The sequence below is a fragment of the Lysobacter soli genome, from assembly GCF_009755585.1.
GTDB classification, from domain to species: Bacteria; Pseudomonadota; Gammaproteobacteria; order Xanthomonadales; family Xanthomonadaceae; genus Lysobacter_J; species Lysobacter_J soli.
Map to the genome: position 1 here is coordinate 3,122,444 of NZ_CP046603.1, position 112,697 is coordinate 3,235,140.

The following is a 112,697-nucleotide window of genomic DNA, read 5'->3' on the forward strand; positions in this document are numbered from 1 at the left end:
CGCGCGCAAGTTCGCCGACGCCGCCGCGCGCGGCGAGGTGCTCGCGCCGGCCAAGTCGATGGACGACATGTCGCGCGTGATCTTCAACAACTACCTCGACGCCGCGCTGTGCGGACTGTTCGTCGCGGTCGTGGTGGCGACGGTGCTGTTCGGCCTGCGTGCCGCACTGGCCGCACGTCGCACCAACCTCCCGACGGCGAAGGAGTCGGACTATGTCGCGCTCGATGCCATCGCCCGCTGATCGCTCCGTCGACCGCCCCGCCGCGCGCGCCCTGCGCGTGGTGTCGGGCCTGCTCGCACGCTGGTGGCGTGCGAGCTGCCAGACCGCGCGCCTGGCCATCGGCATTCCCGACTACGACGTGTACGTCGCGCACGTGCGACGCACGCATCCGGATCGCGATCCGATGACGCGCGAGGAGTTCTTCCGGGAGCGGATGGAAGCGCGCTACGGCAAGGGCAGCAGTCGCTGTTGTTGAGGCTGAAGCATGAAAGAGAAAAGGCGCCCATTGGGCGCCTTTTCTTTTTGTGGACCGACCGGGCAATCAGGGATCCAGCGGCCGGTTACGGCTCCAATGAATGAGTTCCCACGCGCCGCCGGCGATCAATCCGACCAGGCCGATGAAGGCCGCCATCGCCGCCGCATCGGGCGTGCTGCCCGCGATCCGGTACACCGCCAGCGCGAGTACGACGCACACCGCAACCGGCGCGAAGAAACGCCAGTGCTCAAGCAGGCCGAGCCAACTGTCGGGGTCGAGAGGATTGAACATCGTCTTCCCCGAACGCACCGTCGCTTCGTCAGTGCGCCAGCGACCGCAACACCAGCCCCATCGCATACGCCAGCCCGGTGCCTGTCGCGTAACCCAGCGTGCCGAGCAGTGCGCCGACCGGCGCGAGGGCCGGATGGAAGGCGGAGGCGACGACCGGCGCCGACGCAGGACCGCCGATGTTGCTCTGCGAACCGATCGCGAAATAGAAGAACGGCACCTTCAGCAGGCGTCCTACCAGCCACAGCATCAGGATGTGGAAACCGAGCCACACCAGGCCCAGCAGGTACAGCCATGGGCGGTCGAACAGCGCCAGGATGTCCATCTGCATGCCGATGGCGGCGATCAGGAAATACAGCAGCAGCGTGCCGATGTTCGACGCGCCGGCGCCTTCCAGCGTGCGCGCGCGCGTGAAGCTCAGGCCCAGGCCAACGAAAGTGGAAATCAGCACCACCCACACGAACGGCTCGTGCAAGCTCACCGAACGAGCCCAGGAGACATTCGCGCCGAACCACGTCGACAGCGGCGCGGCGAGAAAGTGCGCAAGGCCGACGGTGCCGAAGGCGATGCCGACGATGACCATCAGGTCGGTAAGGGTCGGAACGCGGCTGTGCTCGGCCTTGAAGGCGGCGAGCTTGTCCTTGAGCTCGTCGATGGCGCGCGTGTCGGCGCCGCTGCGCGCGTCGATCGCCGCCGAGCGCCCGGCGAGGAAGATCAGGATCGCCATCCACACGTAGCCGACGCCGACGTCGACCACCGCGAACTGACCGAACGTCGTCGCGTCGACCTGGAAGATTTCCTTCATCGCGAGCATGTTCGCGCCGCCGCCGGTCCAGCTGCCGGCCAGCGCCGTCATGCCGGCCCACGTGTCGCCCGCGACCGTTTCCGGATGCACCGCCTGGAACAGCAGGAACGCGAGGATGCCGCCGGCGACCACGCTGAGCGACGCGGTGACGTACATCGCCACCAGCTTCGGGCCGAGCCGCATCACTGCCTTCAGGTCGATGGATAGCGTCAGCAGCACCAGCGCGGCGGGCAGCAGCACGCGGCTTGCGACGGGGTTGTAGAGCTTGCTGTGTTCGCCGTCGATGATGCCGAAGGTGTTGAACAGCCCCGGGATCAGGTAGCACAGCAGCAGCGCGGGAACGATCGAATAGAACTTGCGGAACGAGGCGAGCGACGAGGTCCAGAACACCGCGCCGAGCGTGGCGGCGATCAGCCCCAGTATCACGATGTCGTTGGTGATCAGCGCGGTACTTGGGGTGTCGTTGGGCATCGTGCGGTTCCGTTGGGTCGATTGGACGGTGAGGGCGATTGCACTCACACCAACCCCTCTCCCGCGCGCGGGAGAAGGGCTACGGCAGAGTTACGGCAGGCTTACGGGGCGACGCCCTGCCCGATGTACTGCTTCAGCCACGCGTTGACCGTGTCGTGCCACTGCACGGAGTTGGCCGGCTTGAGCACCCAGTGGTTCTCGTCGGGGAAGTACAGGAACTGCGACGGGATGCCCTGGCGCTGCAGCGCGGTGAACACGCCGATGCCCTGCTCGACCGGGATGCGGAAGTCCTGCTGCCCGTGCACGACGAGCATCGGCACGCGCCAGTTCTTCACGTGGTTCACCGGGTTGAACTTCTCGTAGTTCGCGGCCATGTCGATGGCGTTGCCGCCCTGCTCCCAGTCGGTGAACCACTGCTCTTCGGTCGCGAAGCCCATCATGCGCTGGTCGAACACGCCGTCGTGGCTCACCAGGCACTTCCACGGTTGGTTCCAGTTGCCGGCGATCCAGTTGACCATGAAGCCGCCGTAGCTCGCGCCCAGCGCGCAGGCCTTGTCGCCGTCGAGGAAGCCGTACTGCTTCTGCGCCGCAGCCCAGCCCTTCTGCAGGTCTTCCAGCGGGCGGTCGCCCCAGTGCTGGCTGATCGCGTCGGTGAACGCCTGGCCGTAGCCGGTCGAACCGTGGAAGTCGATCATCACCACCGCGTAGCCCTGGCCCGCGTACGTCTGCGGATTCCAGCGGTAGCTCCAGCCGTTGCCGAAGCTGCCCTGCGGACCGCCGTGGATCAGGAACGCGACCGGATACTTCTTGCCTTCGACGTAGTTCCACGGCTTGACGATGTAGCCGTGCACCGTGTCGCCGTTCCAGCCCTTGAACTCGAACTGTTCGAAATCGCCGAACGCGACGTCGGGCAGGCGCTCGCCCGTGGTCTGCGTGATCGCGCGCAGCGGCGCGGACGCATCGGCATTGGTGGTGTACAGCACGTCGCCGGTCTTGAGCGTGTTGCGCGTCAGCGCGAGCGTCGGGCCGGCCAGGTCAATGGCCGAAATGCTGCCGTCGCCGACGAGCTTCTTCGCCTCGCCCGTTGCGATGTCCACCGCGAACAGCGGGTGTTCGCCCATGTCGGTGGCGGTGGTGTAGATCGTCTTGCCGTCGTTCGCCAGCGTGATGCCGTCGGCGGAGCGGTCCCACTTCGGTGCGATCTCACGCGTGCTACCGGTGGCGACGTCCATCGCCATCAGGCCGAAGCGATCGGCCTCGAAGCCTGGGCGCTTCATCGCGCGATAGAACAGCGTCTTGCCGTCGCTGCTGAAGGTCGCGCCCGTGTCCCACGCGGGATTAGACGCGGTGAGGTTCTTCGCCGCGCCCGTGCCGTCGGCGTTGACCTGATACAGGTCGAAGTTGGTGGACGTCGGTTCCTTCGCATCGGCGATGCGTGCGCTGAAGACCAGCGACGCACCGTCCGGCGACCAGGTGTATTCGGTGGCATCGCCGAACGGACGCGACGGCACGTCGCCGTTGACGCCTCCGCTGACGAGCGTCGCCGTCGTCGCCGCCTTGTCGCCGAGGTTGGCGACGAACAGGCGGTTCAGTCGACCGTCGTTCCACGCGTCCCAGTGGCGGATGAACATGCGGTCGAACACGACGCCGGTGTTCTTCTGCGCGCCGCGCTCGTCGAGCTTCTTCTTCGAGCAGGCCAGATCGCCCTTGCACTCCGGGAAGGTCTCAAGGTTGATCGCCACGCGCTTGCCATCGGGCGAGAGCTTGTAGCCGCCGACGTCGGTGGACAGATCGGTCACCTGCTTCGGCGTGCCGCCGGCGGCGGGGATCGCGTACAGCTGCATCGAGCCGCCCTTCGCGCTGAGGAAGTAGACGGCCTTTCCGTCCGGCGAGAAGCCCGGCGAATTGACGTTCCAGCCTTCCGGCGTGAGGCGCTTCGGCGGCGCGGCATCGCGCGCCATCAGGTCCTCGATGTAGAGCGCGGTCGAGGAATTGTTGGCCGCCATGTCGACCACGCGCTTGGCGAACACCACGCGGCGGCCGTCCGGCGACAGCGTCGGCGAGGACACGCGTTCGAGCGAGGCAAGGTCGCGAACGTCGAAGCCGTGCGCGGCCAATGCGTTGGTGGAACCGCAGGCCAGCAGCAGGGCGAGCGGGAGGATGGCGTGGCGTGGCGTCATGGGTTTTCTCGAATGCATGTAGAGATGGAGCGATCAGCGCGTTGCGCTTGCCTCGTCATTCCCGCGAACGCGGGAAGCCAGTGCCTCGATTGCGGGCAAGTCGCTGGATCCCGCTTTCGCGGAGATGACGCGGTTCGGATCAGGGAGCCGGCTTCGCCGATTCGATGCCGCCGCCGCGCACGCTCGTGCGGAACAGCAGCCAGGCGACGAAGGCGAGCACGGCCAGGCCGACCCACGGGCCCAGATGCGTGCCGAGCGACAGCACGTCGGCGCGGCCCGACCAGACGATCGGAATCGCGATCGCGATGCCCGTCAGCGCTTCGCCGGTGATCAGGCCCGCGGCGAACAGCGTGCCCGGACGATGCGCGCGATCGCGGTCGGCTTCGTCGCTGTCGATCGACAGGCCGTGGCGACGCTCGACGATGTACGCGAGCAGGCCGCCGAGGAAGATCGGCACCATCAGTTCCAGCGGCAGGTAGATGCCGATCGCCGCGGCCAGCACCGGCACGCGGAAGTGCGCCTTGCGCGACTTCAGCCACTCGTCCAGCGCGATGACCAGCGCACCGATGACGGCACCGATGCCGATCATGTCCCACGGCAGCTTGCCGCCGAACAGGCCCTTGGCGACCGACGCCATCAGCGTGGCCTGCGGTGCGGACAGCGAGTTCGGGTGTTCGGCCGTCGGCGGGCCGATGCCGTACGCCTGCGCCAGCAGGTTCAGCACCGGCGCCATGATCAGCGCGCACGAGAACGCACCGATGCCGAGCATCAGCTGCTGCTTCCACGGCGTTGCGCCGACGATGTAACCGGCCTTGAGGTCCTGCAGGTTGTCGCCGCCGACCGCCGCCGCGCAGCACACCACCGCGCCGATCATGATCGCGGCGACCGGGCCGATCGACGAATCGCGGCCGAGCAGCAGCATCAGCACGAGCGAGGCGAACAGGATCGTCGCGATCGTGATGCCCGAGACGGGATTGTTCGACGAACCGACCAGACCGGCGAGGTACGCCGACACCGACACGAACAGGAAGCCTGCGACGATCATGATGATCGTCATCGTCAGGCTCACGCCCCAGGACTCCACGATGGCGTGGTAGAGCATCCACAGCGGGATCACGAACACCGCGAGCGCGACGAGCATCCACTTCATCGGCAGGTCGCGTTCGGTTTCGGCAACGGCCAGGCCACCGCCCTTGCGCGCCGCGGCGAGGCCGCTCTTGATGCCCGATGCCAACGAATTGCGCAGCGAGAACAGCGTCCAGATGCCGCCGATCAGCATCGCGCCGACGCCGAGGTAGCGGATCTTCGCCGACCAGATCGCGCCGCCCGCGTCCGCGGCGGACGCGCCGGCGATCTGCGCGGCGAGTGCGGGATCGGAATTGAGGAAGAACGCGTGGTAGATCGGAATCGCGAACTGCCACGACAGGATCGAACCGGACACCACCACGATGCCGATGTTCAGGCCGACGATGTAGCCCACGCCCAGCAGCGCCGGCGACAGGTTCGTGCCCATGTAGCCCAGATACTTCCCGATGAAGCCCGAGGCGACGGCGTTGTCGGGGATCAGGCGCAGGCCGCTTTCGGCGGCGAGCTTCACCAGCGCGCCCAGGCCGCCGGCGACGCCGAGGATCTTCAGGCCCGGGCCGGGGTTCTCGCCGGCCTTGAGGACTTCGGCCGCGGCCTTGCCTTCGGGGAACGGCAGCGGCTCCTCGACGATCATCGAGCGGCGCAGCGGCACCGAGAACAGCACGCCGAGCAGGCCGCCCAGGCCGGCGATGCCGACCACCCACCAGTATTTGAAGTCGGGCCAGACGCCCATGATGATCAGCGCGGGGATCGTGAAGATCACGCCGGCGGCGATCGACGAGCCGGCGGAGGCGCCGGTCTGGACGATGTTGTTTTCCAGGATGCTGCCGCCGCCGAGCAGGCGCAGCACGCCCATCGAGACGACGGCCGCCGGGATGGCGGTGGCGATGGTGAGGCCCGCGAACAGGCCCAGGTAGGCATTGGCGGCGGAGAGGATCACCGCCAGCACGACGGCCAGCAGGACAGCTCGGAAGGTCAATTGCGGCGTCGCGGGCGAGGCCATCGGCAGCTCCAGGAGGACTCGGGTGGATCGAGTGGTCCCGGATCATCGCATTGGCTGCCGTGGCCTGTAAAAACTCCAAGGCAAATGGACAGGACGCGGCAATTTGCGGCGGTGCAGCGATACGTGGGGGTATTTCGCGGTGACGTGCTCGCTGCCGGGTGCCGTCGCCCTCAACACCGCCTCTCCCGCGAGCGGGAGAAGGCTAGGCCCGGTGGGCTGGCGCGTCCTTGAGCAAACCCCTTTTCCCGCGCCCGGCGGAGCCCAGGCCAGCCCGCAGCGACTCCTATACTCGTGCGTCCATCCGCGGAGCCCATCGTGGCCGCCACCGACCTGCCGCACCACAACGTCAACGAGGTCCCCCGCGATCCGCGCGACGAGCTCTTCGGCCATCCCAAGGGCGTCTACGTCTGCTTCTTCACCGAGATGTGGGAGCGTTTTTCGTTCTACGGGATGAAGGCGCTGCTGCTGCTCTACCTGCTCCAGCACCATCGCTTCGGCGACGGGCCCGGGCTCGATGTGCTCGGCGCCTACGGCGGTCTCGTCTACTGCCTGCCGGTCGTCGGCGGGTTGCTTGCCGATCGCTACCTCGGCATGCGCAAGGCCGTCGTGTTCGGCGGGCTGCTGCTCGTTGCGGGGCATCTGGGCATGGCGGTGGAAGGCCACGCCGCGACCGCCAGCGGTGGCACCGTCGTGCGCGACGAAGGCGCGCTGCGCGTGTTCTACCTTTCGCTCGCGCTGATCATCGTCGGCGTCGGCTTCCTCAAGCCGAACATCTCCACGATCGTCGGGCGCCTGTATCCGGAGAACGATCCGCGCCGCGACTCGGGCTTCTCGCTGTTCTACGCCGGCATCAACCTCGGCGCGCTGTTCTCCGCGCTGGTGTGCGGTTATCTGGGGCAGACGCTCGGCTGGAAGTGGGGCTTCGGTGCGGCCGGCATCGGCATGCTGCTCGGGCTGGCGCAGTTTTTGTGGGGACAGAAGTACCTGCACGGTCACGCCGAACCGCCGGATCCCGCACGCCTGCGCGAACGCGTGTTCGGCCTGCCGCGCGAATGGGCGATCTACCTCGGCGCGTTCCTCGCGCTGGTGCCACTGGCGGCGCTGATGTGGGCCGTCGCGAATGGACGCTTCGCACTCGGCGGCGAGATATCGCTCGCGTTGATCCTGATGTTGCTGGTGATGCTTGCCGTGCTGGCGTGGTTCGCCTGGTTCCTCAAGGCGCGCTGCACCCGCGAGCAGCGCCATCGCATGCTCGCGCTGATGGCGCTGATCTTCATGGCGCTGGTGTATTTCACGCTGTACGAGCAGACGTACGGTTCGTGGGTGACCTTCACCGATCGCCTGCTGACCAAGGACGTCTTCCCGTCGCTGGTCATTCGCGAAGGCACCCCGTGGCCGTGGTCGACGGTCTCGCTGGTGCTCGCGCCGATGGCGTTCGTCGCGGCGGCCACGCTGTCGGATCGAAGGCCCGATTCTTCGATGCCGAAGTTGCTGTTCGCCGGCGCGATCGTGCTGATGCTCGTCTTCCTGCTGCGCGACTGCGTGGTGCTGCCGCAGACGGCGGGCTCGTTGACGTACCTCGGCGCGTTGTTCCTGGTGCTGCTGGCGCCGGTGTTCGCGCGGCTGTGGGATGGGCTGGATCGTCGCGGACTGGATCCGTCGAAGCCGGCGAAATCCGCGCTGGGGTTGCTCTTCGCCGGACTGAGCTTCGTGCCGATGGCGTGGGCCGCGCAGCACGCGGGCGAAACGGGACAGCTCGCCAGCGTGTGGTGGCTGGTGCTGGCCTATCTTGTCCTGGAAATCGGCGAGATGTGCCTGGCGCCGGTCGGCCTCGCCGCGGTGACGCAGCTGTCGGTAAGGAGCGTCATGAGCCTGATGATGGGCACATGGTTCCTCGCCACGGCGTTCTCGGAGACGCTGGCCGCGCTGTTCGGCAAGCTCGCCGCGATCGACGTACCCGAAGGCACTGCGCTGGACTTCGCCGCCGCTGGCGACAAGTACGCCAACCTGTTCTGGCTGATGACGGGAATCGGTATCGGCTGGGCGGTGCTCGCCTTCGTCGCCGCGCCACTGTTGCGGCGGCTGATGCACGGCATCAAGTGATTGCAGGAATGAAAACGGCGCCCGGAGGCGCCGCTTTCATGTGTTTGACGACTACTTCGCGGCCTTCGCATCCCCTGCGCTGCCCGTCGCCGCCAGCGAACCGCCGAGGCTGCGCGAGAGGAACGCGAGCAGGCGAGTGTAGAACTCCTGCCTGTGTTCCTCGGTGTAGAAGCCGTGCGCTTCGGTGTCGTAATAGAGCGTTTCGACCGGAACGCCCGCCTTGCGCAGCGCCGATTCCATCATGCGGCTGTGCTCGATCGGCGCAACGCGATCCTTGCCACCCGCGGCGAGGAACACCGGGACCTTGATGCGCTCGGCCAGACGGTTCGGCGAGACGTCGCCAAGCTTGGCCGGATCGCCTACCCATTCGCGCAGCCAGTTACCCGAACGGCGGCTGTCGCGGGTGTCGTCGGCGATCATCTTCGGCAGGTCGTACACGCCGACGTAGCCGGCGGCGCACTTGTAGAGATCAGGCTCCTTCGCCACGCCCATCAGGGACGCATAGCCGCCATAGCTGGCGCCGTACAGGCAGATGCGGCCCTTGTCGGCGACGCCTTCGGCGATGGCCCAGCGCGTGGCATCGGTGAGATCGTCCTGCATCCTTCCGCCCCACTCTTTCGCCCCGGCGCTGATGTAGGCCTTGCCGTAGCCGGACGAGCCGCGATAGTTGAGCTGCAACACCGCATAGCCCGCCGCCGAAAGCAGTTGCGCGTCCGAATCGAAGCCCCAGTAATCCTGCACGTCGATCGGGCCGCCATGCGGCATCACCACCAGCGGAAGGTTCCTGCCGTTGCTGCCGTTGGGCGTGGTGAGGAAGCCGTGGAGCATCATCCCGTCGCGCGCCTTGAATTCGATCGGCTTCGCGGTGGCCTGCTTCTCAGGATCGAACCACTCGCGCTTGGCGAGCACGTGCGCGGCCTTCTTCGCTTGCGTATCGAAGAGGTAGAAATCGCCCGGGTTCTGGTCGCTGAAGACCTGCACCAGCGCAAGCGCGCCGTCGTTCGTCTGCGACGTGATCACCACGCCCTGTCCCGCGAACGCGGCTTCCAGGCTCTTCTGCAGGCGCGCCTCGGGCGCCTCCTTGTCGAAGAAGGCCGAATGCGGACGGCCGTCGGCGAAGTAGGCGCCGATCGGCACGCGGGTGTTGTTGCGGTAGATGATGCGCGACGGGTCTGCCTTCTCGTCGCGCAGGACCTGCGTGCGCTTCCGGGTAGCCAGGTCCATCGCGATGATCGCATCGGGGCCGCGCGCCTGCTCGACCTGCAGAAACACCGTCTGGTCGTCGGCCGAAAAGCCGATCGGCACCTCGAACAGGCCTTCCTTTTCGATGGTCAGCAGGTCCCACTCGGCGCCATCGCCCGTGCGGTAGTAGAGGTGGCGGATGTTGTCGGAGTTGGAGCCCCAAGTGAAACGCACCACGCCCTGGTTGTCTGCGGCAAAACGGGCGTTGCGCATCGGTGCGATCGCCACGCGCTTCATCCGGCCGGTGAAGGCATCGATGCGCTCGGCGCTCGAATGCGGATCGTCCGAGTACGGTTGCGCCGAAATCAGTGCCGAACGGCCGTCGCCGACCGGCGTCGGGATCAGGTATGCCCAGATGCGGTCGTTGCCCTTCTTCGGCTTGATCGTGGTGCCCAGCCCGCCGTCCTGCGTGCGGTACCCGACCAGCATCTCGGCCTTGCCGCCATCGGCGTTCATCGCGAACAGTTCGCCGGTAAGCTGCGGCTCGTCGAGCGAGCCGAACTTCTCGGCAGCGCTCAGCACCACGCGCTCCGGGCCCACCCATTCGAAATCGGCGATGTAATTGTCACGCGGCATCTTGAACGTGCCGGTGAGTTTGTTCGTGCCGCGTTCGATCACGGCCAGGACGCTTCGATCCTCCATCGGAATCGTCGCGGCCAGGTACTGTCCCCCTGGCGAGATCTTCAGATCGGTGAACTGGTCCCTGCGGACGTAGGCCGACACGTCGACGCCGCCCGCGACGGCATTGGACGACAGCGCCGCGAAAGCGGCGGCAAGCAGAAGCTTCTTCATTGTCCCCTTCCCTAGTGTAGGTCGCCGGGCTCCCCGCCAGACGACGACACAAGACTACCGCGCGAGGCAGCGCCGGACGAGCGGGTGGGACGCGTAGAGCGTCAGACCAGCGTTCGTGCCAGCGCGTCGCGCCAGTGCGGCAACTCCAGGGCGTATTCGTCGCGCAGACGCGTGGTATCGAGCACCGAATACGCGGGGCGGACCGCGCGGGTAGGGTAATCGGCGGTGGCGATGGGGGTTACGGTCGGACGGCGGGCAATCAGGCCACGCTCCGACGCTTCATCGAAGATCGCCTCGGCGAAGCCGTGCCAAGTGGTCTCACCGCTGGCGACGAGATGGCGGACGCCAGACGCGGCAATACCCTTGCGCAGCACGGCCGCCGTCACATCGGCGATGAGCCATGCAGGCGTCGGACAGCCATGCTGGTCGGCGACGACGCGCAGCTCATCGCGCTCGGCGCCGACACGCAGCATCGTGCGCAGGAAGTTGTGACCGTGCAGGCCGTACACCCAAGCGGTCCGAAGGATCAGATGTCGTGCACCGCTACCGGCGATCGCAAGTTCGCCGTCGAGCTTGCTGCGCCCGTACACGCCCAGCGGGTGGGTCGTGTCGTCGTCGCGATAGGGACGCGAACCGCGGCCGTCGAACACGTAGTCGGTCGAGTAATGAACCAGCGACGCGCCACATGCGACGGCGGCTTCCGCGAGGCGGCCCGGCGCCAGGGCGTTGATGCGGAAAGCGGCCTCGACGTCGTCCTCGGCACGATCGACCGCGGTGTAGGCCGCGGCGTTGACGATCGCGTCGGGCTGCACGCGCGCAACCAGCGACGCGATGGCGTCCAGATCGCCGAGGTCGAGCGCTTCGCAGCTCGTCTCATCGTCGAGGCGCCCGTTTCGCGTCGTCGCGATCACTTCGCCCAGCGGAGCGAGACTGCGCCGAAGCGCATCGCCAACCTGTCCGTTCGCGCCTACCAGCAGCAGCTTCACGACGCCTGCCTCATGGGACGTACACAGGCATGCGGTCTTCCGGGATCTCGTCCAGGAACGGCGCGCGCGCGTCCTTGTCGGACAGGGTCACATCGGACATGGGCCAGTCGATGCCCAGCGTCGCGTCGTTCCAGCGAACGGCGGCATCAGCCGACGCGTCGTAGGTTTCGGTACACAGGTACGTGAACACGGCGCGCTCGCTAAGCGTCACGAAGCCGTGCGCGAAGCCTTCGGGAATCCAGAAGTGGCGCTTGTTTTCGGCATTGAGCAGCACCGCGGTCCAGCGGCCGAACGTCGGCGATCCGCGTCGGATGTCCACCGCCACGTCCCACACCTCGCCCTCGACCACCGACACGTATTTGCCCTGCGGCTTGGGCCACTGGTAATGCAGGCCACGCAGCACGCCGCGACGCGACGAGGACACGTTGCCCTGCACGAACGTCGGCTTGATCCCGGCATCGCCGAGCTTGTCGAGGTTGAACGACTCGAAGAAGAAGCCGCGGTCGTCACCGAATACGCGCGGCTCGATCACGACGCAACCCGGCAGATCGGTCTCGATGATCTTCACGGCACCGGCCCCCGTTCGGCCAGGCTCATCAGGTACTCGCCGTAACCATTCTTCGCGAGCGGGCGCGCGAGTTCGTTGAGCTGCCCGGCCGTGATCCAGCCATTATTCCAGGCAATTTCCTCAGGACAGCAGACGCGCAGCCCCTGCCGCGCCTCGATGGTTTCGATGTAGTTCGACGCCTCCAGCAGCGACTGGTGCGTGCCCGTGTCCAGCCACGCGTAACCGCGGCCGAGCTGCTCGAGGTGCAGCGAGCCTTCGTCGAGGTAACGGCGGTTGAGATCGGTGATTTCGAGTTCGCCGCGCGGAGAAGGCTTCAGTTCGGCGGCGAAGTCGCTCGCACGTCCGTCGTAGAAATACAGGCCGGTGACCGCGTAGTTGGAACGCGGGACTGACGGCTTTTCCTCCAGGCCAACGACTTTTCCGGATGCATCGAACTCGGCGACGCCGTAACGCTCCGGGTCCCGCACCCAGTAGCCGAAGACCGTCGCGCCCGACGGTCGTTCGTCGGCACGCCTGAGCATCGCCGTCAGGCCCGGACCGTGGAAGATGTTGTCGCCGAGCACCAGGCAGCTCGGTCCGCCCGCGAGGAACTCGCGCCCGATCAGGTACGCCTGCGCAAGCCCGTCCGGACTGGGTTGCACGGCGTACTCGATGCGCATGCCCCACTGCGAACCATCGCCAAGCAGCGCCTTGAACAGGACCTGCTCGTGCGGCGTGTTGATGACCAGGACTTCGCGGATGCCCGCGAGCATCAGCACGCTCAGCGGGTAGTAGATCATCGGCTTGTCGTACACCGGCAGCAGCTGTTTGCTGATGCCCTTGGTGATGGGGTAGAGGCGCGTGCCGCTACCACCCGCCAGGATGATGCCTTTACGGTCCATGTGCCTTCCTTAGCCTTGTCCGATGCGCTCGAGTCGATAGCTGCCGTCCAACACGCGCTTCACCCACGGCTGGTTCTGGAGGTACCAGTCCACGGTGAGGGCGATTCCCTGTTCGAAGGTCACCGTCGGTGCCCATCCCAGTTCGCCCTTGAGCTTGGAGGCGTCGATGGCGTAACGGCGATCGTGTCCGGGGCGATCGGCGACGAAGGTGATCAGGGACTCGCGCGCGCGGCCGTCGGCAAGCGGCTGCCGCTCGTCCAGCAGGCGGCAGATCGTCTGCACGACCTCGAGGTTCTGGCGCTCGGCATCACCACCGACGTTGTAGGTCTCGCCGATGCGACCGGCTTCCAGGACGCGGCGGATCGCCGCGCAGTGATCGCCGACGTAGAGCCAGTCACGCACGTTACGGCCATCGCCGTACACCGGCAGCGGCTCGCCGGCCAACGCGCGGGCGATGATCAGCGGAATGAGCTTTTCGGGGAACTGGTACTGCCCGTAATTGTTCGAGCAGTTCGTCGTCAGCACCGGCAAGCCATAGGTGTGGTGGAACGCGCGCACCAGATGATCCGACGCCGCCTTGGACGCCGAGTACGGCGAATTCGGTGCGTACGGTGTTTCCTCGGTGAACTTGCCGGTCTCGCCGAGCGTGCCGTAAACCTCATCCGTCGATACGTGCAGGAAGCGGAAGGCATCGCGGCCGGCGGCATCGAGCGACTTCCAGTAGTCGCGCGTCTTCTCCAGCAGGCTGAGCGTTCCCACGACGTTCGTCTGGACGAACGCCGCCGGACCGTCGATCGACCGGTCGACGTGGCTCTCCGCCGCGAAATTGATCACGGCGTCGGGGCGATGCTCCTTCAGCAGTCGCTCGACGAGCGCGGCATCACCGATATCGCCGTGGACGAACACATGCCGCGGATCGTTCTCCAGCGACGCAAGCGTATCGACGTTGCCCGCGTACGTGAGCGCGTCGAGGTTCACGACCTTGATGTTGCGCTGGACCGCATCCAGCACGAAGTTGCCGCCGATGAAGCCGGCGCCGCCTGTCACTATCCACGTAGCCACTGAAACTCCTTTCAAATCCCAAAAGCGCGAAAAACGAGGTGGCTCAGAACGGAATGTCGTCGTCCGCGAAGTCGTCGTTGAAGCTGCTCGACTTGGCCGGCGGCGCCTCGCGACGCGGGGCCGATTCCTGGCGCGCCGGCGGACGCGACGAACGCTCGCCACCGCCAGCGCCACCGCCGCGGTATTCACTGCGGCTACCGCCGCCACCTTCGCCGCCCGCACGACCGCCGAGCATCTGCATCTCGTCGGCGATGATGTCGGTGGAATAGCGCTCGACGCCGTCTTGGCCGGTGTACTTGTCGTAGCGGATCGAGCCTTCGACGTAGACCTGGCTACCCTTGCGCAGGTATTCGCCGGCGATCTCGCCGAGCTTTCCGAAGAAGGTCACCCGGTGCCATTCGGTGCGCTCCTGGGTGTTGCCGTCGCGGTCCTTGCGCACGCTGGTCGTCGCCAGGCGGGCCTTGGTGACGGCCATGCCGCCCTGGGTGTACTTGGTTTCGGGATCGTCGCCCAGGTTGCCGACCAGGATCACCTTGTTGATGCCGCGTGCCATGGGAGTGCCTTCCCCTTTTATGTGTGCTTCGTCTGGAGGCCGGGCACGAAAGCGCGATGCGGGCGTGCCGGCAGGGGAAGCATCATAACAGCCGCCCGTCGTCCGCCACCGAGGCGAAACCGGGACGCGGCCGTGGGGAATCACATGCGCGTCAGGTCGCCGAAGCGGCAGGCGAAGGCGAGGAACATGCTGGCCCGGATGTCGGATTCCGGCTCCCCCGTGCGTAGGGCATACCGCTCGCAGGCGTGGCTGAACAGGTCGGCCAGCAAGGCGCCGAAATCCGAGGGTTCGCCCTCGATGGCCGGGCACACGCTCATCGCGAGGCTGCGGTCGACCGCCCAGAGCCGCAGCAGTTCGAACGAGGCCGGATCGTCGTTCGCGGCCACGGGCATGGCCAGCGCCTCGCGTGCGAGGAGCTTCTCCTGGCTCTTGCGCCGGATGGGGCGGCCGGCCATCAGACGTTCGCTCCGCCGATGGCCGACGAGCGCGGCGGTCCGAGATGCCGCAGCACTTCGTCAAGCTCCATATCGAGGTCCTGGCACGCGGATCCGACACGACGCGTCGCCCCGGCGAGATAACGATCAAGCGCCCCCGCCACGGCGTCTAGCAGCGCCTCGCGACGCGCGCCGCTGAGGCCGCGCAGGCTGCGCTCGATCACGTCGACGTGCCGCACCCCTGGCCAGTGCGGAACCGCCACCGGGGATATCGCGTCGTCGGCGGCATTGTGTCGTTTGCTCATGGGCATTCCGGTGGCGGTGGCGATGCGGGAATCGAAACCACAGGTTGGAACCCGCCACCGGACGGGACCATCGGAACTGTCCGAAAAATCCTCGCCGCGAATGCGCCCGTATAATCCAGAGCCCCTCCCACGCGGTTCGCCCATGCCACCCAGTCCGACGTCGACCCCAGCTGTCCCCGACCTGGCCGCCATCCAGGCCCTGGCCCGTCAGGACATGGCGGCGGTGGACGCGCTGATCCGGCGCCGGCTGGCTTCGGACGTGGTGCTGATCAACCAGGTCGCCGAGTACATCGTCGGCGCTGGCGGCAAGCGCCTGCGGCCGATGCTGCTGTTGCTTGCGAACGGAGCACTGGGCGGCACCGACGGGCGCGGTGTCGGCGAGCACGCGCACCAGCTGGCCGCGGTGGTGGAGTTCATCCACACCGCGACGCTGCTGCACGACGACGTCGTCGACGAATCCGACCTGCGCCGCGGTCGCAAGACGGCCAACGCGGTGTGGGGCAACGCGGCCAGCGTGCTGGTCGGCGATTTCCTGTACTCGCGCAGCTTCCAGCTGATGGTCGAGCTGGAACGCATGGCCGTCATGCAGATCCTGGCCGACACGACCAACCGCATCGCCGAAGGCGAGGTATTGCAGCTGCTGCACGTGCGCAACCCCGACACCGACGAAGCCGCCTACCTGCGCGTGATCGAACGCAAGACCGCCGTGCTGTTCGCCGCCGCAACGCGCCTGGGTGCGCTGCTGGCCGACGCGGACGAAACCACGTGCGACGCGTTGCACAACTACGGCATGAACCTCGGCTACGCGTTCCAGATCGCCGACGACGTGCTCGACTACGCCTCCGACGCCGCGACGCTCGGCAAGAACCTCGGCGACGACCTCGCCGAAGGCAAGGCGACGCTGCCGCTCATCCACGCGATCGCGCACAGCGACGAGGCCACGCGCGCGCGACTGCGCCACGCGGTCGAACACGGCGACACCGGGGCGATGCCCGACGTGCTGGCGGCGATCCACGCCACCGGCGGCCTCGATTACAGCCGTCGTCGCGCGCAGGAGTACGCGCAGGCCGCCGAGCACGCGCTCGATGGCCTGGACGAGAACGACTACACGCTCGCACTGCGCGGGCTGGCGCGTTATGCGGTCAGTCGTGACCACTGAGCCTATGCGCTCCGCGCAGGGCAGCATCACCGCAGAAGACTATTTGCACGCGCAGCGTCTCCACGGCGCACGCATGCGCGGGTGGCTTTATGGCGGCGGTATTGCGGCGCTGCTGAGCGGTGGAGTGCTTCTGTGGACGCTCGGCGTGGCGCGCGAAGGAATCATGCTGTTGTGCGGGGCCGTCGGCGGGTTGGTCGCGCACTCCCTCACATGGCACCTGTACGTCCCGTTCAAGGTGCGACGCCTCCATCGCCAGACGAAGGCGTTTACCCATTCGTTCGTGTACGAATGGGACGACGAGGGAGTACGCGCCAGCAGCTCGCAGGGCGAAGCTAGGCGCGCGTGGACGGATTACCTCAAGTACCGGGAAGACGATCGCACGTTCCTGCTGTACCACTCTGACAACATGTTCGAGATGTTGCCGAACGCTGGTTCGCCAGCGCCTCGCAGGTGGACGACCTGCGTCGCCAGTTGCGGAGCCTCCGCCGCGCGTAGTGCGCGAGCGGATCGATTCGCGTGAGGCGAATGCTCGCGCCAATCAACGAACTCAGGCGATGCCGAGCCCCGGGATCGTGCTGATCATCTCCGGATCGAATCCCGCCAGTTCAGCGAAGTGGCGCCCGCGCGCCACGTAATCGCGATAGGCACCGAAACTCGGCGCGCCGGGCGACAGCAGCACGACGCCCTCCCCGCCCAGCGCCTCGCGCGCGTGCGCCATCGCGTCGGCCAGATTGACCGCTGCACCAAGCACGAAATCCGCCGGCGCCGCGACCGGCTGCAGCAACGCGTGGATGCGTGGCCCGTTCTGGCCCATCGTGACGATTGCCACCGGCGCATGCGTGCGCATCGCGTCGGCGAAGTCTTCCCACGGCAGGCCGCGATCGTGTCCGCCGACGAGGATCGCGACACGGCGCGACGCGAAGCAGTCCAGCGCCGCGAGACTCGCATGCGGCGTCGTGCTGATGGAATCGTTGACGTAGGTAATGCCATCGCGCGTGCCGATCGTCTGCAGGCGATGCGGCAGCGGCCGGAAACTCGCGGCGTGCGGCGCAAGCGGCACCGCATCCAGGCCCAGTGCCTCGATGGCCGTCAGCACCGCGCACAGGTTCCCGCGATTGTGGCGACCCGGCAGTGGCAGCGCGCGCGTGTCCATGACGAACGCCTCGCCGCGATACAGGTCGTCCTCGCGCAGGTGCCAGCCATCGCGATGTCCGAACCATCGGACGTCGCTTGCGCTCAACGTCGGGCCGAGCTGCGCGAGCCGCGGATCGTTCTCGTTGAGCACGGCGATGCGCGGCTGCGCCTGCGTGACAAGCTTCAGCTTGTCCTCGACGTACCGCTCGTGCGATCCATGCCAGTCGAGATGCTCGGGGAAGATGTTGAGGACGACCGCGATCTCCGGTCGCACGCCACTCTGCGCGACATCGCCCGTCTGGTAGCTCGACAATTCGATCGCCCAGAATTCCGGCGCGATGTCCGGCTCGAGCGCTTCCAGCAGCGGCAGGCCAATGTTGCCGGCGAGCGCGGTGACATGGCCGCCGGCGCGCAGCAAGTGTGCGAGCAGCGCCGTCGTCGTGCTCTTGCCCTTCGTGCCGGTGACGCAGATGGTGTCCGCGGCGACGCCGTCGGCACCGGCGTGTTCCGCAAACCACAACGCCGTACCGCCGATAAAGCGCGTGCCCTGCTCCGCCGCGGCGACGGCTTCGGGCTTGTACGGACTGATGCCCGGCGACTTCACCACGACGTCGAACGCCGACAGCCGCGCTGCGGACGCCTCGGTTTCGGTGACGAGGCTCGCGTCGTTCATCGCGGCCGCTTCGGCGGCTTCGGCCGCCGAGCAGAACAGCGTCAGCGGCAGCGACGGCAGCCGCGCGCGAATCGCGCGATACGCCGCGCGCCCTTCGCGCCCCCAGCCCCAGAGCGCGACCCTGCGGCCCTCGAGCGATGCGATGTCAGGCGGCGAACTGCGCACGCAGGCGTTCCCACAGCGAGGCCGGGATGCGGTGTTCGTCGTCGATCACAAGCAGCGGTTCGATACCGAGTTCCTGCGCGTCCAGCTGCGGGCGGATCTCGTGCGCGAAGCGGTCGACCAGCGCGTCCTCGCGCCATTCCGGACGGTCGGCCAGCGCGGCCATCGCCGCACGCGATTCGCGCCCTTCGCCCACGCATTCGAACGGCTTGTGGTTCTGGTATTCCAGCAGTGCGTCGAAGCCGGGGATCTGCGCCGGATCGTCGAGCAGGTTGCGGCCAAAGATGCCCATCAGGCGCGGCTTAGGCATGAACGGCGCGAGCGCGAGGAACACGAAGTGGCACTTCGGGCACACGCCGCACCAGCGACTCGCCGGACGCTCGCCGAGAATATGGAAGTTGCGGTTGCAGCTGCTGAAGTGCGCGTCGTAGCGGTCGGTCTTCGCGAACTGGCGCGCGACGGCGAGCTCGCTGAGCGGCCGCAGCAGCGAGTAGTAGTGCAGGTCCTCGGCGACGTGGCGCTGCACGTATTCGCCGAATGCGCGCTCGCACTCCCAGCCCTTCGACCACTGGTGGTTCACTTCGCCCGTGCCTTCGATGACGCTGCCGTAGCTGGCCGAGCGCTCGTTCGAGAACACCACCTGGTCCACGCCCAGCAGCACGGCGGCGAAGACCATGATCGCGGAGTTCAGCACCGTCACCGGAATGTGGCCGTTCCACGCACCTTCGCGGTTGTAGTCGAACAGCTGCGGCGCCAGCGCGCGGCCGAGGTTGAGCGTCGGCAGGCCCGTGCGTTCGGCGCACGCGCGGATCAGCTGCGAGCCGCCGATCCACGTCACCGTCTGTTCGACGCCCAGCGTGCGCAGCGCTTCGATGCTGACCAGCGAGTCCTTGCCGCCGCCGATAGCGACGAGTGCGTGTTCGCGCAGGCCGAGTTTCGGCGCCGTCGCATCGTCCTGCTCCGCGACCGGGAACTGGATCTTCCCGTGCAGGTTCAGGCCATTGCGATAAGCGAACTCGCCCAGGCCGTTGACGTAGATCAGCTCCAGCAGCGCGGCGGTGTCGGCATCGATCGCGTACGAGTCGATGCGGATCTGCGACGGCACCGCGGCCTTGTAGTAGCTCACGCCGGCGATGAGATGCAACAGGCGCAGCGCGCGTTCGGCGGCGGCCGAACGCTCGGCATCGAGCGCGAACGGCGCGCCCGGCACGGTGATCGTCTCGATCATTTCCGGGCCGTCGTCGAAGGCGTACACCAGCTGCGCGACGCCCGTGTCCGCGTCGAATCCGCAGCGCACGAAACGGAACGCGCCGATGGCGTCGCGGTTGAATTTCCACTCACTCATTCGATTGCTTCCTCGGCCGGAAGGGCCCGCAGGTTGTAGGTGTTGGCCATCGCCATGCCGTATGCGCCGGCGTCGGCGACCAGGATCACGTCGCCCTCGGCGGTATCGGCCGGCAGCGCGCGGCCGCGGCCGATCACGTCGCTGCTTTCGCAGATCGGACCGACCACGTCGAACACCGCGGTGTTGCCATCGCGCGACAGGTTGAAGATGCCGTGATAGGCCTCGTACATCGCCGGCCGCATCAGTGCGTTCATGCCGCCGTCGCAACCGACGCGGCGCACGCCGTCCTTCTCGACGACCTGCGTCGTGGTCAGCAGCAGCGCGCCGCTTTCGGCGACGAGGTAGCGACCCGGCTCGATGACCAAGCCGTAACGCGGATACGCGGCCTTGATCTCCTCCAGCCCCGCGCGCCACAGCGGCAGGTCGAACTGCGGCGCTTCGGGCGTGTACGGAATCGGCAAACCGCCGCCGATGTCGATGGTCTCGATCGTGCCGATGCCATCGGCCAAGCCGGCCAGGTGCGCGTAGACGCCGCGCCAGTGCTGCGGATCCTCGATGCCGCTGCCCAGGTGCGCGTGCAGGCCGCTGATGCGGATGCCGAGCTTGCGCGCCTCTTCGACGAACGCATCGAAGCGCGTCATCGGCAGGCCGAACTTCGCCGCGACGCCGCCGGTCTTGACCTTCTCGTGATGCCCTTCGCCATGGCCGAGGTCGATGCGCAGCCAGATCGTGCGATTACGGAACACGTCCGGCCAGCGCTGCAGCGCTTCGATGTTGTCGAGCGTGACGATGATGCCGCGCTCGAACGCCGCCTCGTATTCGCGACGCGGCGCGAAGCTCGGCGTGAACAGCACGCGGCTGGGCGTGATGTGCGGCAACGTTGCGAACACATGGTCGAACTCGCCCTGCGATACGCATTCCAGCCCGAAACCCTCGCCGACCAGCGTGCGCAGGATCTCCGGATGCGGATTGGCCTTGATCGCGTAGAAGCAGCGATCCACCGCACTGGTCGCGCTGAGCGAACGCGCGCGATCGCGCACCGTCGCCAGGTCGTAGACATAACGCGGCGTGCCCTGCGCGGCGAGCGAAAGCAGCTGCTCGCGGCGACCGCGCCACCACGCTGGCGCACGCTGCGGCGCGCCGAAGGCGATCTCGCGCCAGCTCGGGCCGAACACCGTCGCATCGCGCACGGGCATCGCGCGCGAGCGGATGAGTTCGGCGTGCAGGTGCGGCAGCAGGCCTTCGGCATCGGCTTCGTCGATGACGAAGGTGAGGTTGAGGTCGTTCGACGACTGCGAGATCAGGTGCACATGCTGGCGGCCGAACGTCGCCCAGATGTCGCTCAGCCTATGCAGCAACGAACGCATGCCGCGACCGACCAGCGTGATCGCCGCGCACGGCGCGATGACCTTCACGCGGCAGATTTCAGCGAGGTCCGCGCTCAGCGCCTCGAGCACGTTCGTCGTGACCAGGTTCTCGCTGGGATCCAGCGACACGGTGACGTTGGTCTCCGACGAACCGATCAGGTCGATCGACAGACCGTGACGCTTGAAGCGTTCGAACACGTCGGCGAGGAAGCCGACCTGCTGCCACATGCCGATGCTTTCCATCGACACCAGCACGATGCCGTTGCGGCGGCTGATCGCCTTCACGCCCGGCACCGTCGCGGCGGTCGCGTCGATACGCGTGCCCGGCAGTTCGGGGCGTTCGGTATCGAGGATCGCCATCGGCACGCCGGCGTCGCGGCAGGGTGCGATCGATCGCGGATGCAGCACCTTCGCGCCGGTCGTCGCGATTTCCTGCGCTTCGGCGTAATGCAGCCGCGTGAGCAGGCGCGCTTCTGGCACGTCGCGCGGGTTGGCGCTGAACATGCCGGGGACGTCGGTCCAGATCTCGACGCGCTGCGCTTTCAGCAACGCGCCGAAGTATGCGGCCGACGTATCCGAACCGCCGCGGCCGAGGATCGCCGTGCCGCCGTCGCCATGGCGCGAGATGAAACCCTGCGTGATCAGCGCGCGCGTCGGCTGCGTGGAGAAACGCTCGCCGAAACCGTCGCCGTCGAGCCGGCAATTCACCGACAACCGCTGCGACCACGCGCTGGCGTTGGGCAGCGACACCGCATCGAGCCAGTCGCGTGCATCGCACCAGCCGAAATCCAGGCCCTGCGACCGCAGATACGCGGCGCCGAGCGTGGACGAGAGCAGTTCGCCCTGCGCGAGCACTTCGGCCTGCCAGTCGAGCGGACGCATCGCTACGCGCGCGTCGGTGCCGAGCGCCTGCAACGCGGCGAGGCGCTCGCCGAGCACGGTGTCGGCGTCCAGGTCGAGTTCGCCACAGAACGCGCGATGGCGTTCGATCAGCGCGGCGATGCGTGCGTCGACGTCGTCACCATTGGCGATCGCCTGCAGCTCGTTGGTCACGCCCGACAGCGCGGAGACCACGACCAGCACGCGGACGCCCTCATCGGCCATGCGTTTTCCGGCGAGGCGTCCGATGGTGTCCCAACGGTTCCGGCGGGACACCGAGGTGCCGCCGAACTTGAGTACTACCCAGCGATTCGCTTCCGCCACTGCAACGGTTCCTTTGATGAGGTTTTGGTGTCTGGTGATGATGGGATGGAATGTGGTTGCCGCCGAAACCATGCCGGCGCGGGGCCGTCACGGAAACTAGAATGGCGCGCCGCGCCTGCATGGGCGGATGTCGCACCGTAAACTCCGCGATTCTAGTCGAATATTCCACTCGGACCCCCGCCGAATGACGCTTCGCCGCTACCTGCAACTGGATGTGTTCGCCAACCGGCCTGGTGCCGGCAATCCGCTGGCCGTCGTGCTGGACGCCCAGGGCCTGGACGACGCCCGCATGCAGGCCATCGCCCGCTGGACGCGCTTGCCCGAAACCACCTTCGTTTTCCCGCCCACGCAGCCCGGCGCGGCCTATCGCGTGCGCATGTTCAGTCCGCGACGCGAAGTGCCGTTCGCAGGGCATCCGAGCGTGGGCACGGCGCACGTCGTGCTCGACGCGGGGCTGGCCGAACTGGTCGACGGCCAGATCGTGCAGGAAGGCGCGGCCGGAACGCTTCCGCTGTCGGTCGAAGGCAGCGGAACGACGCGCACGATCGCGGTGCGCACGCCGCGCGCGCGGGTGGTGGAGGTTGCCGAAACGGGCGATGCGCGCCTGACGGCGGCGCTGGCCGCACTGGAACCGGGCGCGTTGCCGCCGGCGCTGATGGACGGTGGACGCCGCTGGTGGCTGGCCGAAGTCGCCAGCGAATGTGCGCTGCGCGACGCGACGCCGGACTGGGACGCCATCGCGCACCTGGCCGAGACCACCGAAACGATGGGGCTGTGCGCCTTCGCCCGCGCCGACGCGGGCCACGATTACGACCTGGTCGTGCGCGCATTCGTCGGCGCGCCGGCTCGGTTCGAGGACGCCGCTTCGGGCGCGGCCAACGCCACGCTGGCGGCGTGGCTCAAGCACAACGACGCCCTGCCCGGCACCGGCGGTCGATACACGGTGAGCCAGGGGCGCGAAGTCGGTTTCGATGCGCGCCTGCAGTTGCGCGTGGATGCGGACGGCGAGGTGTGGTCCGGCGGACAGGTGTGCAACGTGGTGCGCGGGACGATCGACTGGGCCTGAGGAAGGCTCCCTGCAGTTTGATAGCCCGGGTTACGACTCGTACCCGGGCTTCATACGTCCTAACCGGGTGCGCTTCGCTTCCCGGGGCTAAAACGGAACTCGATTACTCCGGCGTGACGTTCACCCGCACGCGGATGCGGTCGCCCGGGTCGTAGCTCGTGCGCGTGGTGTAGGTGCGACCGGCGTACTCGTAGGTGACGTCGTACGCGCTCGCGTTTCGGCTGCCGTTGCGCGAGGAGTAGTAGCCGTCGCCTTCATACACCGGATCGCAGACGCGCACGGTGCCGACGCGTTCGCGCTGCGCCTGGTTCTGGTCGTAGATCTGCCGGCCGGCCATGCCGCCGACGACGGAGCCGATTGCCGACGTCGCATACCGCGCGCTTCCGCCACCAATCTGGCTGCCGACAGCGGCGCCGACGATGGTGCCGACGATCGTCGAGACCGTGCGTCCGGTCTGCGTACCCGACGGATAGGAGCTTCCGCCGTACGGATCGCCGCCGCTGTAATAGCCGTCGTTGCGATAGCCGTCGCCGCCGACGTAGGTCGGGCGCTCGTAGCAGCGCTGCTGCGGCGCGCTGGTTTCGTAGCGGTCGAACACGGGATCGACGCGGACCACGCGCGCGTAGTCACTGCTGCTGGTCGAACCGTACTGGGGATACGACTGCGGGTAGGACTGCGCGTGCACCGAACCGCTCGCGGCGGCGGCCAGCGCGAGGGAAGCGACGATCAGGCGATTCATGGGGAGGCTCCGGCGCCGGAAGGGCGTGCGCGCATCGTCCGGCCGCCGCGGGCAATGGGTGCTGAATTCACGCCTTCACATGGGTGCGGCCGCGACGGGGATTTACCGTGCCGACAGCCGCGCCGTCAGCCAGGCCGCGGCCTGTGTCGCCACCGCGGCTGCCCCGCGCCCGAGCAGCGGACCGACATGGCCCGGCGAAGCGACACGCAACAGGTCCGCGTCCCAGGCGCGCGCGAGTCCGGCCGTCACCTCGGGCGGGACGTCCTCGTCCTGCGACGAGGCGATGCACAGCGTCGGGCAGGCCGGCGCGTCCAGCAGCAGGCCGGCATGCGCCTGGCGAAGCACTAGGCCGGACTCGTCGCGCCACCGCCGGAAGGCGAACAGCGCGGTGGCTTCATCCGAATCGGGCAGCGCGCGCCGGGTCGAGTCGAGGCGCGCGTCCCGCTGCCACGGCACCAGGTCGGGCCATTCGCGTGAAGGAAGATCTTCGACCCAGGGCGCGGGTGGCAGCGGATTGACCAGCACCAGCGCGTCGGCGGCATCGGCGCACACCATTGCGAGCAGGCCCCCGAGGCTCGCGCCGACCACCGCGCACGGACGCGGCGACGCTTCGAGCGCGGCGCTCACCTGCGCGGCGTAATCGGCGAATCCGGTGGCCTCGAGGCCATCTTCGGCCGGCTGGAGGTCCAGCGCCTGCGCCTCGATGCCGAGCGCGGCGAACACCCGCCGCCACACGTTCCATTCCCAGCCGCCTCCGCCTGCGCCGTGCACCAGCACGGCGCGGCGGATCGCATTGGTCGCCATCAAGCCCGATCAGCCCTGCAACGAGGCCTGGAGGGTCACCGGCACCGACAGCGCGCGCGAGATGACGCAGCCGGCCTTGGCCGCTTCGGCGTACTGCTGGAAGGTCGCCTCGTCCACGCCCGACGCCTTGCCCGTGACGACCAGGTTCACGCCCGTGACCGTCGGCCCCGGGTCCATGCCCGGTTCCATCGTCACTTCGGCGCGGGTCTGGATAGTGTCGGGTGGCGAGCCGGCCTTGGTCATCACCGCCGACAGCGCCATCGAGAAGCAGCCCGCGTGCGCGGCGGCCAGCAGCTCCTCGGGATTGGTGCCCTTCTCGTCGCCGAAGCGCGTCTTGAAGGAGTAGTTCTGGTCGGTGAACAAGCCGCTCTGGGGCGTGGAAAGCGCGCCTTTTCCGCCCTGCAGGTCGCCGCGCCACACCGCCTCGGCCGTACGCTTGAATGCCATCTCGCTACTCCTTCGTGGGGTGAAAGAGCGTGCAGCCTAGCGTGGCGGACGTTAGCCGCGCATGCGCATGCGGGCCGCTGCGCCGAGGCGGCGTGAAATCCGTCGTCGTTGCCCACTTCTCCCCTCGCCGGCTTGACCACCCCTCCCCCTTGCGCGAGGCTTTCGCTCCCGGCCCCCCGCCGGCACCCGCCATGACCGCCCGCCGAGCGCCCCTTCGCGCAGGCGCAGCGCCGGACAGCCATGACGGCCTTCCCACCCTCACGGGAGAAGTCCGCTCATGTCCTACAGCACACAATCCATCCGCAACGTGGCCGTGGCAGGCCACCCCGGCGCCGGCAAAACCACGCTCTTCGAAGCCCTGCTGCAGGCCGGCGGCGCACTCCAGACGGCAGGCACGATCGAACGCGGCAGCACGGTGTCCGACTTCGATCCGATCGAGAAGCAACGCGGCCATTCCATCGACGCCAGCATCGCCAGCATCGACCACGCCGGCATGCACGTGAACCTGATCGACACTCCCGGCTACCCGGATTTCCGCGGCCCCGCGCTGTCGGCGCTGGGCGCGGTGGAAACGGTGGCGGTCGTCGTCGATGCCGCCGCCGGCGTGGAATACGGCACGCGCCGCATGATGGAGTACGCCCGCGGCCGCAACCTGTGCCGGGCGATCATCGTCAACAAGATCGACCACGAAGGCGCGTCGCTCGAAGGCGTACTGGCCGACCTGCGCGAGACCTTCGGCCCCGAATGCCTGCCGCTCAACCTGCCCGCGGATGGCGGCAAGAAAGTCGTCGACTGCCTGATCAACCCCCAGGGCGACAGCGACCTCGGGCCCGTGGCCGAATGGCATCAGAAGATCATCGACCAGATCGTCGAGATCAACGAAACGGTGATGGAGCATTACCTGGACCTCGGCGAGGAAGGCCTGTCCGGCGACGAACTGCACGACGCGTTCGAGCAATGCCTGCGCGAGGGGCATCTGGTGCCGGTGCTGTTCTGCTCGGCCCGGACGGGCGCCGGCATCGGCGAACTGCTGGACATCGCCGAACGCTGGTTTCCGAACCCCGCCGAAGCCAACGAGCCGCCGTACGAGAAGGGCCCGGAGCGCACGCGTATCCAGGCCGCGCCGGATCCGAAGGCGCACGTCATCGCCGACGTCTTCAAGATCGTCAACGATCCCTTCGTCGGCAAGCTCGGCGTGTTCCGCGTGCACCAGGGCACGGTGAAGAAGGACACGCAGCTGTTCGTCGACGACGGCAAGAAGCCGTTCAAGGTCGGCCATCTGTTCAAGCTGCGCGGCAAGGATCACGTCGAGATCGATCAGGCGATTCCCGGCGACATCGCCGCGGTGGCGAAGGTCGAGGAACTGCATTTCGACGCGGTGCTGCACGACAGCCACGACGAGGACCAGATCCACCTGTCGCCGCTGGATTTCCCGCGCCCGATGTTCGGCCTCGCGGTGGAAGCAGCAAGCAAGGGACAGGAGCAGAAACTGGCGACGGCACTGCACAAGCTGTCCGAAGAAGACCCGTGCTTCGTCGTCGAACACGAAGCCGAAACCAACGAGACCGTGATCCGCGGGCTGTCGGACCTGCACCTGCGCATCAACCTGGAGCGGCTGAAGGAGCGCTACGGCGTGGAAGTGACCTCGCGTCCGCCGCGCATCGCCTATCGCGAAACCGTGAGCGGAAAGGCCGAAGGCCATCATCGCCACAAGAAGCAGACCGGCGGCGCGGGCCAGTTCGGCGAGGTATTCCTGCGCATCGAACCGCTGCCTCGCGGCACCGGTTTCGAATTCGTCGACGAGGTGAAGGGCGGCACGATCCCCGGCCAGTTCATGCCGGCCGTGGAGAAAGGCGTGCGCCAGGTGCTGCAAAGCGGCGCGCTGGCGGGGTATCCGATCCAGGACGTGCGCGTGATCGTCTACGACGGAAAGCATCACCCGGTAGACAGCAAGGAAGTCGCGTTCGTCGCCGCGGGCAAGAAGGCGTTCCTCGATGCGATCGGCAAGGCGCGGCCGCAGGTGCTCGAACCCATCGTCGAGCTGGAGGTCAACGCGCCCGAGCAGCACATGGGCGATGTCAGCGGCGGCCTGGCGAGCAAGCGCGCGCGCATCAGCGGCACCGACAGCGTGCGCGGCAACGAGATCGTCGTGAAGGCACAGGTCCCGCTGTCCGAGCTTGAGGGCTATGCGGCCGAACTGAAGTCCGTGACCGCGGGCCGCGGGCGGTATTCGCTGGATTTCAGCCATTACGAACCGGTGCCGTCGAACGTGCAGCAGAAGCTGGTCGAGGCCTACAAGCCCCGGCACGAAGAGGATTGAAGTCCCCCACGGTGGCGTTGAGGTATCCGACGGCGCATCAACCTGACATTGGTGCGCCTTCGGAGGTCCGGTGACGCGCGTCTAGGATTCGCGGGGTTCAAGCCAAACCCCAGTGGCGATGAAGTGGTCCATGGCGCGCTGATTGGCCTGCACCTGCGCCTGTGACTCCACTGGCAGCGGCGGCTGACGCGGCGGCTTCGACGGTGCGACTGCGCCAGCTCGGGGACGGATTGAGTCGAGGATCGCTTCCCAGAGTGCGGTCGCCTCGTAGTCCGTCAGTGACGCGTCAACCTCATGTGACGGGTACGCGACCCTGTCGGACGTAATTTTTTCGGCGAACGAGGGCAGCGTCCACTCGCCGATGAAGTCGACCGGGCCGTCAGGACTTCGCTTCCCCTTCTCGTCGCGTTGTGAAACCAATCCACCGACTGTAAGGGTTGGCGAGAGACTCGGCCGCATGAAGCCTGGATCAGAGCGGTACGATTCCGCGCGTAAGTTTAGCGTGCGCGGATCGGCCTTCTGTTCCACTACAAGCCACTCCTCGCCTTCCATTCCGGCGAAGGCCCGCTTGCCCTTCCGAAGCGTTTTGATCCTCATGGCGCTCGCCAGCGTGTCACCGCTCAATCCCACCAAGCGGGCGTCTTCGTTGATGCGCTCGAAAAGTCGTTGCTTGGCGTCGGGCGTTGCGGCGCTGTAGTTGATCTCCAAGGTGACGTCTGACCGCTTCGGATCATAGAAACTCAACGTTGCTGATTCATGGGTGTGGTCATCATCCATCACCACCGAACCGAGGATGAAGCCGGAGCGGGTCGCTTGAGGGTTTCGAATCTTGGAGGCGCTGCGTGCCAGTGATATCAGACGCGCTTCAACTTTCTCCGGTGGCTCGGGGTTATCGATGCCCTCTATACCTTCATAGGACTTGGCCCGAAGCAGTACGTAAGCCCCGTCTACCCACAAATGCAGTTCGTGACCCTTCGGGCCAGAGCGGCGATCATCACGGTAATATCTCATCAGGACTGCATAGCGGCTGGTATCGTCGCCCTGGCTCAATGGCTCCGCCGATGATCTAAGCAGCATAGGCCCGTGTGTAGCCTCGTGTTGGATGGACTTCAGCCGTTCAAGGCGGCGTCCAAGCGCACGCTCGAACTGCTCTCGGCTCATGTCTTCGTCAATGAGCAATGCCTCGACAGTGTTCATGCCACGCCGCTGCCGTAGTAGAACGTAACATCTGTATTGAAGCTCCCCCAGCTGGGGGGCAAGTCAATCAGATAGCGTCCCAGTCCATAAGGGCGCATGCTCGCTTTCATTTCCGTCACAACTTTCGTCTCCTGTTCGCTGGGTGTGTAAGCACATCCTGCGAACGGGATGCACAAGAGTAGTGCGGCGATACGAAAGCGTCGCAACGATGAGATGAAGATTGATGGATCCAGATCGAAGGCCATGCGACTAGCCTTCCGAGGGAGGAGGGTTAAGCCATACACCTGTCGCGATGAAATGGTCCATGGCCTGCTGGTTCGCTTGGATCTGAGCGCTGGGCTCCACTGGCAGCAGCGGTTGACGCGGCGGCTTCGACGGTGCGACTGCGCCAGGTCGGGGACGGATTGAGTCGAGGATGGCGTCCCATAGAGCCATTGCTTCGTAGTCGGTAAGCGAGGCGTCGTAGTCGCGCGAGGAATACTCGCCTCTTTCGGACACCGATTTCTCTCCAAAAGGCAACGTCCATTCGCCGATGAAATCGTCGGGACCGTCAAGGCTCCACTTGCCCGCTTCGTCGCGTTGCGCAACCAGACCACCCATCGTGAGGTCCACGGTGAGGCTTGGCCGCATTAAGCCCGGATCGGGACGGTACGTTTTCGCAGTGAAGGTCAATTTACGGGGGGCGGCCTTCCTTTCGACCCATAGCCATTCATCACCGTCCATGCCTGCGAAAGGCCTCTTGCCCTTACGTAGCGTTTCGGCACCCATCACCTTGTCCATTGCAGCTGCACTCATGCCGAACAAGGCCGAATTGTTTTCGACACGCTCGAAGAGCCGTTCCTTGTCATCCGGCGTGATGGCGCTGTAATAGACCTCCAAGTCCATGTCCGGCCGCTTGGGATCATAGAAGCTCAGCGTCGCCGCTTCGTGCGTGTGTCCATCGTCCATGACCACCGGACCAAGGATGAAGCCGGAGCGGGACGATTCCCGGATATGCCACCAGGCGCCCTCGCTCGTCGCAGATGCGCAGCCAGGCCTCGCGCTTGCGATGCGGGACATAGTCAGGTGTAGGAAGAAGTTGCAAAGCGCCGGGCGCTTGAGCGAACACCGCCGTTACCGAAGGGCCGTCCTTGCCGATCACCAACGCAGCGCCCGCATCTTCGTCCGACATCCCTACTTTGCAGCGCCTGTAGGCTACGGCTGCGCCGCTCGCAGGCATCACCCCATGCACGACGCCCGCGATCTTCTCCTTCATGCCAGGCAGTTGTTGACAGGCCCGCGTCACCAAACCGCCCATCGAATGAGTGACGACAACCACTTGTTGACAGGCGTACTGCCGGCATATGGCTTCGATGCGCGTGGCCAACAAATTTCCCGCTTGGGCGTTGTCATCCAGCCAGTTGTAGCCAAAGGCATGCACGGGCATCTTGAAGCGGGCTCGCGCGAGCAGGTCGTCCGAAGTGATGGATTCAACTTCGCCACGTTCCGCGCCCGTTGGCAGCCCCGGCATGCGGAGTTTCTCGCCACGCTTCAGCCGGGTGACGTGCAGTCCGGCATTCAGCTGGACGGATTCCATCTGAGCGGCCGTGTGCTCGAATTCCTTCCAATGCTGGGGTAGAAACGGGCCGTTCAAAGTATCTTCCAGCCATCGCAGGAAGCTCTGGTAACTGGTCTGCGCGACTTGGCCCCACCCCCGTTCCCGATACACTTGCGCACGCTTATCCGCCGAGGGGTCGCGGACCGTTCCTGCAATGCGAGTAGGCACGGCTCCTCTCTCATCGACCAATACGCGGGCGGGATGCAGCAGCTTCTGACGCGGCCCCGGGTCCATCCTGAGCATCTTCCAAGCCAGGCCTAGGGGTGCCTCCTTCAGATTTCCTATCTTCGGGGCTGGCATATCCCAGCCACCGTCGAGCCGCCACACAGGCGCCTGGCCTTTCTTCGCCTTCAAGTTCGACCCCATGATCCCGGGCACGAAGATCACCGGAAGCGTCAGGTCCGGTCCTACTGGAAGTTGCACGGCCCCGGTTTGGGAGGTATCGGTCAGGGACCAGGGGAACTGCTGCTGCCCCTTTGCGTCGTAGTAGTACGAGGCCACGCGTGGCGTGGTCTTGGAATCGTCGTTCATCAGCCTTCCCCTGCCGTTGCGTTCAGCCATTCGATCGTGAGTCCTTCCGGACTCAAACCCTTCTGCAAGGTGATCCCGCCTTCGTCGTCGGTGATGCCCTCCAATCGGGCACCGTCGGCACGGACCAATGCATAGGCGCGATTTCGTGCAGGCGTGCCATCAGGAAGCACGGCCTGGAATCGCTCGTCGAACTGCGCCTGTTTCCACTCGTTGACCACGTGGCCCAGGCTCGCGCTGCTCGTGACCTCGACTTTCGCCTTGATCGTGTAGGTACCGGGGCAACCGGTCTCGATGTTGCCGCCCTCCATCGTTTGGTATGCGCCGGCGCATGACGTAGTCAGCCGCTCACTGGCTTCGATGACGATGTTCTTTGCGCGGACATACACGGTTTCGGCCGCAACCAGGTAAGCGTTTCCGTGTTGTGCCTGCAAACTCAGGTCATCCCGGTGCGCGATCTGCGTGATGCCGCCCTCGTAGGCGAAGTGGCCGATTCCCTTGCCTGCGGTGACATGCACTCGTGCGCCGGCCGTGACGGCGGTATCGCGCTGGGCGACGCTTTCGACGTTCTCGCCCGCTCCAAGCAAGACACTCCTGGGAGTGGCGGCCGCAATGCCTTCAGGCGCGCTCAGGGCGATGATCGGCTTGCCGCCACTGTCGTTGCGCCGATCGTTGGCGCCAGCGCCGAGGCGCTCGATCGATAGGACAAGTTCTTCGCGCGCGTCGTGCTCCATCGCTGGTGCCTGATGCTGCGCGGCGGTGTCCAGTAATGAAGTAGTCAGTTGCGCAAGCGTCCGCACGCACTCGAGCAACTCGCGCTGGTCCAGTTGGCTGCCTACCGCATTTGCTCTCTCGTAAGCGCTCAGCAACAAACCCCTGGCGGCGCGCAAGGCGCCCGACTCGTCGGTACGCAGTTCGAACCCCTCGCCACGCGGCTGCCCTCGTCCTTGCTGATCGCGCGGATGAGTAATGAACCCCATGCTGAGCTGCGTTGCCGCATGCGTGCTGCGTAGCTGGGCCTTCAGTTCACCGGAGGTATCGTCAATCAGCAGTTCGTTATAGCCGTTGCCCTTGTGCTCGTCGCTCTTGATCGTGCTGACAGCCTTGTGTGCCGGAAGCGGATACGGCGGACGGTTGAGCGCCGAGTATGCGCACCCCGTTACGACCGGCTGGTCTACGTCGCCGTCGACAAAGCTGACCAGCACCTCGTGCCCTGCGCGCGGCGTGAACATGGCGCCATAGCCCGCACCGGCCCATCCTTGAGCGACACGCAGCCAGCATGAACTGCGCTCACGTGGACCTTCCCGATCCCATGGAAACCAGATCCTGATGCGGTCGTGCTCGTCCGTGTGGATGACCTCTCCCGGCGGCCCCACCACGTCCGCGATCTGCGGGCCGTCGACGGTCGGGCGCGGCAACGGCGTGGGCTTCCAGTCGAAGTCGCCGGGAACTGCGGTAGCGCGATACGTGTATCGCGTGCCATGTTCGGCATCGCTTCCATCCTCCTCCTGGGATGGGGCGTGTTCGCCAATGTGATGCATCGACACGACGCGCCAGTAACGGTTGAAGGCTTCCGTCGGATGCTCTCGAAGCAGGAACCTCAGGCCAGGCCATAAGCGTGCGTCATCGCCCTCGATCTCGGCTCGGGTGGCTTCGTTGCGCAGGCCCGATAGAAGGCTGGAAGTGAACGGCTTACCAGCGGCGTCGAACTTGTATCGTCCGGGGAAACCGTAGTGTTCGTAATCCCCGACGGCATCGCCGGCCTGGCTGCGATGCTCCAGTGTGTACTGCGGATTCTTGAATGTTCGATCACGCTGGGTCACGCGCGTGGGCGCCCGTTGTCTGCGCACCGCGAAGTGCCACACCCGGGGCTCGATGGCATCGCCGCCCGGGGTCGGCACGTACAGGACGGTTTCGTTGCCTCCCTGGACGAGACAAGGCCCGTCGGCCACAGCATCTATGAAGGTCAACTTTGTACCGTTGAGTGCATCGAAGTAATAGGTGATGCCCTCTTCCGCCGCGATGCGTGAAGCAAAGTGCAAGTCCGATTCGTTGAACTGGGCGCAGAACTCACGCACTTCGTGCGTTCTGGTTAGTTTGATCGCAGCATCGATACTGCGCTCCTTGAAGCGCTCGCGCAGAATCTGCGGGATAGCGGCCTGCTGATGGATTCGACTTTGCTGCCATAGACCCAATCGAGCCAGCGGGGGCTCGACGATCGCCTTATAGCGTGTCCGCCGAAAGCCCGATGCGGTCTGTTCGAAAGCAGAGATGACGCCGTGGACCGTGCGGACCGACTCCCCTTCCCGTTCGATGGCGAACACACACCCCCTGTCCAGCAGTGCATCCAACTCGATGTTGGGATCGGCGCTACTTAGGTGCAGCTCCAGCCGGAATGGCTGCGAAATTGCCTCTATCAATTCGAACCGGACGACGTCAAACGTCACCCCTTCGATGCCTTCAAATGTGAAGCGCAAACCCGAATGCCATGCCATACGTCAGTCCGTCGCGAATGGACCGCTGAGGATTCCGGCCGCCACGACTGCTGTACACGCGAACTTTTCCCCGCCGGAACGATGCGGGCTTCACGCGGGGCTGTTCATGCTGACGGCGCCCCCGAGGAGACGCGCCCATGCGATCGACACGACCCACGCTGCCGACCGTCCTGATGGTCGCCTTCGGCATGAGCCTGGCGATGTTCGCGAGCCTTCCGGCGTGGGCGCAGACGGCACGCAGCGCGAGCCGCGCGATCCCCGCCTTCCCACGCCCCTCCGGCTTTCCCGATCCCGCACTGCGCGTGATCTTCTCGCGCGCCGACGAGGCGCCGCCGATGATGGTGCGCGTCGGCGAGAACCGTTTCGAACCGCTGTATCGCCGCACGCCCGACGGCGGCTACACGCCCGCGCGCGCGGCGGGGTATCGCATCGCCACCAGTTCGTGTCCGTCGATTCGCGCGGCCGGCGATTACCGCGCCCGCATGATCGACCTGGCGACCGCCGAGTGGGCGTACTTCGGCATGCCCATCCTCGACATGGCGGTGGAGCCGGCGGCGATCGTGCCGCGCGTGCCGCAGCCGTCGGGCGTGGTCGAGATCATCTCGCCCGATCGCAACGCCTCCATCGGCGATCGCGTGCTGCGCCAGGCGCCACGCCTCGGGCTGATGGAGGACGACGAGGCGGTGGCCGGCGCCATCGCCGGCTACTGGGCCGCGACCGGCAACGAGGAAGCGATGCGCGTGCAGAGCATCGTCAACTACGGCTGGCACGAGGCCGGCTGGGCGATGCCGTGGTCGGCGGCGTTCATTTCGTGGCTGGCGTGCGAAGCCGGCCTGTCGACCGACCAGTTCCGCCGCAGCGGCGGCCACATCGACTACGTGCGCGCCGCGGTGCGCGCGCGGGACGGGCAGGATCCAAACCATGCGTTCGTCGCCTACGACCTCACAGAGGCGACGCCGGACGCCGGCGACCTGCTGTGCACCTCGCGCGGGGACAGTTCGTTCGCGTCCATCGCCGACGTCCGTACCGGCAACAGCCCGTCGAACGCGCTGCACTGCGACCTGGTGGTGAAGACCGACGTCAAGAACAACCGGCTCTACGCCATCGGCGGGAACGTCAACCATGCGGTGACGCTGTCGGTGGTGGCGACCGACACGAAGGGGCGACCGCTCACCGACTCGGACGTCATCGGCGCGCACCGCTGGTTCGCGGTGCTCAAGCCGCGCGCGGGCGGCAAGGTCGCACACGACCTCGACGGCACGCCGACGGTGCAGATGCTCTACCGCGATTACGCGCGCTACGCGGGCGCGCGTCGCGGGCAGCCGCCGGTGCCGGTGCAGGCGCGCGGGGCGCGCGCGAAGCCTGCGGATGCGGCATCGCCCTGACGGCGCAGGCGTCGCGACGATCCGTTGCGCCGCGCGCATCCCCGCCTGCGACCAGACGCGCGTACCCTGAGCGCCCCACTGACGTCCGCGCGCCGCCATGCACCTGTTCGACACGACGACCCTGCTCGCCTATCTCGCCGCGGCCCTCGTGCTGGTGCTGCTGCCCGGGCCCGGCACGGCGTGGATCCTGGCGCAGAGTTTCGCGGGCGGGACGAAGCGCGGAATCCAGGCGGGCCTCGGCCTGGAAACGGCGACGCTGCTGCACGCGCTCGCCGCGGGGCTCGGCCTGTCGGCGCTGCTGGCAACGTCGGCGATGGCGTTCGAATTCGTGAAGTACCTCGGCGCGGCCTATCTGGTGTGGCTCGGGATCAAGGCCTGGCGCAGCGGCGACGCCGACACCGCAACCACCGATGCCGACGCATCGAAACCTCGCGCATCCGGCCGCAGCGTCTACCTGCGCTCGGTCGTGACCGGCGTGCTCAATCCGAAGGTGGCGCTGTTTTTCCTCGCCTTCCTGCCGCAGTTCGTGCATCCCGAACGCGGCTGGGTGTGGCTGCAGTTCTTCGTCCTGGGCGCGCTGCTGGCCGTGATCGGTTTCTGCAACGACCTCTTCCTGAGCTTCGCCGCGGGCCGTTTCGGCCGACGCCTCGCCGGCGGCGCCGGACGATGGACGCAGCGCGCGACCGGCACGCTCTTCATCGGCCTCGGCCTGCGCCTGGCGATGCAGCAACGCGGCTGATCGATCGCGCGACGTCCGCTCGTCGGGCCATCACCCGGCGTGGACGGCGGGACGCTAGCATCGCCGCACGCCGCCGATCGAGTGGTGTTGTTCATGCGGCGCGGGTATCGTCCGGGCATCCCCGTGGAGCTTGAGATGGACCCGCGCCGCACTCTCCGATTTCCTCTCGCCGCCCTCTTCGCCCTCGCCGTCGCGTTGTTGTCCGCCTGTTCGACGGTCGGCGCACTACTCGGCGACGACCTGCGATTCACGCCGATGCAGCTGCAGCATTCGCTCGATCGCAATTTCCCGAAGCATTACGACAAGCTCGGCGGCCTGGTCTCGCTCACACTGATGAATCCGCGCCTGTCGATCCCCCAGGACGGCAACCGCCTGCGGCTGGATTTCGATGTGGGCTTGGGCGCATTGGGCAGCGACAGTAGCAAGGCATCGGGCCGGTTCGCGCTGACCAGCGCGCTGCGTTTCGATCCGTCCACGCGCGGCCTGCACCTGCAGGAGCCGCGCATCGAGAACGTCGACGTGCCGGCACTCGGCGGCGCGATGACTTCCAGCGCGCGTGCGCTGCTCAATTCGTGGCTCGCCGAGTACGCGCGCGAGGAACCCGTCTACCGCCTCGACAACAGCCTGCTCGACCGCCTGGGTTCACGCCGCATCGGCACCACCGCCATCGAGAATGGCAACGTCGTCGTCCACCTGGATTGATGCAATGACGCAGTTCCGCTTCGCCTTTCTCCTCGCCTGCGCGGTCGCTTCGTCGGCGTGCGGCGGCGACAAGTCGCGCGCGCCCGGCGTGTCCGGCGACGACGCCGAAGCGCTGCCCGCCCCGGCCGGCGCGCGCGGCAGCGTGACCGGCATGCCCGACGAGCCCGGTCCCGGCGTGGTCGGACCGCCGAAGCCCGAGGACACCGTGGCGCTCGATGCCGAAGGCAATCCCGTGTTGCCGGCGGAAGACCCGCTCGCTGCGACGACGGCGCCGGTCGATCCGAACGCGCCGCTGACCGACATCGCGACGAACGAGCCCACCGTGGACGACGCGGTCGCCGTCATTCGCGACTATTACGCCGCCATCAATCGCCGCGATTTCGCGCAGGCGTATGCGCTGTGGTCCGACGGCGGACGCTCGAGCAACCAGACGCCGGAGCAGTTCGCCGCCGGTTTCGCCGACACGACCGGCGTGTCGGTCGAGATCATGGCGCCGGGCCGCGTGGATGCCGCCGCGGGTTCGCGCTATGTGGAAATCCCAGTCGCGTTGACCGCGACGCACGCCGACGGCCGCCAGCAGCGCTTCGTCGGCGCGTACACGCTGCGCCGCGCCGTGGTCGATGGCGCCACCGCCGACCAGCGCGCGTGGCGCATCGGCACGGCCGACATCCGCGAAGTGGCGCCGTGACGCGCGCGGCGTGACATGAGCGGGTCATTCGCCGATGCGCCGCCGCGCATCGTGCTGGACACCAATGTGTGCCTCGACCTGTTCGTCTTCCGCGACCCGGCGGTGTCCGCGTTGCGCGAGGCACTGGACTGCGGCGCCGTGATCGGTGCCACCAGCCAGGCATGCCGCAGCGAATGGGAACGCGTGCTGGCGTATCCGGTGTTGCGCCTGGACGACGCGGCGCGGGCGAATCAGCTGGCCGCCTACGACGCGGCGATGCGCGTGTTCGACGACACGCAAGCGTTCGCGCTGCCGCGCTGCGCGGATCCGGACGATCAGAAGTTCCTCGAACTCGCAGCCGCGTGCGGCGCGCGATGGCTGCTCAGCCGGGATGATGCGCTGCTGAAGCTGGCGCGCCGGACTAAGCGCGAGGGGTGGTTCGAGATTCTGACGGCGGTGGAGTGGGTGGCTGTGTGGCGAACCTGATCGACCACCGTATCGTCATCCCGGCGTAAGCCGGGACCCAGGACCGTAACGCTTGATTTCCCGTCATGCAGCTCGCCGGATGGCGTGACAGCCTGGGTCCCGGCTTTCGCCGGGATGACGGTTCCACTTGGAGCACCGCGCTATTCGCGGCGAGTTTCGTTTCGACACGACACCATCAAAGCTCGAACCGATAACTCAGCTTCACCAGCAGTTGCTCGTCGTCACGCAGTTCCAGGCTGTCGCGCAGCAGGTCGCCGGGGCGCTCGGTGAACGGATCCTGCTGGTAGCCGCCGCGACCGTAGACCACGTACAGGTACGACAGCGGCGCGATCTCGTAGCGATAACGCACCTGGAAGCCCAGGTTGCGCACGCTGAAATCGTTCACCACGTCGTCCGATGCGATCGACGCGCCGCCCGGCTGCACGCGGTACGCCTGCTCCAGGCCGGCATCCAGGCCGATCGCCTGCATTTTCACGCGCAGTTCCTGCTTGTTCGTGATCGTCCAGTCCAGACCGGCGTCGACCTGCAGCATGCGTTCGTTGAACTCGCCGATCAGGTTGTCTTCCTGCCACACCAGCCAGCTCGGGATGCGCTCGTAGAAGCCGCCCAGGTACACGCTGAAGGCGTCGCTGATGAAGTACGTCGGCTGCACGCGCAGGTTGTAGCCGATCTTGTCGTTGCCGGCGAGGCCGCCGGAGAACACTTCGGCCTCGGTATCCCACGCCCAGTCGCCCTTGCGCGGCCGTTCGTATTCGAAGTACGCGTTGAAGTTGGACGGCTTGTCGACCACGCCGTTGCCGCGCGTGAGCAGGTCGTCCACGCCGGAGGTATTGATGTTGATCTGCGCGTACTCGTAGCTGCCGTTGCGCAGGTTGCCTTCGCGGCTGATGCGCAGCTGGCGCTGCAGCCGGTCGCCGTGGTCGTTGTCGGTGCCGCTGATGCGCGCGCGCCAGTCCTTCGACGCGTAACGCGATTCCTTCGGAAGATCGGTGAAGCGGCGCATCACCTGCCAGTTGAGGTAGTTGGTGCTGTTGCGCTGCAGATAACCGAAATCATTGATTTCCAGCTCGTTGCCGAAATGCATCGCGAGCCACTGCTGGCGCCAGCCGTGGTCCATCTCGTAGTTGACCCACATCGTCGCGCCGTTGTCGTCCGTGGTGCGGCCGTGCTCGTCGATCTGGCTGCCGATCACGCGCGTTTCCACGCTCACGCGGGCCGTCGGGCGCCAGTTGTGGTCCACGCCCATCACGGTGGCGGTGCGATCCAGGAACGGCCGGTCGACATACGTCACCATCGCGCCGAGGTTCTGCTTGGCGAGGTCGCGCACCACGCGCACCGCACCGAACGTGCGACCGACTTCATCGGCTTCGTCGGCGGCGAACACGCCGTACTTCGTCGCGCCGATGCTGCCGTTGAGCTTCACCGCCGCGGTGATGTCGCCCGCGCCGTTGCCGTCGTCGGCCGGCCCGCCCACGCGACGCGTGTACAGCAACTGGCTGTAGTCCGACGGCGTGGTGAACTCGAAGATGCCCTGGTTCTCGGTGAAGAACGGGCGCTTGTCGCTGATGAAGGTTTCGGTGGCGTCGAAGTTGATGACGAGGTCGTCGCTTTCGACCTGGCCGAAATCCGGGTTGATCGTGCCCGACAGCTGGAACTGCCCGTTCGGCTTCCAGAAGATGTCGGCGCCGGCGTCGAAGTCGCTGTCGCCGCTGATGTTGTCGTACAGGCCCGACACGTAGGGCGTGACGGCAAGCAGCGACTGGTCGTACTGCGGCATTTCCACCGGCGCGAAGTCGGAGAGGAAGCGCGGCCGCGTGTAGCTCGCGCCCGGCCATGCCGAGCGCTCGCCGGTCGAACCGATCACGCGGTCCAGGTAGATCTTCACCGTGCGCACGCCGTCCTTGCCCTCGCGCATCGGCGCGATGTACCAGGGAATCAGCATCTCGACCGACCACGACGTCTCATCCTCGCTGACGGCATGCCGCCAGTTGCCGTCCCAGTCGTCGTTGAACTGGTTTTCGTTGGTGATCACCGCGTCGGCAATGCCGTCGGTGGAGGACACCGTGAAGTTGTAGCCGGTGCGCGCGTCGCCGTCGTAATCGATCATCAGGTTGACGCGATCGACCTGTTCCTCGAAATCGCGACGGACGCGCTGGCGCGTGCGCGTATCCATCGGCTGCTGGTTGCGCATCGCGATGGCCAGACCCTCGGGCGTGGCGAGGATCCAACCCTCAGTCGGCAGCGTGCCCGGCTCCAGCGACAACGGCTGGACCTTGCGGAAATCGGTGACGTGACGTGCGCCCTGCCATTCGGCGGGGTCGATGCGGCCATCGATTTCCACGGCGAACACGGGCGTGGAAACGACGGCCAGGATGAGGAGCAGCGGTGCGCGCATGCGTTGGGTCTTCGCGGTCCATGTGGCCCAGCGCGTGGTTCCGGTTGCGCGTTCGCGCATCCACCGGCGGTCCGTGCTGGAGGGGCGGCTTCGTGCCGGCTCGCGGCGTGATGCCCGGGCGAGGCGCAGACTAAGCGGCGCGGCGAACCCTACGCAGTGGCGTGAGTCATGGCAACCCTTTCGATGCGTCGCGCATCTCGGGTTGTGGAGCGCCGTCACACGACGGCGGCGTCCGCTATTGCATGTGCCAGCCGTGGCTGACGACGAAGCTCTGCCCCGTGAAGGCAGCCGTCGGGAATTCCGCGAGGAAGCGCACGGTGCGCGCGACGTCCTCGACGGTGGTGAAGATGCCGTCGACCGTGTTGCCCAGCATCACGCGGCTGACGACCTCTTCCTCGCTGATGCCCAGTTCCTTCGCCTGTTCGGGTATCTGCTTGTCCACCAGCGGCGTGCGCACGAAGCCGGGGCACACGACGTGGCTGCGAACCCCGTGCTTCGCGCCTTCCTTCGCGAGCGTGCGCGACAGGCCCAGCAGGCCGTGCTTGGCCGTCACGTAGGCGGACTTCAGCGGCGAGGCCAGGTGCGAGTGCACCGAGCCCATGTAGATGACGGTGCCGCCGCGGTGGCTTCCGTCGGGCTTCGTGCCGTACATGTGCGGCAGCACGGCCTTGGTGGTGAGGAAGGCGCCGTCGAGATGGATCGCCAGCATCTTCTTCCAGTCGGCGTAGGCGAACTGGTCGATCGGATTGACGATCTGGATGCCCGCATTCGACACGAGGATGTCCACGCCGCCGAACGCGTCATTCGCGCGCGCAACGCCGGCGTTCACGGCGGCCTCGTCGGTGACGTCCATCGCGATGCCCAGCGCCTTGCCGCCCTGCCCTTCGACCTCCGCTGCGACGGCCTGCGCGCCGGCCTCGTTCAGATCGGCGATGACCACCGCCGCGCCGGCGCGGGCGAGTTCGAACGCGATTTCCCGTCCGATGCCGCTGGCGGCGCCGGTGACGAGGGCGGTCTGGCCGTCGAGGGCGCGGGACTGGGACATGCGGGGCTCCTGATCGATCGATGCACGGGACTGCGCCAAGGGCGCGGACGCAGTGTGTCGATGCGTCGGCGGGCGCGCCATTGTTCGATGGTACGGGAGGTCGGCTTCGGGAATGCGGCGGAGCCGTTCCCGCACGCGGCCCCGGAATCCCCGGGGCGCGTGACAGCTGGATCAGGCGGCCTTGCGCACGCCCTTCTTCGCGCCGGTCTTGCTGGCGCCGGTCTTCTTCGCACCGCGCTTCGTGCCGGTTGCGGCCTTCTTCCCAGCGGTCTTCTTCGACTTCGATGCGGCCTTCTTTGCCTTCTTCGGCGTCTTGGGCTGCAGCAGCGTGCCGGTGCAGTTGCGCGAGCCGCAGCGGCATTCCCAGATCTTCTTCAGCTCGGGCGTGTGCTTCTCCTCGAGCGTGATGCCGTAGTTGTACGACAGCTCCTGGCCCGGCTTGATGTCGCGGATCGCCTCGATGAACACGCGGTCCTTCGTGCGGTCGTCGCCGTCGGCCTCTTCCAGCACCGCCTCGCAGTTGGGCGAGCAGCTGTGGTTGATCCAGCGCGCCACGCCGCCTTCGTAGTTGGCGTCGATGACGTATTCCTCGTTCAGCGTGAAGAGGAAGGTGTGGCCCGAATCCGGGTCGCCGCTGACGTCGGCGTCGACTTCGTCATGGGTGCGGCGGCGGCCCTTGTACTCCACGATGCGTTCGCCCTTGGCGATCGGGGCGACGGCGAAAACACCGTTGCCATGGATGGCGGAACGACGGGCGACGATCTTGCGCGGCATGCGGAGGTCCGGTTGGGTGAAAGCGGCCATTCTGTACGGATCGGCGCGACATCGCCATCGCGCGCCAATCACGACGCGCCCGTCACGAGAAACGCGGCGCGTCCGCCCCGAGGGACCGGACACCAGCCGGAGCAGCCGCACGTACGGCAAGCCTGAATCGCCGATCCGGCACGCCCTTGGCCTCGGCCGCCGTAAAACGTACAATTCCGGTACGGATTCCACCCTGCAGTGCCCCATGCTTCGCGTCACCAAGCTCACCGACTACGCCACGGTCGTCATGACCGCCCTCGCCCATGGCGACGATGCCGTGCTCAGCGCCTCCGAACTGGCCGAGCGCTCGGGCCTGGAGGCGACGACCGTCGCCAAGGTCCTGAAGCCGCTGGCCCAGGCCGGGCTGGTGGAGGGGTTCCGGGGCGCGAACGGCGGCTATCGGCTCGCCCGGCCGGCCGGCGACATCGGCCTGATCGAGATCGTGGAGGCCATGGAAGGGCCGCTGGCCATGACCGAATGCAGCGTCCACACCGGCAGCTGCGGCCTGGAACAGTCCTGCGGCGTACGCGCCAACTGGCGCCGCATAAACGACGTGGTGGTGGAGGCGCTGCGCGCGGTAACGCTCGCGCAGATGCTCGCCCCGCCGCCCAACGAACCACCCCGCAGGTCCATCGACCTGCACCTGGCTTGAGAAGTAGGCAGCCCCATGGCCACCGAAATCCTGGAAAACCACCCGCTCGAGAATCGTGAGATCCATGAGCAGCTCGGCCGCAAGTACGAGGCCGGCTTCGTCACGGACATCGAATCCGACAGCCTCCCGCCCGGCCTCAACGAGGACGTGATCCGCGCGCTCTCGGCCAAGAAGAACGAGCCGGAGTGGATGACCGACTGGCGCCTGGCCGCGTACCGGCACTTCCTCACCATGCCGATGCCGCATTGGGCCAAGCTCAACATCGCGCCGATCGACCTGCAGGCGGTGAGCTACTACTCCGCGCCGAAGGCCAAGTACGCCTCGCTCGACGACGTTCCGCAGGAACTGCTCGACACCTACGAGAAGCTCGGCGTGCCGCTGCACGAGCGCGCCAAGCTCGCCGGCGTCGCGGTCGATGCCGTGTTCGACTCGGTCTCCGTCGGCACCACGTTCCGCAAGGAACTGGCCGAGAAGGGCATCATCTTCTGCTCGCTGTCGGAGGCGCTGCACGACCATCCGGAGTTGGTGAAGAAGTACCTCGGCACCGTGGTGCCGACCGGCGACAACTACTTCGCCGCGCTGAACTCGGCGGTGTTCTCCGACGGCAGCTTCGTGTTCATCCCCAAGGGCGTGCGCTGCCCGATGGAACTGAGCACCTACTTCCGCATCAACGCGATGGGCACGGGCCAGTTCGAGCGCACGCTGATCATCGCCGAGGAAGGCAGCTACGTTTCCTACCTGGAAGGCTGCACCGCGCCGATGCGCGACGAGAACCAGCTGCATGCGGCGGTCGTCGAACTGGTCGCGCTGGACGATGCGGAGATCAAGTACTCCACCGTCCAGAACTGGTACCCGGGCGACGAGAACGGCGTCGGCGGCATCTACAACTTCGTGACCAAGCGCGGCGAATGCCGCGGCGCACGCAGCAAGATCAGCTGGACGCAGGTCGAAACCGGCTCGGCGATCACGTGGAAGTACCCGTCGTGCGTGCTGGTCGGCGACGACTCGGTCGGCGAGTTCTATTCGGTCGCGCTCACGCACCATCGCCAGCAGGCCGACACGGGCACCAAGATGGTCCACGTCGGCAAGCGCACCAAGAGCAAGATCGTCAGCAAGGGCATCAGCGCCGGCCGCGGCCAGAACACCTATCGCGGCCTGGTGAAGGTGCTCGGCTCGGCCGAAGGCGCGCGCAACCACACGCAGTGCGACAGCCTGCTGATCGGCAAGAAGTGCGGCGCGCACACCTTCCCGTACATCGAAGTGAAGCACCCCGGCGCGACCGTCGAGCACGAAGCGACCACCTCCAAGATCAGCGACGACCAGCTGTTCTATTGCCGCTCTCGCGGCATCTCCGAGGAAGACGCCGTGTCGATGATCGTCGACGGGTTCTGCAAGAGCGTCTTCCGCGAGCTGCCGATGGAATTCGCGGTGGAAGCCAAGAAGCTGCTGGAAGTGTCGCTGGAAGGCAGCGTCGGCTGACGCACCCTTCGAATCAAAACTCACGAATCACGAATCACGCCCCCATGCTCAAGATCGAAAACCTCCACGTCTCCGTCGCCGGCAAGGAGATCCTCAAGGGCCTCACGCTGGAACTCACGCCCGGCCAGGTGCACGCGGTGATGGGGCCCAACGGCGCCGGCAAGTCCACGCTCGGAAACGTGCTCGCCGGCCGCGAAGGCTACGAGGTCACCGCCGGCACCGTGACGTTCGAAGGCCAGGATCTGCTCGCGCTGGAGCCGGAAGAGCGCGCCGCGACGGGCGTGTTCCTCGCGTTCCAGTACCCGGTCGAGATCCCGGGCGTGAACAACACCTACTTCCTGCGCAGCGCGCTCAACGCGCAGCGCAAGGCGCGTGGCGAGAGCGAACTGGATTCGATGCAGTTCCTCAAGCTCGTGCGCGAGAAGCTGGCCGTGCTGCACCTGAAGGACGAACTGCTGCATCGCGGCGTCAACGAAGGCTTCTCCGGCGGCGAGAAGAAGCGCAACGAGATCTTCCAGCTCGCGCTGCTCGAACCGAAGCTGGCGATCCTGGACGAAACCGATTCGGGCCTGGACATCGACGCGCTCAAGGCCGTCGCCGACGGCGTGAACGCGCTGCGTTCGCCGGAGCGTGCGTTCCTCGTGATCACGCACTACCAGCGCCTGCTCGACTACATCAAGCCCGATGTCGTGCACGTGCTGGCCGATGGCCGCATCGTCGAGACGGGCGGCCCGGAACTCGCGCTGGAGCTGGAACAGCACGGCTATGCGTGGGTGAAGGAACGCATCACTCCGGCAGCGAGCGCGTGACATGAGCGCCCTGCTCGATTCCTTCGCCACCGCTTTCGAATCGCTTCAATCCCGCGAGGCCGCCGGGCTGGGCGAAACCCGACGCGCCGCGCTCGATGCCGCGCTGCGCGACGGCATTCCGCACGCCCGCGTGGAAGCGTGGAAGTACACGCCGCTGCGAGCGCTGGAACGCCGCGCGTTCGCCGCGCCTTCGGCCTCGGTCGCGACGTTCGACGATGCGTTGCTGGCGGATATTCCGGCGCCGCGCATCGTTTTCGTCAACGGTCGCTTCGATGCGCCGCACAGCGACCTCTCGGGTCTGTCGTCGGGCGTGACGCTGCAGCCGCTTTCGCAGGTGCTCGTCGAAGGCGAGCCGCGTGAGGCCAACTTCCTCGCGCGCCGTTTCGATCGCAGCGATGAGATCTTCGCGCGCCTCAACGCCGCCCTCGCCGACGATGGCTTCGTGCTTCGCGCCGAATCGGGCGCGCAGTCGACGCAGCCGATCCACATCGTCTTGATCGGCGCCCCCGCGCAGACCGACCAGGCGTGGCACCTGCGCCATCTGATCGAACTTCGCGACAACGCCTCGCTGGTCGTGGTCGAGCACCATCTCGCCCCGGGCGCGCACAACCATCTGGCCAATCAGCTGACGCACGTGCACCTGGGCGCGAACGCCACGCTGCGCCACGCGCGCGTGCAGGACGAGGCGGCCGGCGCGACGCTGATGGCGCGTACCGATGCGGTGCTGGCGAAAGAGGCCGACTATCGCCGCCTCGACCTCGAACTCGGCGCCGGCCTGTCGCGTCACGAACTCAACGCCGCGCTCCACGGAAACAACGCGCGCCTGCACGCGAACGGCGTGCTGCTCGCATCGGGCAAGCGCCATATCGATACACGACTGGGGATCGATCACGTCGGCCGCGACACCGCGTGCGAACTCACGTGGCGCGGCATGGCGTCGGGCCGTTCGAAGGCCGCGTTCCACGGCGGCATCCTGATCCGCGAAGGCGCCGATGGCACGAACGCGCAGCTGTCGAACAAGAACCTGCTGCTGAGCGAAGGCGCCGAGATCGACACGCAGCCGGTGCTCGAAATCCACGCCGACGAAGTGCAGGCCGCGCACGGCGCGACCGTCGGCCAGCTCGACCAGACGGCGCTGTTCTACCTGCGCAGCCGCGGCCTGTCGTCCGAGCAGGCGCGCGCCCTGCTCACCGCGGCGTTCTGCCGCGAAACCCTGTCGGTGTTCGAGCCCGGCGACGCGCTGCGCACGGCGCTCGAAGCCCGCCTGGACGCCGCGCTGGAACGCCTCGGCGCCGCCTGACCGGCGCGCCTGAATGGAGCACGCATGAACCTTCCCGCCACCGACTCGACGAATGCCATCGACTGGGCCCGCGTCCGCGCCGACTTCCCGCTGCTCACGCGGCAGGTGCACGGCAAGCCACTGGTCTATTTCGATTCGGCCAATACCGGGCAGAAACCCGATGCGGTGATCGATGCCGTCGACGACTTCTACCGCCGCCACAACGCCAACGTCAGCCGCGCCGTGCACGCGCTCGGCACCGAGGCGACGGAAGCGTACGAAGGCGCGCGATCGAAGCTGGCGAAGTTCCTCAACGTTCGCGGCGACGAACTGGTGCTCTGCAGCGGCACGACGTTCGCGCTCAACCTCGTCGCGTATTCGTGGGCGCTGCCGCAGCTGAAGGCCGGCGACGCAATCGTGCTCACGCGCATGGAGCACCACGCCAACATCGTGCCGTGGCAGCTGGTCGCGCAGCGCTCGGGCGCCGTGATCAAGGTCGCCGAGATCGACGAACGCGGCGAGCTCGACCTGGCGCAGCTGTATTCGCTGCTTACGCCCGAGGTGAAGCTGCTTTCGCTCACGCACGTGTCCAACGTACTGGGCACGGTGAATCCGGTGCGCGACATCTGCCGCGAAGCGCGCAAGCGCGGAATCGTCACGGTCGTCGACGGCTCGCAGGCGGTGCCGCATCGCGCGGTGGATATCGCATCCATCGGCTGCGATTTCTACGCCTTCACCGGCCACAAGATGTCCGGTCCCACCGGCACCGGCGCACTGTGGGCGCGTCGCGAACACCTCGCCGCCATGCCTCCGTTCATCGGCGGTGGCGAGATGATCAAGGAAGTGCGTTTCGAAGGCACCGTCTTCAACGACGCGCCGCACAAGTTCGAAGCGGGCACGCCGAACATCGCCGGCTTCGTCGGTCTTGGCGCCGCGGTCGACTATCTCTCCGGCCTCGGCATGACCAACATCGAGGCGCGCGAGCAGGAACTTCTGGCGCACTTCAACGAGGCGCTGTCGAAGGTCGAGGGCCTGCGCATCTTCGGACAGGCGCGCGAGAAGGCCGCGGTCGTGAGCTTCCTGGTCGAAGGCGCGCACGCGCACGACCTGGCGACGCTGCTCGACCTGGAAGGCGTCGCGATCCGTTCGGGCCACCACTGCGCGCACCCGCTGATGCAGCACTTCGGCGTGCCGGCCACGTGCCGCGCGTCGCTGGCGTTCTACAACACGCACGAAGAAATCGAGGCGTTCGTCGCCGGGCTGCAGAAGGTCCGCCGGCTGCTGGGGTAAACGTCGCGCATCGCGCCGGATGACACCGCCGCGATCACGCTGGAGAATGGCCGCCTGCCCGCTCTTCACCGACCGACACCATGACCGTTCAGTCCCTGCAGTTCCGCCACGCGACCCACGCCGACATCGACGCGCTGGTCGCACTGATCGAATCGGCCTACCGCGGCGACGTCAGCAAGCAGGGCTGGACGACCGAGGCCGACATGCTCGGCGGCCGCCGCACCGGCGCGGACGACGTGCAGGCCTGTATCGACCGCCCACGCAGCGCGATCCTCATCGCCGAGCGCGAAGGCGGCGAACTGCTCGCCTGCGCGCATGTCGCCGAGGAAGACGGCGCCGGCTACTTCGGCATGTTTTCCGTGAACCCGGCCCTGCAGGGCGGCGGCATCGGCAAGCAGGTCATCGCCGAAGCCGAGCGCCTCGCGCGCGAGGAATGGTCGCTGCCGTCGATGCGCATGTCGGTCATCGACATCCGCGACGAACTCATCGCCTTCTACGAACGCCGCGGCTATCGCCGCACCGGCATCAAGAAGCCGTTCCCGTACGGCGACGAGCGTTTCGGCGAGCCCAAGCGCGACGACCTGCGCTTCGAGGTGCTGGAGAAGCCGCTGTGAGCGGTGCCGCCGAGCAATGGGTGTTCGTCTGCGCAACCTCGCAACTGCTGCCGGGTGAACGCACCGTGGCGTGGGATGGCGACACGGCCATCCTCGTCGTCAACTACGACGGCGATTACTACGCACTCGAAGACAAGTGCTCGCACGAGGATTTCGAGCTGTCCGCCGGCAACTTCGACGGCGAGGAAGCGACGATCGAATGCGTGCTGCACGGCGCGAAGTTCGACGTGCGCGATGGCCGCCCGCTCTGCGCGCCGGCCTACGAACCGGTGCCGAAGTTCCCGGTGAAGGTCGACGACGTCGGCATCTGGACGCGCGACGACCGCGGCTGATGACCGCGCACCAAAGCACGTTTCTTGTAGCCCGGCTAAGCGAAGCGCACCCGGGGTGAGCGCAGGCTAGCCCGGGCCCTCCGCAGGCCTGCTACCGCAGCGCCGGGCGTTCGCCAGTCAGCGCTTCCCCTCCGATCAGCCGTGCGCCTGCCTTGGCGGGAACGCCGTCGTGCGCCCGCGCGGACGACCGCCCAGACGCCCACGCGGTCGCCGCTCGTCCGCCCGCGTTCACTTTTCGTTGCAAATGAGAATTCATCTCATTAACATCTCACGCCGAACCGCGGCCGTGCCGCCCTGCTTTTCCCCCGAGGAATCCCATGTCCAACAGGAAGTTCGTCGTCTCGCCGCTCGCCGGCGCCCTTGCGCTCGCCGTCGTGGCGCCCGCCCTGGCCGAACCGGCCGGCGAGCCCGCCAACGCGCGTGACCTGGACAAGATCGAGGTGCACGGCGAGTACGTCGAGAAGCCGTCCTCCATCAAGTACACGCAGCCGCTGCTGGACACGCCGCAAACCATCACCGTCGTCACCAAGGACGTGATGGACCAGCAGAACCTGATCGGCCTGCGCGACGTGCTGAGCACGCTGCCGGGCATCACCTTCGGCGCGGGCGAAGGCGGCGGCGGTTACGGCGACAGCATCACGCTGCGCGGCTTCAACGCCAACAGCGACATCACCACCGACGGCGTGCGCGACAGCGCGCAGTACACGCGCACCGACAACTTCAACCTGGAATCGGTCGAACTGGTGAATGGCGCCAACTCGGTTTATTCCGGTGCGGGCTCGGTCGGCGGCAACATCAACCTGGTGAGCAAGGTCGCGCGCAGCGGCGATTCCACCGTGGTGACAGCCGGCGCCGGCACCGACAGCTTCGGCCGCATCACCCTCGACAGCAACACCGATCTGGACAACGGTTCGGCGTTCCGCATCAACGCGATGGTTCACCAGAACGACGTGCCGGGCCGCGATTACGAAAACTTCGAGCGCTGGGGCATCGCGCCGTCGGTCGCCTTCGGCCTGGACGGCGATACGCGCTTCACCGCGAGCTACTTCCACCAGAGCGACGACAACCTCCCGCAGTACGGCGTGCCGTATTTCGCCGCGTTCGGCGGTGGTTTGCCGGGCGTCGATACCGAAAACTACTACGGCTACCACAACATCGACCGCCAGAAGATCGATGTCGACATGGTCACCGGCGTGTTCGAGCACGACTTCACGCCGAACACCACGCTGCGCAGCCTGGCGCGCTTCCAGCAGGTGGAGCAGCTGAGCGTCGTCGACGCGCCGCAGGGCACGTGGTGCCTGCCGGCCGGTTTCAATCCCGCGACCGGCGCACCGTGCACGACGCCGAACACGTACCTGCCGAGCGGCCCGCGCGGCTTCAGCCGCGACACGAAGAACACGCTCGCCGTCAGCCAGACCGATGTGGTGTCGCGATTCTCGACCGGCTCGGTGAAGCACTCGCTGGTGACCGGCGTGTCGTTCTCCCGCGAGGAGTTCGACCTCGACACCGGCAACCTGTTCCGCACGCCGACCGGCGCGACCGTACCGCTGCCGCCGATGTCGGTGACCGATCCGTATTCGGTCTATACCGGCCCGATCAACTACATCCGCGGCAGCATCGCCGAAGGTTCGCTGGATAACCAGGCGATCTACGCCTTCGACACGCTCGAATTCAACGATCGCTGGATGCTGAACCTCGGTGCGCGCTACGAGCACAACGAAGGCGACACGGTCACCACGACGTTCAACACCACGGCCGGCAGCCCGCAGCTGGGCCAGCCGACGACGCGCGTGGTCGCCGAAAACTCCGACGACCTGTTCTCGTACCGCGCGGGCCTGATCTTCAAGCCGGCGGCGAACGCGAGCCTGTACTTGTCGTACTCCAACAGCAAGACGCCGTCGAAGGCCTCGGTCAACGGCTCGTGCACCGCGACCAGCACCACCGGCACGGCGAACTGCAATGTCAATCCGGAAACCGCGATCAACATCGAGGCCGGCGCGAAGTGGGACATCAACAGCAAACTGGCGCTGACCGCGGCGGTGTTCCGCAACGAACGCGAGGAATACAAGGTCGCCGATCCGGGCAATCCGGAAAACCCGAGCGGCGAGCAGCAGCTCGACGGCACGGCGCGCGTGGACGGCATCGCGCTCGGCGCGGCGGGCCACATTACCGACGCATGGTCGATCTTCGCCAACCTCACGTGGCTGGACAGCGAAGTGATCCAGGGCGTGTCGGACTACTGCAAGGCCAATCCGAGCACCGCGTGCGGCAACACGCCGGCCAATCCGGATCCGCTCGCGGGGTTGCCGATCAGCGGCACGCCGGAGCGTTCGGGCAGCCTGTGGACCACGTACGATCTGAGCCAGTGGACGTTCGGCTACGGCCTGACGTACGTGGGCAACTACGACGTGTACACCGGCAACGGCGCGAACATCGCCGAAGCGAAGGGTTACACCTCGCATCGCGCGATGGTGGCCTTCGACCTCAACGAACGCCTCGCCTTCCAGCTCAACGTCAACAACCTGTTCGACAAGACGTACTACACCCGCATCCGCAACAACGGCTGGGCGACGCCCGGCGAAGCGCGACAGGTCGTGCTGCAGGCGATCTACCGCTTCTGATCCGCGCCTCGCTATCCCGCTCGAGTGACACTCCATCCAGCCACGCGACGCCCGGTTCGCCGGGCCTGACGAAGCCAAGGATCCGACATGCTGCTACAGGTCCCGCAAGTCCTCAGCGCCGAACAGGTCGCCCACTGCCGCGACCGCCTGCGGGATGCCGGCTGGGCCGATGGCCGCATCACCGCCGGCCACCAGTCGGCGATGGCGAAGGACAACGCGCAGCTGCCGGAGCACGATCCGGTGGCGCGCGAGCTGGGCGGGCTGATCCTGGATGCGCTCGCCCGCAACACGACGTTCTTCTCCGCCGCGCTGCCGCAGCGCATCTATCCGCCGCTGTTCAACCGCTACAGCGGCGGGCAGTCGTTCGGCTTCCACGTCGACAACGCGATCCGCTACGACCGCAGCCGCGGCGGCGTGGATCCGGTGCGCACCGACCTGTCGGCGACGCTGTTCCTCAGCGCGCCGGAGGAATACGACGGCGGCGAGCTGATCATCGAAGACACCTACGGCGTGCAGCGCGTGAAGCTGCAGGCCGGCGACCTGGTGCTGTATCCCGGCACGAGCCTGCACAAGGTCACGCCGGTGACGCGCGGCGAACGCATCGCCTCGTTCTTCTGGATCCAGAGCCTGTTGCGCGAGGACGCGCAGCGCCGGCTCATGTTCGAGCTGGACGTGTCGATCCGCCACCTGACGCAGGACGTGCCGGAGCACCCGGCGCTCGTGCAGCTCACCGGCATCTATCACAACCTGCTGCGTCGCTGGGCCGAGCCGTGAGCCGCACGCCGTGAGACCTTCCTCCGCCACGCCCGACATCGCCGCGCAGCAGCAGCGCCGCGGATTCTGGCTGCGCACGCTGCATTCGTGGCACTGGATCAGCTCGGCGATCTGCCTGGTCGCGATGCTGCTGTTCTCGATCACCGGCATCACGCTGAATCACTCGGCCGCGATCGAAGCCAAACCCGAAACGCTGACGCGCAAGGTCGAAATGCCAGCTTCCGTGCTGCGTGCGCTCGGCACGCGCGAGGACGGCACCGCGCCGCTGCCCGGAACCGTCGGCGACTGGCTCAACGACGTGTTGCCCGTGTCGATCGGCACGCAGCCGGCGGAGTGGTCGGCCGACGAGGTCTACCTTTCGTTGCCGCGTCCCGGCGGCGACGCGTGGTTGAGCATCGATCGCGCGAGCGGTGCGGTCGAGTACGAACGCACTACGCGCGGCGTCGTCGCCTACCTCAACGACCTGCACAAGGGCCGCAATGCCGGCGCGGCGTGGCGCTGGTTCATCGACATCTTCGCACTCGCGTGCCTGGTGTTCTGCATCACCGGTTTGTTCCTGCTGCAGATGCACGCGCGACAGCGGCGCATGACGTGGCCGTACGTCGCGCTCGGGCTCGCGCTTCCGCTGCTGATCGCCCTGCTCTTCATCCACTGACCTGACCATGAGGAAACCCATGCGCGTCCAACTGACCATCGCGCTGAGCGGACTGCTCGCACTGCCGGCGTACTCGGCGGAAATCAACGTGAACGTGCAGATCCCGCAGCTCAACGTCGCCGAATACCACCGCCCGTACGTGGCGATCTGGGTCGAAGGCGCGGACCAGAAGGCGCTGGCGAACCTCGCGGTCTGGTACCAGCAGAAGTCGACCTCCGAAGGCCACGGCACCAAGTGGCTGCCGGACCTGCGGCAGTGGTGGCGCCGCAGTGGCCGCACGCTGACGGTGCCGGTCGATGGCGTGACCGGCCCGACGCGGCCGGTCGGCACGCATGCGCTCACCTTCGGCGCGCAGCATCCCGAACTCGGCAAGCTCCCGCCCGGCGACTACACGCTGGTGGTGGAAGCCGCGCGCGAAGTCGGCGGTCGCGAACTGGTCAAGGTCCCCTTCAAGTGGGGCGGCGCGGGCAGCGGCAAGGCGCAGGGCACGAGCGAGCTTGGCCTGGTGAGCGTCACCAGCAAGCCCTGATGTCCGTCGCCACAACAGAACACATCAACGAACGCAGGAGCATGTCGTGAAGAAGACCCTCAAGTTCGCCGCGCTCGCGCTGGCCCTCGCCCTTCCCCTCGGCGCGCAGGCGCACAAGGCCTGGCTGCAGCCGTCGCAGACCGTGCTCGCCGGCAACAATCCGTGGGTGACGGTGGATGCCGCGGTGTCCAACGACCTGTTCTATTTCAACCACGTGCCGTTGAAGACCGACAACCTGACCATCACCGCGCCCGATGGGAGTACCGTCGCTGCGCAGAACACCGCCACGGGCAAGTACCGCACGGTGTTCGACGTCGAACTGAAGCAGGCCGGCACCTACCGCATCGGCGTGGTGAACAACTACGTCACCGGCAGCTGGGAAGAAGACGGCAAGCCCAAGCGCTGGCGCGGCACCGAAGCGACCTTCGCCACCGAAGTGCCGAAGAATGCGAAGAAGCTGCAGGTCGGGCAGTCGGTGAGCCGCGTGGAAACCTTCGTCACCAATGGTTCGCCGAACGAGACGGCGTTGAAGCCCAGCGGCGTCGGCCTGGAACTGGTGCCGGTGACGCATCCCAACGACCTGTTCGCGGGCGAGGAAGCGAAGTTCCGCTTCCAGATCGACGGCAAGCCGGCGGCGAACCTCGACATCGAGATCGTCCGCGGCGGTACGCGCTATCGCAACGCGCAGGACGAGCTGAAGGTGAAGACCAACGCGCAGGGCGAGTTCGCCGTGACGTGGCCGGAAGCGGGCATGTACTGGATCGAAGCCAACGCGCAGGACGACAAGACCACGGTGAAGCAGGCCAAGCAGCGCCGTCTGGGCTACGTCGCCACGCTGGAAGTGCTGCCGCAGTAATCGCGGCGCCGTCTCCACCGTGAACATGCACGCGCCCGCAGCGTCCGTCACACGCGCCGTCGATGTCCTCGGCGGCGCGACGATGGGCACGACCTGGTCGGTGAAGCTCGTCTCGCCACGCAACGCCGACCTGCATGCGCTGCATTCGGGCGTCCAGTCGCGGCTGGACGACGTGGTGTCGCAGATGAGCAACTGGAAAGCGGCGTCGGACCTCAGCCGTTACAACGCGGCCGATGCCGGTTCTTGGCACGCATTGCGCGAGGAGTTTTTCGCCGTGCTCTCGTGCGCCCTCGACATCGCCCACGCGAGCGGCGGCGCCTTCGATCCTACGGTCGGCCCGCTGGTCGATGGCTGGGGCTTCGGGCCGTCGGGCGCGACGACGGAACGCTTCTCGCCCGAGGCTGCCCGCGCGCAGGTGCAATGGCGCCGCGTGGTGCTCGACCGCAACGAACGCCGCGTGCTGCAGCCCGGCGGAACGCGACTGGACCTGTGCGCGATCGCGAAGGGCTTCGGCGTGGACGCCGTCGCTGCGCACCTGCGTTCGTGCGGCGTCGACGCGGCGCTGGTGGAAGTGGGCGGCGAGCTGTTCGGTTTCGGACGCAAACCCGACGGCACACCGTGGCGCGTGATCGTGGAAGGCTGGGATGGCGATGAATACGACGCGCGCGAACCGCGCGTGCTGGCGCTCGACGGCCTTGCGGTCGCGACGTCGGGCGATCGCTGGCATCGGCGCGAGCATCACGGCCTCCGCATCAGCCACACGCTCGATCCGCGCAGCGGACATCCGGTGACCAACGCGCCGGTGGCGGTGACCGTTGCTGCCGGCGATGCCATGCGCGCCGATGCCTGGGCGACTGCGCTCACCGTGCTGGGGACGCATGAAGGAATGGACGTCGCTAATGCGCACGGGCTGGCGGCGCGTTTTGTCGAAGTGCGTCGCGATGCAGATGGGCTGCCCGATATCGTCGAGGAGCGGATGACGCCGGCATTCGAGGCGCTGTTGCAAGCATGAGCGCGACGCGTTCGAAAGCGGGAAGTTCGATCCGCGCGTGGCTCGGCAACGGCGTCGCGTTGGCAGCGCTGTTCGCGGCGATCGTCGCGTTCGGCTATTGGCAGACGGAGTCATGGTGGGTCGCCTCGCCCCGCGCCGGCAGCTGGGTACTCGCGATGGTGGTCGCACTGGCCTTCGTCGGGTTGTGCGTGTCGACGTGGCTCGATGCGCACGCGGATCGCGCCGCGTCTGACGTTCCCGATGCCGCTGGCGACGACGCGATGCTGCTCGCATGGGCCAGCCAGACCGGCTTCGGCCAGCAACTCGCCGAGCACACCGCGCAGGCGCTGCGCGACGCGGGAACGCCGGTGCGCGTGATGCCGCTACATCGTGTCGATGCGGACGTGCTGCGCTCGCATCGCCGGGCGTTGTTCATCGCCAGCACCACCGGCGAAGGCGATCCGCCCGACCACGCGCTTGGCTTCACCCGTCACGTGCTCGGCCAGCCGATGACGCTCGTGGGGCTTGAGTACGCCGTGCTCGCGCTGGGCGATCGCGCCTACGACCGCTTCTGCGGCTTCGGTCGTCGCCTCGATCAATGGCTGCATCACAGCGGCGCGCAGCCGATGTTCGACCGCATCGACGTGGACGCCGGCGACGCCGGCGCGCTGCGGCATTGGCAGCATCGACTCGGTCAGCTTGCCGGTCACACCGCATTGGCCGACTGGAGCGCGCCGCGCTACCGCCCGTGGCGCTTGCAGGAACGGCGATGGCTCAATCCCGGCAGTGTCGGGGGACCGGCGTATCACGTCGCGCTGTTGCCGATGGACGCGGGCGACCTCGATTGGCAAGCCGGCGACATCGCCGAGATCGGCCCGCGACATGCTCCGCCCGAGGTGGCGTCCTGGCTGCTCACCGCAAACCAGGACGGCGACGCGACCGTCGAACACAACGGCGAAACGCTGGAATTGGCGACCCTGCTCCAGCGCTCGCGCCTTCCGGAGCCCGCAGCCATCCAAGGTCATTCCGCGCAAGCCGTGGCCAACCTGCTGGAAGCGCTGCCGCATCGCGAGTACTCCATCGCCTCCGTGCCGCAGGATGGCGCGCTGCACCTGCTCGTCCGCCAGATGCGTCATCTCGACGGGCGGCTGGGCTGCGGCAGCGGCTGGCTGACTGCGCATGCCGATGTCGGCGCGACCATCGACGTCCGCATCCGCCGCAACATCGCTTTCCATGCTCCGGAGGACGACCGGCCGATGATCCTCGTCGGCAACGGCACCGGCCTCGCTGGCTTGCGCGCGCATCTGAAGGCGCGTGCACTCGCCGGCCAACATCGCAACTGGCTGCTGTTCGGCGAACGCCAGCGGGAGCACGACTTCCACCATCGCGACGAGATCGAAGCCTGGTTCCGCCAAGGCCATCTGCAGCATCTCGACCTCGCGTTTTCCCGCGATGGCGCACAGCGCGTGTACGTGCAGGACGTGTTGCGCGAACACAGCGGACGCCTGCGCGAATGGATTGCCGACGGCGCCGCCGTTTACGTGTGCGGCAGCCTCGAAGGCATGGCGCCCGCCGTGGATGTCGTGTTGCGCGACACCGTCGGCCTCGATGCGCTGGAAGCGATGGCCGCGGACGGGCGGTATTGCCGCGACGTCTACTGACGCGTCGTCGTCAGCGCGCGCCTTCGACCGGCTCGATCCGGATCACGAGCAGTTCGCCACCGCCATCGATCACGTGGCGAAGCCGTTCGCTGCCTGCCTCGAAGAACGCCGTGTCGCCCGCCGACATCGGCGGAAGACCCGAGTCGTCCGCGAATTGCGCCTGCCCGGCGATCAGGTGCGCGACCCACGTCGTGCCCGGATCGGCGAACAGCACCATCGGTCCCACCAGCGGTCGATGCCACAGCGCGGCACGCACCCGGTCGCGGTGCCACATCAGGTTGAAGTCGTGAGTCGGGCCATCGAGCAGTTCGCCGGTCACCTTGCGTTCGCCGGCGAATCGCAGCCGGTCGTGCGGCGGATGGAGTTCGTGAGATTCACCGTCGTCGAAGCGCAAACGCACGCCGTTGCCGCTGAGCAGCACAAGCTCGCGATCGACGCCGGGAAAGGCCGAGAACTCCGAATCGCGCTCGATCTCCGCGATGGAAAGCCGCCAATCCCACGGTGCGTCCGGCGCGGCATCGTCGAGGCGTCCGGCGTGGATCTCGCGCGTCCAGCCCATCTGGTTGCGCCAGCGCTCGCGCCGGTATTCGTTGGCGGGCATCACCCGCGAACGGCTTTGTTGCTCGGGAGCCATCCGTCACGTCCGGTAGTCGTTCGCCCCAGTCTAGCGGGCGGCTCTCGGATGGACTCCGATCAGGTCGCGCTAACTGAGCGATCAACGTGTCGCGATCGCAGTGCCGGCCCGGCGCGACCGGCGTGCCGGATCGCGTCGATGGCGCCGGGCCGGCATGCGCCCCTCCCCTAGTGCCTGGTGGCAGCCGGCTTCGATGCGTTGGCCGCCGACGCTGCCGGTGCGGGCTTGGCTGCGGCTGCCGTAGCGGGCGCGCCGCCGCCGATCGCGATGCGGTCCTTGTTCTTCTCCACCGTCTTCAGGCCGATGCCCGGAACCTGCGCGAGCTGATCGGCGCTGCGGAACGGGCCGTTGGTCTTCCGGTAGGCGACGATCGCTTCCGCCTTGGCGGGGCCGATGTTCACCAGCACGCGATCCAGCGTGGCCGCGTCGGCGGTGTTGATGTTGACGGTCTCGGCGGCCATGGCCGTACCGGTGAGGACCAGCGACAGCAGCAGGGCCCGGACGAACATCGCGAAGGATCGGACAGCCGGGGACCTGGTTTCGAACGATTGCATGAGCATCTCCTTGGGCCCGGACGGGCCCACGACGTGGATGGTTGGATGGCCGCCGAAGCGCTGCATGGGCGGCCAACACAGTCTCCGGAGCGGGGACAGCCGGCCCTATCGGGCGATCCGCCGAAAACGGCAAGGAAACCGCCGCAACTATGCGTAGGCGCCATTTCGCTGTACGTCGGAACAATCCGCCGGCGTATCGGGAGCCTCCGGCGCTGCCTCGGGAGCCGGCCCGCCGTCACGGAGGCGTAAACTTGTCGTCCCCCGCTACGAGGCCGCATCCGCCATGGACATCAGCAAGGTCGACCGCTACGTCGGCGACAAATGGGACGACGAGATCGTTCCCCAGCTCGTCGAGTACATCAAGATTCCCAACAAGTCACCGATGTTCGACGCCGACTGGGTCAAGCACGGCTACATGGACGATGCGGTCAAGCTGATGGAAACCTGGGCGAAGGCCCAGCCGATTCCCGGCATGAAGGTCGAAGTGGTGCGCCTCGAAGGCCGCACGCCGCTGATCTTCATCGACATCCCGGCGTCCAACGGCGGCAGCAACGACGATTGCGTGCTGCTGTACGGCCATCTGGACAAGCAGCCGGAAATGACCGGCTGGGATCCGGAATTCGGCCCGTGGAATCCGGTCATCAAGGGCGACCGCCTGTATGGCCGCGGCGGCGCCGATGACGGTTACGCGATCTTCGGCTCGCTCACCGCCGTGCTCGCGCTGCAGGAGCAGCAACTGCCGCATGCGCGCTGCGTGATCCTTATCGAAGCGTGTGAGGAGTCCGGCAGCTACGACCTGCCCGCGTACGTCGACCACCTCGCCGACCGCATCGGCAAGCCCTCGCTGGTGGTGTGCCTGGATTCGGGCTGCGGCAACTACGAGCAGCTGTGGTGCACGACCTCGCTGCGCGGCCTCGCCGGCGGCAATTTCACGGTGAAGGTGCTGGAAGAAGGCGTGCACTCGGGCGATGCGTCCGGCATCGTGCCGTCGAGCTTCCGACTGCTTCGCCAGTTGCTCTCGCGACTGGAAGACGAGAACACCGGCAAGATCCGCGTCGACGGCCTGTTCGTGGATGTTCCGGAAGAACGCCTCGCGCAGGCGCGCGAAGCGGCGAAGGTGCTCGACACGGCGATCTTCGACAAGTTCCCGTTCCTGCCCGGCATGACGCCGATGGCGTCGGATCTGGCCGAGCTCGTGCTCAACCGCACGTGGCGTCCCGCGCTGTCGGTGACCGGCGTGGACGGCATGCCGCCGCTGGCGTCGGCCGGCAACGTGCTGCGTCCGTACACCTCGGTGAAGCTGTCGCTGCGCCTGCCGCCCACGCTCGACGGCAAGAAGGCCGGCGAACTGCTGCGCGAAGTGCTGACGAAGGATCCGCCGAACGGCGCGAAGGTGACGCTGGATCTGGAGAAGTCCTCCTCCGGCTGGAACGCACCCGCGCAGTCGCCGTGGCTGACCAAAGCCATCGATTCGGCGAGCCGCGAGTTCTTCGGCAAGCCGGCGATGTACATGGGCGAAGGCGGCTCGATCCCGTTCATGGGCATGCTCGGCGAGAAGTTCCCCGGTGCGCAGTTCATGATCACCGGCGTGCTCGGCCCGCACAGCAACGCGCACGGTCCGAACGAGTTCCTGCACATCCCGATGGGCAAGCGCGTGACGGCGTGCGTGTCGCGGGTGATCGCCGAACACCACCAGGCGAGCCTGCGCGGCGAGACGACCGGCGCGTCGGTCGCGCCCGACAGCGGCGATCGCCACGGCGGCCACGGCTGCTGCTGAACGAGCTATGCGGCGGCCCCAGAAAACCCTCGCTCCGGCGAGGGTTTTTTGTTTCCGGGCACACCGTAGCGACCGTTCGTCGGCCCGATCGCCGCCCCGTTGCGGCACTGCTACGCTGCGCCGGCATCACCACCCAAGGAGAACGTCATGGGCAGTCTGCTCTACACGATCATCATCGGTGCGGTCATTGGTGTGCTGGCGCGGTTCTTCAAACCCGGAGCGGATCCGATGGGCTGGATCCTCACCATCGTGCTCGGCATCGTCGGCGCGTACATCGGCAGCCTGATCTACGCCGATGGCGGCTTCATCGGCTTCGTGATATCGATCATCTGCGCCGTCGTGCTGTTGTTCCTTTACGAGATCGTGCGCAAGAAAACCGTGCGAACAGCCTGATCCCGGCTCGTTCCCGCACGAAAGGAAAACCCCGGCTTTCGCCGGGGTTTTCGTTGCGCGGCCGACTACTCCAACGTCACTCCGTCAGGAACTCGATCACCCGCTGTGCGAGCCGTTCCGCATTGTCGGACACCGTGTCGAGCGAGAGCTCCGCGGCTTCCGGCACTTCGTACGGCGAGTCGATGCCGGTGAAGTTGCGCAGCTGGCCGGCGCGCGCCTTCGCGTAGAGGCCCTTCACGTCGCGCTTCTCGGCCACGGCGAGCGGCGTGTCGATGTAGACCTCGACGAACTCGCCTGGTGCGAACAGCTCGCGCGCCATGCGACGTTCGGCGCGGAACGGCGAGATGAAACTCACCAGCACGATCAGGCCCGCGTCGCTCATCAGCTTCGCGACTTCGGCCACGCGGCGGATGTTCTCGACGCGATCCTCGTCGGTGAAGCCGAGGTCCTTGTTGAGGCCGTGGCGCACGTTGTCGCCGTCGAGGATGAAGGTGTGGTAGCCCAACGCATGCAGGCGTTTGTCGACGAGGTTGGCGATGGTCGACTTGCCCGAGCCCGACAGGCCCGTGAACCACAGCACGCGCGGCTTCTGTCCCTTGATGCGCGCACGCGCGGCCTTGTCGACATCGAGGTGTTGCCAGTGGAGGTTGCCCGCGCGGCGCAACGCGAACTGCAGCGTGCCGGCGGCCACCGTCGCGTTGGTCTGGCGATCGATCAGGATGAAGCCGCCGAGCGTGCGGTTGTCCGCGTAAGCCTCGAACGGAACTGGCTGGTCCAGATAGAGGTTGCAGTAGCCGACTTCGTTGAGTTCCAGGTGCTTCGCGGCCAACGGCTCCTGCGTGTTCACGTCGGTCTTGTGCTTGATCTCCGTGATGCTGGCGCTGACGGTGCGGGTGCCGATCTTCAACCAGTACGGACGACCGGGCAGCAGCGGCTGCTCGCCCATCCACAGCACCTGCGCGGCGAACTGGTCGGCGACCTGCGCCGGCCGATGCGCGTCGGCGATGACGTCGCCACGACTGACATCGAGTTCGTCGCGCAGCGTCAGCGTAATCGCCTGGCCTTCGCGCGCGACAGCGAGGTCGCCATCGGCGGTGACGATGCGCGCCACGTGCGAACGACGGCCCGACGGCAACGCGACGATCTCGTCGCCCGGACGGATCTCGCCCGCCGCCACCGCACCCGCGAAGCCGCGGAAATCCTGGTTCGGCCGGTTGACCCACTGCACGGGAAGACGGAAGCCCACGTCCTGCGCCTGGCGAGACACGTCGACCGTTTCCAGGTATTCGAGCACGCTGGGGCCGCCGTACCACGCGGTGCGTTCCGAGCGCCCCATCAGGTTGTCGCCCTGCAACGCCGACAACGGAATGGCCTGCACCTGTTCGATGCCGAGCGTGGCGGCGAGCTCGCGATAACCGGCTTCGATCTCGTCGAACATCGCGCGATCGAAATCGACCAGGTCCATCTTGTTTACCGCGAGCAGCACGTGGCGGATGCCCAGCAGCGACACGATGTAGCTGTGCCGGCGCGTCTGCGGCAGCAGCCCCTTGCGCGCATCGACCAGCACGACGGCGACATCGGCCGTGGACGCGCCGGTCGCCATGTTGCGTGTGTACTGCTCGTGGCCCGGGCAGTCGGCGACGATGAACTTGCGCTTGTCGGTGCTGAAGAAGCGGTACGCGACATCGATGGTGATGCCCTGCTCGCGCTCGGCGGATAGTCCGTCGAGGAGCAGCGCGTAGTCGATCGCCTCGCCCTGCGTGCCGTGACGACGGCTGTCCTTTTCCAGCGCGGACAGCTGGTCGTCGAACAGCGCGCGGCTCTCGTACAGTAGCCGGCCGATCAGCGTGCTCTTGCCGTCGTCGACGCTGCCGCAGGTGATGAAACGCAGCAGGCCCTTGGTTTCGTGCTGGGCGAGGTAGGCGGCGATCGTCGCGCCCGCGTCGTGTGCGCGCGTCATCAGAAATACCCTTCCTGCTTCTTCTTTTCCATCGACGCGGACGGATCGTGGTCGATCACGCGCCCCTGTCGTTCCGACGTCGTCGCCACCAGCATTTCGGCAATGATCTTCTCCAGCGAGTCGGCGTCGGATTCGATCGCGCCCGTCAACGGATAGCAGCCCAGCGTGCGGAAGCGCACCTGCTTGAGTTGCGGCGATTCGCCATCGCGCAGCGGCAGTCGCTCGTCATCGACCATGATCAGCGCGCCGTCGCGTTCGACGACGGGGCGCTGCGCCGCGAAGTACAGCGACGGCACCGGGATCTTCTCGCGATAGATGTACAGCCAGACGTCGAGTTCGGTCCAGTTCGACAGCGGGAACACGCGCACCGATTCGCCCTTGTGGATGCGCGTGTTGTAGAGGTTCCACAACTCGGGGCGCTGGTGCTTGGGATCCCAGCGATGCTGTTCGTTGCGGAACGAGAAGATGCGTTCCTTCGCGCGCGATTTCTCTTCGTCGCGACGCGCGCCGCCGATGGCCGCGTCGTAACCGGCCGCGTCCAGCGCCTGCTTCAGCGCCTGCGTCTTCATCACATCGGTGTGCACGGTGGCGCCATGCGTGATCGGACCGATGCCCTGCGCGATGCCTTCGGCGTTGGTGTGCACGTGCAGCTGCACGCCGGTGTCCCTGGCGCGCTGGTCGCGGAAGGCGATCATCTCGCGGAACTTCCAGCCGGTATCCACATGCAGCAGCGGAATGGGCGGGCGCGCCGGCGCGAACGCCTTCAGCAGCATGTGCAGCAGCACCGAGCTGTCCTTGCCGATGGAATACAGCATCACCGGATGGCGGAACTCGGCCGCGACCTCGCGCAGGATGTGGATGCTTTCCGCTTCGAGGCGGTCGAGGTGGCTCAGGTCCAGGGGCAACGTCATCGGATCTTGATCTTGCGAAATGGGCGGCGGGCGCGGCGGACGCTCGCGGCAAGTTGACCACATTGTAGGAACGGCGGTGCTTCCTGCCGGAAATAAGCCACCGGCATGAGCGCATAACCCCTCATCCTTTCTGGTGGCCCGCGCCGGGGCCTAGCCTGCAACGGTCCCCTTTTTCCCGTTGCCCATGTCGGCCACCCTGCCAAACGTTTCCGCCGCGCTTGCCGCTCCCCTCACCGAGGACCGGCTCGCGGCATTGGCGCGCGTGACCGACGGACTCGACAGCAACGGCCTGTGGTGGCTCTCCGGCTACGCAGCGGGCCTCGCATCGCGCGGCACCGCCGGCGTGCAAACGGTTACAGCGCCCATCGCCGAGGCCACGCCCGCGGGCCGCCTGACGATCGTCTACGGCAGCCAGACCGGCAACGCGAAGCGACTGGCCGAACAACTCGCGCGCCAGAGCGAGGCCGCCGGCCTGCCCGTTCGCCTCCTTCGCGCCGACGCCTACCCCACGCGCGAGCTCAAGGACGAACGCACGCTGTACCTGGTCATCAGCACGCAGGGCGACGGCGATCCGCCGGACGACGCCCGTGCGCTGGTCGACTTCATCGCCGGCAAGCGCGCGCCCGAACTGAAGCAGCTGCGCTACGCCGTGTTGGGCCTGGGCGATTCGAGCTATCCGCAGTTCTGCGCGATCGGCGAGCGGCTGGACGCGCGGCTGGCGGAACTGGGCGCCACGCGCCTGCTGCCGCGCGCCGATGCCGACCTCGACCTGGAAACCATCGCCGAGCCGTGGGTCGCGCAGGCGCTGGCGAAGGCGAAGGAGGCGCTGAAGCCGGCTGCGCCGCTCGCGACCGTCACGCCGCTGCGTCCGTTGCAGGGAACGCCGCTGCACGGCCGCGACGCGCCCTTCGCGGCCGAAGTGCTCGCGAACCAGCGCATCACCGCGCGCGGCAGCGTGAAGGACGTCCGGCACGTCGAACTGTCGCTGGAAGGCTCCGGTCTGCATTACGAGCCCGGCGACGCGCTCGGCCTGTGGCCGGTGAATCCGCCGGCGCTGGTCGAGGCGATCCTGCGCACGGGCGAACTCGACGGCGATGCGGTCGTCGAGCACGGCGGCATGCGGCTGCCGCTGCGGCAGTGGCTCGGCGAGAAGCGCGAGCTCACGAAGCTGGCGCGCCCGTTCGTCGCCAGTCACGCCGCGCAATCGCGCAGCGAGGAACTCAACGGCCTGCTCGCGCCCGACCGGCAGCCTGCGCTGGCAAAGCTGCTGAATGATGCGCAGGTGCTGGACCTGCTGCGCCGCTATCCGGGGTCGTGGAGCCCGGACGAACTCGTCGCCGCGCTGCGTCCGCTCACCCCGCGCCTGTATTCCATCGCCTCCAGCCAGAAACACGTCGGCGACGAAGTGCACCTCACCGTCGCGCACGTCGAATACGACGATGGCGACGGCCTGCGCTGGGGCGCGGCGTCGAATCACTTTGCGCGCAGCGAGGAAGGCGCGCGGCTGCCGGTGTTCATCGAACACAACGAGCGTTTCCGCCTCCCGGCCGATGCGTCCCGCGACGTGATCATGATCGGCCCCGGCACCGGCGTCGCGCCGTTCCGTGCATTCGTGCAGGAACGCGCCGCGGTCGGCGGGACGGGGCGCAACTGGCTGTTCTTCGGCAACCCGCATTTCCGCAGCGATTTCCTCTACCAGGTCGAATGGCAGCAGGCGCTGAAGGACGGATCGCTGCATCGCTTCGACCTCGCGTTCTCGCGCGACCAGGCGCACAAGGTCTACGTGCAGGACCGCCTCGTCGAACGCGGCCGTGACCTCTTCGACTGGCTCGAAGGCGGCGCGCACATCTATGTCTGCGGCGACGCCACGCGCATGGCGAAGGACGTGCACGCGGCGCTGCTGTCGGTGATCGCCGAACACGGCGGCAAGTCGGCCGAAGACGCCGACGACTACCTCAACACCCTGCAGCAGCAGGGACGCTACGCGCGGGACGTGTATTGATGAGCAGCCATTCCGTCGAGGACATCAAGCAGCAGAGCGGGCGCCTTCGCGGCACGCTGCTGGAGTCGCTCGCCAATCCGGTCACCGGTGCGCTGAACGACGACGACCAGACGCTGATCAAGTACCACGGCAGCTACCAGCAGGACGATCGGGACATCCGCGAGGAACGTCGCCTGGCCAAGCTCGAACCGGCGTACGCCTTCATGATCCGCACGCGCACGCCCGGCGGCGTGGTGACGCCGGCACAGTGGCTCAAGCTCGACCACATCGCGACGACCTACGCCGAGCGCGGCTTGCGCATCACCACGCGGCAGGCGTTCCAGTACCACGGCGTGATCAAGACCGAGCTCAAGTCGACGATGCAGGCGATCAACGCCGCGTTGATCGACACGCTGGCGGCCTGCGGAGACGTGAACCGCAACGTGGCCGTCGCGGCGAATCCGCTTCAATCGCAGGCGCACGCGCAGGTCTTCGCGCACGCCGCCGCGCTGTCGGAGCACCTGCTGCCGAACACGCGCGCGTACTACGAGATCTGGCTCGACGAGGAGCGCGTCGCCGGCAGCGGCAGCGAGGACGAACCCGTCTACGGCCCGACCTACCTGCCGCGCAAGTTCAAGATCGGCTTCGCGGTCCCGCCATACAACGACGTGGACGTGTTCGCGCAGGACCTGGGCTTCATCGCGATCATCGACGCGACTGGCGAACTGCTCGGCTACAACGTCAGCGTCGGCGGCGGCATGGGCGCCACACATGGCGATCCGGAGACGTATCCACGGCTGGGCGACGTGATCGGCTTCGTCACGCCGGAACAGCTCACGCAGGTCGCCGTTGCGGTCGTCACCGCGCAGCGCGACTTCGGCAACCGCGTGCTGCGCAAGCGTGCGCGATTGAAGTACACCATCGACGATCGCGGCCTCGACTGGTTCAAGGGCGAAGTCGAACGGCGCGCGGGTTTTGCCCTCTCCGACGCGCGACCGTTCGATTTCGTCCATAACGGCGACCGCTTCGGCTGGGTCGAGGGAAGCGACGGCCGCGCCCACCTGACGCTGCGCATCGTCGCCGGGCGCATCTGGGATCGCGACGGCCTCTCGCACCTGACCGGCCTGCGCGAGATCGCGCGCGTGCTCGATGCCGAGGCGAGCGATGCGCAGTTCCGCCTCACGCCGAACCAGAACCTCGTCATCGCCGGCATTCCGTCCGTGTTGCGCGCACGCGTCGATGCGCTGGTGGCGCAATACGGCCTGGACACGCACGTCTCGGCGACGCCGCTGGTGAAGAACGCGCTGGCCTGCGTCGCACTGCCGACCTGCGGCCTGGCGATGGCCGAGGCCGAGCGCTACCTGCCCGAATTCACCGACGCGGTGCAGGTCCTGCTCGACGCGCACGGCCTGCGCGAGGCACCCATCCACCTGCGCATCAGCGGCTGCCCCAACGGCTGTTCGCGTCCGTATCTGGGCGAGATCGCGCTCGTGGGCAAGGCGCCGGGCCGCTACAACCTGATGCTCGGGGCCGACCACCGCGGCCAGCGCCTGAACACGATGTATCGCGAGAACGTGGCGCAGCCGCAGATCCTCGAAGCCCTCGATCCGCTCTTCGCGCGCTACGCCGGCGAGCGTCGCGACGAAGAAGGCTTCGGCGATTTCCTGGTGCGCGCCGGCATCGTCGCTCCGCCGCGATCCTCCATCGAACTCCACCTGCAGCACGCCGTCACCGAACACGCCGTCACCGAGAACGCCGCATGAGCCCGCCCGATCCCATCACCGCCGCCGAATCGCCCCGCGCACTGGCCGAACTCAATGCGTGGCTGGGCGGACTGAGCGCGTCCGAGCGCATCGCCTGGGCGCTGGAACACACCGCTGGCGAACACGCGCTGTCGTCGAGCTTCGGCGCGCAGGCGGCGGTGTCGTTGCACCTGGCGACGCAGCAGCGCGCGGACCTGCCGGTAATCCTCATCGACACCGGCTACCTGTTCCCCGAAACCTACCGCTTCATCGACCAGCTCACCGAACGACTGCACCTCAACCTCAAGGTGTATCGCCCGCAGATCGGCATCGCGTGGATGGAAGCGCGCCTGGGCAAGCTGTGGGAAAGCGGCCTGGATGGCATCGAACGCTACAACCGCATGCGCAAGGTCGAGCCGATGCAGCGCGCGCTCGACGACCTGGGCGTGCGCACGTGGATCGCCGGCCTTCGCCGCAGCCAGTCGCGCAGCCGCGCGGCGATCGATTTCCTGCAGTTGCGCGATGGCCGCTGGAAGCTGCACCCCATCGCCGACTGGACCGACCGCGACGTGTGGCAGTACCTGCAGCAGCACGACCTGCCCTACCACCCGTTGTGGCACCAGGGCTACGTGTCGATCGGCGACGTGCACACCACGCGCCCGCTGCAGCCCGGCATGAACGAGGAAGACACGCGCTTCTTCGGACTGAAGCGCGAGTGCGGCCTGCATTTCGACGAGCCGAACGCCGCCTGACCGCATCGCCGCCACCCGGCTTCGGGCAGGCACTCCGACCGGTTTCCGACGCGCCCGCACCCACCATCGCGTGGATGCGATACGCCGCGTTCGACTTCCTGCGCTCCGTGATCACGACCGCGCTGCTGGCGTGGTCGGTCTTCACGATCATGCGCTGGCAGCGGCCGCTCATCGCGCGCGGCCTGGGATGGTCGTGGGTGGCGTTGGCGGGGATCCTTTCCGCTGTGCAGTGGGCCGTGAATGTCGCCTTGGGCAACGCGATCTGCTGCCCGATCCTGGTCGCGCTGCTGGTGCTGATCTCGATGGTGGGCCTGGCGCCGGACGACTCGGTGCTGACGTCCGCCGCGACCGCGCAATCGCTGTGGTTCCGGCGCGCCCTCGCGTCGGCGGTGCTCGGCACGCTCGGCGGCATGGCCATGTGGATGGCGCTGCTGTAACCGGGCGATCCACCGCGCCGCGGCGGATCCGATGCGGACGCTCAGGTATGAATCAGGCGCCCGCCACCGAAGGACCAGTTCTCCCACGTGGTTTCCTTGAAGGCCACCATCACGTGTTCGGGATCGAGCCCCGCCTGCGCGAGGCGATCCATCAGTTCGGCCAGCAGCTTCTTCTTCACCTTCACGCTGCGCCCGACCGACCACAGGATCTCGATCAGCACGAAGTCGTCCGTGCGTGGCGATGCGAGATCGGGATAGCCGGGATCGAAACGGAAGTCGTCGGCGTCCAGTTCGAACACGCGCTGGAACAGATCCGCCTGCGGCACGCCGCTGGAGACCAGGCTCGCGTGCACGGCATCGAGCACCTTCGTCTTGAACACGACGGGCTTGGGCTTGCGTACGGTGAGGGTGACCAGCGGCATGGCGGCTCTCCGGTTTCGATGACGGTCGCGATGTTCGACGGGTGGCCGTCAGGTGGTGATCGGCTGGCTCAGCTCGCGCCACGACGGCGCCTTCGGCCACTGCGGCTCCAGGTTGCCTTCCAGCACGCGGCGCAGGTCGCGGCGGTCCAGCTGCGGCGCGATGCCGTGCAGCAGTGCCAGCGCATATTCGCGCAGCACGCGGGCGCGCGGGATCACCGCCCAGGTCACGCATTCGGGCAATGCGTCCGGTGCGGGCAAGGCGACCAGGTCCTCGTCGCGCGCGCCCACCGCCATTTCCGCCAGTACGCCGACGCCGAGGCCAGCTCGCACGTAGGTCTTGATGAGGTCGGCATCGCGCGCGGTCATCGCCAGCTGCGGTTCGAGACCGGCGTCGACGAAGGTGCGGCGCAGGGACGACTCGGCGCGCGTGGACGACTCGTAGCTCACCAGCGGATGCGCGGCGAGTTCGGCCAGCGTCGGCGCGCGCTTGAGTCTGGACAGCGGATGCGTGCGCGGTACCAGCACGAGGCGGCGCCAGCGATACAACGGCACGGCGACGCCGCCCTCGGGCTCGCCGCCCGCGGTGCTGATGACCGCGAGGTCCGCTTCGCCGCGCGCGAGCAGTTCCAGCACTTCGTCGCCCGCGACCGCCTGCAGGTGCATGCTCACCTGCGGGAATTCGCGCTTCACCGCGGCAATGGCCTCCGGCAGCACGAAGCGCGCCTGCGTGTGCGTCGTCGCCAGGACCAGCTGGCCGCTGTGCTGGCCGCGTTCGTTGGCGGCGTAGGCGCGGATGTTGCCGGCTTCCTCGAGGATGCGGCGCGCGTGCATCAGCACGCGTTCGCCGGCCGGCGCGACCGCTTCCAGGCTGCGGCCCTTCCGCGTGAACAACTGGAAGCCCAGCTCGTCCTCCAGCTGCTTGAGCTGCTTGGACAAACCGGGCTGCGTCGCGTGCACGCGCTCGGCGGCCAGCGTGATGTTGAGGCCGGAATCGGCGATGGCGACGAGGTAGCGGAGCTGGGTAAGGGTCATGTCGGAGCGAAGGGCAAGGGCGGCAGGTCGGGCCCGGACGTGCGGGCGGCGGTCGGTTTCGACGTGCACCGACAACACGTGGTCCGAACGGCGGCCGCGTTCATATATCGCTCGATACGAATAAAGGGATGAACGAAAACTACCCTGCGCGGGGGGCCGTGTCCAGCGCAGGGCCGCGCGGTGCGGCCGCGCCCTCGCCGGGCCCGGCCGGGTCATTCCGAAACGGCATGACCGCAGGCGGCGGCGTCATTTCCGCACGTCGGGGTGCATGCGTAGCGTCACGGAATCCCTCCGTTTCGCTTCGGTGCCATGAGCAGTCCGGTGGCCTCAGATCCCCAGGCTTCGCGCCCCCTTTTCCCCGTGTTCGCCGACCTGCATGGCCGCACCGTGCTGGTCGTTGGCGGCGGAACGGTGGCGCTGCGCAAGGCCACGGCGTTGCGCGAGGCCGGAGCGCGGGTGCAAGTGGGCGCGCCGGCGCTGAACGCGGAACTGGCGGCGCTGGCCGAGCGTGGCGACATCGAACATCTGCCTGGCGCGTTCGCGCCGCACTGGCTCGATGGCGCGTGGCTGGCGATTGCCGCCACTGACGACGACGTCGTGAACCGCGCCGTGGCCGAGGCCGGCGAGGCGCGGCGTCTCTGGGTGAACGTGGTCGACGACGCGCAGGCGTCTACCGTGCAGATTCCCGCGCGCGTCGACCGCGGTCCGTTGCAGGTGGCGATCTCCAGCGGCGGTGCCGCGCCGATGCTGGCGCGCCACTTGCGCGAGACGCTGGAGAGCCAGCTCGACGCATCGCTGGGCGAGCTGGCGAACCTGCTTGGCCGCGAACGCACGCGAATCCGCGCGCGCTTCCCGCAGCTCGGCGCCCGACGCCGTTTCTTCGACCGCCTGCTGCGCAGCAAGGTGCCGGCGCTGCTGCGCAAGCGGCAGCATCTGGCGGCCGAACGCGAATTCGCGGCGCAATTGCACGCCGAAGTCCCGTCTTCGCGCGGCAGCGTCGCGCTCGTCGGTGCGGGCCCGGGCGATCCGGGCCTGCTCACGCTGCGTGCGCTGCGCGTGCTCAACGAAGCGGACGTGATCCTGCACGATCGCCTCGTCAGCGATGAAATCCTGCAGGTCGTGCGCCGCGACGCACAGCGCATCGAAGTCGGCAAGCAGGCCGGCAACCACCACGCGACGCAGGCGCAGATCCACGCGCTGATGCTCGAACACGCCGGCGCCGGCAAGCGCGTCGTGCGCCTGAAGGGCGGCGATCCGTTCGTGTTCGGCCGTGGCGGCGAGGAGCTCGAAGTGCTGCGCGATGCGGGCATCGACTTCGAGGTCGTGCCCGGCATCACCGCCGCGCTCGCATGCGCCGCGTATGCCGGCGTGCCACTCACGCATCGCGACCATGCGCAGTCGGCGCGGCTGGTCACGGCGCACTGCAAGGACTCCGACGACACGCTCGACTGGCAGGCGCTCGCGCAGGAACGCCAGACGCTCGCCGTCTACATGGGCGTCGCCGGCCTGGACCGCTTCAGTGCGCGCCTGATCGAACACGGACGCGCCGCGTCGACGCCGTTCGCCATCATCGAGAACGGCTCGCGTGCGAACCAGCGCGTGGTCGTCGGCACGCTGTCGGAACTGGCGCAGCGCGCGCGCGAACACGACGTGCAATCGCCTGCGCTGCTGATCGTCGGCGAAGTCGCCGCGCTCGCGGACACGCTGCACTGGTTCGGCGCGCCGCCGCTGCGTGGCGCGCCGGCCATCGCCGCGGCCGCCTGATTCCTGCAACACCATCCCCTACATCGAAACGAGGCAACGCCATGGCCCTTTACGACAGCATCCTCGACACCATCGGCAGCACGCCCATCGTCAAGCTGCATCGCATCGCGCCGAAGCACGTGACGCTGTACGCGAAGGTCGAATCGTTCAATCCCGGCGGCTCGGTGAAGGATCGTCTCGCGCTCGCCATCGTGCTCGACGCCGAGCGCAAGGGGCTGCTGAAGCCGGGCCAGACCATCGTCGAGGCGACCTCGGGCAACACGGGCATCGCGCTCGCACTCGTCGCGGCGGCGCGAGGCTATCCGTTCGTCGCGGTGATGACGGAGACCTTCTCCGTCGAACGCCGCAAACTGATGCGCGCATACGGCGCGAAGGTGATCCTGACGCCCGCCGCCGAGCGCGGCACCGGCATGGTGCGCCGCGCGAAGGAACTGGCCGAGAAGCACGGCTGGTTCCTGGCGCGCCAGTTCGAGAACGAAGCCAATCCAGCCTACCACCGCAGCACGACCGGCCCGGAAATCCTGCGCGATTTCGCCGGCAAGCGGCTGGACTACTTCGTCAGCGGCTGGGGCACGGGCGGCACGATCACCGGCGCCGGCGAAGTGCTGAAGCTCGCGCGTCCCGACCTGAAGGTCATCGCCAGCGAGCCCGCCGGCGCCGCGCTGCTGTCGGGCAAGGAATGGCAACCGCACAAGATCCAGGGCTGGACGCCGGACTTCCTCCCCGCGGTGCTCAGCCGCACCGTCGCCGACGAAGTGCTGCCGGTCGATGAAGTGCTCGCGCGCGATACCGCGCGGCGCCTTGCCGCGGAGGAAGGCCTGTTCGTCGGCATCTCGGCGGGCGCGACCGTGGCCGCGGCGCTGAAGGTCGCCGAAAGCGCGCCGGAGGGCTCGGTGCTGCTGGCCGTGCTGCCCGACACCGGCGAGCGCTACCTGTCGACGTTCCTGTTCGAGGGCGTGTCCGAAGGCTCGGACGACGAGTGGCTGGAATCGCTGGAGCGCGACGCAGTCGCCGCGTGACGGCCCGCAATGCGAAGGTCGCGTGAGCGCCGCGCAAGCCGGCGCCACGCGACGCGGGCCGTGATCGCGGTGCATTCCACCGTGCACGGCCGGCGGGCTAACCTGTGCGTGGCGGCGATTGTGGTCGCCAGCGATCCCGCACGGAGCCTGCATGACCGTCGTACCCGGTTCGAATCCGCTTCCCACGCCCGACGCCACCGAGCGTGAAACCGCGCGCCTGGCCTGGGCGCGTGCCGCCACCGACGTCCCCGACCTCGAACTGGTGCGCGCGTCCGTCGATGCGGGCCATCGCAGTTACTGGCGCGTGCAGACCTCCGGCGGCAGTCGCATCGTCATGGATTCCCCGCCGCAGCTCGAAGACGTGCGTCCGTGGCTGCGCATGCGCGCGCTGCTGGAAAGCGGCGGCGTGCGCGTGCCGCAGGTGCTGGTGGAAGACGTCGCCAACGGCTTCCTGCTGCTGGAGGACCTCGGCGGACCGACGCTCGCGCAGACCATCGACGAGAGCAACGCCGACGCGCACTTCGACGCGGCGATCGAACAACTGCTGCGCCTGCAGGCGATCCAGCCGCCGCTGGGCACGGGCGAATTCGGTGAAGCGCTACTGCAGCGCGACGCGGGCCTGTTCGAGGACTGGTTCCTGCGGCGACACCTCGGGCTCGAACTGACCTGCGACGACCTGGACCGCCTCGAACTCGGCCAGCGTCGCCTGATGGACAACGCGCTGCATCAGACGCGCGTGCTGACGCATCGGGACTTCATGCCACGAAACCTGATGCCGGTCGAAGGCGGCCCGGCGGTGCTGGATTTCCAGGATTGCGTATGGGGTCCGGTCGCCTACGATCCGGTGAGCCTGTTCAAGGATGCGTTCCTGAGCTGGCCGCTGGAGCGCGTGGACGAATGGCTGGCGCGCTATCACGAACGTGCGGTGCGCGCGCGGATTCCCGTGCCGCCATTGCCGGTGTTCCAGCGCGATGCCGACTGGCTCGGCGTGCAGCGGCATCTGAAGATCCTCGGCATCTTCGCGCGCCTGCATTACCGCGACGGCAAGAGCAGATACCTGCCCGACGCGCCGCGCTTCATCCGCTACCTCGACGAAGTGCTGCCGCGCTACCCCGAACTTACGCCGTTGCGCGAAGTGCTGGACGTGCGCATCCGCCCGGCGATGGAACGCGTCGCCCTGCCCTCGCCGTAACCCGCGCCCGGAGTTCCGCTTGAAAGCCCTGATCTTCGCCGCCGGTCTCGGCGAGCGCATGCGACCGCTGACCGACCACACGCCCAAGCCGCTGCTGCGCGCCGGCGGCAAGCGGCTCATCGAATGGCACCTGGAAAAACTCGCCGCACTCGACGTCCGCGACATCGTGATCAACACCAGCTGGCTGGCGTCGCAGTTCCCTGAGCAACTCGGCGAGGGCGAACGGTGGGGCGTGTCGATCCGCTATTCGTACGAGGGCGACCGCCCGCTGGAAACCGGCGGCGGCATGCTGCATGCGCTGCCGTTGCTCGGAGCCGAGCCGTTCGTGCTGGTCAACGGCGACGTGTGGAGCGATTACGACTTCGCGCGTCTGCCGCGCGAGCCGGCGGGCCTCGCGCACCTGGTGATGGTCGATCGGCCGGCGCAGGCGACGCAGGGCGATTTCGCGCTCGATGCCGACGGGTTCGTGCGTGCCGATGGCGACGATCGGCTCACCTATTCCGGCATCGGCGTGTATCGCCCGCAACTGCTGGACGACTGGCGTTCGCGCAGCAGCGATGCGGGCGTGGACGAAACGCCGGCGCGGTTCCGCCTCGCGCCGATCCTGCGCGCGCACATGGCGCAGGGCCGCATCACCGGCGAACACCATCACGGGCGTTGGACGGACGTTGGGACGCCGGAGCGGTTGGCGCGGTTGGAGCGGGAGCTGGCGGGCGCTTAAGTCCGCGCTATCGCCAGAGGGGCGTGGGTTTTAGCCCCTCTCCCTGCGGGAGAGGGGTTGGGGTGAGGGGTAACGAAGCCTCATGGGCGAACCATCGACGCCGCACCGCGCTGCGCTGTTGCGCTGCGCGATCCACACGTCGCGAAGATCAGATAGGTTCCAGCTTTCGCTGGAATGACGAGAGGGTGCTGACGGATCGCGGGCCTGGGTCCCGGCTTTTGCCAGCATGACGAATTTACGACCCCGACTCCCCACTCCCCAGCGTCTGCCGAAGGAACGGCACCGTCACCCGGCGCTGCGCCGCGAGCGACGCGCGGTCGAGTCGATCCAGCAGCGCAGTGAGTCCGCCCAGATCGCGGCCCACGCGTCGAAGCAGCCAGTCGAGCGCCGTGTCTTCGAGCACGAGCCCGCGTCGCTGGGCACGCTGGCGCAGCACGTCGCGACGGCCGTCTTCGTCCAGTGGCGCGAGCGTGATGCGCGTGCACTGTCCCAGTCGCGAACGCAGGTCCGGCAGGGTCAGCCCGATCGCGTCGGGAATGTCGCGCGCGGCATAGACCAGCGCGCGGCCCGCGGCGCGCGCGCGGTTGTGGGCGTCGAACAACGCGACTTCGTCCTCGCGATGGCCGGCGATGGCGTCCAGGCCATCGAGCGCGATCACGTCGTTGCCTTCGAGGTATTCCAGCGCATCGCGCAGACGCCCGGCCGCCGCGGCGAGCGGCAGGAACGCGGCGCGACGGCCTGCGGCTTCGGTCGCCGCGCACGTCGCCAGCAGCAGATGCGTCTTGCCGACGCCGGCGGGGCCGGCGACATAGGTGCTGTCTCGACGCGCATCGGCCTGGCCGTCGGCCAGCGCGCGCAGTTGTTCGATCGCGCCGGCGGGCGCGTGCACGAAGGTGTCCAGTCGCTGGTCGGGCGGATAGCGCAAGGCCAGCGGCAACTGCGGAACGCTCACTGCGGGATTACTCGCTCTTCGATCACTCGGGCTTGCGGTCGACCGGCGGCGGCAGGTGCGGATCGGCGAGCGGATCGGGCACGGCGTCCTCGGGCAAGGCATGCGTGCCGACGTAGAGACGGCTGTGGCGGTAGCGCTCCTGCGCGTATCGCAGCAGCACGTTGACCACCGCCGACACCGGGAGCGCCAGCAGCATGCCCAGGAAGCCGAACAGCTGCCCGCCCGCGAGCACGGCGAAGATCACCGCCACCGGGTGCAGGCCGATGCGATCGCCCACGAGCTTGGGCGTCAGCACGTAGCTCTCGATCACCTGGCCGATGCCGAACACCACCAGCACGCCGGCGACGTGCTGCCAGTCGCCGTACTGCACGAGCGCGGCGATCACGCCGAGAAGAATGCCGCTGGCCGGGCCGAGGTACGGCACGAACGTCAACAGTCCGGCGATCAGGCCGATGAGGATGCCGAGGTCGAGTCCGACCGCCCACAAGCCCAGCCCGTACATCACGCCCAGCACCAGCATCACCAGGAACTGGCCGCGCAGGAAGGCGCTGAGCACCTCGCTGGATTCGTGCGCCAGGCGGCTCACGACGTCCAGGTGGTCACGCGGGATCAGCGAGGCGACGCGTTCGACCAGCAAATCCCAGTCGCGCAGGAAGAAGAAGGTGATCACCGGCAGGAGCGCGACATTGGCGACGATGCCGATCACGGCGAAGCCCGAGCGCGAGAGATACCCCAGCACCGTCGCGGCGATGCCGCCGGCGCGGTCCCAGTTCTCGCGTACGAGCTGGCTGAGGTGGCCGAAATCGAGCCAATCGGTGAGTTCGATGCCCAGGCGCTGTTCGACCCACGGCAGCGCGGTCACCATGAACCAGTCGCGATAGTGCGGCCACGAGGCGATCAGCGTTTCGATCTGCCGTTCAAGCAAGGGCACCAGGATCAGCAGGCCCGCCAGCACGATCAGCGCCATCGCGGTGAACACCAGCGTCACCGCGACGTTGCGCGAGCGCCCGGCGCGTTCGAGCCGGTCGACCAGCGGATCGCCGAGCCACGCCAGGATCAGCGCGAACACGAACGGCGTCAGGATCGGTGCGAGCACCCAGACCAGCCAGCACACGGCCAGCGCGAGCGCCGTCCACTGCAGGCGACGCAGGAAGCGTGCGATGTCGTCCAGGGCTTGCGATTGCATGCGGTTCCTTGTCGGTGATGACGTCAGCGCAGGCGGTAGACCGGCGGCTGGCCTTCCAGGCCTTCCATGACATCGACCACGCCGTCGCGCGCAAGCAGGCGGTTGAAGCCCGGCATGCCGCTGACGAGGTCGAGTTCGTATTCCAGGCCCTGCGGCGTCGCGCGCACCGGCGCGAGGCGACGCACGACCGAGAGCTTCTGCAGATAGCCCGCCAGGCGGATGAAATCATCGCTGCTGTCGATGCCGGTGAAGGTGACGCGGTACACGCCCGGCTCGCCGGACGGCGCGCGCTTGGCGTAACGCTTCATCAGGGCATCGGCCGCGCCATCGGCTCCACCGGCCATCAGCTGGCGGGCGTCGGCGCCGGTCTGCGACCAGTTCGCCAGCACCTTGCCGGCGTCGACGAAGGTCCAGTCGGCCTTCCAGCCGGCGGTGGTATCGCGGTAGAGCTTGCCGATCAGCTGCATCGGCGGGCTGTAGCGCGCCGACGCGCGTGCCACGGCGGCGCTGTCGCCGCGCCAGATCGCGCCGACGGCCGCCTGTTCGGCGGCGTTGCCGGTCGGGAGGCCGAGCTTGTAGCCCCGTTCGACCGCGCGGTTCAGGGCCGGCCGGGCCGCATTCACCTGCGGCAGGCCGACCAGGCGCGGGCCGCTGCCGTCGTCGATGGCCAGCCAGAGCACCGGCTTGGGCCGCGGCTGCGGCCAGATCGCGATGCCCAGCGTGGCGGCGAGGTCGTTGACGGCCTCCTCGTCGTACTGGATCACCAGCAGGGTGTTGAAGCTCGGCGCGCCCGTCGGACCGACGCCCTCGTCCTGGCGGTAGTCGTACTGCTTCACGTAGATCTTCGCCTGGCGCAGCTCGTTGCCGACGCCGGGCTTGGACGACACGCTGCGGTCACCCGACAGCTTGCCCAGCACCTGCGCCAGGCCGCGCGCGAACGCGCCGTTGCGCTCGGTCTCGCCCTGCCCGTTGACCTTCACCTCGGTGGCGTAGATGCCCTCGGCGCGGGCGCGATCGCCCTCCACGCGCTGGGCCCAGGCGCCGGAACTCGCCACCATCAAGGCGGCGGCCATCATCAGGAAATGGAGCTTCCGGAGGAACGTCGTGCGCGGCATTTCCGCGCGGATTGCCCGAACCATCGCTGTACCTGGGTGCGTCATCAGCCGAAATGGTGCCGCAGGCAGGCCCGGCCCGTCCATTCAAGCTCGTCACGACTGTTAAAATCGCCGCTTCATCTCCCGCGACCGACGAGGCCGCCCGTGTCCAGTTCCCCCTCCGCCCCCACTCCGATCACCTACCGCGACGCCGGCGTCGACATCGACGCGGGCAACGAGGTGGTCGAACGCATCAAGCCGCTGGTCAAGCGCAGCTTCCGTCCGGAGGTGATGGGCGGGCTCGGCGGGTTCGGCGCGCTGTTCGACCTGTCGGGCAAGTACAAGGAGCCGGTGCTGGTCTCGGGCACCGACGGCGTGGGCACCAAGCTCAAGCTGGCGCAGCAGTTGAACCGCCACGACACCATCGGCATCGACCTGGTGGCGATGTGCGTCAACGACGTCCTCGTCCAGGGCGCCGAGCCGCTGTTCTTCCTCGACTATTTCGCCACCGGCAAGCTCGACGTGGACACCACGGTCGCCGTGGTGGGCGGCATCGCGAAGGGCTGCGAGATGTCCGGTTGCGCGCTCATCGGCGGCGAGACCGCCGAAATGCCCGACATGTACCCGCCGGGCGAATACGACCTCGCCGGCTTCTGCGTCGCCGCGGTGGAGAAGTCCAAGCTGCTCGACGGCGCCAAGGTGCGCGAGGGCGACGTGCTCATCGGAATCGCCTCCAGCGGCCCGCATTCGAACGGCTACTCGCTGGTGCGCAGGATCTACGATCGCGCCGGCCGCCCGGCCGACCTCGACGTTGGCGGCGTCAAGCTGATCGACGCGCTGATGGCACCGACGCAGCTGTACGTGAAGCCGGTGCTCGAACTGCTCGGCAAGCACGACCTGCACGCCATGGCGCACATCACCGGCGGCGGCCTGACCGAAAACATCATCCGCGTGATTCCGGATGGCCTCGGCCTCGACATCGAGGCGTCGGCGATCGTGCTGCCGCCGGTGTTCGAGTGGCTGCAGCGCGAAGGCGCCGTGCCGAACGAAGAGATGTGGCGCACCTTCAATTGCGGCGTCGGCTTCGTGCTGGTCGTCGCGCCCGGCGATGTCGCCGCGGTGAACGCCGACCTCGACCGCCTGGGCCTGCGTCATCGCCCGATCGGCCAGGTCGTGAAGGCCGCCGCGGGCGCGTCGCTCGAAAGCCGCGTCCACATCGGTTGAGCGCGCACTTGAGCGCGACGCCGACGCGTCCCGACCGCATCGCGGTGCTGGTGTCGGGGCGCGGCAGCAACCTGCAGGCGATCCTCGATGCGATCGACGCCGGCACGCTGCCGGCGCGCATCGTCGGCGTGTTTTCCGACAAGCCGTCCGCGGCGGCGCTCGAGCGCGTTGAACCGGCGCTGCGCTGGAGTGCGAGCCCGAAGGATTACGCCTCGCGAGAGGCCTTCGACGCCGCACTCGGCGATGCGATCAAGGCCACGCAGCCGGACTGGATCGTCTGCGCCGGCTACCTGCGCATCCTGTGCGATGCCTTCGTCGAACGCTTCCAGGGACGGCTGCTCAACATCCATCCGTCCCTGCTGCCGAAGTACCCCGGCCTGCGCACGCACGCGCGCGCCATCGCCGACGGCGAGGCCGAGCATGGCGCCAGCGTGCATTTCGTCATTCCCGAACTCGATGCCGGCACCGTCGTCGCGCAGGCGCGCGTGCCGGTGCGCCCCGGGGATGACGCCGATGCGCTGGCTGCGCGCGTGCTCGAAGTGGAGCACCCGCTGCTGCTCGCGGTGCTGCGGTTGGCGGTCGCGGGCCGGCTGGCTGAACGGGGAACCACCACGACCCTGGACGGTCATGCCCTGTTTACGCCGCTCCTCCTAGATTCCGCCGGTGCCCTGCGTGCCCCCGGCGCCGAAGGCCCCGTCTGACGGGCCTTCCGGGGAATCGGCATGACACGGCACCTTCCCACGTACTGGCTGTCGATGAAGCACCTCTCCCGCGTCCTCACCACCGCCCCGCTGCTCTGCCTCGTGCTGGCGTCGTTTTCCGCGCCGGCGTCGGCGCTGGAGCCGTTCGTGGCGAATTACCAGATCTTCAACGAAGGCAAGCCGCTGGGCGAAGCGACCATGCAGGTCGTGCCCGACGCGAATCCCGCGCACTGGCGCATCGATCTCGACATGCGCGGCACGAAGGGCCTGATGGGCCTGGCCAACGTCAATGCGCAGCAGAGCACGGTGTTCGATGTCGTCGGCAACGACGTCTATCGGCCGCTGAGCCAGAGCACGGTGCGCAAGGCGATCTTCGTCGGCCGCAAGATGACGGGCACCTACGACTGGAATGCGCGCACCGCGCGCTGGACGGGCGATGTGAAGAAGAAGCGCCAAGTGCCGGTGCCGCTGAAGGACGGCGACATGAGCGGGCTGCTGATCAACCTCGCGATCGTCCGCGACGCGCAGCCCGGCAAGGCGCTGCAGTACCGCTTCGTCGACAACGGTCGCGCGCGCGACCACAACTTCACCGTCGCGCAGGATCTGGAACCGGTCACCGTCGACGGCATGGGATTCAACGCGATGCGCGTGAGCCGCGTTCAGGGCTCGAACAACGACGAAACGGTAGTGTGGGTCGTGGAAGGCGTCCCCACCCCCGTGCGGATCCTGCAGCGCGAAAACGGCACGGATACTTACGACCTGCGCCTGGTCGACTACAAAGGAGCTCCCTGATGGCCCCCACGAAGGCTCGCTTCACCACCCGCCTGCTGCGCCCGTTGGTTGCAGCGGCGATCCTGGCTGCGGTCAGCGCGCCGGCGCTGGCGATCCAGCCCTTTACCGCCGATTACCAGGCCAGCTACATGGGCATGCAGGGTGCCGGCAAGATGACGCTCGTCGCCGACGGCACCAATCGCTGGAAGTACAGCCTCTCGGTGACCAGCCCGCTGGCGAACCTGCGCCAGACGACCGTCTTTGAAGATACCGGCGGCCAGTGGCGCCCGGTGTCCGGCAACGACAGCTCGCAGGTGCTCACCAAGAAGCAGAACAAGAACGCCACCTACGACTGGTCCAAGGGCGTGGCGACGTGGACGGGCGACGTGAAACCCGAACGCGCCGGCCCGATCAAGCTGCAGGCCGGCGACATGGACGCGCTGCTGATCAACCTGGCGATCGTGCGCGACGTGCAGGCCGGCAAGACCACGCATTACCGGATGGTCGAGGATGGCCGCGTCAAGGACCTCACCTACACCGTCGCCGGCAAGGAAGCGATCACCGTCGGCGGCCAGTCGAAGCAGGCGACCAAGGTCGTCAGCAAGCAGGGCGACAAGGAAACCATCGCGTGGGTGGTCGACGGCATGCCGGTGCCGGCGCGCATCCTCCAGCGCGACAAGGGCCAGGACGCGATCGACCTGCGGGTACAGAACGTCCGCTGATCCGCGACATCACCGACAAGCAAAAGGCCCCGCATCGCGGGGCCTTTTCGTTTCAACCGACAGGCGCGCCGTTCGAAGCGCCGGGCTGCGGCTTACTTCGACGCCGGCTGCACCACCGTCTTGCAGTCGACGCGCAGCGACTGCTCGCTTCCACGGAACGCGAACGTGCGGCACTCGCGCGCCCCTTCGGTCGTCGTGGTGACGGTGACGGCGTAGAACGACTGCAGCATCTCGCGCATGGTGACGTTGCCGTCGTTGTTCCAGTCCATGTCCTTGCGTTCGATGCCGCGCGTGGCGGCCGCACCGGTGAAGTGCAGCCAGCCGACGACGATGAGCAGCGTGACGAAGAATCCCAGCGTCGCCATGCGGCGCGCGGTAAAGGGAGCCGACTTCCTTCGCGAGAGATCGATCAGCGCCATCGTGGATCAGCCCGCGATGCGGCGAATGTTCGCGCCGAGGCCCGAGAGCTTTTCCTCGATGTTTTCGTAGCCGCGATCGAGGTGGTAGATGCGGTCGATGGTGGTCGCGCCTTCGGCGACCAGGCCCGCGAGCACCAGCGACGCCGATGCGCGGAGGTCGGTCGCCATCACCGGCGCACCGCTGAGGCGCTGCACGCCACGCACGATCGCCGTGTGGCCTTCCACGCGGATGTCGGCACCCAGGCGCTGCAGTTCCGACACGTGCATGAAACGGTTTTCGAAGATGGTCTCGTTGATCACGCCCACGCCTTCGGCGATGCAGTTGAGCGCCATGAACTGCGCCTGCATGTCCGTCGGGAACGCCGGATGCGGCGCGGTGGTAAGGTCGACCGACTTCGGACGACGGCCGCCCATGTCGAGCGTGATGCGATCGCCATCGACGGTGATGTCGGCGCCGGCCTGCTTGAGCTTGTCGATCACCGCGTCGAGAGTGTCCGGGCGCGCGTTGCGCACGGTCACGCGGCCGCCGGTCATCGCCGCGGCGACGAGGAAGGTGCCGGTCTCGATGCGATCGGGCAGCACGTGGTGGCTGCCGCCGTGCAGGCGTTCGACGCCGTGCACGACGATGCGGCCGCTGCCGGCGTGCTCGATGTTCGCGCCCAGCGCGTTGAGGCAGTCGGCCAGGTCGACGATCTCCGGCTCCATAGCGGCGTTTTCCAGCACGCTGGTACCTTCGGCTAGCGCGGCGGCCATCAGCACGTTCTCGGTGCCGGTGACGGTGACCATGTCGAACACGAAGCGCGCGCCTTTCAGGCGACCGTCGCGACGGGCCTTGATGTAGCCGTTCTCGACAGTGATGTCGGCCCCCAGCGCCTGCAGGCCCTTGATGTGCTGGTCGACGGGACGCGAGCCGATCGCGCAGCCGCCCGGCAGCGAGACTTCCGCCGCGCCGTACTTGGCCAGCAGCGGACCGAGCACGAGCACTGAGGCACGCATCGTCTTGACCAGCTCATACGGCGCGACGTGGCTGTGGACGGTGGTGGGGTCGATCACCATGCCGCGGCCGCGGCCGAGCGTCCCCTCATCCACCGTGATGCCGGCGCCGAGTTCGCCCAGCAGCTTGGCCGTGGTCACCACGTCGTGCAGGTTCGGCACGTTGGTGATCGATACCGGGCCATCGGCGAGCAGCGTTGCGCACAGGATCGGCAGCACGGCGTTCTTCGCGCCGGAGATCTGCACATCGCCGTTGAGCGCGGCGCCGCCTTCTACAACGATCTTTTGCATGGGGACGTGGTTCGTGATTGGTGATTCGTGATGGGGTCGCGCGCTGCGTGGATTCAAGAGGGCCGACGAATCGTCGGCCACCAATCGCCGACTACGCCTGTCCTGCTTCTTCCGGCGTCAGCGTCTTGAGCGCGAGCGCGTGGATTTCGCCGCCCATGCGGTCGCCGAGCGTGGCGTACACCAGACGATGGCGGGCCAGCGGCAGCTTGCCGCGGAAGGCTTCGGCCACGACGGTGGCTTCGAAATGCACGCCGTCGTCGCCCTGCACGTCGGCGCGCGCGCCGGGCAGGCCCTGTTCGATCAGCTGGCGGATGGTGTCGGGGTTCAAGGGACGGCCTTTGGAGTCTGGGCTTCGGGGGAATGGGCTTGGAAGCGTGCGGTTTTCGCGCGTCCTGCGCGCCGCGCATGCCGGCGGTGGCCATCGGCCTGGCGCTGTCGGGGCGCCCGTGACGGGCACTTGCCGGCGCAACCGCCTAGAATGGAGGGATTAGCCTAGCGGAAAGACCCCCGGTCCGAAATGGCGCGCCCCATGGTCAGCATTCCCGTCCCCTCGCGTTCCTCGCCCCTCCACGCGTCGACCTACGCCGACGACCCGGCCACGCTCGCCGCGAGCGGACGCCGCGTCTTCGAGATCGAAGCGCAGGCGCTGGCCGAAGTCGCCGCGCGCATCGATGGCGACTTCAGCGCCGCCTGCCGCCTGATCCTCGCCTCGCAGGGGCGGGTGGTCTGCACCGGGATGGGCAAGTCGGGACACATCGCCCGGAAGATCGCCGCGACCCTGGCGTCCACCGGCACCCCGGCGTTCTACGTGCATCCGGGCGAAGCCGGGCATGGCGACCTGGGCATGATCACCGACGTCGACGTCGTCCTGGCGCTGTCCTACTCGGGCGAAAGCGACGAAGTGCTGATGCTGCTGCCGGTGCTCAAGCGCCAGGGCAACAAGCTCATCGCGATGACGGGCCGGCCGAATTCCTCGCTCGCGCGCGAAGCCGATGTGCATCTGGACGTGAGCGTCCACGCCGAAGCATGCCCGCTCGCGCTGGCGCCGACCTCCAGCACCACCGCTTCGCTCGCGATGGGCGATGCGCTCGCGGTCGCGCTGCTCGACGCGCGCGGTTTCACCGCCGACGATTTCGCGCGTTCGCACCCGGCCGGTTCGCTCGGGCGCCGCCTGCTGCTGCACATCGCCGACATCATGCATTCGGGCGAAAGCGTTCCGCGCGTGGGCGCCGACGCCAGCGTCAGCGAAGCGCTGGTCGAGATGAGCCGCAAGCGCCTGGGCATGACCGCGGTGGTCGATGAGAACGATCGCCTGCTCGGCCTCTACACCGACGGCGACCTTCGCCGCACGCTCGACGACGATCGGCTCGACCTGCGCAACACGCGCATCGTCGAGGTCATGACGCGTTCGCCCAAGACCATCGGCAGCGACGCGATGGCGGTGGAAGCGGCGCAACTGATGGAAGCGCACAAGATCAGCGGCCTGCTGGTCGTGGACGCTGAAGGACGCGTGGTCGGCGCCCTCAACATTCATGACCTGTTGCGCGCCAGGGTGGTCTAAGAACCCATGCCCTACAGCCACCTCAACGACTACCCCGCCGACATCCGCGAACGCGCCACACGCGTGCGGCTCGCGTGCTTCGACGTCGACGGCACGTTGACCGACGGGCGGTTGTACTTCGATGGCGAGGGCAGCGAGCTGAAGGCCTTCCACGTGCACGACGGCCAGGGCCTGACGTTGCTGGGCAAGGTCGGCATCGCCGTGGCCTTCATCACCGCGCGCGGCGGTCCCATCGCGAAACGCCGCGGCGCCGACCTGGGCATCGACGAGGTACACGTGGGCGTAAAGGACAAGCTGGCGTGCGTGCAGGACATCGCCGCGCGACTGGGCATCGGCATGGAACAGGTGTCATTCATGGGCGACGACCTTGCCGACCTGCGCGTGATGCTGCAGACCGGCTTCGCGGTCGCGCCGGCCGATGCGCACCGCTGGGTCGCCGAACGCGTGCACTGGCGCACGACCGCGCGCGCCGGCCATGGCGCCGTTCGCGAATTCTGCGACCTGCTGCTCGCCGCGCAGGGCCACGCCGAACGCCTGCTCGCCGACCTGCTGCGCGTGGAAGGCGTGCGCGTGGAAGGCAACGCATGAAGTGGAGCGCGATGAACTGGCGCGCAATCGGCACGCTCGCGCTGTTGTGCGGCGCCCTGCTCAGCGGCTGGATGATGTGGCAGCAACGCGACCGCGGCACCGCGACGGGCCCCGTAGGCAAACGTCCGGACTACGTGCTGCACGACTTCCAGGCCACGGTGCTCGATGAGGGCGGACGCGAGTCCTTCACCGTCGTGGCGCCGAAGCTGGAGCGCGATCCGGACGTGCGGACGATGCAGATCGCCACGCCCGAATTCCAGATCCCGCCGCGTGAAGGCAGCCAGGCCTCGGCGTGGACGATCAACTCCCAGAACGGCTGGGTCAGCGAGAAGGCGGACGAGGTGCGTCTGCTCGGTGGCGTGCGCGCCCAGAGCGCGAATGCGGACGGCAAGCCGATCAAGATCGTTACCGAGGAACTGAACGTCTTCCCCGATGCGCGCCGCGCCACCACGGCTTCGCAGGTAACCCTCACGCAGCCCGGCCTTATACTGAACGGCCGCGGCCTGGATGCCGACCTCGATGCAAAGCGCATCACCCTCAAGAACGACGTCAAGGCCCGATATGAACGTGCTGCCCCTTAGCGCTGTGCTGCTGGCACTGGCTCTCATGCCGGCGACGCTGTTCGCGCGCACGTCCGATCGCAACAAGCCCATGGACATCGACGCCGGCAAGAGCGACTACTCGATGGACGACAGCCGTCCGACGGTGCTCAGCGGCGGCGTGATCATCACGCAGGGCACGCTGGAGATCCGCGCCGACCAGGCCGTGATCACCTCGGCCAACGGCGATCCGGTGCGCGTGGTGCTGACCGGCTCGCCGGTCACGCTCAAGCAGGAACTCGACGACGGCAAGCAGATGGACGCCGTCGCCAAGAAGGTCGATTACGACCTCAAGACCGAGATCGTCGTCTTCACCGGCAGCGTGAACATCCGCCAGCCGTCGGGCTCGATCGCCGGCGAGCGTGTGGTCTACAACATGAGGACCGGCCAGGTGCAGGGCGGCGGCCAGGGCACGAACGATCGCGTGAAGATCCGCATCATTCCGAAGAACCAGGGGGGCGGCTGATGCTGGTCGCCCAAGGCCTGCGGAAGGCCTACCGTTCGCGCGAAGTGGTGAAGGACTTCGGCCTCACGCTCGATGCCGGCGAAGTGGTCGGCCTGCTCGGCCCCAACGGCGCCGGCAAGACCACGTGCTTCTACATGATCGTCGGCCTGGTTCCCGCCGATGCCGGGCAGATCGTGCTCGACGGCAAGGACATCACGTCCGAGCCCATGTACGCGCGCGCCAAGTACGGCGTCGGCTACCTGCCGCAGGAGCCGTCTGTGTTCCGCAAGCTGTCGGTGGCCGACAACATCCGCCTGGTGCTCGAGCTTCGCGAGGACCTGGACCGCAACGGTCGTGACCGCGAACTCGACAGCCTGCTCGACGAACTCCAGGTCGGCCATGTCGCCGACCAGATCGGCGCGAGTCTCTCCGGCGGCGAGCGCCGTCGTGTCGAAATCGCACGCGCATTGGCTGCGCGGCCGCGCCTGATGCTGCTCGACGAACCCTTCGCGGGCGTGGACCCGATTTCGGTCGGCGAGATCCAGCGGATCGTGAGCCATCTCAAGAATCGCGGAATCGGGGTCCTGATCACGGACCACAACGTCCGCGAAACCTTGGGCATTTGCGATCGTGCGTATATCCTCAACGAAGGCGGCGTTCTGGCGCAGGGTGCACCGGATGCGTTGCTTGCGAACCCCGATGTGCGTCGCGTCTACCTGGGCGAAACCTTCCGGCTGTAAGGATGTAGTCGAAGGGTGCGGTTTCACCGCACACCCATAGCCACGCGGCCGTCGGTTCCCCCTGGTCGCGTTGGCATTGGACAATGAAACCGCGTCTTCAAGCCGCACTCGGACAACAGCTGGTGATGACACCGCAGTTGCGTCAGGCGATCCGCCTGCTGCAGCTGTCTGCGGTCGAGCTCGAGGCTGAACTGGCCGCGGCAGTCGAGAGTAATCCGCTGCTCGATTGGACCGAAACCGCCATCAGCGTCACCAACGGCTCGGCCACCAATGGTGAATCCGCGGGCGAAAGCGCCACCAACGGCGCCGAACCCGAACACCTGCCGCCGGAAGCCGAATGGAACACCGACGGCGAGCCCTGGTACGAACGCGTGGGCCCGGCCGACAGCGACGACGACACGCCGATCGCCGAACAGGTCGCAGAATCGGACACGCTGCACGATCACCTTCTCTGGCAGCTGCACCTCAGCCCGCTCTCCTCACGCGATCGATCGATCGGCGTGGCGTTGATCGAATCCATCGATGACGACGGCTACCTGCGCGAACCACTGGACGCGATCGCCGCCTCACTCGAGTCCTCGCTGGAATGCAGCCAGGACGAACTCACCACCGTGCTGCACCAGATCCAGCAGTTCGACCCGGTGGGCGTGGGCGCACGCACGCTGGGCGAATGCCTGCGTTTGCAGCTCGCGCAGCTGCCGCCGGAGACGCCGGGGCGCGCATTGGCCCACCAGTTGGCCAATGGCCCGCTGGAACGCCTGCCGCGCGTCGGCGTGGCGGGACTGGCGGCCGAACTCAAGCTCGATCTGGTCGAAGCGGAAACGGCCGTGCAGTTGCTGCGCTCGCTCGATCCGCGCCCCGGCGCGCAGATCGGCGCCATCGCCAGCGACACCTACGTCGCACCCGACGTCGTGATCTGGCGCCAGCACGGCCTGTGGCGCGTGGCGCTGGCCGACGGCATGCGTCCGCGCATTTCGATCCATCGCGGCTATGAGAACATGCTGCGCCACGCGAGCGGCACCGACGCCAGCTACCTGCGCGGACACCTGCAGGAAGCGCGCTGGCTGCTCAAGAGCCTGGAGGCGCGCGGCGAAACGCTCATCAAGGTGGCGCGCTGCCTGATCAAACAGCAGGCCGCGTTCCTGGAGTTCGGCGACAGCGCGCTGCGGCCGCTGACCCTGCGCGAAGTCGCGGCCGAGGTCGGCCTGCACGAATCCACCGTCTCGCGCGCGATCGCCCGCAAGTACGCGCGCACCCCGCGCGGCACGGTGCCGCTGCGCGCGTTCTTCGCATCGGGTATCGAGACCGGTACCGGTGGCGAGGCGTCGAGCACGGCGATCCAGGCGATGATCCGCCGCCTCATCGAGGCTGAAAATCCCCGCAAGCCCCTCTCCGACGCCCGCCTGGCCGAGACCCTCAAGGCCACCGGCGTCCCGGTCGCGCGCCGCACCGTCGCCAAATACCGCGAGGCCATGAGCATCCCGTCCTCGCAGGACCGCGTAAGGATCGGTTAGGAAATCGGGATCGTTGCGTGAAAGCGGCGATCACAAAACCTTGCCGGATCAAAGCGTTCGACGCGCAAGCCCGAAACTGCGGATGGATGCCCCTTGCGCAACGCACCGGGCGTGCCATCCTGTCTTCCCGTCGCGACGTAAAGGAGGTCTTCGATGCGCATCGAAACTTACGGCCAGCAGATCGAGGTCACGCCCGCCCTGCGGGACTACGTGGAAAGCAAGCTCTCGCGACTGGAGCGCCATTGCGAACAACCCTTCGATGTCCGCACCCAGCTGAGCCTTGAGAAACCCAACCACCGCGCAAAGGCCACCGTGAATCTCGCCGGCCGCACGCTCGTGGCCGACGCGCAGGCGCTGGACATGTACGCCGCCATCGACCTGCTCACCGACAAGCTCGACCGCCTGCTTCGCGAACACCGCAGCAAGGTCGTCGACCATCATCGCGGCGAAAGCGCCGCCCGCAGCAACAGCTTCGGCTGACCGAGACCCGCCACCCCACACCATGCCGCTGCATGATCTGTTGTCACGCGCGCGTGTCGCCATCCTGGATGGCCACGCGATAGAAGCGGGCGCGTCCGAGGGCGCGCCCGCACTTCTGCGCGTGCTCGACGCAGCGGCGTGGCTGCTGTCCGATGGCGAGGACAGCGCGCCGATCTCGCTCGCCCTGCGCGATCGCGAACGCCGCGCCAGCACTGCGATCGGCGACGGCGTGGCGGTCCCGCACGCGCGCGTGGCCGACATCGACGAATGCCGTGCGGCGTTTCTTCGCGTCGAGCACCCCGTCGATTTCGAAGCGGCCGACGGCAAGCCCGTCGACCTCGTACTCGCGCTGCTCGTGCCCGAGCACGACGTCAACGCGCAATTGCAACGCCTGGCGGAGATCGCCGAGCGCTTCGCCGATCCCGAATATCGCGCCGCGCTGCGCAAGGCCCGCGACGCAGGCCACCTGCGCCAGCTGTTGGGCGGCTCGGGCCCCGATTTCCTTCCCTGCGCCGCCTGAGGGCCCGGATGAGCACCAGCATCAGCGCAGGGGAACTGTTCGAACAACAACGCGATCGTCTCGGCCTGCGCTGGCTGGCCGGGCAACGCGGCGACCGTCGCATCCTCGAAGCGGTCAACACCGTCGCGCGCCGTCCGTCGCTGGCCGGCTATCTCAACGCGATCTATCCCAACAAGGTGCAGATCCTCGGCACCGAGGAACTGGCGTGGCTGGACGCGCTCGAACCGCGCCTGCGCTGGGAGACGATCGAGAAGATCATGCAGTTCCGCCCGCTCGCGCTGGTCATCAGCAAGGACCAGGCGTGCCCGGAAGACCTGCGCATCGCGGCCGAGGAAAGCAACACGCCGCTGTGGGTCTCGCCGCGACGCGGGCATGAGCTGCTCAACCACCTGCAGTACCACCTCGCGCGCGCACTCGCGCCGCGGGTGACGTTGCACGGCGTCTTCATGGAGATCTACTCCATCGGCGTGCTGATCACCGGCGAGTCGGGATCGGGCAAGAGCGAACTCGCGCTGGAACTGGTGACGCGCGGCCACCGCCTGGTCGCCGACGATGCGCCTGAATTCACGCAGATCGCGCCCGACGTCCTCGACGGCACGTGCCCGGAAATGCTCCAGGACCTGCTCGAAGTACGCGGCCTGGGCGTGCTCAACATCCGCCAGATGTTCGGCGACACTGCGGTGAAGAACAACAAGTACCTGCGCCTGATCGTGCACCTCGGCAGGCCGATGACCGAACCCAAGCCGATGGGCATGGAACGGCTCACCGGCGACAGCGGCGTGCGTCGCGTGCTCGACCTCGACGTGCCGATGATCACCCTGCCCGTCATGCCCGGCCGCAACCTCGCCGTACTGACCGAAGCAGCCACGCGCCTGCACAGCCTGCGCATGAAGGGGCTGGACCCGGCGGCGGCGTTCATCGCGCGACACAGCAACTTCCTCGAACGCGGCGATTCCTGACCGCGCACCTTCCCTTCGCCTGCCAGCGCCATGAGCGAAACGCCCAACTCCACGCTTGTCATCGTCAGCGGCATGTCCGGTTCGGGCAAATCCGTCGCACTGCGCACGTTCGAAGACCTGGGGTATTTCTGCGTCGACAACCTGCCCGCGGACCTGCTGCCGCAATTCGTCGCCAGCGTGATGCGGGCCGACGATGGCGCGCCGGCAAAGATGGCGGTAAGCATCGACGTGCGAAACCGCCACAGCGACCTGAGCAACATTCCGGAGTGGCTGTCGGCCGTCGGCAAGCTCGGACTCGATCCGCGGCTGGTGTTCTTCGACGCGAACGAAAGTGCGCTGCTCAAGCGCTATGCCGACACGCGTCGTCGCCATCCGCTGAGCCACCTCGGGCTGTCGCTCGCCGATGCGATCGCGCTGGAGCGGCAGGTACTCAAGCCGCTGCGATCCATCGCCGATGCGGTGGTCGACACCAGCACGCTCAACGTGCACCAGCTGCGGCGGCAGGTGCTGACCGAGTTCGGCATCGGCGGCGACACCGGGATGTCGCTGCTGTTCGAATCCTTCGCGTACCGTCGCGGCGTACCGCCCGATGCGGATTTCGTCTTCGATGCGCGCGCGCTTCCGAACCCGCACTGGGATCCGGTGCTGCGCCCGCTGTCCGGGCGCGATGCGGCGATCCGCGAATACCTGGAATCGCAGGCCGACGTGAACCTGTTCTTCGAGCAGATCCGCACGTTCCTCGACACGTGGTTGCCGCGCCTGCACGTGGACAGCACGCGCAGCTACGCGACGATCGCCTTCGGCTGCACCGGCGGTCGCCATCGCTCGGTGTATCTGGCCGAACGCTTCGCCGAGCACGCGCGCGAGCAGGGCTGGGACGAGGTCGCCGTGCATCATCGCGAGCTGGATTGATCGGCGCGCGATCTTCCTCGCATTCCGGGCTTCTTCACGGCACCGCAACGAAGGCCGCCTATCGCGGTGAATGCGTCCTGACTCGTGCCGTCGCATGAGCACGCCTCACGAAATTTTCGCATCACGCTTGCGCGCGCCTTGCGGTGCCGAGGCTACGGTCGGGTTGCGCTGATCGACGGCGCTCATCCGCAGGAGAGTGCAATGCGAAAGTCCACCGTGACAAGAACGGTCCTGATCGCGATGGCCGTCGCGTTCGCTTCCCCTGCCCTCGCACAGCGGACCGAACCGCCGACGCCCACGTCGCCACCGACCGGCAGTACCACCGACACGACCCCGCGCACGCTCAGCTTCTCCGACCTCGACGTCAACGCCGACGGCAAGGTGAGCAAGGACGAAGCCGCGGCCGACGCACGACTGACCAGCCATTACGCGCAGGTCGATCGGGACGGCGACGGGCAGGTGTCGGAAGCCGAATACGCAGCGGGCCACCAGCGCACCGATACCTCGACGCCGCGATGATCCTCGCGCGTCTCGCGCGGGCCCCCAACGACAAGACCCCATCGACAAGCCGTTCCCCCTGAGACCAAAGGAGCACCAACCGAATGAATACCCATCGACTTACCGGCGCCCTTGCGCTGATCCTCGTGTCCTCGACGCTGGCGTTGGCCGGTTGCCAGAAGCACGAAACCGAGGTCGTCCCGCCGGCCACCGAAACGCCGCCGGCCGATACCACCACGCCGCCGGCCGACACGACCACGCCACCTGCGGACACCACCACGCCGCCGACCGACAGCACGATGCCGCCGACCGATACGACGACGCCTACGGATACGACGGCCCCGCCGGCCACCACCCCGCCGCCCACCGACGGCACGACGCCGCCGGCCGACCAGACCACGCCGCAGGACAGCACCACTCCGCCGCGTACGTGATCGCGCGGGGACATCCCGCCCCGAACGGCCCGCACCCGCGGGCCGTTCTCGTATCCGGCGCTGCGGATTCGTGACCGTCTTCAACACGACTCCGGGACCTTTGCGGGCCGAGCATCGCGGAAGTCGCAAGACGGCCTGTTTCCCGCTTCCGGGCCGTCACCCGGACCTGTTAAGTTGACGCCATGGCCGTCGGCATCCTCCTCATCACCCACGAAGGCATCGGCACCGCGCTGGTCGCGGTGGCGCGCCGGTTGCTGAGCCAGTTGCCGCTGCGGACCGAAGCACTCGAGGTGCCGTTCGAAGGCGACCCGGACGCCCTGCTGCCGCAGGCCAGCGCGGCATTGCGCCGCGTGGATGCCGGCGACGGCGTGCTGGTGCTGACCGATCTCTACGGCGCCACGCCCAGCAACCTCGCGGCCAAGGTCGCGCGGCTGGGCACGCCGGTGCGGCGGGTATCGGCGGTGAGCCTGCCGATGCTGCTGCGGGTGATGAACTACGCCGACCTGGGCCTGGACGAACTGCCGGCCGTCGCCGCCGCCGGCGCGCGCAACGGCGTGATCCTGGACGAAGCCTGACGCCCGGTCGGGCGCGAAACAGCTGGAAAAAGCATGACTGGAGCAACACACACGCGGGACCGGCAACGGGCCCGGAGGACGCGACGATGATCGAGCACGAACTGACCGTCAGCAATCGACTCGGCCTGCATGCGCGGGCCACGGCCAAGCTCGTGCAGACGCTGTCGGGCTATCGCAGCAGCGCCACGCTTACGGCGAAGGGCCGCGAAGTGAATGCCAAGAGCATCATGGGCGTGATGCTGCTCGCCGCCGGCCAGGGCACGCAGGTGCGCCTGCGCGTGGAAGGCGACGACGAGGAGCACGCCGCGCAGGCGGTGGTGTCGTTGTTCGAACGCCGTTTCGACGAAGACAGCTGAGGCGCGGATGAGGCAGACGTTCGTCGGTCACGGGGCCTCGCGCGGAAGCGCGCTCGGCCGCGCACGCGTCCGCCTGCCGCATGTACTGGAAGTCGTCGAGGAACACATCCCCGCCAAGCGCGTGGAGGGCGAGATCGTCCGCCTTCACGCGGCCATCGCGACCGTGCGCGAGGAAATGTTCGCCCTGCGCGAACGCCTGCACGGCGCGCTCGCCCACGAAGTCGGCGAATTCCTCGACCTGCACAGCCTGCTGCTGGACGACCCCGAACTGCTGCAGGGACTGGACGAACTGATCCGCACCGGTCGCTATTCGGCCGACTACGCGCTGCGCCTGCAGCGCGATCGCATCGCCTCGGTCTTCCAGACGATGGACGACGCCTATTTCCGCAGCCGCGTGGACGACATCGACCAGGTGATCGGCCGCATCCACGCCGCGCTGCATCGCCACGATGCGGGCATGCCGGGCGTCGCCGGTGAGATCCTGGTGACTGACAACGTCGCGCCGGCGGAAATCGCGCAACTGCAGGCGCAGGGGGTGATGGCGATCGTCACCACCACCGGGAGCATCCTGTCGCACAGCGCGATCCTCGCGCGCAGCCTGCACCTGCCGCTGGTCGTCGGGGCCGAAGGCGCACTGCAGCGGATCAACGACGGCGACGTGCTCGCGGTCGACGGCGCCACCGGCAACGTCATCCTCGAGCCCGACGCGAACGACCTGCGCGCGCATCGCGGCCGCGTGCGCGAGCTGGCGCGCGAACGCAAGCAACTGCACCGCCTGCGCCGCGAACCCACGCGCACGATCGACGGCGTGGACATCAAGCTCTACGCCAATGCCGAATCACGCGACGACGTCGCCGAGGCGCATGCGCTCGGCGCGGCCGGCGTGGGCCTGTACCGCACCGAATTCCTGTTCCTGCAGCGCAACGAACTGCCGGATGAGGAAGAACAGTTCCGTGTCTACCGCGACGTCGTGCTCGGCATGACCGGTCGCGCCGTGACGATCCGCACGCTCGACCTCGGCGCCGACAAGGCGGACCGCACCGGGCTGGCCCTTCGCGACGAACCCAACCCCGCGCTCGGCCTGCGCGGCGTGCGCCTGTCGCTCGCGCGCGCGGGCCTGCTGGAAGCGCAGCTGCGCGCACTGGTGCGTGCGTCGGGCTACGGACCGTTGCGGATCCTGCTGCCGATGATCTCCACGCGCGAGGAAGTGCGCCAGGTGCGCGCCACGCTCAAGCGCGTCACGCTGGAACTTCGCGAACAGGGCCACGCGATCGCCGACAACATCCCGCTCGGCGCGATGATCGAGGTGCCGGCCGCCGCGATCGCGCTGCCGGCGTTCATCGGCAGCGTGGACTTCCTGTCGATCGGCACGAACGACCTGGTGCAGTACCTGCTCGCCGCCGACCGCAACAACGAGGCGCTGACGAGTCTCTATACGCCGCTGCATCCTGCGGTGATCCGGCTGGTGCGCGACGTCATCCAGCTGGCCCGGAAGCGCGACAAGCCGGTGGCCGTGTGCGGCGAGATGGCCGGCGATTCGCACTTCGCACCGATGCTGCTCGCGCTGGGGCTGATGGAATTCAGCCTGCACCCGGCCACGCTGCTGGAACTGCGCCGCACGATCCGCCATTGCGACCTCGCGCAACTGCAGTCGCGCGCCCCTGCCCTGCTGCGCGCGCGCGACCGCGCCGGCATCGAGGAATGGATCGCGGAGAACGCACCCGTCGTGGCGTGATGCCGCATCGGCGATGCGCGCGAAGGGGTGGGCATCCCCGGCGTTCGGGGCGATAATGTCGCGATGAACACCTGACCCTGTCGTGCCCGAGCGGCCCGACGCGACCACGCTTCTCACGAAGCCCGGGAAGCCCCGCATGGCCGAAGCCGTCCGCCACGACAAGACCGCGCGCCAACTGCGCCTGCTTTCCGATGCACTGGACAGCGGCCGCCTTGGCCCCGTGCGCCGGCTGGTCAACACGCTCTCCCCCGCCGAGATCGGCAACCTCCTCGAATCGCTCCCGCCGGGCAAGCGCACGGTGGTGTGGGGGCTGGTCGATGCGGAAGACGACGGCGAGGTGCTGGTGCACGTCGGCGACGACGTGCGCGAAGGCCTGCTGGCCGAGATGGACCCGGACGAGATCATCGCCGCGGTCGAAGACCTCGACATCGACGACCTCGCCGACCTCGTCGAGGACCTGCCCGATACCGTCATCGACGAAGTCCTCAAGTCGATGGACCGCGAGAACCGCGAGCGGCTCGAACAGGTGCTGTCGTACCCGGAGGACACCGCCGGCCGACTGATGAACCCCGACGTGGTGACGGTGCGCACCGACACCACCATCGACGTGGTGCTGCGTTACCTGCGCCTGCGCGGCGAACTGCCCGAGCACACCGACCACCTGTACGTGGTCAGCCGGCGGCACCAGTACCTGGGCCGCATCGCGCTGGCGGCGCTGCTCACGCACGAGCCCGGCACGCCGATCAACAAGCTGATCGACGACGAACAGCCGGCGATCGACGTCGAGGAATCGGCCAACGAGGTCGCGCGCAAGTTCTCCGACCACGACTGGCTCAGCGCCCCGGTGGTCGACGACAACAACATCCTGCTCGGCCGCATCACCATCGACGACGTCGTCGACATCATCCGCAACCAGGCCGAGCACCAGGCGTTGAGCGCCGCCGGCCTGGACGAGGACGAGGACCTTTTCAGCCCGGTCTGGCGCGCGATGCGCCGACGGCTGATCTGGCTCTCGATCAACCTCGCCACCGCCTTCCTGGCGGCGAGCGTCGTGGGCGAATTCGCCGACACCATCGACAAGCTGGTCGCGCTGGCCGTGCTGATGCCCATCGTCGCCGGCATGGGCGGCAACGCCGGTACGCAGGTGCTGGCGCTGATGGTGCGCGGCCTCGCGCTGGGCCAGGTCGGCGCGGCGAACGTGCGCACGCTCCTGTGGAAGGAAGCACGCGTCGCGCTGCTCAACGGCCTGGTGCTCGGCACCCTGCTCGGCCTCATCGTGCTGCTGTGGTTCCACAGCGTCGGGTTGTCGATAGTCATCGCGACCGCGCTGACGGCGAACCTGCTGTTCGCGGCGGTGGCCGGCGTGCTGGTGCCGGTGACGATCCGGCGCTTCGGCTACGACCCCGCGCTCGCGTCGGGCATCTTCCTGACGACGGTGACCGACGTGATGGGCTTTTTCACCTTCCTCGGGCTGGCGACGATCATCCTGCTGCGCTGAGGCGTCCGATGCGGACCCGCGTCGCGATCTGCGACGCACGCCATTGCGATGCGCCGCGGCTGCGCCAATCATGCGGGCCGATGCCAGGAGCCTGTCCATGCCTTCGTTTCCGCGTTCCGCGTTTTCCCTTCTGACCCGCCTCGCCGTCGTCGCCCTGGCGCTCGCACTCGCCGCCTGCGCGACCACGCCGCGCGAGGTGCCGCCGGGCCGGTTCGTCGAACGCAGCGTCGTGGTCGACGGCGGCAGCCATCGCTACCAGGTCTTCGTGCCGTCGCGACAGGCCGGCGGGAAGCATCCCGCGACCGTGCTGTTCCTGCACGGCTCCGGCGAGCGCGGCACCGACAACCAGCGCCAGGTCGACGTCGGCCTCGGCCCGTTCGTGCGCGAACACGCGAAGACGTTCCCGGCCATCGTCGTCTTCCCCCAGTCGCCGGACGGCACGTCGTGGACCGGCACGCAGGCGCGCGTCGCGCTGGCCGCGCTGGATGCGGCGATCGACGAATTCGACGGCGACGAGGACCGCATCGTGCTCACCGGAATGTCGCGCGGCGGCTACGGCGTACTGGAACTGGCGATCATGGAACCGCGCCGCTTCGCCGCGCTGGTGCCGGTCTGCGGCGGCATCACCCAGCCGCCGGCGCTGAAGGAACACCTGCAGGTCGAGGGCGTGGCGCTGGCGCCCGATCCCTTCCTCGCCGCCGCACAGAAACTGCAGAAGCTGCCGGTGTGGGCCTTCCACGGCGGGAAAGACGACGTCGTGACTCCGGACCAGTCGCGCCACCTCGTCGAAGCGCTGCGCAACGTGGGCGGCAACGTGCGCTACACCGAGTTCGCCGAGCTTGGGCACAACAGCTGGGACGCCGCGTATGCGACCCCGGAGCTGTGGACCTGGGCGTTCGCGCAGCAGCGTAAGGGCGGGTTGTTCTGATTACCGAGCCCCGCCCGCTCACCGCAGAGCAGTTCGATTCTGGAGCCCCTCTCCCGCCTGCGGGAGAGGGGTTGGGGTGAGGGCTGGCGTGCTGTCGCACGCACCCGCAATTCATGCGTCAGCTGGGGGCCGCGGATTAGCAGCGAAGATCAACATGGATTCCAGCTTTCGCCGGGATGACGAAACAGCGATTCGCCGCTAGGCGAGTGCCCGACGCACCCGGCCCGGGCCCCGGCTTTCGCCGGGATGACGGGTGTCACCCGCGCAGCAACGCCTCCAGCACCGCCATGCGCACGGCGACGCCGTTGCTCACCTGGCGCAGGATAAGCGACTGCGGACCGTCGGCCACTTCGTCGGTGATTTCCACGCCGCGGTTGATCGGGCCCGGATGCATCACGACCGCATCGGGCGCGGCGCGCGTGAGGCGTTGCGCGGTGAGACCGAACTCGCGGTGGTAGTCGTCGAGCGAGGCGACCAGGCCTTCTTCCATGCGTTCGCGTTGCAGGCGCAGCATCATCGCCGCGTCCACGCCGTCCAGTGCGGCATCGAGATCGTGCGAGACGACGCAACCGTCGAGCGTGCCATCGTCCGGCAGCAGCGAGGCCGGGCCGCACACGCGGATCTCGCCGGTGCCGAGCGTGCGCAGCGCCTGCAGGTCCGAACGCGCGACGCGCGAATGCTTCACGTCGCCGACGATCGCGACCTTCAGCTTCGAGAAGTCGTGCCCCTTCGCCTGCCGCAGCGTGAGCATGTCGAGCAGGCCCTGCGTCGGATGCGCGCTGCGGCCGTCACCGGCATTGACGAGTGCGGTCCCATGCTCGACGTGCTGCGAGAGCGCGGCCACCGCGCCGTCTTCGTGATGGCGGATGACGAAGCCGCGCACGCCCATCGCTTCGAGGTTCTTCAACGTGTCCAGAGCGGTTTCGCCCTTGCGCGTGGACGAGGTGGACGCGTCGAAGTTCAGCACGTCCGCGCCCAGGCGCTGCGCGGCGAGCGTGAAGCTCATGCGCGTGCGCGTGGACGGTTCGAAGAACAGCGTGCACACCGCGATGCCGTCGAGCGCACGACGGTCGTAATGGCCGTCGGCGAAGGCCTGCGCGCGCGTGAGCAGCGCATCGAGCGCGTCGAAAGGCAGGCCATCGAGCGTGAGCAGATGGCGCGGAAGGTGCGTGTTGTTCATGCGGTCGGAGGCGGCGTCGGCCGGTTCGATTTCGTGGAATCGGGAAGATCGGAAAGGTCGAGCGCGTCGTCGGGCGACGCGAGCCAGCGTTCGATGATGACCGCGGCGGCGACGGCGTCGAGCGCCTCTGCATCGCGGCGGCGCTTGCGGCCTTCGGCACGATCGGATGCGAACCTCTGCGCGGCTTCGATCGAACTCATGCGCTCGTCGACGAGCACCACCGGCAGGTTGTATCGCTGCGCGAGTTCGCGCGCGAAGGCGTGCGCGCGCAGGCGGATCGGCTGGTCGCCGCCGTCCAGTGCCATCGGGTCGCCGACGATCAGGCCGTCGGGCCGCCATTCGCTGCGCAGCCGGTCGATCGAGGCCCAGTCCGGCCCGTGGCCGTGCACGTCGATCACGGCCAGCGCGCGTGCGCCGTGCCCGAACGCGCTGCCGACGGCGACGCCGATGCGGCGCGCGCCCACGTCGAAGCCCAGCACGGTGCCGTCGCGACGGATGCCGGGCTTGTCGGGCGAGGCCGCCATCAGGCGTGACCGGCGTAGTCGGCCAGGTGCGCGAAATCGACGCCGATGCGACCGGCGGCGGCCTGCCAGCGCGCATCCAGCGGCAGCTCGAACAGCAGCTCGGCGTCGGCCGGTGCGGTGAGCCAGTCGTTCTCGGTGAGCTCGTGTTCCAGCTGGCCCGAACCCCAGCCGGCGCAGCCCAGCGCGACGATCGCGTTCTCAGGGCCTTCGCCGCGCGCCATCGCTTCGAGGATGTCGCGCGACGTGGTGAGGAACAGGTGTTCGGTGATCGCCATCGTCGAATCCCACTGCATGCCGCCGTCGTGCAGCACGAAGCCGCGCTCGGGATGCACCGGGCCGCCGGCGAGCACCGGCTGCGCGCGCATGGTTTCGTCGCCGCCTTCCAGGCCCATCTGGCCGAGCACTTCGCCCAGCGTGTATTCGGAAGCGCGGTTCACGACGATGCCCATGGCACCGTCGGCGTCGTGCTGGCAGATCAGCGCCACGCTGCGCGCGAAGTTCGAATCGGCCAGCGCGGGCAGCGCGATCAGCAGCTGGTTGGCCAGTGGCGTGGGCGTAACGGACATGGCCGCATTCTAGCCCGCCCGGCGTGATGCGTGCCGCATCGCGGCACGGCGTACGATGGCGACTTTCCCCGTGCCCAACGCCGCCGTCATGTCTTCCACACAGCGCCCGCTCGTCCTGGCCTGCCTGGCCGTCGTCGCCCTCGCCGCCTGCCAGCGTGCGAACCCGCCCGAAGCCGCACCCGCGGCGTCCACGCCCGCGCAAGCTCCCGCGGCGACGTCCTACGCCGCCGCGCACGCCGGCGACTACGCCGTGGTGCCGCTGAAGGCCGATCTCTCGCGCTTCGACGAGAACACGCGCCACATGATCGCGCTGCTGGTGGAAGCCAGTGAAGTCACCAACGACCTGTACTGGAAGCAGTCCTGGGACGGCGATCGCGCCGCGCTGCTGGCGCGCGCGCCGGATGCGGCGACGCGCGAGCTGGCGGAGATCAATTTCGGCCCGTGGGATCGCCTGAACGAAGACACGCCCTTCATCGACGGCGTCGGCCCGCGCCCGCCGGGCGGCCCGTTCTATCCGGCCGACATGACCAAGGCCGAGTTCGAAGCCGCGCAGCTGCCGGACAAGACGTCCAACTACACCCTGCTGCGTCGCGAGAACGGCAAGCTCGTCACCGTGCCGTATCACGTGGCCTACAAGCCCGAGCTCGAGCGCGTCGCGACGCTGCTGCGCGAAGCGGCGAAGCTCAGCAGCGACAAGTCGTTCGCCGGTTACCTGAACATGCGCGCCGACGCGCTGCTGAGCGACGACTTCCGTCCCAGCGACATGGCGTGGATGGACATGAAGACCAATCCGGTCGACGTCGTCATCGGCCCGATCGAGACCTACGAAGACCAGCTCTTCGGCTACAAGGCCGCCTACGAAGGCCTGGTGCTGGTGAAGGACGTGGAGTGGAGCCAGAAGCTCGCGCGCTTCGCGAGTTTCCTGCCGGCGCTGCAGAAGGGCCTGCCGGTGGACGCGAAATACAAGGCGGAAATGCCCGGCTCCGACGCCGACCTCAACGCATACCAGGTCGTCTATTACGGCGGCAATGCGAACGTCGGCGGCAAGACGATCGCGATCAACCTGCCCAACGACGAGGAAGTGCAGCTGAAGAAGGGCACGCGCCGGCTCCAGCTGGAGAACGTGATGCGCGCGAAGTTCGACGCGATTTTGGTGCCGATCGCGAACCAGCTGATCGCGAAGGACCAGCTCAAGCACGTCACGTTCGATGCGTTCTTCGAGGACGTGATGTTCCATGAAGTCGCGCATGGCCTGGGCATCAAGAAGACGCTCGACGGCAAGGGCACTGTCGACGAGGCGCTGAAGGAATATTCGTCCAGCTTCGAGGAAGGCAAGGCCGACATCCTCGGTCTGTACATGATCGACGCGCTCAGCCGCCAGGGCGAACTCGACGAAAGCAAGCTGATGGACGGCTACGTGACCTTCCTCGCCGGCATCCTGCGCTCGGTGCGTTTCGGCGCGAGCGACGCGCACGGCAAGGCGAACATGGTGCGCTTCAACTTCTTCGCCGAGCGCGGCGCGTTCACGCGCGACGCCGACGGGCGCTACCGCGTCGACTTCGACAAGATGCGCGAGGCGATGAACGCGCTCAGCGCGAAGCTGCTCACCGTGCAGGGCGACGGCGATTACGCCGAAGCCAAGCGCATGACCGAGACGATGGGCGTGATCAAGCCCGAACTCGCGGCGGACCTGGCGCGATTGAAGGACGCGAAGATCCCGATCGACATCCGCTTCGAGCAGGGGCTGGAGACGCTGGGGTTGCAGGCGTTCGCGACTCCGGGGAAGTAAGGCGGCTCGCACTCCATCGCGCTGGTGCGGATGGGCACTCCCGCGACCGCCCGCACACCTCATCGTCATTCCCGCGAAGGCGGGAATCCAGGGACGTTGCACGCTTTCCCCGCAGTCTTACGGCCTGGAGCGTTCGGCTTCCGCGTCTGAAGCAATTCCGGTTAAGCGTGAGAAGTCCCTGGATTCCCGCCTTCGCGGGAATGACGAGCAAAGAGCAACAGCGAGAAGCGAGAAGCGACAAGCGACAAGCGAAGCGAACTCGACGCGACAAGCACCACGCACCACGCACCGCCAGCCTCCACACCACCAAACCAGCAAAACCCAATGTCCGGCTACTGCGACTCCGCCCCCGGCCACCCGCTCCACGGCCCTTACCACGACACCGAGTACGGATTCCCGCAGCGCGATGAAGCGGTGCTGTTCGAGCGCCTGATCCTCGAGATCAACCAGGCCGGACTGAGCTGGGAGACCATGCTGCGCAAGCGGGAGGGATTCCATCGCGCGTACAGCGGCTTCGACGTGGACAAGGTCGCCAGGTACGGCGACAAGGATCGAGAGCGCCTGTTGAATGACGCCGGCATCATCCGCAACCGCCTGAAGGTGGATGCGGCGATCCACAACGCGAAGGTGATCCGCGAGCTGCGCGCATCGCATGGCAGCTTCGCGCAATGGCTCGACGCGCACCTGCTCGACGATGCCGGCAAGCGCCGCGACAAGGCCGGCTGGATCAAGCTGTTCAAGAAGACCTTCCGCTTCACCGGTGGCGAGATCACCAACGAGTTCCTGATGAGCCTGGGCTACCTGCCCGGCGCGCATCGCGACGATTGCCCCGCGCAGAAGAAGATCCTGAAGCTCAAGCCGCCGCTGGATCCGGCGTGGCGGCGCAAGCTCTGACCGTCACGATGGCTGCCGCGCCAGCGCGGACAGCCGCCTTTCCAGCAGTTCGGTGATCGCGCTCGGCTCGGCCGGTTTCACCAGGTGCAGGTCAAAGCCGGCGTCGCGACTGGCCTGCTTCGCGTCCGCGCCGCCCCAGCCGGTCAGTGCGATCGCCACGAACGGACGGCCTTCCGCGTCGTCGCGCATCGCACGACAGGCCTCGAAGCCGTTGAGATCGGGCATGCCGATGTCCATCACCACCGCATCCGGGCGCCATGCCCTCGCGCGATCGACCGCCTGCCGGCCCTCGTAAGCGACGGCGACTTCGAAGCCCGACAACCGCAGCAGCAGCGCCAAGGTGTCGGCGGAGGCGCGGTTGTCGTCGACCACCAGCACGCGCCTCCATGCGTGCGCGTCGGGACACTCGATCACCAGCGGCGCGCCCGACACATCGACAGGTTCGAACTCGAACATCTCGGGGATTTCGTCCAGCGGCAGGCGCACCATGAATTCGCTGCCTTCGCCCAGGCCCTTGCTGCGCGCCTGGATGCGGCCGCCGTGCATCGACACGAGTTCCTTCGCGACCGCGAGCCCGAGGCCGAGACCGTTCTGCCCGCGTTCGAGCGAAGTATCGACCTGCATGAAGCTGGCGAAGATCTGTTCGAGGTCGTCATCGGCGATGCCGATACCGTCGTCGCGCACGCACAGCACCGCTTCGTCGCCCTCGCGCGCGAGCGACACGCGGATGTGCCCGCCTTCCGGCGTGAACTTGAGCGCGTTGCTGAGCAGGTTTCCGAGCACCTGCATCACGCGCGTCGTGTCGGCGCAGACCATCAGCGGCGACGGCGTCAGGTCGATCGACAACGTACGGTTCTCCGCTTCGTAGGTCGGCTGCATCGCCTCGGCGGCGACGCGCACCTCGTGCACGAGATCGACGCGACGACGATCCAGCTCCACCTTGCCGCGGCTGATACGGCTGATGTCGAGCAGGTCGTCCACCATGCGCACCAGATGGCGAACCTGTCGCTCCATCATGCCCAGCGTCGCGCCGGCATCCTCGCGCACGTTCCAGCGGCGCAGCAGCTCCAGCCCGGTGCGCAGCGGCGCGAGCGGATTGCGCAATTCGTGCGCGAGCGTCGCCAGGAACTCGTCCTTGCGGCGATCGGCCTGACGCAGCGCGACCTCCATGACGCGGCGATCGGTGATGTCGGCGAACAGCACCGCGACCTTCGGCGCATCGGCCGGGCCGACGCGGAAGGCGTATACGTCGAAATCGCGATCCAGCGCGTCGGCGCGGCGCTCGAAACGCAGCGGGGTTCCGCTACGAGCCACTTCGCCATACGTGTCGAACCACGTCTGGTCGAGGTCGGGCGCGCACTCGCGCGCAGTGCGGCCGGTGGCGTTGACCAGGCCGGTCTGGCGTTCGAAGGCGGGATTGACCTCCACGAATCGGTAGTCCATCGCGCGGTCGCCGTCGAAGACCACGTCGATCAACGCGAAGCCCTGGTCGATGGAGTCGAACAGGTGGCGGTATTTCTCTTCCGATTGCCGCAGCAGGCGCGCGTCGTGCTTCTGCTGCGTGATGTCCTGCATCATTCCGGTGACGGTGCGGACGCGACCGTCCTCGTTGCGGCTGCCGACCACGGCGCTGTCGTGCACCCATCGCACCGACGCGTCGTCGAGCACGATGCGGTACTGCGCGTCGAACGCCGACGACTTGCCCAGCGCGAACGACTCGTGCAGCGCGCGCACGCGTTGCGCGTCGTCCGGATGCACGCGCTGGAACCACGCTTCGCGTCGCCGCGCCGGTTCGATCGACCACAGGCGGCGATGCGCGTCGTTGAGGTGGTGCATGCGGTCCTGCGACATGTCCACGACGTAGAACGCCGCATCGAGGTTCCGTGCGACCTGCTGGAAGCGCTTCTCGCTCTGTCGTAGCGCGGCTTCGGCACGCGCGCGCTCCACCGCGGCCCACGTGCGCTCGGCGGTTTCGCGCACGACCTCGATCTCCTCCTCGCTCCAGTCGCGGGCGCGCTCGTCGCTGACGCCGAGCACGGCGATGAAGTGCTCGTTCTTCACCAGCGGCACGTTGATCAGCGAGCGGATGCTCAGCGCGAGGTAGCGGTCGCGCTCGGGCTGCCCGATATCGGCATCGTGTTCGGCATCGGTGATGACGAGGTTTCGCGCCGCGCGCAACAGGTCCATCTTCGACGGACTGTAATCGTCCAGCCGATAGCGCCCGTCCAGGCTCTGCACGCCCCGGTTGAAGCTGTCGCGCACGCGGCAATACGTGCCGTTGTGTTCGACCTCGCCGTAGTAGCCGCGGTTGACGTCCAGGTGCTCGGCCAGCATCCCCATCGCCGTGCGCATGATCGCGCCCGCATCGGCGAGCGGTCGCAGCGCGTCGCCGAGCGCGAGCAGGAAACGCTGCGTCCGCGCGTTCGCGCGCAGCACGGCCTCGTCCTGCTTGCGATCGGTGATGTCCATCGCCACGCCGTCCATGCGCGTCGGCTGCGGTGGCGCGCCTTCGAACGAGGTCTGCCCGCTGACGGCGATCCACCGCTGCGAGCCATCGGGGCGGACGATGCGGACGTCTTCCTGCAGCAGGCCCGTGCCGTCCGGGTCGAGCGCGCGATCCATGGCATCGCGAAACGTTTCGCGATCGTCGGGATGGATCGTCGAGGCCAACGCGCGCGCCAGGCTGAGAGACGAACCGGGCGGCAGGCCGAACAACGCGAGCAGGCGCGCATCCGGCACGCCGCGGTCGTCCGCCGGGTACCAGATGAAACTTCCCAGGCCCGCGGCATCCAGCGCCAGCTGGACCCGCAGGTCGTTCGTCCGTGCCGGGTCGTCTGGTCGCCCCGCGCTACGGGTGGCGGCCATCGGTCGGAATCTGTCGATCGTGCATCCGCGCATCTTGTGCCATCGGCGTGAAGGGTCGCGTCAACGCACGCGGCGGCAGGTGCGCCGCGCCGACGAAGCATTCGCGCGGCGTGACGAAACCGGCTCGCGATTCCCGTGGCGTCTGCTGCGAGCGCCGTGCGCGCTCACACCGGCCTCTGCGGGCGGGTGTAACGTAGGGCACGCGAACCCCAGGGCGTACGCGATGACCACACCCTACGGGCAGCAGCTCGCCCCTTCGGCCACGCCGGCGCCTTCCGACGCCGCGCCGCTGACGGCCACCCAGCTGGCCGATACGGTGCTGCTGCACCAGATCAGCGCCGAGCTGATCAGCCAGGAAGACGGCGGCGTCATCTACCGCAAGCTGGTGGATGCGGCGATGGCGATCATGCGTTCGGATTTCGGCAGCCTGCAGGTGCTCGAAACGGGCGCGCACGGGCCGCAGCTGCGGCTGATGGTGGCGCGCGGCTTCCCGGCCGAAGCCGAGCAGTTCTGGGGCGTCGTGCGCTCCACTTCCACCTGCAGTTCAGGGTCTGCGCTGCGGCTCGGCGAGCGGTTCATGTGCAGCGACGTCACCGCGGATCCTTCCACGTCCGAAGAGGACCTCGCGATGTATCGCCGCGTCGGCCTGGTCGCCGTGCAGGCCACGCCGCTGGTCACGCGCGGCGGTCGCCTGCTCGGCATGCTGTCCACGCACTGGCGCAGCCCGTACCGGCCCACGGCGGACCAGTTCCGCCTGTTCGACATCCTGGTGCGCCAGGCCGCCGACCTGCTCGAACGCAGCCAGACCGAAGCCGAACGGCGCGAGCGCGAAGCGTGGATGACCGGGCAGAAGGAAGCGATGCAGGCCGCGATGGACGGCGAACCGCTGTCCACCTCGCTGGGCATCCTCGTGCGGACGGCGACTCACGAGCTCGGCGACGGCGTGCGTGCGGCGTTCTATCTCGTCGATCCGGAGGGCAAGCGGCTCAACCACGTCGTCGGCATGGGCAACGAGTACGCGAAGGAGGTGAGCGGCTTCCTGATCGGCCCGGAATCCCTCGCCTGCGGGCTGGCGGCCTCGACGGGCACGCCGGTGCTGACCTCCGACGTGCGCGAGGAGCCGCGCTGGGAGCCATGGCGATGGCTGGCCGAACGCTTCGGCTATCGCGCGTGCTGGAGTTTCCCGATCCACACCGCCGCCGGCACGTTCGTCGGCACGTTCGCGCTGTACTGGCCGGTCCCGTGCGAAGCCACGCCGCGGCACATCGAACTGGTCGGGCGTCTCACGCAGACCGCCGCGATCATCATCTCGCGCGACAGCGAAGCCACCGCGCGCCGGCGTACCGCCGCAGCGTTGCGCGAGAGCGAAGCCGCGCTGCGCGATGCCGCGCGTCGCAAGGACGAATTCCTGGCGATGCTCGCGCACGAACTGCGCAATCCGATCGCGGCGATCCGCAACGCGAGTTACCTGCTGCTGAACAGCCCCGATGCGGTTTCGACTTCACGCTGCTCGGCGCTGATCGACCGGCAGGTCACGCTGCTGACGGACCTGGTCAACGACCTGCTCGACGTCTCGCGCATCACGCGCGGGCTGATCACGCTGCGGCAGGAGCCGTGCGACCTGCAGTCGGTCGCGCACCACGCGTTGGCGAGCCTGCAGCCGATGATCGGCAGCAAGGGGCACGAACTCGAACTGGTCGCCACGGGCGAGCCGGTGCGCGTCATCGGCGACCCGGGCCGGCTGGAACAAATCGCCCTCAACCTCATCGGCAATGCCGTCAAATACACCGATCCCGGCGGGCGCATCCGCGTGGCCGTCGGCGTGGAGGACGGCAACGCCGAACTGCGCGTGAGCGACAACGGCATCGGCATGTCGCGCGAAGTCACCGAGCGCGTGTTCGATCTTTTCGCGCAGGCCGAACGCGGACTCGCGCGTTCGCAGGGTGGGCTGGGCGTGGGCCTCACCATCGTCAAGCAGCTGGTCGAGCTGCATGGCGGCACGGTGCGCGCGCAGAGCGACGGGCCCGGACAGGGGTCGGAATTCATCGTCCGACTGCCACTGCGTTCGCGCGACGCGGTCGACGACACCGCGGCGGATGAGCCCTCGCGCGCCGGCTCGCTCGTCGCGCGGCGCATCCTGGTCGTGGACGATCGCGAAGATTACGCCGACTCGCTGGCGGTGCTGCTGGAGATCCAGGGCGCGCTGGTGCGTACCGCGCGCGACGGCACCGGCGCGCTCGATCTGATCCATGCGTGGCGGCCGGAGATCGTGCTGCTCGACCTGGGCCTGCCCGACATCGACGGCTTCGAGGTCGCGCGCCGCGTGCGCCAGGCGCCGGGCGGCGATGCGGTGCACCTGATCGCCATCAGCGGCTACGGCCAGCCCGACGACGTGAAGCGCGCGCTCGAGGCGGGCTTCGATCGCCACTTCATCAAGCCGGTGGAAATCGCGGAGCTGATGCAGTGGCTGCAGGCGTCTTCGCGCGTTTCCACGTAAGTGCGGCGCTCCGCATCGCCGCTGGCCATAACGAAAAAGCCCCGCATGCGCGGGGCTTCTGCGTAGATCGAAAGACCGGGAATCAGCGGACCTGTGCCAGCTCCACGCCGTCGAGCCCGGCCGCGAGCGTCTTCGCGTCGCCGCCCTGCGCGAGCTTGATGCGCAGGCGCACTTCGTTCTGCGAGTCGGCGTAGCGCAGCGCGTCCTCGTAGGAAATCTCGCCGGCCTGGTACAGCTCGAACAGCGCCTGGTCGAAGGTCTTCATGCCCAGCTGCACGGATTCCTTCATCACTTCCTTGAGCTTGTGGATCTCGCCATCGCGGATGTAGTCCTGCACCAGCGGCGTGCCCAGCAGGATTTCCATCGCCACGCGGCGGCCCTTGCCGTCCGGCGTCGGGATCAGCTGCTGCGCGACCACGCCCTTCAGGTTCAGCGACAAGTCCATCAGCAGCTGCTGGCGGCGGTCTTCCGGGAAGAAGTTGATGATGCGGTCCATCGCCTGGTTGGCGTTGTTGGCGTGCAGCGTGCACAGCACCAGGTGGCCGGTTTCGGCGAAGGCGATGGCGTGGTCCATGCCTTCGCGCGTGCGCACCTCGCCGATCATGATCACGTCCGGCGCCTGGCGCAGCGTGTTCTTCAGCGCCGCTTCCCAGCTGTCGGTGTCGATGCCCACTTCGCGCTGCGTGATGATGCAGCCCTCGTGCTTGTGCACGAATTCGATCGGGTCCTCGATGGTGATGATGTGGCCGGTCGAGTTGAGGTTGCGGTAGCCGATCATCGCCGCGAGCGAGGTGGACTTACCCGTGCCCGTCGCGCCGACGAAGATGATGATGCCGCGCTTGGTCATCGCCAGCGTCTTGATCACCGGCGGCAGGTTCAGTTCTTCCACCGTCGGGATCTTCGTCTCGATGCGACGAAGCACCATGCCGACCTGGTTGCGCTGGTAGAAACAGCTCACGCGGAAGCGGCCGACGCCGGCGACGCCGATGGCGAAGTTGCACTCGTGCGTCTTCTCGAATTCCTCGCGCTGCTGCGGATTCATCACGTTCAGCACCATGTCGCGCGACTGCTGCGGCGTCAGGGCGTTGGGCGTGATCGGCGCGATCTTGCCGTGCACCTTCATCGACGGCGGCATGCCGGCGGTGATGAACAGGTCCGACGCCTTCTGGTGCGCCATCAGCTTCAGGAACGAGGTGAAGTCGATGGCGCCGGAGGCGTTCGTGGCGGGCGTGGTGCCGGTGGTGTTGGTGCTCATGCATTTTTCCCCTTGGCCGCGACCGGCGATCTGGCCTGCGGGATTGGCTGGAGCGACCGCCCCTGCGTCCCGACCCGATCCCGCTCCGCGGTTTTACGAATCCCGAATCCCGATTCCCCAATCCCGGAATTACTCGAACAACCGCTTGTCCTTCGCGTATTCCTTCGCCTGCGGACGCAGGATCAGGCCGCGCTTGACGAGGTCCTGCAGGTGCTGGTCGAGCGTCATCATTCCGTAGTTCTGGCCGGTCTGGATCGCCGAGTACATCTGCGCGACCTTGTCTTCGCGGATCAGGTTACGGATGGCCGGGATGCCGACCATGATTTCCCACGCCGCGGTACGACCGCCGCCGACCTTCTTCAGCAGCGACTGCGAGATCACCGCGCGCAGCGATTCGGACAGCATCGAGCGCACCATCGGCTTCTCGCCGGCGGGGAACACGTCGATGATTCGGTCCACGGTCTTGGCCGCCGAGGAGGTGTGCAGCGTGCCGAACACCAGGTGGCCGGTTTCCGCGGCCGTCAGCGCCAGGCGGATGGTTTCCAGGTCGCGCAATTCGCCGACGAGGATGTAGTCGGGGTCTTCGCGCAGCGCCGAGCGTAGCGCCTCGTTGAAGCCGTGCGTGTCGCGGTGCACCTCGCGCTGGTTGATCAGGCACTTCTGCGAGGTGTGCACGAATTCGATCGGATCCTCGACGGAGAGGATGTGGCCGTATTCGTTCTTGTTGATGTGGTCGATCATCGCCGCGAGCGTGGTCGACTTGCCCGAGCCGGTCGGACCGGTCACCAGGATCAGGCCCTGCGGCTGCTGGATCAGCTCGCGGAAGATCGGCGGGCAACCCAGGTCGTCGAGCGTGAGCACTTCCGACGGAATCGTACGGAACACCGCACCGGCGCCGCGGTTCTGGTTGAACGCGTTGACGCGGAAGCGCGCCAGGCCGGGAATCTCGAACGAGAAGTCGACTTCGAGGAATTCCTCGTAATCGCGGCGCTGCTTGTCCGACATGATGTCGTACACCAGCGCGTGGACCTGCTTGTGGTCCAGCGCCGGGATGTTGATGCGGCGAACGTCGCCGTCCACGCGGATCATCGGCGGCAGGCCGGCGGACAGGTGCAGGTCGGATGCTTTGTTCTTGACCGAGAACGCCAGAAGTTCGGCGATATCCATTCGTGCTCCCCTGCACAGCTGGAATGAAACGGTGGTACGGAATTTCCCCTGACGGCAGTATAGCCCTGCCCCCTTGCCCCATTTCCAGCACTTTTGTCAGGAACTGAGACGTGCGCGCGCGCGCCCTGAAGGACATTACGCTCCAGCTTCAAAACGCGGCCGCCTCCGCCGGCAGGCCAGGCCCGCGCCTGCTCGCAGTCAGCAAGACCCAGGATGCGACCGCCGTCGCGGAACTGGCCGATGCCGGCCAGCGCGCCTTCGGCGAGAACTACGTCCAGGAGGCGGCCGGCAAGGCCGCCGAACTCGCCGGTCGGGGGCTGGAATGGCACCTGATCGGTCACCTGCAGTCGAACAAGGCACCGGTCGCCGCGGCCCTGTTCGACTGGATCCAGACGGTCGACCGCCCCAAGCTCGTGGAGGCGTTGGCGCGCCACCGCCCCGCCGACCGCCCGCCGCTGAACGTGCTGATCCAGGTGAACATCGACGACGAGGCCAGCAAGCACGGCTGCCAGCCCGACGACGTCCCCGCCCTCGCGCGGGCCATCGCCGCCGAGCCGCGACTGTGCCTGCGCGGGCTGATGGCGATCCCGACACCGCATCCGGATCCGGAACGGCGCCGCGACGCCTTCCGCCGCACGCACGCGCTGTTCGACGCGCTGCGCGCCGGCTATCCGACGGTCGACACGCTGTCGATGGGCATGAGCGACGACTACGCCATCGCGATCGCCGAAGGCGCGACGATGGTGCGCATCGGCACCGCGCTGTTCGGCGCGCGGCCGCCCAAGGGCGCGTAGCCCGGCGGCCGCCGGTCGCGTTGGTATCCTGCCGCCATGAACGATTCCGCTCCCCGCACCCCGACCGTCGCCTTCATCGGCGGCGGCAACATGGCCCGCAGCCTGATCGGCGGCCTCGTCGCACGCGGCCGCCCGGCGGGCGCCATCCGCGTCGCCGAGCCCGTCGCCGTCCTGCGCGATGCCCTGCAGACCGACTTCGGCGTGACCTGCGCCGAGCACGCCACGTCCGCGGCCGAGGGCGCGGACGTCTGGGTGCTCGCGGTGAAGCCGCAGGTCATGCGCGAGGTCTGCGCGACCCTGGCTCCGCTGGCGCTGGCGCATCGCCCGGTGGTGGTGTCGATCGCCGCCGGCATCACCACCGCGCAGCTCGAGCGCTGGCTCGGCGGCGACCTCCCCGTCGTGCGCGCGATGCCGAACACGCCCGCGCTGCTCGGCGCCGGCATCACCGGCCTGTTCGCCAACGCGCGCGCGAACGATGCGCAACGCGCGGACGCGGATGCGCTGCTCGATGCCGTCGGCCCGACGGTCTGGATCGACGACGAAGCGAAGATGGACGCGGTGACCGCCGTATCCGGCAGCGGCCCGGCCTACGTGTTCCTGCTCGCCGAGGCGATGCAGGCCGCCGGCATCGCACAGGGCCTGCCCGCCGATGCCGCGCGGGCGCTGGTCCGGCAGACGCTGCTCGGCGCTGCGACGATGCTGGTGAAGCAGGACGAACCCGCCGACGTGCTGCGCACGCGGGTGACGTCCCCCGGCGGCACCACGCAGGCGGCGATCGAAACCTTCGAGGCGGGCGGCTTCCGCGAACTGGTCGACCGCGCCATCGCGGCGGCGACCGAACGCGGCCGCCAGTTGTCCGCCGCCAACGACTGACCGGAGCGAACCATGCACGTTCCCAGCCCGCGCCACGCCTTCGCCGCGTCCCTGCTGTCCGTCGCGCTCACTGCCTGCGACGGAAGCGCGCCGCCTGCGCCGCCCTCGGCACCCGCGAACGCGTCCGCCTCGCAGGAAGCGGTCAGCCGCATCGGCGATGTCACGATCCGCGCGTCCGCGATTCCCACCTCGACCTTGAGCGAACCGGTCGCGCGCCAGTACGGCATCGCGCGCAACGACGACACGGTGATGCTGCTCATCGGCGTGCGGCAGGGCGAAGGCGCGCAGGAAACCGCGCTGCCAGCGCGGATCGTCGCCACCGCGAGCGACCTGCGCGGCCGCAAGCACGTCATCGACATGCGCGAGTTGCGCAGCGGCGATCCCGGATCGCCGCAGGCGCTGCTCGATTACGTCGGCACCGTCGAGGTGTCCCCGCCGGACACGCTGCGCTTCGACGTGCAGATCGTCCGCGAGAACGGCGCGACGTCGCAGATGCAGTTCTCGCGGGATTTCTATCCGCGGTGATTCGGGATTCGCTGAGCATCTCCGAAGCCGTCATCCCGGCGAAAGCCGGGACCCAGGCCCGCAGCGCGCGGGGCACTTCCTCACCGGTCAACCACCTCCGCGTCATTCCAGCGAAAGCTGGAACGCAGGCCATCAGGCCTTCAGATGCGCGGAACCGACGACGTGACAGCCTGGATCCTGGCCTTCGCCGGGATGACGACAACCGTCCCGGCCTGACCCAGCCGAACTACCCGCCCCGCTCCGCCCAGCGCCGGATCACCCTCGCGATCTCGCCAACGCCATCGGTCAGAGATGCCGGTCCCGGCTGCAGGATGATCGGCGACTTGATCTCGTGCAGTTCGCCGTCGCGCACCGCGGGGATCGCGTCCCAGCCCGGGCGTGCGGCTACTTTCTCGGGGCGGAACTTCTTGCCGCACCATGACCCCAGGATGATGTCGGGCGCGCGTCGCACGACCTCCGACGGATCCTCGAGGATGCGTTGCTTTGCCAGCGATTCGGCCGCGCGTTCGGGAAAAACATCGTCGCCGCCGGCGATGCGTACCAGCTCGGCGACCCACTGGATGCCGCTGATCAGCGGCTCGTCCCACTCCTCGAAATACACCTTCGGCCGCTGCGCGAGTTTCGCGGCCTGCGCGGCGATGTCGTCCAGGCCGCGCTGCAGTTCGTCGGCGTACGCGTTGGCGCGATCGGCCACGCCGACGAGCGCGCCGAGCCGGCGGACGTAATCGATGATGCCCTCCACGCTGCGATGGTTGCTGATCCACACCTCCACGCCGTGGCGGATCAGCTCGCCGGCGATTTCCGCCTGGATGTCGGAAAACCCGATCACGAAGTCGGGCCGCAGCTTCAGGATCTCGCCGATCTTCGCGCTGGTGAACGCGCTGACTTTCGGCTTTTCCTTGCGCGCGATCGCCGGGCGCACGGTGAACCCGCTGATGCCGACGATGCGATCCTGCTCGCCCAGCGCGTACAGCGTTTCGGTCGGCTCCTCGGTGAGGCAGACGATGCGGCGCGGCCCGTGCGTCATCGCGTCGCTCCCGCAAGCGCCTTGCGAAAATACACCACGCGCTCGGTTTCCTCGAAGCCGTACGCAGCGTGCGCGGCGTGGCTGGCGGTGTTGTCGATCAAGGCATCGGACGCGAGCTCGTGGCATCCGCGCTCGCGCGTCCACCGTTCGACCGCGTCGACCAGCGCGCGACCGACGCCGCTGCGACGTGCCGCCGGAATCACGTAAAGCCCTTCGAGGAAGCCGACCGGCGAGCTTTCCGTACCGTTGACGTAGTCGTGGCGGAGGGTCGCTTCGGCAAACCCGATCGCCTGGCCATCCGCATCTAACGCGAGCAACACGAGCTGATCGTTTTCTTCCAGCTGTGCGAGCAAGGCATCGACGGTGTCGTCGGCATCGGGCCACAGCGACAGCCGCATCGCCATCCACGACGCCAGATTCCGCGTGTCGGCGCGACGCACGCCGTGGAGGCTCATGCGCCCTGTCCTGCGGCGACGCGCTTCAAGCCAGCCGATCTCATGGGAAGAGCATCCGGCGATG

At 67.6% G+C, this 112,697-nt stretch carries 109 protein-coding genes and 1 pseudogene (2 of these 110 running past the window's edge); 63 read left to right on the plus strand and 47 right to left on the minus strand.

Annotated elements, in window-relative coordinates; all coding sequences use genetic code 11:
• Both GOY17_RS14255 and GOY17_RS14260 read left to right on the plus strand, forming a co-directional pair.
• Window positions 1-241: the final stretch of a carbon starvation CstA family protein gene (locus GOY17_RS14255; RefSeq protein WP_157030892.1), read on the plus strand. The gene continues 1,820 nt to the left of window position 1, outside the view; only the last 241 of its 2,061 coding nucleotides appear in the window; its start codon lies beyond the left edge, outside the window; the stop codon is at window positions 239-241.
• Entirely contained in the window at window positions 213-476 is a 264-nt protein-coding gene (locus GOY17_RS14260) for a YbdD/YjiX family protein (RefSeq protein ID WP_343161364.1), read from the plus strand. The genes GOY17_RS14255 and GOY17_RS14260 overlap by 29 nt, the downstream gene beginning before the upstream one ends.
• A gap of 66 nt (window positions 477-542) precedes the next feature.
• Here the strand turns inward: GOY17_RS14260 and GOY17_RS14265 are convergent, their stop codons facing one another.
• The 4 genes from GOY17_RS14265 to GOY17_RS14280 all read right to left on the minus strand — a co-directional run bounded on the left by GOY17_RS14265 (window position 543) and on the right by GOY17_RS14280 (window position 6,309).
• A complete protein-coding gene (locus GOY17_RS14265) occupies window positions 543-767 on the minus strand; it encodes a hypothetical protein (RefSeq protein ID WP_157030893.1) in 225 nt (74 codons plus the stop codon).
• Window positions 768-795: 28 nt separating this feature from the next.
• The gene (locus GOY17_RS14270; RefSeq protein WP_157030894.1) at window positions 796-2,040 is read right to left on the minus strand and encodes a DUF819 family protein; all 1,245 of its coding nucleotides are present in this window, start codon (window positions 2,038-2,040) and stop codon (window positions 796-798) included.
• Between the two features lie 101 nt (window positions 2,041-2,141).
• Window positions 2,142-4,220, minus strand: coding sequence for an alpha/beta hydrolase family protein (locus GOY17_RS14275; RefSeq protein WP_198173697.1), 2,079 nt, complete (start codon window positions 4,218-4,220; stop codon window positions 2,142-2,144).
• A 139-nt stretch (window positions 4,221-4,359) separates the two neighbouring features.
• The gene (locus GOY17_RS14280; protein ID WP_157030896.1) at window positions 4,360-6,309 is read right to left on the minus strand and encodes an OPT family oligopeptide transporter; all 1,950 of its coding nucleotides are present in this window, start codon (window positions 6,307-6,309) and stop codon (window positions 4,360-4,362) included.
• 315 nt (window positions 6,310-6,624) lie between these two features.
• Between GOY17_RS14280 and GOY17_RS14285 the strand changes: the two genes are divergently transcribed.
• Window positions 6,625-8,412: a peptide MFS transporter gene (locus tag GOY17_RS14285; RefSeq protein WP_425482274.1), complete on the plus strand. Its 1,788-nt coding sequence runs from the start codon at window positions 6,625-6,627 to the stop codon at window positions 8,410-8,412.
• 51 nt (window positions 8,413-8,463) lie between these two features.
• Here GOY17_RS14285 and GOY17_RS14290 read toward each other — a convergent pair whose 3' ends face one another.
• The 8 genes from GOY17_RS14290 to GOY17_RS14325 all read right to left on the minus strand — a co-directional run bounded on the left by GOY17_RS14290 (window position 8,464) and on the right by GOY17_RS14325 (window position 15,235).
• Window positions 8,464-10,446: an alpha/beta hydrolase family protein gene (locus GOY17_RS14290; RefSeq protein WP_157030897.1), complete on the minus strand. Its 1,983-nt coding sequence runs from the start codon at window positions 10,444-10,446 to the stop codon at window positions 8,464-8,466.
• A 101-nt stretch (window positions 10,447-10,547) separates the two neighbouring features.
• Complete coding sequence (rfbD, locus tag GOY17_RS14295) at window positions 10,548-11,432, minus strand: dTDP-4-dehydrorhamnose reductase (RefSeq protein ID WP_157030898.1); 885 nt, start codon at window positions 11,430-11,432, stop codon at window positions 10,548-10,550.
• A 10-nt stretch (window positions 11,433-11,442) separates the two neighbouring features.
• Window positions 11,443-12,000, minus strand: coding sequence for a dTDP-4-dehydrorhamnose 3,5-epimerase (gene rfbC, locus GOY17_RS14300; protein ID WP_157030899.1), 558 nt, complete (start codon window positions 11,998-12,000; stop codon window positions 11,443-11,445).
• A complete protein-coding gene (gene rfbA / locus GOY17_RS14305) occupies window positions 11,997-12,881 on the minus strand; it encodes a glucose-1-phosphate thymidylyltransferase RfbA (RefSeq protein ID WP_157030900.1) in 885 nt (294 codons plus the stop codon). Before rfbA ends, rfbC begins: the two co-directional genes overlap by 4 nt.
• 9 nt (window positions 12,882-12,890) lie before the next feature.
• Complete coding sequence (rfbB, locus tag GOY17_RS14310) at window positions 12,891-13,943, minus strand: dTDP-glucose 4,6-dehydratase (RefSeq protein ID WP_115842490.1); 1,053 nt, start codon at window positions 13,941-13,943, stop codon at window positions 12,891-12,893.
• A gap of 43 nt (window positions 13,944-13,986) precedes the next feature.
• The gene (ssb, locus tag GOY17_RS14315) at window positions 13,987-14,496 is read right to left on the minus strand and encodes a single-stranded DNA-binding protein (RefSeq protein WP_157030901.1); all 510 of its coding nucleotides are present in this window, start codon (window positions 14,494-14,496) and stop codon (window positions 13,987-13,989) included.
• A gap of 140 nt (window positions 14,497-14,636) precedes the next feature.
• Complete coding sequence (locus tag GOY17_RS14320; RefSeq protein ID WP_157030902.1) at window positions 14,637-14,951, minus strand: DUF5076 domain-containing protein; 315 nt, start codon at window positions 14,949-14,951, stop codon at window positions 14,637-14,639.
• On the minus strand, window positions 14,951-15,235 hold the full coding sequence (locus GOY17_RS14325) for a hypothetical protein (protein WP_157030903.1): 285 nt from the start codon (window positions 15,233-15,235) through the stop codon (window positions 14,951-14,953). The genes GOY17_RS14320 and GOY17_RS14325 overlap by 1 nt, the downstream gene beginning before the upstream one ends.
• Window positions 15,236-15,377: 142 nt before the next feature.
• Here GOY17_RS14325 and GOY17_RS14330 point away from each other — a divergent pair, with 142 nt between their 5' ends.
• Complete coding sequence (locus tag GOY17_RS14330) at window positions 15,378-16,394, plus strand: polyprenyl synthetase family protein (RefSeq protein ID WP_157030904.1); 1,017 nt, start codon at window positions 15,378-15,380, stop codon at window positions 16,392-16,394.
• On the plus strand, window positions 16,384-16,914 hold the full coding sequence (locus tag GOY17_RS14335; protein ID WP_198173698.1) for a YcxB family protein: 531 nt from the start codon (window positions 16,384-16,386) through the stop codon (window positions 16,912-16,914). Before GOY17_RS14330 ends, GOY17_RS14335 begins: the two co-directional genes overlap by 11 nt.
• A gap of 27 nt (window positions 16,915-16,941) precedes the next feature.
• On the opposite strand, the gene murD is transcribed toward GOY17_RS14335, so the two are convergent.
• Genes murD through GOY17_RS14350 form a run of 3 tightly spaced genes read right to left on the minus strand, consistent with a single transcriptional unit; the run spans window position 16,942 to window position 22,278 of the window.
• Window positions 16,942-18,366 (minus strand): UDP-N-acetylmuramoyl-L-alanine--D-glutamate ligase, encoded by a 1,425-nt coding sequence (gene murD, locus GOY17_RS14340; protein ID WP_232338435.1) that lies wholly within the window; start codon window positions 18,364-18,366, stop codon window positions 16,942-16,944.
• Window positions 18,347-19,708 carry a UDP-N-acetyl-alpha-D-muramoyl-L-alanyl-L-glutamate epimerase gene (gene murL / locus GOY17_RS14345; protein WP_157030906.1) on the minus strand — a complete coding sequence of 454 codons (1,362 nt, stop codon included), beginning with the start codon at window positions 19,706-19,708 and terminating at the stop codon, window positions 18,347-18,349. The genes murD and murL overlap by 20 nt, the downstream gene beginning before the upstream one ends.
• The gene (locus tag GOY17_RS14350) at window positions 19,705-22,278 is read right to left on the minus strand and encodes a bifunctional aspartate kinase/diaminopimelate decarboxylase (RefSeq protein WP_232338436.1); all 2,574 of its coding nucleotides are present in this window, start codon (window positions 22,276-22,278) and stop codon (window positions 19,705-19,707) included. The genes murL and GOY17_RS14350 overlap by 4 nt, the downstream gene beginning before the upstream one ends.
• A gap of 184 nt (window positions 22,279-22,462) precedes the next feature.
• On the opposite strand from GOY17_RS14350, the gene GOY17_RS14355 reads away from it, so the two are divergent.
• Window positions 22,463-23,344: a PhzF family protein gene (locus GOY17_RS14355; protein WP_157030908.1), complete on the plus strand. Its 882-nt coding sequence runs from the start codon at window positions 22,463-22,465 to the stop codon at window positions 23,342-23,344.
• Window positions 23,345-23,447: 103 nt separating this feature from the next.
• Here GOY17_RS14355 and GOY17_RS14360 read toward each other — a convergent pair whose 3' ends face one another.
• From GOY17_RS14360 to GOY17_RS14370, 3 genes are all read right to left on the minus strand, one after another.
• On the minus strand, window positions 23,448-24,083 hold the full coding sequence (locus GOY17_RS14360) for a glycine zipper 2TM domain-containing protein (RefSeq protein ID WP_115842498.1): 636 nt from the start codon (window positions 24,081-24,083) through the stop codon (window positions 23,448-23,450).
• Window positions 24,084-24,185: 102 nt separating this feature from the next.
• A complete protein-coding gene (locus GOY17_RS14365) occupies window positions 24,186-24,887 on the minus strand; it encodes an alpha/beta fold hydrolase (protein ID WP_157030909.1) in 702 nt (233 codons plus the stop codon).
• Window positions 24,888-24,896: 9 nt separating this feature from the next.
• Window positions 24,897-25,334, minus strand: a complete 438-nt coding sequence (locus GOY17_RS14370) for an OsmC family protein (protein ID WP_157030910.1) — start codon at window positions 25,332-25,334, stop codon at window positions 24,897-24,899.
• Between the two features lie 277 nt (window positions 25,335-25,611).
• On the opposite strand from GOY17_RS14370, the gene fusA reads away from it, so the two are divergent.
• Window positions 25,612-27,654: an elongation factor G gene (gene fusA, locus GOY17_RS14375; RefSeq protein WP_157030911.1), complete on the plus strand. Its 2,043-nt coding sequence runs from the start codon at window positions 25,612-25,614 to the stop codon at window positions 27,652-27,654.
• 81 nt (window positions 27,655-27,735) lie between these two features.
• Here fusA and GOY17_RS14380 read toward each other — a convergent pair whose 3' ends face one another.
• From GOY17_RS14380 to GOY17_RS14400, 5 genes are read right to left on the minus strand one after another with little or no spacing between them, the layout of a single operon-like run.
• Complete coding sequence (locus GOY17_RS14380; protein ID WP_157030912.1) at window positions 27,736-28,851, minus strand: T6SS immunity protein Tli4 family protein; 1,116 nt, start codon at window positions 28,849-28,851, stop codon at window positions 27,736-27,738.
• The gene (locus GOY17_RS14385; protein WP_157030913.1) at window positions 28,848-29,096 is read right to left on the minus strand and encodes a hypothetical protein; all 249 of its coding nucleotides are present in this window, start codon (window positions 29,094-29,096) and stop codon (window positions 28,848-28,850) included. The genes GOY17_RS14380 and GOY17_RS14385 overlap by 4 nt, the downstream gene beginning before the upstream one ends.
• A gap of 4 nt (window positions 29,097-29,100) precedes the next feature.
• The gene (locus tag GOY17_RS14390; RefSeq protein WP_157030914.1) at window positions 29,101-29,799 is read right to left on the minus strand and encodes a T6SS immunity protein Tli4 family protein; all 699 of its coding nucleotides are present in this window, start codon (window positions 29,797-29,799) and stop codon (window positions 29,101-29,103) included.
• Window positions 29,753-30,979, minus strand: coding sequence for an esterase/lipase family protein (locus tag GOY17_RS14395; protein ID WP_157030915.1), 1,227 nt, complete (start codon window positions 30,977-30,979; stop codon window positions 29,753-29,755). Before GOY17_RS14395 ends, GOY17_RS14390 begins: the two co-directional genes overlap by 47 nt.
• Window positions 30,979-33,471 (minus strand): type VI secretion system Vgr family protein, encoded by a 2,493-nt coding sequence (locus tag GOY17_RS14400; RefSeq protein WP_157030916.1) that lies wholly within the window; start codon window positions 33,469-33,471, stop codon window positions 30,979-30,981. The genes GOY17_RS14395 and GOY17_RS14400 overlap by 1 nt, the downstream gene beginning before the upstream one ends.
• 137 nt (window positions 33,472-33,608) lie before the next feature.
• Between GOY17_RS14400 and GOY17_RS14405 the strand changes: the two genes are divergently transcribed.
• The 5 genes from GOY17_RS14405 to GOY17_RS14425 all read left to right on the plus strand — a co-directional run bounded on the left by GOY17_RS14405 (window position 33,609) and on the right by GOY17_RS14425 (window position 37,450).
• On the plus strand, window positions 33,609-34,856 hold the full coding sequence (locus GOY17_RS14405) for a DUF2272 domain-containing protein (protein WP_157030917.1): 1,248 nt from the start codon (window positions 33,609-33,611) through the stop codon (window positions 34,854-34,856).
• 97 nt (window positions 34,857-34,953) lie between these two features.
• On the plus strand, window positions 34,954-35,595 hold the full coding sequence (locus GOY17_RS14410) for a LysE family translocator (protein WP_157030918.1): 642 nt from the start codon (window positions 34,954-34,956) through the stop codon (window positions 35,593-35,595).
• Between the two features lie 135 nt (window positions 35,596-35,730).
• A complete protein-coding gene (locus GOY17_RS14415; RefSeq protein WP_198173699.1) occupies window positions 35,731-36,297 on the plus strand; it encodes a DUF1439 domain-containing protein in 567 nt (188 codons plus the stop codon).
• 4 nt (window positions 36,298-36,301) lie between these two features.
• A complete protein-coding gene (locus GOY17_RS14420) occupies window positions 36,302-36,985 on the plus strand; it encodes a Cif family virulence factor (RefSeq protein WP_157030920.1) in 684 nt (227 codons plus the stop codon).
• A 51-nt stretch (window positions 36,986-37,036) separates the two neighbouring features.
• Window positions 37,037-37,450 carry a PIN domain-containing protein gene (locus GOY17_RS14425; protein WP_232338437.1) on the plus strand — a complete coding sequence of 138 codons (414 nt, stop codon included), beginning with the start codon at window positions 37,037-37,039 and terminating at the stop codon, window positions 37,448-37,450.
• A 175-nt stretch (window positions 37,451-37,625) separates the two neighbouring features.
• Here GOY17_RS14425 and GOY17_RS14430 read toward each other — a convergent pair whose 3' ends face one another.
• From GOY17_RS14430 to GOY17_RS14440, 3 genes and pseudogenes are all read right to left on the minus strand, one after another.
• Window positions 37,626-39,845 (minus strand): DUF5916 domain-containing protein, encoded by a 2,220-nt coding sequence (locus GOY17_RS14430; RefSeq protein WP_157030922.1) that lies wholly within the window; start codon window positions 39,843-39,845, stop codon window positions 37,626-37,628.
• Between the two features lie 235 nt (window positions 39,846-40,080).
• Window positions 40,081-40,890: a 3-hydroxybutyrate dehydrogenase gene (locus GOY17_RS14435; protein WP_157030923.1), complete on the minus strand. Its 810-nt coding sequence runs from the start codon at window positions 40,888-40,890 to the stop codon at window positions 40,081-40,083.
• 312 nt (window positions 40,891-41,202) lie between these two features.
• Window positions 41,203-41,664, minus strand: a pseudogene (locus tag GOY17_RS14440) (SET domain-containing protein); the annotation flags it as partial.
• 235 nt (window positions 41,665-41,899) lie between these two features.
• On the opposite strand from GOY17_RS14440, the gene GOY17_RS14445 reads away from it, so the two are divergent.
• From GOY17_RS14445 to GOY17_RS14510, 14 genes are all read left to right on the plus strand, one after another.
• Window positions 41,900-42,346, plus strand: coding sequence for an SUF system Fe-S cluster assembly regulator (locus tag GOY17_RS14445; protein WP_157030924.1), 447 nt, complete (start codon window positions 41,900-41,902; stop codon window positions 42,344-42,346).
• A 15-nt stretch (window positions 42,347-42,361) separates the two neighbouring features.
• On the plus strand, window positions 42,362-43,825 hold the full coding sequence (gene sufB / locus GOY17_RS14450; RefSeq protein WP_115842510.1) for a Fe-S cluster assembly protein SufB: 1,464 nt from the start codon (window positions 42,362-42,364) through the stop codon (window positions 43,823-43,825).
• 44 nt (window positions 43,826-43,869) lie between these two features.
• Entirely contained in the window at window positions 43,870-44,634 is a 765-nt protein-coding gene (gene sufC, locus GOY17_RS14455) for a Fe-S cluster assembly ATPase SufC (RefSeq protein ID WP_157030925.1), read from the plus strand.
• 1 nt (window position 44,635) lies between these two features.
• Window positions 44,636-45,934, plus strand: coding sequence for a Fe-S cluster assembly protein SufD (gene sufD / locus GOY17_RS14460; protein ID WP_157030926.1), 1,299 nt, complete (start codon window positions 44,636-44,638; stop codon window positions 45,932-45,934).
• 24 nt (window positions 45,935-45,958) lie between these two features.
• Window positions 45,959-47,203, plus strand: coding sequence for a cysteine desulfurase (locus GOY17_RS14465; protein ID WP_157030927.1), 1,245 nt, complete (start codon window positions 45,959-45,961; stop codon window positions 47,201-47,203).
• Between the two features lie 80 nt (window positions 47,204-47,283).
• Entirely contained in the window at window positions 47,284-47,817 is a 534-nt protein-coding gene (locus GOY17_RS14470; RefSeq protein ID WP_115842514.1) for a GNAT family N-acetyltransferase, read from the plus strand.
• On the plus strand, window positions 47,814-48,149 hold the full coding sequence (locus tag GOY17_RS14475) for a non-heme iron oxygenase ferredoxin subunit (protein ID WP_157030928.1): 336 nt from the start codon (window positions 47,814-47,816) through the stop codon (window positions 48,147-48,149). Before GOY17_RS14470 ends, GOY17_RS14475 begins: the two co-directional genes overlap by 4 nt.
• A gap of 317 nt (window positions 48,150-48,466) precedes the next feature.
• Complete coding sequence (locus tag GOY17_RS14480; protein WP_157030929.1) at window positions 48,467-50,770, plus strand: TonB-dependent receptor; 2,304 nt, start codon at window positions 48,467-48,469, stop codon at window positions 50,768-50,770.
• A gap of 87 nt (window positions 50,771-50,857) precedes the next feature.
• Window positions 50,858-51,544 carry a Fe2+-dependent dioxygenase gene (locus tag GOY17_RS14485; RefSeq protein WP_157030930.1) on the plus strand — a complete coding sequence of 229 codons (687 nt, stop codon included), beginning with the start codon at window positions 50,858-50,860 and terminating at the stop codon, window positions 51,542-51,544.
• Between the two features lie 10 nt (window positions 51,545-51,554).
• Window positions 51,555-52,199, plus strand: a complete 645-nt coding sequence (locus tag GOY17_RS14490) for a PepSY-associated TM helix domain-containing protein (protein WP_157030931.1) — start codon at window positions 51,555-51,557, stop codon at window positions 52,197-52,199.
• A 19-nt stretch (window positions 52,200-52,218) separates the two neighbouring features.
• The gene (locus GOY17_RS14495; protein ID WP_115842519.1) at window positions 52,219-52,728 is read left to right on the plus strand and encodes a DUF2271 domain-containing protein; all 510 of its coding nucleotides are present in this window, start codon (window positions 52,219-52,221) and stop codon (window positions 52,726-52,728) included.
• 46 nt (window positions 52,729-52,774) lie between these two features.
• Window positions 52,775-53,584 carry a DUF4198 domain-containing protein gene (locus GOY17_RS14500; RefSeq protein ID WP_115842520.1) on the plus strand — a complete coding sequence of 270 codons (810 nt, stop codon included), beginning with the start codon at window positions 52,775-52,777 and terminating at the stop codon, window positions 53,582-53,584.
• A 25-nt stretch (window positions 53,585-53,609) separates the two neighbouring features.
• Complete coding sequence (locus GOY17_RS14505; protein WP_157030932.1) at window positions 53,610-54,596, plus strand: FAD:protein FMN transferase; 987 nt, start codon at window positions 53,610-53,612, stop codon at window positions 54,594-54,596.
• Window positions 54,593-56,236: a sulfite reductase subunit alpha gene (locus GOY17_RS14510; protein ID WP_157030933.1), complete on the plus strand. Its 1,644-nt coding sequence runs from the start codon at window positions 54,593-54,595 to the stop codon at window positions 56,234-56,236. Before GOY17_RS14505 ends, GOY17_RS14510 begins: the two co-directional genes overlap by 4 nt.
• 10 nt (window positions 56,237-56,246) lie before the next feature.
• On the opposite strand, the gene GOY17_RS14515 is transcribed toward GOY17_RS14510, so the two are convergent.
• Both GOY17_RS14515 and GOY17_RS14520 read right to left on the minus strand, forming a co-directional pair.
• Window positions 56,247-56,837 (minus strand): HutD/Ves family protein, encoded by a 591-nt coding sequence (locus GOY17_RS14515; protein ID WP_232338438.1) that lies wholly within the window; start codon window positions 56,835-56,837, stop codon window positions 56,247-56,249.
• Between the two features lie 200 nt (window positions 56,838-57,037).
• Window positions 57,038-57,424, minus strand: a complete 387-nt coding sequence (locus tag GOY17_RS14520) for a ComEA family DNA-binding protein (protein ID WP_115842606.1) — start codon at window positions 57,422-57,424, stop codon at window positions 57,038-57,040.
• 283 nt (window positions 57,425-57,707) lie between these two features.
• On the opposite strand from GOY17_RS14520, the gene GOY17_RS14525 reads away from it, so the two are divergent.
• Together GOY17_RS14525 and GOY17_RS14530 are read left to right on the plus strand one after the other, a co-directional pair.
• Window positions 57,708-59,201 carry a M20 family metallopeptidase gene (locus GOY17_RS14525; RefSeq protein ID WP_115842524.1) on the plus strand — a complete coding sequence of 498 codons (1,494 nt, stop codon included), beginning with the start codon at window positions 57,708-57,710 and terminating at the stop codon, window positions 59,199-59,201.
• 147 nt (window positions 59,202-59,348) lie between these two features.
• Window positions 59,349-59,594 carry a GlsB/YeaQ/YmgE family stress response membrane protein gene (locus tag GOY17_RS14530; RefSeq protein WP_157030935.1) on the plus strand — a complete coding sequence of 82 codons (246 nt, stop codon included), beginning with the start codon at window positions 59,349-59,351 and terminating at the stop codon, window positions 59,592-59,594.
• A 76-nt stretch (window positions 59,595-59,670) separates the two neighbouring features.
• On the opposite strand, the gene cysN is transcribed toward GOY17_RS14530, so the two are convergent.
• The gene (gene cysN / locus GOY17_RS14535) at window positions 59,671-61,554 is read right to left on the minus strand and encodes a sulfate adenylyltransferase subunit CysN (RefSeq protein WP_157030936.1); all 1,884 of its coding nucleotides are present in this window, start codon (window positions 61,552-61,554) and stop codon (window positions 59,671-59,673) included.
• The gene (gene cysD, locus GOY17_RS14540) at window positions 61,554-62,465 is read right to left on the minus strand and encodes a sulfate adenylyltransferase subunit CysD (protein WP_157030937.1); all 912 of its coding nucleotides are present in this window, start codon (window positions 62,463-62,465) and stop codon (window positions 61,554-61,556) included. Before cysD ends, cysN begins: the two co-directional genes overlap by 1 nt.
• Window positions 62,466-62,649: 184 nt before the next feature.
• Here cysD and GOY17_RS14545 point away from each other — a divergent pair, with 184 nt between their 5' ends.
• From GOY17_RS14545 to GOY17_RS14560, 4 genes are all read left to right on the plus strand, one after another.
• Window positions 62,650-64,467 (plus strand): assimilatory sulfite reductase (NADPH) flavoprotein subunit, encoded by a 1,818-nt coding sequence (locus GOY17_RS14545; RefSeq protein ID WP_157030938.1) that lies wholly within the window; start codon window positions 62,650-62,652, stop codon window positions 64,465-64,467.
• Window positions 64,467-66,209, plus strand: a complete 1,743-nt coding sequence (cysI, locus tag GOY17_RS14550; RefSeq protein ID WP_157030939.1) for an assimilatory sulfite reductase (NADPH) hemoprotein subunit — start codon at window positions 64,467-64,469, stop codon at window positions 66,207-66,209. The genes GOY17_RS14545 and cysI overlap by 1 nt, the downstream gene beginning before the upstream one ends.
• On the plus strand, window positions 66,206-66,940 hold the full coding sequence (locus GOY17_RS14555) for a phosphoadenylyl-sulfate reductase (protein ID WP_157030940.1): 735 nt from the start codon (window positions 66,206-66,208) through the stop codon (window positions 66,938-66,940). The genes cysI and GOY17_RS14555 overlap by 4 nt, the downstream gene beginning before the upstream one ends.
• 74 nt (window positions 66,941-67,014) lie before the next feature.
• Complete coding sequence (locus GOY17_RS14560; RefSeq protein ID WP_157030941.1) at window positions 67,015-67,377, plus strand: hypothetical protein; 363 nt, start codon at window positions 67,015-67,017, stop codon at window positions 67,375-67,377.
• Between the two features lie 41 nt (window positions 67,378-67,418).
• On the opposite strand, the gene GOY17_RS14565 is transcribed toward GOY17_RS14560, so the two are convergent.
• Window positions 67,419-67,799, minus strand: coding sequence for a tautomerase family protein (locus GOY17_RS14565; protein WP_157030942.1), 381 nt, complete (start codon window positions 67,797-67,799; stop codon window positions 67,419-67,421).
• 48 nt (window positions 67,800-67,847) lie between these two features.
• Entirely contained in the window at window positions 67,848-68,831 is a 984-nt protein-coding gene (locus tag GOY17_RS14570) for a LysR family transcriptional regulator (RefSeq protein ID WP_157030943.1), read from the minus strand.
• Between the two features lie 321 nt (window positions 68,832-69,152).
• Here GOY17_RS14570 and cysG point away from each other — a divergent pair, with 321 nt between their 5' ends.
• From cysG to murU, 4 genes are all read left to right on the plus strand, one after another.
• The gene (gene cysG, locus GOY17_RS14575; protein ID WP_232338440.1) at window positions 69,153-70,595 is read left to right on the plus strand and encodes a siroheme synthase CysG; all 1,443 of its coding nucleotides are present in this window, start codon (window positions 69,153-69,155) and stop codon (window positions 70,593-70,595) included.
• A 41-nt stretch (window positions 70,596-70,636) separates the two neighbouring features.
• On the plus strand, window positions 70,637-71,614 hold the full coding sequence (gene cysK, locus GOY17_RS14580; protein WP_115842535.1) for a cysteine synthase A: 978 nt from the start codon (window positions 70,637-70,639) through the stop codon (window positions 71,612-71,614).
• 151 nt (window positions 71,615-71,765) lie between these two features.
• Window positions 71,766-72,806, plus strand: coding sequence for an aminoglycoside phosphotransferase family protein (locus GOY17_RS14585; protein WP_157030945.1), 1,041 nt, complete (start codon window positions 71,766-71,768; stop codon window positions 72,804-72,806).
• A gap of 19 nt (window positions 72,807-72,825) precedes the next feature.
• On the plus strand, window positions 72,826-73,527 hold the full coding sequence (gene murU / locus GOY17_RS14590; RefSeq protein ID WP_157030946.1) for an N-acetylmuramate alpha-1-phosphate uridylyltransferase MurU: 702 nt from the start codon (window positions 72,826-72,828) through the stop codon (window positions 73,525-73,527).
• Between the two features lie 235 nt (window positions 73,528-73,762).
• Here murU and hda read toward each other — a convergent pair whose 3' ends face one another.
• From hda to GOY17_RS14605, 3 genes are read right to left on the minus strand one after another with little or no spacing between them, the layout of a single operon-like run.
• On the minus strand, window positions 73,763-74,479 hold the full coding sequence (hda, locus tag GOY17_RS14595; RefSeq protein ID WP_157030947.1) for a DnaA regulatory inactivator Hda: 717 nt from the start codon (window positions 74,477-74,479) through the stop codon (window positions 73,763-73,765).
• A 22-nt stretch (window positions 74,480-74,501) separates the two neighbouring features.
• Window positions 74,502-75,665 (minus strand): AI-2E family transporter, encoded by a 1,164-nt coding sequence (locus tag GOY17_RS14600; protein WP_115842538.1) that lies wholly within the window; start codon window positions 75,663-75,665, stop codon window positions 74,502-74,504.
• A gap of 23 nt (window positions 75,666-75,688) precedes the next feature.
• A complete protein-coding gene (locus tag GOY17_RS14605; protein ID WP_232338441.1) occupies window positions 75,689-76,804 on the minus strand; it encodes a DUF2066 domain-containing protein in 1,116 nt (371 codons plus the stop codon).
• A gap of 120 nt (window positions 76,805-76,924) precedes the next feature.
• Here GOY17_RS14605 and purM point away from each other — a divergent pair, with 120 nt between their 5' ends.
• From purM to GOY17_RS14625, 4 genes are read left to right on the plus strand one after another with little or no spacing between them, the layout of a single operon-like run.
• Window positions 76,925-77,983, plus strand: coding sequence for a phosphoribosylformylglycinamidine cyclo-ligase (gene purM, locus GOY17_RS14610; RefSeq protein WP_157030949.1), 1,059 nt, complete (start codon window positions 76,925-76,927; stop codon window positions 77,981-77,983).
• 8 nt (window positions 77,984-77,991) lie between these two features.
• Window positions 77,992-78,684, plus strand: a complete 693-nt coding sequence (gene purN / locus GOY17_RS14615; protein ID WP_157030950.1) for a phosphoribosylglycinamide formyltransferase — start codon at window positions 77,992-77,994, stop codon at window positions 78,682-78,684.
• A gap of 21 nt (window positions 78,685-78,705) precedes the next feature.
• Window positions 78,706-79,476 (plus strand): DUF3108 domain-containing protein, encoded by a 771-nt coding sequence (locus GOY17_RS14620; RefSeq protein WP_232338442.1) that lies wholly within the window; start codon window positions 78,706-78,708, stop codon window positions 79,474-79,476.
• Window positions 79,476-80,177 carry a DUF3108 domain-containing protein gene (locus GOY17_RS14625; protein ID WP_157030951.1) on the plus strand — a complete coding sequence of 234 codons (702 nt, stop codon included), beginning with the start codon at window positions 79,476-79,478 and terminating at the stop codon, window positions 80,175-80,177. The genes GOY17_RS14620 and GOY17_RS14625 overlap by 1 nt, the downstream gene beginning before the upstream one ends.
• A 92-nt stretch (window positions 80,178-80,269) precedes the next feature.
• On the opposite strand, the gene GOY17_RS14630 is transcribed toward GOY17_RS14625, so the two are convergent.
• The 3 genes from GOY17_RS14630 to GOY17_RS14640 all read right to left on the minus strand — a co-directional run bounded on the left by GOY17_RS14630 (window position 80,270) and on the right by GOY17_RS14640 (window position 82,208).
• Window positions 80,270-80,542 carry an EF-hand domain-containing protein gene (locus tag GOY17_RS14630; RefSeq protein ID WP_115842609.1) on the minus strand — a complete coding sequence of 91 codons (273 nt, stop codon included), beginning with the start codon at window positions 80,540-80,542 and terminating at the stop codon, window positions 80,270-80,272.
• 60 nt (window positions 80,543-80,602) lie between these two features.
• Window positions 80,603-81,880, minus strand: coding sequence for a UDP-N-acetylglucosamine 1-carboxyvinyltransferase (murA, locus tag GOY17_RS14635; RefSeq protein WP_157030952.1), 1,278 nt, complete (start codon window positions 81,878-81,880; stop codon window positions 80,603-80,605).
• 91 nt (window positions 81,881-81,971) lie between these two features.
• A complete protein-coding gene (locus GOY17_RS14640) occupies window positions 81,972-82,208 on the minus strand; it encodes a BolA family protein (RefSeq protein WP_115842544.1) in 237 nt (78 codons plus the stop codon).
• A gap of 201 nt (window positions 82,209-82,409) precedes the next feature.
• Here GOY17_RS14640 and GOY17_RS14645 point away from each other — a divergent pair, with 201 nt between their 5' ends.
• The 17 genes from GOY17_RS14645 to GOY17_RS14725 all read left to right on the plus strand — a co-directional run bounded on the left by GOY17_RS14645 (window position 82,410) and on the right by GOY17_RS14725 (window position 96,222).
• On the plus strand, window positions 82,410-83,441 hold the full coding sequence (locus GOY17_RS14645; RefSeq protein WP_157030953.1) for a KpsF/GutQ family sugar-phosphate isomerase: 1,032 nt from the start codon (window positions 82,410-82,412) through the stop codon (window positions 83,439-83,441).
• A gap of 6 nt (window positions 83,442-83,447) precedes the next feature.
• The gene (locus tag GOY17_RS14650; protein ID WP_157030954.1) at window positions 83,448-84,029 is read left to right on the plus strand and encodes a KdsC family phosphatase; all 582 of its coding nucleotides are present in this window, start codon (window positions 83,448-83,450) and stop codon (window positions 84,027-84,029) included.
• A gap of 11 nt (window positions 84,030-84,040) precedes the next feature.
• A complete protein-coding gene (gene lptC / locus GOY17_RS14655) occupies window positions 84,041-84,610 on the plus strand; it encodes an LPS export ABC transporter periplasmic protein LptC (protein WP_198173700.1) in 570 nt (189 codons plus the stop codon).
• A 25-nt stretch (window positions 84,611-84,635) separates the two neighbouring features.
• A complete protein-coding gene (gene lptA / locus GOY17_RS14660) occupies window positions 84,636-85,094 on the plus strand; it encodes a lipopolysaccharide transport periplasmic protein LptA (RefSeq protein WP_198173701.1) in 459 nt (152 codons plus the stop codon).
• Complete coding sequence (gene lptB / locus GOY17_RS14665; RefSeq protein WP_115842548.1) at window positions 85,094-85,813, plus strand: LPS export ABC transporter ATP-binding protein; 720 nt, start codon at window positions 85,094-85,096, stop codon at window positions 85,811-85,813. The genes lptA and lptB overlap by 1 nt, the downstream gene beginning before the upstream one ends.
• An 83-nt stretch (window positions 85,814-85,896) precedes the next feature.
• A complete protein-coding gene (locus GOY17_RS14670) occupies window positions 85,897-87,327 on the plus strand; it encodes an RNA polymerase factor sigma-54 (RefSeq protein WP_157030957.1) in 1,431 nt (476 codons plus the stop codon).
• 153 nt (window positions 87,328-87,480) lie between these two features.
• A complete protein-coding gene (hpf, locus tag GOY17_RS14675) occupies window positions 87,481-87,807 on the plus strand; it encodes a ribosome hibernation-promoting factor, HPF/YfiA family (RefSeq protein ID WP_115842550.1) in 327 nt (108 codons plus the stop codon).
• A 40-nt stretch (window positions 87,808-87,847) separates the two neighbouring features.
• Window positions 87,848-88,327, plus strand: coding sequence for a PTS sugar transporter subunit IIA (locus GOY17_RS14680; RefSeq protein ID WP_192631437.1), 480 nt, complete (start codon window positions 87,848-87,850; stop codon window positions 88,325-88,327).
• Between the two features lie 8 nt (window positions 88,328-88,335).
• Entirely contained in the window at window positions 88,336-89,286 is a 951-nt protein-coding gene (gene hprK / locus GOY17_RS14685) for an HPr(Ser) kinase/phosphatase (protein ID WP_115842552.1), read from the plus strand.
• Between the two features lie 30 nt (window positions 89,287-89,316).
• On the plus strand, window positions 89,317-90,198 hold the full coding sequence (gene rapZ / locus GOY17_RS14690; protein ID WP_115842553.1) for an RNase adapter RapZ: 882 nt from the start codon (window positions 89,317-89,319) through the stop codon (window positions 90,196-90,198).
• A gap of 201 nt (window positions 90,199-90,399) precedes the next feature.
• Window positions 90,400-90,717 carry an EF-hand domain-containing protein gene (locus GOY17_RS14695; RefSeq protein ID WP_157030959.1) on the plus strand — a complete coding sequence of 106 codons (318 nt, stop codon included), beginning with the start codon at window positions 90,400-90,402 and terminating at the stop codon, window positions 90,715-90,717.
• Window positions 90,718-90,800: 83 nt separating this feature from the next.
• The gene (locus GOY17_RS14700; protein ID WP_157030960.1) at window positions 90,801-91,130 is read left to right on the plus strand and encodes a hypothetical protein; all 330 of its coding nucleotides are present in this window, start codon (window positions 90,801-90,803) and stop codon (window positions 91,128-91,130) included.
• 182 nt (window positions 91,131-91,312) lie between these two features.
• Window positions 91,313-91,705: a PTS sugar transporter subunit IIA gene (locus tag GOY17_RS14705; RefSeq protein WP_115842556.1), complete on the plus strand. Its 393-nt coding sequence runs from the start codon at window positions 91,313-91,315 to the stop codon at window positions 91,703-91,705.
• 86 nt (window positions 91,706-91,791) lie between these two features.
• Window positions 91,792-92,061, plus strand: a complete 270-nt coding sequence (locus tag GOY17_RS14710; RefSeq protein WP_115842557.1) for an HPr family phosphocarrier protein — start codon at window positions 91,792-91,794, stop codon at window positions 92,059-92,061.
• Window positions 92,062-92,068: 7 nt separating this feature from the next.
• Window positions 92,069-93,796: a phosphoenolpyruvate--protein phosphotransferase gene (gene ptsP, locus GOY17_RS14715; protein ID WP_115842558.1), complete on the plus strand. Its 1,728-nt coding sequence runs from the start codon at window positions 92,069-92,071 to the stop codon at window positions 93,794-93,796.
• 136 nt (window positions 93,797-93,932) lie between these two features.
• Window positions 93,933-95,294 carry a magnesium transporter gene (mgtE, locus tag GOY17_RS14720; RefSeq protein WP_115842559.1) on the plus strand — a complete coding sequence of 454 codons (1,362 nt, stop codon included), beginning with the start codon at window positions 93,933-93,935 and terminating at the stop codon, window positions 95,292-95,294.
• A gap of 97 nt (window positions 95,295-95,391) precedes the next feature.
• On the plus strand, window positions 95,392-96,222 hold the full coding sequence (locus tag GOY17_RS14725) for a carboxylesterase family protein (protein ID WP_157030961.1): 831 nt from the start codon (window positions 95,392-95,394) through the stop codon (window positions 96,220-96,222).
• Between the two features lie 256 nt (window positions 96,223-96,478).
• Here the strand turns inward: GOY17_RS14725 and GOY17_RS14730 are convergent, their stop codons facing one another.
• The 3 genes from GOY17_RS14730 to GOY17_RS14740 are packed head-to-tail and all read right to left on the minus strand — an operon-like array spanning window position 96,479 to window position 98,492.
• Window positions 96,479-97,402 carry an aspartate carbamoyltransferase catalytic subunit gene (locus GOY17_RS14730; protein WP_157030962.1) on the minus strand — a complete coding sequence of 308 codons (924 nt, stop codon included), beginning with the start codon at window positions 97,400-97,402 and terminating at the stop codon, window positions 96,479-96,481.
• A complete protein-coding gene (ruvX, locus tag GOY17_RS14735) occupies window positions 97,399-97,926 on the minus strand; it encodes a Holliday junction resolvase RuvX (RefSeq protein WP_115842562.1) in 528 nt (175 codons plus the stop codon). The genes GOY17_RS14730 and ruvX overlap by 4 nt, the downstream gene beginning before the upstream one ends.
• The gene (locus GOY17_RS14740; RefSeq protein WP_115842563.1) at window positions 97,926-98,492 is read right to left on the minus strand and encodes a YqgE/AlgH family protein; all 567 of its coding nucleotides are present in this window, start codon (window positions 98,490-98,492) and stop codon (window positions 97,926-97,928) included. Before GOY17_RS14740 ends, ruvX begins: the two co-directional genes overlap by 1 nt.
• A gap of 88 nt (window positions 98,493-98,580) precedes the next feature.
• Between GOY17_RS14740 and GOY17_RS14745 the strand changes: the two genes are divergently transcribed.
• The gene (locus GOY17_RS14745; RefSeq protein WP_157030963.1) at window positions 98,581-100,281 is read left to right on the plus strand and encodes a dipeptidyl-peptidase 3 family protein; all 1,701 of its coding nucleotides are present in this window, start codon (window positions 98,581-98,583) and stop codon (window positions 100,279-100,281) included.
• A gap of 324 nt (window positions 100,282-100,605) precedes the next feature.
• The gene (locus GOY17_RS14750) at window positions 100,606-101,175 is read left to right on the plus strand and encodes a DNA-3-methyladenine glycosylase I (RefSeq protein WP_157030964.1); all 570 of its coding nucleotides are present in this window, start codon (window positions 100,606-100,608) and stop codon (window positions 101,173-101,175) included.
• Between the two features lie 3 nt (window positions 101,176-101,178).
• On the opposite strand, the gene GOY17_RS14755 is transcribed toward GOY17_RS14750, so the two are convergent.
• Window positions 101,179-104,040: an ATP-binding protein gene (locus GOY17_RS14755; protein ID WP_198173702.1), complete on the minus strand. Its 2,862-nt coding sequence runs from the start codon at window positions 104,038-104,040 to the stop codon at window positions 101,179-101,181.
• 223 nt (window positions 104,041-104,263) lie between these two features.
• On the opposite strand from GOY17_RS14755, the gene GOY17_RS14760 reads away from it, so the two are divergent.
• Window positions 104,264-106,537: an ATP-binding protein gene (locus GOY17_RS14760; protein WP_198173703.1), complete on the plus strand. Its 2,274-nt coding sequence runs from the start codon at window positions 104,264-104,266 to the stop codon at window positions 106,535-106,537.
• An 82-nt stretch (window positions 106,538-106,619) separates the two neighbouring features.
• On the opposite strand, the gene GOY17_RS14765 is transcribed toward GOY17_RS14760, so the two are convergent.
• A complete protein-coding gene (locus GOY17_RS14765) occupies window positions 106,620-107,792 on the minus strand; it encodes a PilT/PilU family type 4a pilus ATPase (protein WP_115842567.1) in 1,173 nt (390 codons plus the stop codon).
• A 129-nt stretch (window positions 107,793-107,921) separates the two neighbouring features.
• The gene (locus GOY17_RS14770; RefSeq protein WP_115842568.1) at window positions 107,922-108,959 is read right to left on the minus strand and encodes a type IV pilus twitching motility protein PilT; all 1,038 of its coding nucleotides are present in this window, start codon (window positions 108,957-108,959) and stop codon (window positions 107,922-107,924) included.
• Between the two features lie 110 nt (window positions 108,960-109,069).
• Between GOY17_RS14770 and GOY17_RS14775 the strand changes: the two genes are divergently transcribed.
• The 3 genes from GOY17_RS14775 to GOY17_RS14785 are packed head-to-tail and all read left to right on the plus strand — an operon-like array spanning window position 109,070 to window position 111,151.
• Window positions 109,070-109,753, plus strand: a complete 684-nt coding sequence (locus GOY17_RS14775; RefSeq protein ID WP_232338443.1) for a YggS family pyridoxal phosphate-dependent enzyme — start codon at window positions 109,070-109,072, stop codon at window positions 109,751-109,753.
• A 36-nt stretch (window positions 109,754-109,789) separates the two neighbouring features.
• On the plus strand, window positions 109,790-110,626 hold the full coding sequence (proC, locus tag GOY17_RS14780) for a pyrroline-5-carboxylate reductase (RefSeq protein WP_157030967.1): 837 nt from the start codon (window positions 109,790-109,792) through the stop codon (window positions 110,624-110,626).
• 12 nt (window positions 110,627-110,638) lie between these two features.
• Window positions 110,639-111,151, plus strand: coding sequence for a DUF4426 domain-containing protein (locus tag GOY17_RS14785; protein ID WP_157030968.1), 513 nt, complete (start codon window positions 110,639-110,641; stop codon window positions 111,149-111,151).
• 226 nt (window positions 111,152-111,377) lie between these two features.
• On the opposite strand, the gene GOY17_RS14790 is transcribed toward GOY17_RS14785, so the two are convergent.
• The 3 genes in view from GOY17_RS14790 to pdxH are tightly spaced (at most 40 nt apart) and all read right to left on the minus strand, a layout consistent with a single transcriptional unit that may run on beyond the window.
• Window positions 111,378-112,178, minus strand: coding sequence for a cobalamin-binding protein (locus GOY17_RS14790; RefSeq protein ID WP_157030969.1), 801 nt, complete (start codon window positions 112,176-112,178; stop codon window positions 111,378-111,380).
• On the minus strand, window positions 112,175-112,633 hold the full coding sequence (gene aac(6') / locus GOY17_RS14795; RefSeq protein WP_157030970.1) for an aminoglycoside 6'-N-acetyltransferase: 459 nt from the start codon (window positions 112,631-112,633) through the stop codon (window positions 112,175-112,177). The genes GOY17_RS14790 and aac(6') overlap by 4 nt, the downstream gene beginning before the upstream one ends.
• Window positions 112,634-112,673: 40 nt before the next feature.
• Window positions 112,674-112,697, minus strand: partial view of a pyridoxamine 5'-phosphate oxidase gene (pdxH, locus tag GOY17_RS14800; RefSeq protein ID WP_157030971.1) — the final stretch only. It continues 579 nt past the right edge of the window; only the last 24 of its 603 coding nucleotides appear in the window; the start codon falls outside the window, past its right edge; it ends in the stop codon at window positions 112,674-112,676.

Bases quoted from the DNA above. Each gene is read 5' to 3' on its own strand.
- GOY17_RS14765 (WP_115842567.1), bottom strand. From the start codon at position 107,792: ATGAGCACCAACACCACCGGCACCACGCCCGCCACGAACGCCTCCGGC.
- GOY17_RS14700 (WP_157030960.1), top strand. From the start codon at position 90,801: ATGAATACCCATCGACTTACCGGCGCCCTTGCGCTGATCCTCGTGTCC.
- GOY17_RS14505 (WP_157030932.1), top strand. From the start codon at position 53,610: ATGCACGCGCCCGCAGCGTCCGTCACACGCGCCGTCGATGTCCTCGGC.
- GOY17_RS14465 (WP_157030927.1), top strand. From the start codon at position 45,959: ATGAACCTTCCCGCCACCGACTCGACGAATGCCATCGACTGGGCCCGC.
- GOY17_RS14405 (WP_157030917.1), top strand. From the start codon at position 33,609: ATGCGATCGACACGACCCACGCTGCCGACCGTCCTGATGGTCGCCTTC.
- GOY17_RS14790 (WP_157030969.1), bottom strand. From the start codon at position 112,178: ATGACGCACGGGCCGCGCCGCATCGTCTGCCTCACCGAGGAGCCGACC.
- sufD (WP_157030926.1), top strand. From the start codon at position 44,636: ATGAGCGCCCTGCTCGATTCCTTCGCCACCGCTTTCGAATCGCTTCAA.
- lptA (WP_198173701.1), top strand. From the start codon at position 84,636: ATGCCGGCGACGCTGTTCGCGCGCACGTCCGATCGCAACAAGCCCATG.
- GOY17_RS14730 (WP_157030962.1), bottom strand. From the start codon at position 97,402: ATGAACAACACGCACCTTCCGCGCCATCTGCTCACGCTCGATGGCCTG.
- GOY17_RS14485 (WP_157030930.1), top strand. From the start codon at position 50,858: ATGCTGCTACAGGTCCCGCAAGTCCTCAGCGCCGAACAGGTCGCCCAC.
- GOY17_RS14385 (WP_157030913.1), bottom strand. From the start codon at position 29,096: ATGGCCTTCGATCTGGATCCATCAATCTTCATCTCATCGTTGCGACGC.
- GOY17_RS14545 (WP_157030938.1), top strand. From the start codon at position 62,650: ATGTCGGCCACCCTGCCAAACGTTTCCGCCGCGCTTGCCGCTCCCCTC.
- cysN (WP_157030936.1), bottom strand. From the start codon at position 61,554: ATGACGCGCGCACACGACGCGGGCGCGACGATCGCCGCCTACCTCGCC.
- GOY17_RS14710 (WP_115842557.1), top strand. From the start codon at position 91,792: ATGATCGAGCACGAACTGACCGTCAGCAATCGACTCGGCCTGCATGCG.
- GOY17_RS14320 (WP_157030902.1), bottom strand. From the start codon at position 14,951: ATGGCCGGCCGCCCCATCCGGCGCAAGAGCCAGGAGAAGCTCCTCGCA.
- GOY17_RS14560 (WP_157030941.1), top strand. From the start codon at position 67,015: ATGCGATACGCCGCGTTCGACTTCCTGCGCTCCGTGATCACGACCGCG.
- GOY17_RS14725 (WP_157030961.1), top strand. From the start codon at position 95,392: ATGCCTTCGTTTCCGCGTTCCGCGTTTTCCCTTCTGACCCGCCTCGCC.
- GOY17_RS14650 (WP_157030954.1), top strand. From the start codon at position 83,448: ATGCCCTACAGCCACCTCAACGACTACCCCGCCGACATCCGCGAACGC.
- GOY17_RS14705 (WP_115842556.1), top strand. From the start codon at position 91,313: ATGGCCGTCGGCATCCTCCTCATCACCCACGAAGGCATCGGCACCGCG.
- GOY17_RS14605 (WP_232338441.1), bottom strand. From the start codon at position 76,804: ATGGTTCGGGCAATCCGCGCGGAAATGCCGCGCACGACGTTCCTCCGG.
- GOY17_RS14260 (WP_343161364.1), top strand. From the start codon at position 213: ATGTCGCGCTCGATGCCATCGCCCGCTGATCGCTCCGTCGACCGCCCC.
- sufC (WP_157030925.1), top strand. From the start codon at position 43,870: ATGCTCAAGATCGAAAACCTCCACGTCTCCGTCGCCGGCAAGGAGATC.
- GOY17_RS14515 (WP_232338438.1), bottom strand. From the start codon at position 56,837: ATGCCCGCCAACGAATACCGGCGCGAGCGCTGGCGCAACCAGATGGGC.
- cysD (WP_157030937.1), bottom strand. From the start codon at position 62,465: ATGACGTTGCCCCTGGACCTGAGCCACCTCGACCGCCTCGAAGCGGAA.
- GOY17_RS14695 (WP_157030959.1), top strand. From the start codon at position 90,400: ATGCGAAAGTCCACCGTGACAAGAACGGTCCTGATCGCGATGGCCGTC.
- ssb (WP_157030901.1), bottom strand. From the start codon at position 14,496: ATGGCACGCGGCATCAACAAGGTGATCCTGGTCGGCAACCTGGGCGAC.
- GOY17_RS14510 (WP_157030933.1), top strand. From the start codon at position 54,593: ATGAGCGCGACGCGTTCGAAAGCGGGAAGTTCGATCCGCGCGTGGCTC.
- murL (WP_157030906.1), bottom strand. From the start codon at position 19,708: ATGAGTGAGTGGAAATTCAACCGCGACGCCATCGGCGCGTTCCGTTTC.
- GOY17_RS14290 (WP_157030897.1), bottom strand. From the start codon at position 10,446: ATGAAGAAGCTTCTGCTTGCCGCCGCTTTCGCGGCGCTGTCGTCCAAT.
- GOY17_RS14365 (WP_157030909.1), bottom strand. From the start codon at position 24,887: ATGGCGACCAATGCGATCCGCCGCGCCGTGCTGGTGCACGGCGCAGGC.
- GOY17_RS14330 (WP_157030904.1), top strand. From the start codon at position 15,378: ATGCCACCCAGTCCGACGTCGACCCCAGCTGTCCCCGACCTGGCCGCC.
- GOY17_RS14770 (WP_115842568.1), bottom strand. From the start codon at position 108,959: ATGGATATCGCCGAACTTCTGGCGTTCTCGGTCAAGAACAAAGCATCC.
- GOY17_RS14630 (WP_115842609.1), bottom strand. From the start codon at position 80,542: ATGGCGACGCTGGGATTCTTCGTCACGCTGCTCATCGTCGTCGGCTGG.
- ruvX (WP_115842562.1), bottom strand. From the start codon at position 97,926: ATGGCGGCCTCGCCCGACAAGCCCGGCATCCGTCGCGACGGCACCGTG.
- GOY17_RS14435 (WP_157030923.1), bottom strand. From the start codon at position 40,890: ATGTCCCAGTCCCGCGCCCTCGACGGCCAGACCGCCCTCGTCACCGGC.
- mgtE (WP_115842559.1), top strand. From the start codon at position 93,933: ATGGCCGAAGCCGTCCGCCACGACAAGACCGCGCGCCAACTGCGCCTG.
- GOY17_RS14570 (WP_157030943.1), bottom strand. From the start codon at position 68,831: ATGACCCTTACCCAGCTCCGCTACCTCGTCGCCATCGCCGATTCCGGC.
- GOY17_RS14740 (WP_115842563.1), bottom strand. From the start codon at position 98,492: ATGTCCGTTACGCCCACGCCACTGGCCAACCAGCTGCTGATCGCGCTG.
- GOY17_RS14415 (WP_198173699.1), top strand. From the start codon at position 35,731: ATGGACCCGCGCCGCACTCTCCGATTTCCTCTCGCCGCCCTCTTCGCC.
- GOY17_RS14480 (WP_157030929.1), top strand. From the start codon at position 48,467: ATGTCCAACAGGAAGTTCGTCGTCTCGCCGCTCGCCGGCGCCCTTGCG.
- cysI (WP_157030939.1), top strand. From the start codon at position 64,467: ATGAGCAGCCATTCCGTCGAGGACATCAAGCAGCAGAGCGGGCGCCTT.
- GOY17_RS14270 (WP_157030894.1), bottom strand. From the start codon at position 2,040: ATGCCCAACGACACCCCAAGTACCGCGCTGATCACCAACGACATCGTG.
- fusA (WP_157030911.1), top strand. From the start codon at position 25,612: ATGTCCTACAGCACACAATCCATCCGCAACGTGGCCGTGGCAGGCCAC.
- proC (WP_157030967.1), top strand. From the start codon at position 109,790: ATGAACGATTCCGCTCCCCGCACCCCGACCGTCGCCTTCATCGGCGGC.
- GOY17_RS14325 (WP_157030903.1), bottom strand. From the start codon at position 15,235: ATGAGCAAACGACACAATGCCGCCGACGACGCGATATCCCCGGTGGCG.
- GOY17_RS14760 (WP_198173703.1), top strand. From the start codon at position 104,264: ATGACCACACCCTACGGGCAGCAGCTCGCCCCTTCGGCCACGCCGGCG.
- GOY17_RS14565 (WP_157030942.1), bottom strand. From the start codon at position 67,799: ATGCCGCTGGTCACCCTCACCGTACGCAAGCCCAAGCCCGTCGTGTTC.
- GOY17_RS14745 (WP_157030963.1), top strand. From the start codon at position 98,581: ATGTCTTCCACACAGCGCCCGCTCGTCCTGGCCTGCCTGGCCGTCGTC.
- lptB (WP_115842548.1), top strand. From the start codon at position 85,094: ATGCTGGTCGCCCAAGGCCTGCGGAAGGCCTACCGTTCGCGCGAAGTG.
- GOY17_RS14520 (WP_115842606.1), bottom strand. From the start codon at position 57,424: ATGCAATCGTTCGAAACCAGGTCCCCGGCTGTCCGATCCTTCGCGATG.
- sufB (WP_115842510.1), top strand. From the start codon at position 42,362: ATGGCCACCGAAATCCTGGAAAACCACCCGCTCGAGAATCGTGAGATC.
- GOY17_RS14645 (WP_157030953.1), top strand. From the start codon at position 82,410: ATGGTCAGCATTCCCGTCCCCTCGCGTTCCTCGCCCCTCCACGCGTCG.
- GOY17_RS14625 (WP_157030951.1), top strand. From the start codon at position 79,476: ATGGCCCCCACGAAGGCTCGCTTCACCACCCGCCTGCTGCGCCCGTTG.
- GOY17_RS14395 (WP_157030915.1), bottom strand. From the start codon at position 30,979: ATGAACGACGATTCCAAGACCACGCCACGCGTGGCCTCGTACTACTAC.
- GOY17_RS14785 (WP_157030968.1), top strand. From the start codon at position 110,639: ATGCACGTTCCCAGCCCGCGCCACGCCTTCGCCGCGTCCCTGCTGTCC.
- GOY17_RS14470 (WP_115842514.1), top strand. From the start codon at position 47,284: ATGACCGTTCAGTCCCTGCAGTTCCGCCACGCGACCCACGCCGACATC.
- GOY17_RS14755 (WP_198173702.1), bottom strand. From the start codon at position 104,040: ATGGCCGCCACCCGTAGCGCGGGGCGACCAGACGACCCGGCACGGACG.
- GOY17_RS14380 (WP_157030912.1), bottom strand. From the start codon at position 28,851: ATGAACACTGTCGAGGCATTGCTCATTGACGAAGACATGAGCCGAGAG.
- rapZ (WP_115842553.1), top strand. From the start codon at position 89,317: ATGAGCGAAACGCCCAACTCCACGCTTGTCATCGTCAGCGGCATGTCC.
- hpf (WP_115842550.1), top strand. From the start codon at position 87,481: ATGCGCATCGAAACTTACGGCCAGCAGATCGAGGTCACGCCCGCCCTG.
- GOY17_RS14750 (WP_157030964.1), top strand. From the start codon at position 100,606: ATGTCCGGCTACTGCGACTCCGCCCCCGGCCACCCGCTCCACGGCCCT.
- GOY17_RS14370 (WP_157030910.1), bottom strand. From the start codon at position 25,334: ATGGCATTCAAGCGTACGGCCGAGGCGGTGTGGCGCGGCGACCTGCAG.
- GOY17_RS14390 (WP_157030914.1), bottom strand. From the start codon at position 29,799: ATGGACGATGGACACACGCACGAAGCGGCGACGCTGAGCTTCTATGAT.
- rfbA (WP_157030900.1), bottom strand. From the start codon at position 12,881: ATGGACCGTAAAGGCATCATCCTGGCGGGTGGTAGCGGCACGCGCCTC.
- GOY17_RS14355 (WP_157030908.1), top strand. From the start codon at position 22,463: ATGACGCTTCGCCGCTACCTGCAACTGGATGTGTTCGCCAACCGGCCT.
- GOY17_RS14525 (WP_115842524.1), top strand. From the start codon at position 57,708: ATGGACATCAGCAAGGTCGACCGCTACGTCGGCGACAAATGGGACGAC.
- GOY17_RS14555 (WP_157030940.1), top strand. From the start codon at position 66,206: ATGAGCCCGCCCGATCCCATCACCGCCGCCGAATCGCCCCGCGCACTG.
- lptC (WP_198173700.1), top strand. From the start codon at position 84,041: ATGAACTGGCGCGCAATCGGCACGCTCGCGCTGTTGTGCGGCGCCCTG.
- ptsP (WP_115842558.1), top strand. From the start codon at position 92,069: ATGAGGCAGACGTTCGTCGGTCACGGGGCCTCGCGCGGAAGCGCGCTC.
- GOY17_RS14275 (WP_198173697.1), bottom strand. From the start codon at position 4,220: ATGACGCCACGCCACGCCATCCTCCCGCTCGCCCTGCTGCTGGCCTGC.
- GOY17_RS14600 (WP_115842538.1), bottom strand. From the start codon at position 75,665: ATGCAATCGCAAGCCCTGGACGACATCGCACGCTTCCTGCGTCGCCTG.
- GOY17_RS14445 (WP_157030924.1), top strand. From the start codon at position 41,900: ATGCTTCGCGTCACCAAGCTCACCGACTACGCCACGGTCGTCATGACC.
- GOY17_RS14495 (WP_115842519.1), top strand. From the start codon at position 52,219: ATGCGCGTCCAACTGACCATCGCGCTGAGCGGACTGCTCGCACTGCCG.
- GOY17_RS14265 (WP_157030893.1), bottom strand. From the start codon at position 767: ATGTTCAATCCTCTCGACCCCGACAGTTGGCTCGGCCTGCTTGAGCAC.
- hprK (WP_115842552.1), top strand. From the start codon at position 88,336: ATGAGCACCAGCATCAGCGCAGGGGAACTGTTCGAACAACAACGCGAT.
- GOY17_RS14530 (WP_157030935.1), top strand. From the start codon at position 59,349: ATGGGCAGTCTGCTCTACACGATCATCATCGGTGCGGTCATTGGTGTG.
- GOY17_RS14400 (WP_157030916.1), bottom strand. From the start codon at position 33,471: ATGGCATGGCATTCGGGTTTGCGCTTCACATTTGAAGGCATCGAAGGG.
- GOY17_RS14585 (WP_157030945.1), top strand. From the start codon at position 71,766: ATGACCGTCGTACCCGGTTCGAATCCGCTTCCCACGCCCGACGCCACC.
- GOY17_RS14620 (WP_232338442.1), top strand. From the start codon at position 78,706: ATGACACGGCACCTTCCCACGTACTGGCTGTCGATGAAGCACCTCTCC.
- GOY17_RS14420 (WP_157030920.1), top strand. From the start codon at position 36,302: ATGACGCAGTTCCGCTTCGCCTTTCTCCTCGCCTGCGCGGTCGCTTCG.
- cysK (WP_115842535.1), top strand. From the start codon at position 70,637: ATGGCCCTTTACGACAGCATCCTCGACACCATCGGCAGCACGCCCATC.
- GOY17_RS14410 (WP_157030918.1), top strand. From the start codon at position 34,954: ATGCACCTGTTCGACACGACGACCCTGCTCGCCTATCTCGCCGCGGCC.
- GOY17_RS14670 (WP_157030957.1), top strand. From the start codon at position 85,897: ATGAAACCGCGTCTTCAAGCCGCACTCGGACAACAGCTGGTGATGACA.
- GOY17_RS14430 (WP_157030922.1), bottom strand. From the start codon at position 39,845: ATGCGCGCACCGCTGCTCCTCATCCTGGCCGTCGTTTCCACGCCCGTG.
- murA (WP_157030952.1), bottom strand. From the start codon at position 81,880: ATGCAAAAGATCGTTGTAGAAGGCGGCGCCGCGCTCAACGGCGATGTG.
- GOY17_RS14280 (WP_157030896.1), bottom strand. From the start codon at position 6,309: ATGGCCTCGCCCGCGACGCCGCAATTGACCTTCCGAGCTGTCCTGCTG.
- GOY17_RS14360 (WP_115842498.1), bottom strand. From the start codon at position 24,083: ATGAATCGCCTGATCGTCGCTTCCCTCGCGCTGGCCGCCGCCGCGAGC.